General features: G+C 68.2%; 112 protein-coding genes, 2 tRNA genes and 1 pseudogene (1 of these 115 only partly in view). 58 read left to right on the top strand and 57 right to left on the bottom strand.

All coding sequences use genetic code 11. From position 1 onward, the window contains the following. Both AVR91_RS20715 and AVR91_RS20710 read right to left on the bottom strand, forming a co-directional pair. A protein-coding gene (locus tag AVR91_RS20715) for a class I SAM-dependent methyltransferase (RefSeq protein ID WP_063274425.1) crosses the window boundary here: on the bottom strand, positions 1–644 show its 5' portion. 229 nt of this gene lie to the left of the window's left edge; the window shows 644 of its 873 coding nt (coding positions 1–644); it begins with the start codon at positions 642–644; the stop codon falls past the left edge of the window. Between the two features lies 1 nt (position 645). Further along, entirely contained in the window at positions 646–3,525 is a 2,880-nt protein-coding gene (locus AVR91_RS20710) for an AfsR/SARP family transcriptional regulator (RefSeq protein WP_063823143.1), read from the bottom strand. A 353-nt stretch (positions 3,526–3,878) separates the two neighbouring features. On the opposite strand from AVR91_RS20710, the gene AVR91_RS20705 reads away from it, so the two are divergent. The 11 genes from AVR91_RS20705 to AVR91_RS20655 all read left to right on the top strand — a co-directional run bounded on the left by AVR91_RS20705 (position 3,879) and on the right by AVR91_RS20655 (position 15,706). Beyond that, positions 3,879–4,847, top strand: a complete 969-nt coding sequence (locus AVR91_RS20705) for a ParB/RepB/Spo0J family partition protein (RefSeq protein WP_063274427.1) — start codon at positions 3,879–3,881, stop codon at positions 4,845–4,847. 473 nt (positions 4,848–5,320) lie between these two features. Beyond that, positions 5,321–6,673: a hypothetical protein gene (locus AVR91_RS20700; protein WP_063274428.1), complete on the top strand. Its 1,353-nt coding sequence runs from the start codon at positions 5,321–5,323 to the stop codon at positions 6,671–6,673. Positions 6,674–6,688: 15 nt separating this feature from the next. Next, positions 6,689–7,486, top strand: coding sequence for a hypothetical protein (locus AVR91_RS20695; protein WP_143254042.1), 798 nt, complete (start codon positions 6,689–6,691; stop codon positions 7,484–7,486). Beyond that, positions 7,483–7,926 carry a hypothetical protein gene (locus AVR91_RS20690; RefSeq protein WP_063274430.1) on the top strand — a complete coding sequence of 148 codons (444 nt, stop codon included), beginning with the start codon at positions 7,483–7,485 and terminating at the stop codon, positions 7,924–7,926. Before AVR91_RS20695 ends, AVR91_RS20690 begins: the two co-directional genes overlap by 4 nt. Further along, positions 7,923–9,035, top strand: coding sequence for an acyl-CoA dehydrogenase family protein (locus AVR91_RS20685; RefSeq protein WP_063274431.1), 1,113 nt, complete (start codon positions 7,923–7,925; stop codon positions 9,033–9,035). The genes AVR91_RS20690 and AVR91_RS20685 overlap by 4 nt, the downstream gene beginning before the upstream one ends. A gap of 26 nt (positions 9,036–9,061) precedes the next feature. Further along, positions 9,062–9,277 (top strand): acyl carrier protein, encoded by a 216-nt coding sequence (locus tag AVR91_RS20680; protein ID WP_158077411.1) that lies wholly within the window; start codon positions 9,062–9,064, stop codon positions 9,275–9,277. Between the two features lie 26 nt (positions 9,278–9,303). Next, on the top strand, positions 9,304–10,866 hold the full coding sequence (locus tag AVR91_RS20675) for an amino acid adenylation domain-containing protein (RefSeq protein ID WP_063274433.1): 1,563 nt from the start codon (positions 9,304–9,306) through the stop codon (positions 10,864–10,866). Beyond that, positions 10,847–12,151, top strand: coding sequence for an MFS transporter (locus AVR91_RS20670; RefSeq protein ID WP_063274434.1), 1,305 nt, complete (start codon positions 10,847–10,849; stop codon positions 12,149–12,151). The genes AVR91_RS20675 and AVR91_RS20670 overlap by 20 nt, the downstream gene beginning before the upstream one ends. Before the next feature lie 35 nt (positions 12,152–12,186). After that, positions 12,187–13,098, top strand: a complete 912-nt coding sequence (locus AVR91_RS20665; RefSeq protein WP_063274435.1) for a phytanoyl-CoA dioxygenase family protein — start codon at positions 12,187–12,189, stop codon at positions 13,096–13,098. A gap of 39 nt (positions 13,099–13,137) precedes the next feature. After that, entirely contained in the window at positions 13,138–14,538 is a 1,401-nt protein-coding gene (locus AVR91_RS20660) for a TfuA-like protein (protein ID WP_063274436.1), read from the top strand. Then, positions 14,531–15,706: a YcaO-like family protein gene (locus AVR91_RS20655; protein WP_063274437.1), complete on the top strand. Its 1,176-nt coding sequence runs from the start codon at positions 14,531–14,533 to the stop codon at positions 15,704–15,706. Before AVR91_RS20660 ends, AVR91_RS20655 begins: the two co-directional genes overlap by 8 nt. A gap of 182 nt (positions 15,707–15,888) precedes the next feature. Here the strand turns inward: AVR91_RS20655 and AVR91_RS20650 are convergent, their stop codons facing one another. Both AVR91_RS20650 and AVR91_RS43180 read right to left on the bottom strand, forming a co-directional pair. Continuing rightward, positions 15,889–16,635, bottom strand: coding sequence for a class I SAM-dependent methyltransferase (locus tag AVR91_RS20650; RefSeq protein WP_228709269.1), 747 nt, complete (start codon positions 16,633–16,635; stop codon positions 15,889–15,891). 157 nt (positions 16,636–16,792) lie between these two features. Next, complete coding sequence (locus AVR91_RS43180) at positions 16,793–17,317, bottom strand: hypothetical protein (RefSeq protein ID WP_158077409.1); 525 nt, start codon at positions 17,315–17,317, stop codon at positions 16,793–16,795. Between AVR91_RS43180 and AVR91_RS44510 the strand changes: the two genes are divergently transcribed. Further along, positions 17,266–17,841, top strand: a complete 576-nt coding sequence (locus AVR91_RS44510; protein WP_394329959.1) for a tyrosine-type recombinase/integrase — start codon at positions 17,266–17,268, stop codon at positions 17,839–17,841. The genes AVR91_RS43180 and AVR91_RS44510 overlap by 52 nt on opposite strands. Positions 17,842–18,436: 595 nt before the next feature. On the opposite strand, the gene AVR91_RS20630 is transcribed toward AVR91_RS44510, so the two are convergent. Then, entirely contained in the window at positions 18,437–18,904 is a 468-nt protein-coding gene (locus AVR91_RS20630; RefSeq protein ID WP_063274440.1) for a MarR family winged helix-turn-helix transcriptional regulator, read from the bottom strand. Between the two features lie 212 nt (positions 18,905–19,116). Between AVR91_RS20630 and AVR91_RS43855 the strand changes: the two are divergent. Continuing rightward, positions 19,117–19,644: pseudogene (locus tag AVR91_RS43855) on the top strand (transposase); the annotation flags it as partial. Positions 19,645–19,709: 65 nt separating this feature from the next. Here the strand turns inward: AVR91_RS43855 and AVR91_RS20620 are convergent. Beyond that, positions 19,710–20,714 (bottom strand): NADP-dependent oxidoreductase, encoded by a 1,005-nt coding sequence (locus AVR91_RS20620; protein WP_063274462.1) that lies wholly within the window; start codon positions 20,712–20,714, stop codon positions 19,710–19,712. A gap of 129 nt (positions 20,715–20,843) precedes the next feature. Between AVR91_RS20620 and AVR91_RS20615 the strand changes: the two genes are divergently transcribed. Next, a complete protein-coding gene (locus AVR91_RS20615) occupies positions 20,844–21,734 on the top strand; it encodes a LysR family transcriptional regulator (RefSeq protein ID WP_063274441.1) in 891 nt (296 codons plus the stop codon). 437 nt (positions 21,735–22,171) lie between these two features. Here AVR91_RS20615 and AVR91_RS20610 read toward each other — a convergent pair. Further along, positions 22,172–22,244 (bottom strand) — tRNA-Lys (locus AVR91_RS20610). 195 nt (positions 22,245–22,439) lie between these two features. On the opposite strand from AVR91_RS20610, the gene AVR91_RS20605 reads away from it, so the two are divergent. Next, on the top strand, positions 22,440–23,660 hold the full coding sequence (locus AVR91_RS20605) for an Ig-like domain-containing protein (protein WP_211282745.1): 1,221 nt from the start codon (positions 22,440–22,442) through the stop codon (positions 23,658–23,660). Between the two features lie 51 nt (positions 23,661–23,711). Here the strand turns inward: AVR91_RS20605 and AVR91_RS42835 are convergent, their stop codons facing one another. The 3 genes from AVR91_RS42835 to orn form a co-directional block, all read right to left on the bottom strand. Next, positions 23,712–24,107, bottom strand: coding sequence for a hypothetical protein (locus tag AVR91_RS42835; protein WP_143254039.1), 396 nt, complete (start codon positions 24,105–24,107; stop codon positions 23,712–23,714). 114 nt (positions 24,108–24,221) lie between these two features. Further along, positions 24,222–24,297 (bottom strand) — tRNA-His (locus tag AVR91_RS20590). 77 nt (positions 24,298–24,374) lie between these two features. After that, positions 24,375–24,983 carry an oligoribonuclease gene (gene orn, locus AVR91_RS20585; protein ID WP_076153439.1) on the bottom strand — a complete coding sequence of 203 codons (609 nt, stop codon included), beginning with the start codon at positions 24,981–24,983 and terminating at the stop codon, positions 24,375–24,377. Positions 24,984–25,095: 112 nt separating this feature from the next. On the opposite strand from orn, the gene AVR91_RS20580 reads away from it, so the two are divergent. Both AVR91_RS20580 and AVR91_RS20575 read left to right on the top strand, forming a co-directional pair. Next, positions 25,096–26,622, top strand: a complete 1,527-nt coding sequence (locus AVR91_RS20580) for a helicase HerA-like domain-containing protein (RefSeq protein WP_063274445.1) — start codon at positions 25,096–25,098, stop codon at positions 26,620–26,622. Positions 26,623–26,669: 47 nt separating this feature from the next. Beyond that, positions 26,670–27,047: a DUF3224 domain-containing protein gene (locus tag AVR91_RS20575; RefSeq protein ID WP_063274463.1), complete on the top strand. Its 378-nt coding sequence runs from the start codon at positions 26,670–26,672 to the stop codon at positions 27,045–27,047. 87 nt (positions 27,048–27,134) lie between these two features. On the opposite strand, the gene AVR91_RS20570 is transcribed toward AVR91_RS20575, so the two are convergent. The 3 genes from AVR91_RS20570 to AVR91_RS20560 all read right to left on the bottom strand — a co-directional run bounded on the left by AVR91_RS20570 (position 27,135) and on the right by AVR91_RS20560 (position 30,251). Continuing rightward, complete coding sequence (locus AVR91_RS20570) at positions 27,135–28,076, bottom strand: S1C family serine protease (RefSeq protein WP_063274446.1); 942 nt, start codon at positions 28,074–28,076, stop codon at positions 27,135–27,137. A gap of 79 nt (positions 28,077–28,155) precedes the next feature. Beyond that, a complete protein-coding gene (locus AVR91_RS20565; RefSeq protein ID WP_063274447.1) occupies positions 28,156–29,484 on the bottom strand; it encodes a M20 family metallopeptidase in 1,329 nt (442 codons plus the stop codon). Next, a complete protein-coding gene (locus tag AVR91_RS20560; RefSeq protein WP_063274448.1) occupies positions 29,481–30,251 on the bottom strand; it encodes a class I SAM-dependent methyltransferase in 771 nt (256 codons plus the stop codon). The genes AVR91_RS20565 and AVR91_RS20560 overlap by 4 nt, the downstream gene beginning before the upstream one ends. A gap of 141 nt (positions 30,252–30,392) precedes the next feature. Between AVR91_RS20560 and AVR91_RS20555 the strand changes: the two genes are divergently transcribed. Genes AVR91_RS20555 through AVR91_RS20545 form a run of 3 tightly spaced genes read left to right on the top strand, consistent with a single transcriptional unit; the run spans position 30,393 to position 33,368 of the window. Beyond that, positions 30,393–31,334 carry a DNA-3-methyladenine glycosylase family protein gene (locus AVR91_RS20555; RefSeq protein WP_063274449.1) on the top strand — a complete coding sequence of 314 codons (942 nt, stop codon included), beginning with the start codon at positions 30,393–30,395 and terminating at the stop codon, positions 31,332–31,334. A gap of 35 nt (positions 31,335–31,369) precedes the next feature. Beyond that, positions 31,370–32,083, top strand: coding sequence for a M50 family metallopeptidase (locus AVR91_RS20550; RefSeq protein ID WP_063274450.1), 714 nt, complete (start codon positions 31,370–31,372; stop codon positions 32,081–32,083). A gap of 52 nt (positions 32,084–32,135) precedes the next feature. Then, positions 32,136–33,368 (top strand): aldehyde dehydrogenase family protein, encoded by a 1,233-nt coding sequence (locus tag AVR91_RS20545; RefSeq protein ID WP_063274451.1) that lies wholly within the window; start codon positions 32,136–32,138, stop codon positions 33,366–33,368. Positions 33,369–33,477: 109 nt separating this feature from the next. On the opposite strand, the gene AVR91_RS20540 is transcribed toward AVR91_RS20545, so the two are convergent. From AVR91_RS20540 to ccrA, 4 genes are all read right to left on the bottom strand, one after another. Beyond that, entirely contained in the window at positions 33,478–34,617 is a 1,140-nt protein-coding gene (locus AVR91_RS20540; RefSeq protein ID WP_063274452.1) for an adenylate/guanylate cyclase domain-containing protein, read from the bottom strand. Then, complete coding sequence (locus AVR91_RS20535; RefSeq protein WP_007031721.1) at positions 34,617–35,066, bottom strand: universal stress protein; 450 nt, start codon at positions 35,064–35,066, stop codon at positions 34,617–34,619. Before AVR91_RS20535 ends, AVR91_RS20540 begins: the two co-directional genes overlap by 1 nt. 106 nt (positions 35,067–35,172) lie before the next feature. Next, positions 35,173–36,309: a coiled-coil domain-containing protein gene (locus AVR91_RS20530; RefSeq protein WP_228709265.1), complete on the bottom strand. Its 1,137-nt coding sequence runs from the start codon at positions 36,307–36,309 to the stop codon at positions 35,173–35,175. A 77-nt stretch (positions 36,310–36,386) separates the two neighbouring features. After that, complete coding sequence (gene ccrA, locus AVR91_RS20525) at positions 36,387–37,727, bottom strand: crotonyl-CoA carboxylase/reductase (RefSeq protein WP_063274454.1); 1,341 nt, start codon at positions 37,725–37,727, stop codon at positions 36,387–36,389. A 203-nt stretch (positions 37,728–37,930) separates the two neighbouring features. On the opposite strand from ccrA, the gene AVR91_RS20520 reads away from it, so the two are divergent. Both AVR91_RS20520 and AVR91_RS20515 read left to right on the top strand, forming a co-directional pair. Continuing rightward, positions 37,931–38,299 carry an SPW repeat protein gene (locus AVR91_RS20520; protein ID WP_063274455.1) on the top strand — a complete coding sequence of 123 codons (369 nt, stop codon included), beginning with the start codon at positions 37,931–37,933 and terminating at the stop codon, positions 38,297–38,299. A 16-nt stretch (positions 38,300–38,315) separates the two neighbouring features. Then, positions 38,316–38,879 (top strand): TetR/AcrR family transcriptional regulator, encoded by a 564-nt coding sequence (locus AVR91_RS20515; RefSeq protein WP_037341723.1) that lies wholly within the window; start codon positions 38,316–38,318, stop codon positions 38,877–38,879. Here the strand turns inward: AVR91_RS20515 and mce are convergent. After that, positions 38,873–39,322: a methylmalonyl-CoA epimerase gene (gene mce, locus AVR91_RS20510; protein ID WP_016336653.1), complete on the bottom strand. Its 450-nt coding sequence runs from the start codon at positions 39,320–39,322 to the stop codon at positions 38,873–38,875. The genes AVR91_RS20515 and mce overlap by 7 nt on opposite strands. Before the next feature lie 131 nt (positions 39,323–39,453). Between mce and AVR91_RS20505 the strand changes: the two genes are divergently transcribed. Beyond that, complete coding sequence (locus AVR91_RS20505; RefSeq protein WP_063274464.1) at positions 39,454–40,635, top strand: acetyl-CoA C-acetyltransferase; 1,182 nt, start codon at positions 39,454–39,456, stop codon at positions 40,633–40,635. A 5-nt stretch (positions 40,636–40,640) separates the two neighbouring features. Continuing rightward, positions 40,641–41,609 (top strand): methylmalonyl Co-A mutase-associated GTPase MeaB, encoded by a 969-nt coding sequence (gene meaB, locus AVR91_RS20500; protein WP_063274456.1) that lies wholly within the window; start codon positions 40,641–40,643, stop codon positions 41,607–41,609. Between the two features lie 3 nt (positions 41,610–41,612). Here the strand turns inward: meaB and AVR91_RS20495 are convergent, their stop codons facing one another. Next, complete coding sequence (locus AVR91_RS20495; RefSeq protein WP_016336650.1) at positions 41,613–42,200, bottom strand: hypothetical protein; 588 nt, start codon at positions 42,198–42,200, stop codon at positions 41,613–41,615. 146 nt (positions 42,201–42,346) lie between these two features. On the opposite strand from AVR91_RS20495, the gene AVR91_RS20490 reads away from it, so the two are divergent. Then, positions 42,347–43,027: a peptidylprolyl isomerase gene (locus tag AVR91_RS20490; protein ID WP_063274465.1), complete on the top strand. Its 681-nt coding sequence runs from the start codon at positions 42,347–42,349 to the stop codon at positions 43,025–43,027. Here the strand turns inward: AVR91_RS20490 and pdxR are convergent. Continuing rightward, positions 43,024–44,403, bottom strand: a complete 1,380-nt coding sequence (gene pdxR, locus AVR91_RS20485) for a MocR-like pyridoxine biosynthesis transcription factor PdxR (RefSeq protein WP_063274457.1) — start codon at positions 44,401–44,403, stop codon at positions 43,024–43,026. The genes AVR91_RS20490 and pdxR overlap by 4 nt on opposite strands. A 46-nt stretch (positions 44,404–44,449) precedes the next feature. On the opposite strand from pdxR, the gene AVR91_RS20480 reads away from it, so the two are divergent. Then, positions 44,450–44,914 carry a carboxymuconolactone decarboxylase family protein gene (locus AVR91_RS20480; RefSeq protein ID WP_016336647.1) on the top strand — a complete coding sequence of 155 codons (465 nt, stop codon included), beginning with the start codon at positions 44,450–44,452 and terminating at the stop codon, positions 44,912–44,914. Beyond that, entirely contained in the window at positions 44,911–45,654 is a 744-nt protein-coding gene (locus AVR91_RS20475; protein WP_063274458.1) for an isocitrate lyase/PEP mutase family protein, read from the top strand. Before AVR91_RS20480 ends, AVR91_RS20475 begins: the two co-directional genes overlap by 4 nt. A 58-nt stretch (positions 45,655–45,712) precedes the next feature. Here AVR91_RS20475 and AVR91_RS20470 read toward each other — a convergent pair whose 3' ends face one another. From AVR91_RS20470 to AVR91_RS20445, 6 genes are all read right to left on the bottom strand, one after another. Continuing rightward, the gene (locus AVR91_RS20470; RefSeq protein ID WP_076857388.1) at positions 45,713–47,341 is read right to left on the bottom strand and encodes a solute symporter family protein; all 1,629 of its coding nucleotides are present in this window, start codon (positions 47,339–47,341) and stop codon (positions 45,713–45,715) included. Then, positions 47,338–47,679 carry a DUF485 domain-containing protein gene (locus tag AVR91_RS20465; protein WP_063272717.1) on the bottom strand — a complete coding sequence of 114 codons (342 nt, stop codon included), beginning with the start codon at positions 47,677–47,679 and terminating at the stop codon, positions 47,338–47,340. The genes AVR91_RS20470 and AVR91_RS20465 overlap by 4 nt, the downstream gene beginning before the upstream one ends. 67 nt (positions 47,680–47,746) lie before the next feature. Then, positions 47,747–49,480: a sodium/solute symporter gene (locus tag AVR91_RS20460; RefSeq protein ID WP_063272716.1), complete on the bottom strand. Its 1,734-nt coding sequence runs from the start codon at positions 49,478–49,480 to the stop codon at positions 47,747–47,749. Continuing rightward, positions 49,480–49,827 carry a hypothetical protein gene (locus AVR91_RS20455; protein ID WP_063272715.1) on the bottom strand — a complete coding sequence of 116 codons (348 nt, stop codon included), beginning with the start codon at positions 49,825–49,827 and terminating at the stop codon, positions 49,480–49,482. Before AVR91_RS20455 ends, AVR91_RS20460 begins: the two co-directional genes overlap by 1 nt. Beyond that, entirely contained in the window at positions 49,824–50,594 is a 771-nt protein-coding gene (locus AVR91_RS20450) for a LytR/AlgR family response regulator transcription factor (RefSeq protein ID WP_016336641.1), read from the bottom strand. Before AVR91_RS20450 ends, AVR91_RS20455 begins: the two co-directional genes overlap by 4 nt. Further along, on the bottom strand, positions 50,591–51,637 hold the full coding sequence (locus AVR91_RS20445; RefSeq protein ID WP_063272714.1) for a sensor histidine kinase: 1,047 nt from the start codon (positions 51,635–51,637) through the stop codon (positions 50,591–50,593). The genes AVR91_RS20450 and AVR91_RS20445 overlap by 4 nt, the downstream gene beginning before the upstream one ends. Positions 51,638–51,708: 71 nt before the next feature. Between AVR91_RS20445 and AVR91_RS20440 the strand changes: the two genes are divergently transcribed. After that, a complete protein-coding gene (locus AVR91_RS20440) occupies positions 51,709–52,188 on the top strand; it encodes a hypothetical protein (protein ID WP_228709263.1) in 480 nt (159 codons plus the stop codon). A gap of 188 nt (positions 52,189–52,376) precedes the next feature. Here AVR91_RS20440 and AVR91_RS20435 read toward each other — a convergent pair whose 3' ends face one another. Genes AVR91_RS20435 through AVR91_RS20415 form a run of 5 tightly spaced genes read right to left on the bottom strand, consistent with a single transcriptional unit; the run spans position 52,377 to position 57,253 of the window. Continuing rightward, positions 52,377–53,366 carry an ABC transporter substrate-binding protein gene (locus AVR91_RS20435; RefSeq protein WP_063272712.1) on the bottom strand — a complete coding sequence of 330 codons (990 nt, stop codon included), beginning with the start codon at positions 53,364–53,366 and terminating at the stop codon, positions 52,377–52,379. 29 nt (positions 53,367–53,395) lie between these two features. Further along, positions 53,396–54,457 (bottom strand): ABC transporter permease, encoded by a 1,062-nt coding sequence (locus tag AVR91_RS20430; protein WP_063272711.1) that lies wholly within the window; start codon positions 54,455–54,457, stop codon positions 53,396–53,398. Beyond that, positions 54,454–55,218 carry an ATP-binding cassette domain-containing protein gene (locus AVR91_RS20425; RefSeq protein ID WP_016336636.1) on the bottom strand — a complete coding sequence of 255 codons (765 nt, stop codon included), beginning with the start codon at positions 55,216–55,218 and terminating at the stop codon, positions 54,454–54,456. Before AVR91_RS20425 ends, AVR91_RS20430 begins: the two co-directional genes overlap by 4 nt. Further along, positions 55,215–56,270, bottom strand: coding sequence for a class I mannose-6-phosphate isomerase (locus AVR91_RS20420; protein WP_063272710.1), 1,056 nt, complete (start codon positions 56,268–56,270; stop codon positions 55,215–55,217). Before AVR91_RS20420 ends, AVR91_RS20425 begins: the two co-directional genes overlap by 4 nt. Further along, positions 56,267–57,253: a LacI family DNA-binding transcriptional regulator gene (locus AVR91_RS20415; RefSeq protein ID WP_063272709.1), complete on the bottom strand. Its 987-nt coding sequence runs from the start codon at positions 57,251–57,253 to the stop codon at positions 56,267–56,269. Before AVR91_RS20415 ends, AVR91_RS20420 begins: the two co-directional genes overlap by 4 nt. Before the next feature lie 263 nt (positions 57,254–57,516). On the opposite strand from AVR91_RS20415, the gene AVR91_RS20410 reads away from it, so the two are divergent. Together AVR91_RS20410 and AVR91_RS20405 are read left to right on the top strand one after the other, a co-directional pair. Beyond that, complete coding sequence (locus tag AVR91_RS20410; protein ID WP_063272708.1) at positions 57,517–59,904, top strand: GH92 family glycosyl hydrolase; 2,388 nt, start codon at positions 57,517–57,519, stop codon at positions 59,902–59,904. 203 nt (positions 59,905–60,107) lie between these two features. Further along, entirely contained in the window at positions 60,108–60,476 is a 369-nt protein-coding gene (locus tag AVR91_RS20405) for a DUF3817 domain-containing protein (RefSeq protein WP_063272707.1), read from the top strand. Positions 60,477–60,537: 61 nt separating this feature from the next. Here the strand turns inward: AVR91_RS20405 and AVR91_RS20400 are convergent, their stop codons facing one another. Further along, positions 60,538–61,038: a MarR family winged helix-turn-helix transcriptional regulator gene (locus tag AVR91_RS20400; RefSeq protein ID WP_037341773.1), complete on the bottom strand. Its 501-nt coding sequence runs from the start codon at positions 61,036–61,038 to the stop codon at positions 60,538–60,540. An 87-nt stretch (positions 61,039–61,125) separates the two neighbouring features. Between AVR91_RS20400 and AVR91_RS20395 the strand changes: the two genes are divergently transcribed. Further along, positions 61,126–61,425, top strand: a complete 300-nt coding sequence (locus tag AVR91_RS20395) for a thiamine-binding protein (RefSeq protein ID WP_063272706.1) — start codon at positions 61,126–61,128, stop codon at positions 61,423–61,425. A 1-nt stretch (position 61,426) separates the two neighbouring features. Here the strand turns inward: AVR91_RS20395 and AVR91_RS20390 are convergent, their stop codons facing one another. After that, positions 61,427–61,810 carry a hypothetical protein gene (locus AVR91_RS20390; protein ID WP_394329958.1) on the bottom strand — a complete coding sequence of 128 codons (384 nt, stop codon included), beginning with the start codon at positions 61,808–61,810 and terminating at the stop codon, positions 61,427–61,429. A 131-nt stretch (positions 61,811–61,941) separates the two neighbouring features. Here AVR91_RS20390 and AVR91_RS20385 point away from each other — a divergent pair, with 131 nt between their 5' ends. Beyond that, on the top strand, positions 61,942–62,904 hold the full coding sequence (locus AVR91_RS20385; RefSeq protein WP_063272722.1) for a co-chaperone YbbN: 963 nt from the start codon (positions 61,942–61,944) through the stop codon (positions 62,902–62,904). A gap of 97 nt (positions 62,905–63,001) precedes the next feature. On the opposite strand, the gene AVR91_RS20380 is transcribed toward AVR91_RS20385, so the two are convergent. Then, complete coding sequence (locus tag AVR91_RS20380) at positions 63,002–64,465, bottom strand: neutral zinc metallopeptidase (RefSeq protein WP_063272721.1); 1,464 nt, start codon at positions 64,463–64,465, stop codon at positions 63,002–63,004. A 144-nt stretch (positions 64,466–64,609) separates the two neighbouring features. Between AVR91_RS20380 and glgP the strand changes: the two genes are divergently transcribed. Together glgP and AVR91_RS20370 are read left to right on the top strand one after the other, a co-directional pair. Beyond that, a complete protein-coding gene (gene glgP / locus AVR91_RS20375; protein ID WP_063272704.1) occupies positions 64,610–67,150 on the top strand; it encodes an alpha-glucan family phosphorylase in 2,541 nt (846 codons plus the stop codon). A 104-nt stretch (positions 67,151–67,254) separates the two neighbouring features. Continuing rightward, on the top strand, positions 67,255–68,079 hold the full coding sequence (locus AVR91_RS20370; RefSeq protein WP_063272703.1) for a hypothetical protein: 825 nt from the start codon (positions 67,255–67,257) through the stop codon (positions 68,077–68,079). Here the strand turns inward: AVR91_RS20370 and AVR91_RS20365 are convergent. Continuing rightward, positions 68,076–68,471, bottom strand: a complete 396-nt coding sequence (locus AVR91_RS20365; RefSeq protein WP_063272702.1) for a rhodanese-like domain-containing protein — start codon at positions 68,469–68,471, stop codon at positions 68,076–68,078. The two genes, AVR91_RS20370 and AVR91_RS20365, sit on opposite strands and share 4 nt — an antisense overlap. After that, positions 68,468–69,016, bottom strand: coding sequence for a cysteine dioxygenase (locus AVR91_RS20360; protein WP_063272701.1), 549 nt, complete (start codon positions 69,014–69,016; stop codon positions 68,468–68,470). Before AVR91_RS20360 ends, AVR91_RS20365 begins: the two co-directional genes overlap by 4 nt. A gap of 315 nt (positions 69,017–69,331) precedes the next feature. Between AVR91_RS20360 and AVR91_RS20355 the strand changes: the two genes are divergently transcribed. The 6 genes from AVR91_RS20355 to AVR91_RS20330 are packed head-to-tail and all read left to right on the top strand — an operon-like array spanning position 69,332 to position 74,306. Further along, positions 69,332–70,144 carry an ABC transporter ATP-binding protein gene (locus AVR91_RS20355; RefSeq protein WP_063272700.1) on the top strand — a complete coding sequence of 271 codons (813 nt, stop codon included), beginning with the start codon at positions 69,332–69,334 and terminating at the stop codon, positions 70,142–70,144. Positions 70,145–70,199: 55 nt separating this feature from the next. Continuing rightward, on the top strand, positions 70,200–70,979 hold the full coding sequence (locus AVR91_RS20350) for an enoyl-CoA hydratase/isomerase family protein (protein WP_005167845.1): 780 nt from the start codon (positions 70,200–70,202) through the stop codon (positions 70,977–70,979). A 4-nt stretch (positions 70,980–70,983) separates the two neighbouring features. Beyond that, positions 70,984–71,946: a class I SAM-dependent methyltransferase gene (locus AVR91_RS20345; RefSeq protein WP_016336617.1), complete on the top strand. Its 963-nt coding sequence runs from the start codon at positions 70,984–70,986 to the stop codon at positions 71,944–71,946. Continuing rightward, positions 71,947–73,116 carry a class I SAM-dependent methyltransferase gene (locus tag AVR91_RS20340; protein ID WP_063272699.1) on the top strand — a complete coding sequence of 390 codons (1,170 nt, stop codon included), beginning with the start codon at positions 71,947–71,949 and terminating at the stop codon, positions 73,114–73,116. An 11-nt stretch (positions 73,117–73,127) separates the two neighbouring features. Continuing rightward, positions 73,128–73,892: an HAD family acid phosphatase gene (locus AVR91_RS20335; RefSeq protein ID WP_063272698.1), complete on the top strand. Its 765-nt coding sequence runs from the start codon at positions 73,128–73,130 to the stop codon at positions 73,890–73,892. Positions 73,893–73,931: 39 nt separating this feature from the next. Then, positions 73,932–74,306, top strand: a complete 375-nt coding sequence (locus AVR91_RS20330) for a DUF427 domain-containing protein (protein ID WP_043848334.1) — start codon at positions 73,932–73,934, stop codon at positions 74,304–74,306. A gap of 3 nt (positions 74,307–74,309) precedes the next feature. On the opposite strand, the gene AVR91_RS20325 is transcribed toward AVR91_RS20330, so the two are convergent. After that, positions 74,310–75,029, bottom strand: coding sequence for a hypothetical protein (locus tag AVR91_RS20325; RefSeq protein WP_063272697.1), 720 nt, complete (start codon positions 75,027–75,029; stop codon positions 74,310–74,312). A 103-nt stretch (positions 75,030–75,132) separates the two neighbouring features. Here AVR91_RS20325 and AVR91_RS20320 point away from each other — a divergent pair, with 103 nt between their 5' ends. From AVR91_RS20320 to AVR91_RS20305, 4 genes are all read left to right on the top strand, one after another. Then, positions 75,133–75,873 (top strand): helix-turn-helix domain-containing protein, encoded by a 741-nt coding sequence (locus AVR91_RS20320; RefSeq protein ID WP_228709261.1) that lies wholly within the window; start codon positions 75,133–75,135, stop codon positions 75,871–75,873. A gap of 28 nt (positions 75,874–75,901) precedes the next feature. After that, positions 75,902–76,327 (top strand): acyl-CoA thioesterase, encoded by a 426-nt coding sequence (locus tag AVR91_RS20315; protein ID WP_063272719.1) that lies wholly within the window; start codon positions 75,902–75,904, stop codon positions 76,325–76,327. A 355-nt stretch (positions 76,328–76,682) separates the two neighbouring features. Further along, positions 76,683–77,564: an aminoglycoside phosphotransferase family protein gene (locus AVR91_RS20310; RefSeq protein WP_063272696.1), complete on the top strand. Its 882-nt coding sequence runs from the start codon at positions 76,683–76,685 to the stop codon at positions 77,562–77,564. Between the two features lie 21 nt (positions 77,565–77,585). Continuing rightward, positions 77,586–78,056 (top strand): GNAT family N-acetyltransferase, encoded by a 471-nt coding sequence (locus AVR91_RS20305; protein ID WP_063272695.1) that lies wholly within the window; start codon positions 77,586–77,588, stop codon positions 78,054–78,056. A gap of 77 nt (positions 78,057–78,133) precedes the next feature. On the opposite strand, the gene AVR91_RS20300 is transcribed toward AVR91_RS20305, so the two are convergent. Further along, positions 78,134–79,390 (bottom strand): HNH endonuclease signature motif containing protein, encoded by a 1,257-nt coding sequence (locus AVR91_RS20300; RefSeq protein WP_076857386.1) that lies wholly within the window; start codon positions 79,388–79,390, stop codon positions 78,134–78,136. Positions 79,391–79,786: 396 nt separating this feature from the next. On the opposite strand from AVR91_RS20300, the gene AVR91_RS20295 reads away from it, so the two are divergent. Continuing rightward, positions 79,787–80,626, top strand: coding sequence for a nitroreductase/quinone reductase family protein (locus AVR91_RS20295; RefSeq protein ID WP_083737660.1), 840 nt, complete (start codon positions 79,787–79,789; stop codon positions 80,624–80,626). Positions 80,627–81,071: 445 nt separating this feature from the next. Next, positions 81,072–82,058, top strand: coding sequence for an acyl-CoA desaturase (locus tag AVR91_RS20285; protein ID WP_211282743.1), 987 nt, complete (start codon positions 81,072–81,074; stop codon positions 82,056–82,058). 4 nt (positions 82,059–82,062) lie between these two features. On the opposite strand, the gene AVR91_RS20280 is transcribed toward AVR91_RS20285, so the two are convergent. The 4 genes from AVR91_RS20280 to AVR91_RS20265 are packed head-to-tail and all read right to left on the bottom strand — an operon-like array spanning position 82,063 to position 85,079. Continuing rightward, the gene (locus tag AVR91_RS20280; protein ID WP_083737658.1) at positions 82,063–82,863 is read right to left on the bottom strand and encodes an alpha/beta hydrolase; all 801 of its coding nucleotides are present in this window, start codon (positions 82,861–82,863) and stop codon (positions 82,063–82,065) included. Then, the gene (locus AVR91_RS20275) at positions 82,860–83,807 is read right to left on the bottom strand and encodes a sigma-70 family RNA polymerase sigma factor (protein WP_063277491.1); all 948 of its coding nucleotides are present in this window, start codon (positions 83,805–83,807) and stop codon (positions 82,860–82,862) included. The genes AVR91_RS20280 and AVR91_RS20275 overlap by 4 nt, the downstream gene beginning before the upstream one ends. A 5-nt stretch (positions 83,808–83,812) precedes the next feature. Then, positions 83,813–84,469: an enoyl-CoA hydratase-related protein gene (locus AVR91_RS20270; protein WP_063277492.1), complete on the bottom strand. Its 657-nt coding sequence runs from the start codon at positions 84,467–84,469 to the stop codon at positions 83,813–83,815. 1 nt (position 84,470) lies between these two features. Next, positions 84,471–85,079: a TetR/AcrR family transcriptional regulator gene (locus AVR91_RS20265; RefSeq protein WP_063277493.1), complete on the bottom strand. Its 609-nt coding sequence runs from the start codon at positions 85,077–85,079 to the stop codon at positions 84,471–84,473. Positions 85,080–85,211: 132 nt separating this feature from the next. Here AVR91_RS20265 and AVR91_RS20260 point away from each other — a divergent pair, with 132 nt between their 5' ends. Next, positions 85,212–85,559, top strand: coding sequence for a DoxX family protein (locus AVR91_RS20260; RefSeq protein ID WP_063277494.1), 348 nt, complete (start codon positions 85,212–85,214; stop codon positions 85,557–85,559). A 2-nt stretch (positions 85,560–85,561) separates the two neighbouring features. Here AVR91_RS20260 and AVR91_RS20255 read toward each other — a convergent pair whose 3' ends face one another. The 3 genes from AVR91_RS20255 to AVR91_RS20245 are packed head-to-tail and all read right to left on the bottom strand — an operon-like array spanning position 85,562 to position 87,028. Further along, entirely contained in the window at positions 85,562–85,903 is a 342-nt protein-coding gene (locus tag AVR91_RS20255; RefSeq protein WP_063277495.1) for a VOC family protein, read from the bottom strand. Between the two features lie 38 nt (positions 85,904–85,941). Continuing rightward, positions 85,942–86,598, bottom strand: a complete 657-nt coding sequence (lexA, locus tag AVR91_RS20250; protein ID WP_063277561.1) for a transcriptional repressor LexA — start codon at positions 86,596–86,598, stop codon at positions 85,942–85,944. 10 nt (positions 86,599–86,608) lie between these two features. Further along, on the bottom strand, positions 86,609–87,028 hold the full coding sequence (locus tag AVR91_RS20245) for a nuclear transport factor 2 family protein (protein WP_063277562.1): 420 nt from the start codon (positions 87,026–87,028) through the stop codon (positions 86,609–86,611). Positions 87,029–87,156: 128 nt separating this feature from the next. Here AVR91_RS20245 and AVR91_RS20240 point away from each other — a divergent pair, with 128 nt between their 5' ends. Next, positions 87,157–87,591, top strand: a complete 435-nt coding sequence (locus tag AVR91_RS20240) for a hypothetical protein (protein ID WP_063277496.1) — start codon at positions 87,157–87,159, stop codon at positions 87,589–87,591. Position 87,592: 1 nt separating this feature from the next. Here the strand turns inward: AVR91_RS20240 and AVR91_RS20235 are convergent, their stop codons facing one another. After that, entirely contained in the window at positions 87,593–88,030 is a 438-nt protein-coding gene (locus AVR91_RS20235) for a MarR family winged helix-turn-helix transcriptional regulator (RefSeq protein ID WP_063277497.1), read from the bottom strand. Positions 88,031–88,037: 7 nt separating this feature from the next. Then, on the bottom strand, positions 88,038–88,892 hold the full coding sequence (locus AVR91_RS20230; RefSeq protein WP_063277498.1) for a helix-turn-helix domain-containing protein: 855 nt from the start codon (positions 88,890–88,892) through the stop codon (positions 88,038–88,040). A 102-nt stretch (positions 88,893–88,994) separates the two neighbouring features. Between AVR91_RS20230 and AVR91_RS20225 the strand changes: the two genes are divergently transcribed. Together AVR91_RS20225 and AVR91_RS20220 are read left to right on the top strand one after the other, a co-directional pair. Further along, positions 88,995–89,900, top strand: coding sequence for an MBL fold metallo-hydrolase (locus tag AVR91_RS20225; protein ID WP_063277499.1), 906 nt, complete (start codon positions 88,995–88,997; stop codon positions 89,898–89,900). A gap of 9 nt (positions 89,901–89,909) precedes the next feature. Then, positions 89,910–91,175, top strand: coding sequence for a carboxylesterase/lipase family protein (locus AVR91_RS20220; protein WP_063277500.1), 1,266 nt, complete (start codon positions 89,910–89,912; stop codon positions 91,173–91,175). Between the two features lie 56 nt (positions 91,176–91,231). On the opposite strand, the gene AVR91_RS20215 is transcribed toward AVR91_RS20220, so the two are convergent. Continuing rightward, positions 91,232–91,756, bottom strand: a complete 525-nt coding sequence (locus AVR91_RS20215; protein ID WP_063277501.1) for a TetR/AcrR family transcriptional regulator — start codon at positions 91,754–91,756, stop codon at positions 91,232–91,234. A gap of 88 nt (positions 91,757–91,844) precedes the next feature. Between AVR91_RS20215 and AVR91_RS20210 the strand changes: the two genes are divergently transcribed. Further along, complete coding sequence (locus AVR91_RS20210) at positions 91,845–93,194, top strand: carotenoid oxygenase family protein (RefSeq protein ID WP_063277502.1); 1,350 nt, start codon at positions 91,845–91,847, stop codon at positions 93,192–93,194. Between the two features lie 28 nt (positions 93,195–93,222). On the opposite strand, the gene AVR91_RS20205 is transcribed toward AVR91_RS20210, so the two are convergent. Both AVR91_RS20205 and AVR91_RS20200 read right to left on the bottom strand, forming a co-directional pair. Beyond that, on the bottom strand, positions 93,223–93,741 hold the full coding sequence (locus AVR91_RS20205) for an SMI1/KNR4 family protein (RefSeq protein WP_063277503.1): 519 nt from the start codon (positions 93,739–93,741) through the stop codon (positions 93,223–93,225). 4 nt (positions 93,742–93,745) lie between these two features. Next, a complete protein-coding gene (locus AVR91_RS20200) occupies positions 93,746–94,366 on the bottom strand; it encodes a TetR/AcrR family transcriptional regulator (RefSeq protein ID WP_083737656.1) in 621 nt (206 codons plus the stop codon). A 101-nt stretch (positions 94,367–94,467) separates the two neighbouring features. Between AVR91_RS20200 and AVR91_RS20195 the strand changes: the two genes are divergently transcribed. Beyond that, positions 94,468–95,487 (top strand): hypothetical protein, encoded by a 1,020-nt coding sequence (locus AVR91_RS20195; protein ID WP_063277505.1) that lies wholly within the window; start codon positions 94,468–94,470, stop codon positions 95,485–95,487. A 48-nt stretch (positions 95,488–95,535) separates the two neighbouring features. Here AVR91_RS20195 and AVR91_RS20190 read toward each other — a convergent pair whose 3' ends face one another. The 3 genes from AVR91_RS20190 to AVR91_RS20180 form a co-directional block, all read right to left on the bottom strand. Next, complete coding sequence (locus tag AVR91_RS20190) at positions 95,536–98,124, bottom strand: hypothetical protein (RefSeq protein WP_143254038.1); 2,589 nt, start codon at positions 98,122–98,124, stop codon at positions 95,536–95,538. Between the two features lie 64 nt (positions 98,125–98,188). Next, complete coding sequence (locus tag AVR91_RS20185; RefSeq protein WP_016336583.1) at positions 98,189–99,316, bottom strand: C40 family peptidase; 1,128 nt, start codon at positions 99,314–99,316, stop codon at positions 98,189–98,191. Next, the gene (locus AVR91_RS20180; RefSeq protein ID WP_016336582.1) at positions 99,316–100,275 is read right to left on the bottom strand and encodes a nucleoside hydrolase; all 960 of its coding nucleotides are present in this window, start codon (positions 100,273–100,275) and stop codon (positions 99,316–99,318) included. The genes AVR91_RS20185 and AVR91_RS20180 overlap by 1 nt, the downstream gene beginning before the upstream one ends. A gap of 53 nt (positions 100,276–100,328) precedes the next feature. On the opposite strand from AVR91_RS20180, the gene AVR91_RS20175 reads away from it, so the two are divergent. Next, the gene (locus tag AVR91_RS20175) at positions 100,329–101,087 is read left to right on the top strand and encodes an acyltransferase (protein WP_043848328.1); all 759 of its coding nucleotides are present in this window, start codon (positions 100,329–100,331) and stop codon (positions 101,085–101,087) included. Between the two features lie 94 nt (positions 101,088–101,181). Here AVR91_RS20175 and AVR91_RS20170 read toward each other — a convergent pair whose 3' ends face one another. Continuing rightward, positions 101,182–101,748 (bottom strand): NADAR family protein, encoded by a 567-nt coding sequence (locus AVR91_RS20170; RefSeq protein WP_016336580.1) that lies wholly within the window; start codon positions 101,746–101,748, stop codon positions 101,182–101,184. A gap of 95 nt (positions 101,749–101,843) precedes the next feature. Between AVR91_RS20170 and ilvA the strand changes: the two genes are divergently transcribed. Then, positions 101,844–103,100 (top strand): threonine ammonia-lyase IlvA, encoded by a 1,257-nt coding sequence (ilvA, locus tag AVR91_RS20165; protein ID WP_016336579.1) that lies wholly within the window; start codon positions 101,844–101,846, stop codon positions 103,098–103,100. A 70-nt stretch (positions 103,101–103,170) separates the two neighbouring features. Here ilvA and AVR91_RS20160 read toward each other — a convergent pair whose 3' ends face one another. Together AVR91_RS20160 and AVR91_RS20155 are read right to left on the bottom strand one after the other, a co-directional pair. Continuing rightward, positions 103,171–103,995, bottom strand: a complete 825-nt coding sequence (locus tag AVR91_RS20160) for an NAD(P)H-binding protein (protein WP_063277507.1) — start codon at positions 103,993–103,995, stop codon at positions 103,171–103,173. Between the two features lie 77 nt (positions 103,996–104,072). Continuing rightward, complete coding sequence (locus tag AVR91_RS20155) at positions 104,073–105,500, bottom strand: short-chain fatty acyl-CoA regulator family protein (protein ID WP_063277508.1); 1,428 nt, start codon at positions 105,498–105,500, stop codon at positions 104,073–104,075. A 228-nt stretch (positions 105,501–105,728) separates the two neighbouring features. Here AVR91_RS20155 and aceA point away from each other — a divergent pair, with 228 nt between their 5' ends. From aceA to AVR91_RS44325, 3 genes are all read left to right on the top strand, one after another. Then, positions 105,729–107,015 (top strand): isocitrate lyase, encoded by a 1,287-nt coding sequence (aceA, locus tag AVR91_RS20150; protein ID WP_063277509.1) that lies wholly within the window; start codon positions 105,729–105,731, stop codon positions 107,013–107,015. Positions 107,016–107,118: 103 nt separating this feature from the next. Continuing rightward, the gene (gene aceB, locus AVR91_RS20145) at positions 107,119–108,723 is read left to right on the top strand and encodes a malate synthase A (protein ID WP_063277510.1); all 1,605 of its coding nucleotides are present in this window, start codon (positions 107,119–107,121) and stop codon (positions 108,721–108,723) included. Positions 108,724–109,083: 360 nt separating this feature from the next. Further along, positions 109,084–109,215, top strand: a complete 132-nt coding sequence (locus AVR91_RS44325; protein ID WP_255431241.1) for a hypothetical protein — start codon at positions 109,084–109,086, stop codon at positions 109,213–109,215. A gap of 189 nt (positions 109,216–109,404) precedes the next feature. Here AVR91_RS44325 and AVR91_RS20140 read toward each other — a convergent pair whose 3' ends face one another. Then, on the bottom strand, positions 109,405–110,658 hold the full coding sequence (locus AVR91_RS20140; RefSeq protein WP_063277511.1) for a glycosyltransferase family 4 protein: 1,254 nt from the start codon (positions 110,656–110,658) through the stop codon (positions 109,405–109,407). A 108-nt stretch (positions 110,659–110,766) separates the two neighbouring features. On the opposite strand from AVR91_RS20140, the gene AVR91_RS20135 reads away from it, so the two are divergent. Further along, positions 110,767–111,894 (top strand): glycoside hydrolase family 2 protein (locus AVR91_RS20135; protein WP_394329957.1); only part of this gene is annotated, 1,128 nt, incomplete at its 3' end.

Genomic DNA, 111,894 nt, shown 5'->3' with positions numbered 1-111,894 from the left:
GGGAGCACAGTCGTGCCGTCGAGGACCTCCTGCCAGCAGTAGTCGAAGACAAGTGAGCTGCCGGGCACCTGTTGTGCGAACCAGCGCAATGTCGTATCGACGCCTTCCCGCCGCAAGTACGGCGTAACGCCCGACCACAGCACGACCGTCTTCGCTGAGGGATCGAAGCCACCTTTGCGCAGTACCTCTGCCAGATCGTCCTTTTCGAGGTCCGCGGCCAGATACCGAACACAGGACCTGGGCAGCGCACGGGCACGTTCCTGCTTGCGCGCGGACATGCGCGGCTGGTCCACTTCGAAGACCGACGTGGTACCGGTCTCCTGCTGCATGCGGTGGGCCCGGGTGTCGAAGCCGGCGCCGAGAAGGACGACCTGGGTAGCGCCGGCCGCTGTCGAGGCGGACAAAACCCCGTCCATGTACTTCGTCCGAATCACTTCGTACCACAGCCCGGCAGCCCACTTTCTCCGGATCGACCTGCTGACCACGTGACGCAGCCCAGGAATCTTGATCGACGCGAGGAGAGGTGGCCACCAAGGCAGGATTCGCGAGGCGTACAAGTCGGGGTTTCGCAACTCGCGCTCCGGCTGCAGGGCGCCCGCGGCCCGGAAGAGCGCGACCGACTCCGCGGTGGAAAACTTGGACATGTCAGCTCATCTCGCCTGATCGAGGGACAGCGTTCAGGCGAACCCGTACCCGATCGGCCTCCGGGACGCCCAGGCGGTCGTAGAGTTCCAACGCTTGTTGCCAGTGGACGACCGCCGTACGTATCTCACCGTACGCCGAGCAGGTATGCGCGGCCCCGTCGTGGGCGCGCGCCTCTTCATACCGGTTCCCGGTCTCCTTAGCGAGGTGAAGCGCTTCCTCGAATCTTCGCCTGGATTCTTCGAGTTCGCCGAGGTGTCGGTGGATCTCGCCGAGAGTTCGAAGGGTGCGGTTTTCGATGTTCCGGTTTCCGCTTCGCCGCGCCAGCTCCAGTGACCTCAGACATTGTGTCAAGGCTTTGCCGTGCTGGTTCATGCCGGAATGGATCTCGCCGAGAGCGCGGAGCGCGTAACCTTCGATCGTGCTGTTGCCGGCTCTGCGAGCAACGGACACGGCCTCTTCGTAGCTGGCCATTGCTTCCCGTTCCTTGCCCAGATTGTGGTAGATCTCGCCGAGACCTCGCAACGCATAGCCCGTGAGAACCTGGTCCTCGGTTTCGCGGCCGGCGGCGAGGGTGCGCCGTAGGGCTTCTTCGGCCTCCTCATCCGAGCCCAATCTCGTATGGATCAGGCCCAGCGCGTGCAGTGCGCGGCCTTCGAGACTGCGATCGCCGTTCTCCGCGGCGATGCGGGTGGCGGCCTGGCAGTCGGCGAGTGCCCGCGAGTAGTGACCGAGCCACCAGTTGATGTATCCGCGGCTGGCCAGCGCGTCCGCCTCAAGGAGGACGTCACCGATGGCCGATGCCGCGGTGAGGGCGTTCGTATGCACGACCAACGCGTCGTCGTGGTTACCGCAAATGTGGAAATACCGCCACAAAGTGGAGGAGAGCATCGAAGCATAGGCTGGCCAGCCGTATGAGACTGTGTGCCGCGACATCGCGACCAGGTTCGAACGCTCCGTGTCGAGCCAGCCGAGAGCCCGGTCATAGCTCGGCATGTCGATCGTCGCTGACCCTCGCCGGCTGATGTTCGGCCGGTGCGCCCGCTCGGTCGGCGCGACCAGGTCCATTGCCTCCGACGCCGTGGAAAGGTAGTGGTCGAACAACTGAGTGAGGGCGGCCCTGCGGCGCGGCTCTTCGTCGGAGGCTGTCACCAAACTCGCCGCGTGTGTCCGGATCAGGTCGTGAAAGCGGTACCGGCCGGGCATCGGCTGTTGCAGGAGGTGCGCGTCGACAAGGTTCTCGAGCTTCTTCTCCGCGTTCTTCGGGGCGTACCCGAGTAATGCGCCCACCGCATGCGGATCGAAGTCCGTGCCGGGAACCAATCCAAGGAAGCGAAATGCCCGCTTCTCGTCTTCGGCCAGTTGTTCGTAAGACAGGGAGAAGGCGGCGGCGACGCTGAGGTCGTCGGTCTCGAGCTCCTTGAGCCGCTGGTGATCGTCGCGTAGCCGCGATGCCAAATAAGACACCGTCCATGACGACCTGTGACGTAGCCGTGCCCCCGCGATCTGAATCGCCAAGGGTAGACGGTCACAAAGCCGCAGTACTTCTTCCGTGGCTTCGGGTTCACGGAAGGGGCGGTCGTCACCGACGACCTTCGCGAACAGGTCTTGTGCGTCGGCGAGGGGCATGAGGTCGAGCGAAATGAGGTTCGCGTCCAGCTGGGTGAGCCGTTGTCTGCTCGTGACCAGCGCGAGACTGCGGGGCGATCCGGGTAGCAACGGCCTGACCTGGGTGGTGTCGGCGGCATTGTCCAGTACCACCAGGACGCGCCGCCGAGCCAGCTCTGCACGCCAGAGCGCGGATCGGTCTTCGAGGTCGGGTGGGATCACGTCGGAACCGAGTCCGAGCGTCTGCAACAACTTTTCCAGCGCGGCGGACGGCGCCATCGGAGTGCGGCCGGGCGTGTGTGCATGTAGGTCGACGAACAGTTGAGCGTCCGGGAACCTGGTGGCCAGGCGGTGTGCCGCGTGCACGGCCAGGGTGGTCTTGCCGACGCCTGCCATGCCGTCGATCGCGGAGATCACCATGGTGTTGGAGCCGCTCGGGGCAGGCGATGCCGACAGAAGCCGGTCAAGTGCTCTCTGCCGGCCGGTGAAGTAGCTGATATCGCGCGGAAGGTCGTTGCGAGGTGTCCAGCGACCCGAGGTCGCCGGAGAAGAACCGCCGGTGACGTGCTTGAACAAACGTTGCAGCTCGGCCCCGGGCTCTAGGCTGAGTTCGTCGCGCAAGGCGCTTTCGATGCGGCGATAGGTGAGGACGGCTTGCGCGCGTGAACCGGACCGCTGCCATGCCAGCATCAGCTGTGCAGCGAGCTGCTCTCTGAGCGGATATTCCTCCGTCCACCTCGTCAGTTCATCCGTGAGCTGACGGTGCCGGTCGAGCCCTAACTCGAGTTCCACACACTCTTCGTAGGCGGTCAGCCTCTTCTCCTGCAAGCCGGTGATCTGCGGGACAAGGGCAGGGCAATCGAGCCCGGCCAACACAGTGCCTCGCCACAGGCTCAGCGCGGCACGAAATTCGTGGACCGCACTCTCCGTGCTCACGGTTTTTCGTAGCTTCCGAGCGTTTTCAACCAGATTTGTAAAGGTGGTCGCATCGAGTTGTATGCCGGCCGCCAACGCGTACCCGCCCGTGACGGATTCGATGACAGGATCGCGTCCGGCAAGCGAGTTCCGAAGGTGGGAAACCGCGTTACGGACCTGCTTCTCGGCGCTGGCAGGCGGGTTGGCCTCCCATACCGTGTCTATGAGGTCCGAGAGCGGAACGACGCGCCCCTCCGCCAAGAGGAGCGCGGCGAGAACCTTCTGCTGTTTAGGGCCGCCGAGCGTCAGCCGCCGATCGCCGTCGCTTACTTCCAGCGGTCCCAGCACGCCGAATCTCACTGTATCCCCTCGGGCGATGAACCTGATCATGACGACGATAGCAAGGTTCGGGAAGCTACGAGGATAAAACGAGGACGGCGTGGGGAAATATCCTCTATCTCGACGGACCTGTCGTTGAAAGTGCGACTCTGGCCGCATAGGGGAGGAAAAGGACTCATGCGTGTACTGAGTGAATTCCGTGTCTGCGTGAGGCGGAAGCAGGTGGACGAGGGTGCGCCGCCGGCTGAGTTATCCCGAGGTGCTGGTTAAAATTGAAGTAAGGAATCTCAGATGTTCTTTACGGGGATTTTAATCGACCGCATCGCTCAATTGGCACTGGGTGGTCACCTGGCTCCACAGGGGGGAAGAGAGGCATGATCAAGGTAGACGTAGGTTCGATACCCTTGCCCGAGTTACTGTCCGCCAAGCGAATGCTGCGGATCGGCGACTTGCGTCCCGCCGACTCGCCGCGAATGAACGGTGAGGATGTCGACCACGCCCGAACGCTCGCTGAGCTCGATGTCACGTTGCCCGCCATCATCGTGCATGAACCGACCATGCGGGTCATCGACGGCATGCATCGCTTGGCGGCGGCGCGAGCACGAGGTGAGGAGTTCATCGCCGCGCGTTTGTTCCATGGCAGCATCGAGGATGCCTTCGTGCTCGCCGTGCGCTGCAACGGTTCCCATGGCCTTCCGCTGAGTCTTTCCGACCGGGTGGCTGCGGCCGAGCGCATCATCGTGTCGTACCCGCAGTGGTCGGACCGCCGGATCGCCAGGACAGCTGGTCTCTCGCCCACCACTGTCGGTGCGCTCCGTCGGCGTTCAAACGTTCATTCCGGACAGTTGAACAGCCGGATCGGCGCGGACGGTAAGGCGAGACCTCCTGGAGTGGCGCTCGCGCGCCAGCGCGCATCGGAGCTGATCCTCCTGCGGCCGGACGCCTCATTGCGGGAGATCGCTCGCGAAGTGGGTATTGCGCCCAACACTGTGCGGGACGTCCGGAAAAGGATGGCGCACGGGGACTCGGTGCTGCCGTCCCGACGACAAGCCGTAGTGAAACCTGGCGATCGAGCGGCGCCTGGGATGGCAGGCGATCTTGATCGGGCAGGCGGCCTCGATCAGTTGATGAAGGACCCTGCACTGCGTTTCACCGAGAGTGGCCGGTTGCTGCTGCGAATTCTGCAGAGTTGTGCCATTGAGGCGGGTCGATGGGTGAAATTGGCCGAATGCGTGCCGTCGCACCAACGTCACAGAGTGGTGTTTCTCATCCGTGACTACGCCGATCGGCTGGCCGAATTGGCCGATGGGCTCGACCGAGAGGGTCCACGCGTGGCCCGGTAGATGCGAAAAAGCGGACAAAGTGCAGGTATCCCGATTGCGTTCGGGATACCTGTCTCTTGCTGCGTGGGAAGCGAAAGGCCGTCCATGTGTATGAATCGAGCTCAAGTGAGGTGTGCAACCTTGATCCGTTGACGCACCTTTGGATCGTCGCAAAAATGACTTCAGTCAATGCCGATCCGGCGCTGACTGTTCTGTCCAACAAAGTGAAGGTTGGTAGATCATGCAGGGAACGACGGTGACCGAAACGGTCAGCCTGGTCGAGGAAATCACAAAGGACGACTTCGAGAACCTCTTCGAGGGTTCCGTGGTTGCGATGAGTGCAAGCGAGCCGGACTGATCCCGGTTCACTCGTCTGCTACATCCATCAGGTGATCGGGCGATCGTGAACAACGCCGGATGCTGAGGGGTGTGAAACGGGGGTGGGGCTCGGTCCCCGGGCTCCACCCCCACATCTCCGCACTGGAGGGAAAGTCGTGGTCGGCGAGACGTCAACTCTGTTCCTGGGCGCGCCGGCGCTCATCGTTGTGGGGCTACTGACGCATTTGGCGGGCAGGCTTTGCGAACATGGACTGGCCGAACTATGCCGCAGCTACGCGCCGGTGTTCCCGCTCATGCTTCCGCGGTGGGCCAACTCGTTGTGCCAGACCATCATGCTTCCAGCCGCGCTGGTCGTCGAGGGAACGGTGCCGGGGCTCACCGGGCAGCTGATCGGGATCGGGTTGGTGGTGCTGTGGGTAGGTTCGATTCAGCGGCGGTTGGCCAATCATGTCTGGCTCGCGATGCTCGCGCTGGTCGGCTTCGCATGCACGCCGTCGGAGCTGGACTGGGTCGTGGCCCGTGACTTGCTCGCGGGTGTGTACTTGTCGGCGGCGTTTTTCAAGGTGAACAAGGACTACCTCACCGGTGAGCAGAGTCCGGGCCGTGTGATCGCCGAACACTACGCGCGAGGGCTCGGTCTACCGGTGCCCGGCGCGCTCCTTCGCTGGGTACCAGCCGCCGTCGTCGTGGTCGAGCTCGTGGTCGGAGTATTGCTTTTGGTGCCAGGCGGCGGCGAATGGGGGCTTCTGCTTGCCCTGCTGATGCACTGGGTCTTCGGTCTCACCGGCAACTTTCCGTTTTCGATCATAGCGATGACCTTGTGGGTGACCATGTTTTCAGCGCAAGCGGATCACGTGGTGCTTCCTGCTCAGACCGGTCTCCTCTGGCTCATGGGTGCTCTCTCATGCGGATTCGCCGTCTTGTTCCGCTGGAAGAGCGGGAAAATACGTAAGTCGCGCTTCTTTTTCAGGGATGTCGTGGAGAGTGCTCTTTTCGGAGTCCTGGCCGCAATCGTACTTTCCCTGTCCGCCGAGGAGCCGGCGGCGCTGGTGGCTGGAGCCGCGCCAGTGCACTGGGCGATCGCCGCTGTGTTCGTGATCAACGCACTTCTTCTCGTCGCAGGCGTGAAGCTGGAATGGAGTTTCGCCATGTTCACCGGCTTGCGCCCGTTCGGCCGTTCTTGGTTACAGCGTGGCGGGCTTCGTGATTGGCCGCGTTACTATTCACTGACTCTTCCTGCTCGGATCCCGGAGCCGCTGCTCAAGATGATCGGTCCTGAGTTTCTCTATCGGGCTACCCGCGCCGATGCTGTGGTGCACGAATCAGTCGTACGTCATCTGGAAACGGCCGCGGCACGGTGGAGGACGACGTTCGTCCCGCGAGCCGTGGTGAACAACCGGGATACCGGCGATATGGAGCCGATCGAGGACCGGTCACAGCCGCGGCGGATACCACTTTTCTTCCCGGCGGTCATTCCAAAGAACATCGACAAGCTCTATCTCGGCTAGCACATGGAGGTTGCGGTGAAAACAGGGCGATCAAGATTCGTCCACTCCGCAGGTTACGTACTCGAATACGATCTGGCGGTACCGGAGGAGCCGGTCAGCTCCTATCTGCACGTTCTGTTCCACGGCGCCAGCCGTATCGAGGCGCATACACCGCCGGTGTTCGCCCGCAGGCAGTGGACGCGGTCCGCACAGGAGGCGTGCCTGTTCGTCTGCGACCCCATCCACATGCACACTAAGGGATCCAACTGCGGCTGGTTCCTGCTGGGGGAGAACGAGTTCCTGCCGAAGCTGCTCGAGTTGCGCGAGTCCGTCATGGCTGAGTACGGCTTCACCGGTTGTGTCTGGCACGGGCTCTCGTCGGGCGGCTACGCGGCACTGAAGTACTGGATGCGTTCTGGTGCAGACGATCTCGCGTTCGTCATCGCTCCGCATGACGACCCGAAGCAGCTGTGGCAGTGGGAGCGCTACGCTGTGCCGTTCTTGGATCTGCCCGCATGGGGCGAGCCGGTTCCGACCACAAGGCAAATGGATGACTGGCTCACGCCGGGCGTCGCCCGCTATCTGCACGCGGTGGTCTCGGAGAAGGAAGCCTATTACGCGCTCGAGCACCTGCGCCCGATTCTGGAGCGGGCGGGGTACAGCGACGGAGTGCGGGCGGTCAAGCTGCGTAATGGCCGTGATCATGGGTTCATCGCGGACGCCGATTACGAGACGCAGCTGGCGTCGGCGATCCGTGACTGGGAGGCGTATCGCGCCAAGGCCGCGATCGCGCCCCGGCCGTCGCAACCCGATCGGACGGGTGGTCGCGCGTGACCGGCCAACGGGCGAGGTTCCGGCGGGCTGTCCCGGACGACGCCGACACGCTTTGGAGCCTCTACCTGTGCGGCGATCGTGACGAACTCGCGTGGCGGCTGGCGGGAGCGGACATGGAGCGCAGCACCGTCTACCACGTGGTCGAACTGGACAGGGAGGTCGCCGCTGTCTTCGCACTCACCGAGCTGGGAAGGCTCCGCCCCGGCAGCCCGCGACGGGTGTTGCTCCACGAGATCAAGCTGAAGCCGAGTTTCCGCGGAAGGAACGTGCCCGAGGACGTGTTCACCTGGTTGGCCCAGACCATCGGCGCGGGCGGCGAAACGGATCTGATTGTGCTAGCGCCTCCGGTGGAGAACCCGCCGCTGATGGCCGATCGAGGCATGGTCAAGGCCTACCACGCGTTCAAATGGCCCGCCTCCGCCGAAGGAGTCCCGTCATGAGTGAAACGGCCCCGCACGAGACCGACTTGGTGACCGGTGTTCGGCACTGGGCCAGGGAAAACAACCTCCTCGATACGGCCGCCTGGCGGTCGGGGGCCGAGTGTGGACTCCTGTCCTCACCTCTCCCGGTGACTTCGGGCGGGACCGGCGCGGGTTTCGAGATGACATGTCTGGCATTGGAAGCGATCGCCGACGAGAGTGGTGTCGGAGGCCTGCCGTTCGCCTTTTCCGCGCACCTGTGGGCTTTTCAGTCCCCTTTGGCAGAGTTCGGCACCGAGAGCCAGCACGCGACCTATCTGATGGGTTCCCTGCGGGGAGAGGTCGTCGGTGCGTTCGCCGCAACGGAACCTGATGCCGGTTCTGACCTGCTTTCACTGCGGACGAAAGCAGAGCCGGACGGCAGTGAGCACTGGCGGCTGACCGGGAGGAAGACCTTCGTGACGAACGGTCCGACCGCGGACGTCTTCCTCGTGCTCGCCCGCACCGGCGAAGGAAGCGCGCTCGGCGCGCTCACCGCCTTCCTGGTGCCGCGGGCGACCGCCGGGCTCGTGATCGGTGAGGAAATTCCCAAGGCCGCGCTGGCGGGCGCCCGGTTCAACGGCCTGCGCCTGGACGACTGCGTGGTCTCCGACCGCGCTCGGCTGGGCGAAGTAGGCAGCGGGTTCGCGGTGCTCATGCACGCCATGCGGTACGAACGGGCGTTCATTCTCGCACCGGTGCTGGGACTGATGGCCAGAGCTCAGCGTAGAGCGGTCGAGTACGTCAACTCTCGTGTCCAATTCGGACAGGCTATCGGCGCCTATGACGCTATCCGCGAACGGTTGGTACGAATGTATCTGAATCTGACCTGTGCCCGGGAAATCTTGCTCGGTTCTGCTCGGCTCGCCGATGAAGGCCGTCTTGACCACGGGCGGGCATCGTTGACGAAACTTTCGGTGAGCAACGAGTTCACCTCGTTCAGTCGCGAACTTCCCGATCTGTACGGCGGCTATGCCCTGTTACCGGAGACGGGCGCGATCCAGCTCATGGCCGACGCGCTGGCGAGCCGCTACTACTCGGGAACTTCCGAAATGCAGATCAAAGTCATCGCCGAAGGGTTGGGACTGTGATGTCCGGAGTTGTCTCACTCGCCACGGTGCGAGCTGTTATTCGCGACATTTCGCCCGGACAGGAGGTCGGTGACGACACGCCACTGATCGCGGAACGGATCATCGACTCGCTGACCCTGCTCAAAGTCGTCGCCCGGCTTGAGCGGGACTTCGGGATCCACGTCGGGGACCGAGACATCGACCCCCGGAATTTCGAGAGCGTTCGTGCGATCGCGGCGTTCATCGAGTCGAAGGATCGCTGAGGCCAGGAGCGCGGAGGACGTGGATAATGTCAGACAACAGAACTCTCGGTGACGAGCTTCGCGCGACGGCTGTCCAACTGCCGGGAGCGACTGCGATAACCGATGGAACGGTCGCCTGGACCTACGCGGAGCTGGACAGCGCCGCGGCTGGGATCGCCAAGGCACTGGCGGAGTGCGGGGTGCGCCCCGGCGACTGTGTCGTGTGGCACGGCAGGAAGACCATCTCGGCTGTGGCCGCCGTGCACGGAATCCTCCGCGCCGACGCCGCCTTCGTGCCCGTGGACCCGGAAGGGCCGATCTCCAGAGCGGCGCTGATCGTCGAGCAGACCCAGCCGCGGGCATTGGTGGCCGACAGCGTGACGCGGCGCAAATGGGAGTCCCTGCTGCCGGACTTGAGGTGGCGCATACTTACCGATGAGGCTGAGCCTGCCGGTGAGCTGTGGGTCGCCGAGCCAGGTGCCGGATCGCGGGAACCTGTTCCAGGACTGGCCTACGTGCTGCACACCTCCGGTAGCACCGGCCGTCCGAAAGGGGTGATGCACACGCAGGCGAGTGCCAGGGCATTCCTTGACTGGGCGGTAGCGGAACTGAAGCTCGGCCCCGAAGACGTGCTCCTCAGCTCCTCGCCGCTGCACTTCGACCCGTCGACGCTGCATCTGTTCGGCGCGGCACGAGTGGGCGCAGCTGTCGCACTGCCTCCCCCCGCCGCGGTGTCGTTCCCTCTGAAGTATCTGGAGTTCTGTCGGGACACTGGCACCACCATTATCTATGCCGTGACCTCGACCATGGCGTGGCTCGCCAGGCGAGGCCGGGATCTGCTTCCCGAGCTGCGCTCGGTACGGGCCGTGGTGTTCGGCGGCGAGGTCATGCGGCCGGTGGACATGAATGTTCTGCTCGCGGGAGTTCCGCGCGCTCGTTTTCTCAACGTGTACGGGCCCACCGAGAGCAATGTGTGCACGACCTATGAAATCCCTACCGCGCAGGTCGCGGCGGACGCCGTGATCCCGATCGGTCGCGCGTTGCCGGGCACGGAGATCGCCGTCGTGGACGAGGAACTGAAGCCTGTTCCCACCGGCGTGTCCGGCGAGCTCCTCGTCCGCGGTCCCACGCTGATGACGGGGTACTTGGACGGGACAGCCGAGGCCTTCGTGGTCACCGCCGACGGCCGGGACTGGTATCCCACCGGAGACCTCGTCCTCCGGAATGACTCGGGTGAGCTGGAATTCCTTGGCCGCCGCGACGGTCAGATCAAGGTGAGTGGTTACCGGGTCGAACTCGGTGAGGTTGAACGCCATCTGAGCGCCTTGTGCGGAGTGCGCGAATGCGCGGCCGTCGCGGTGTCCGGCGAGGATGCGGCAACCGTGATCGTCGCCTTCGTCAATACCGCGCGGCCGTCGGACGCGAAGCCGTTGCATGAGTTGCTTCGCGAGTATGTGCCCGCCTACATGGTTCCTGAGCGGATCGTCACGATGTCCACTGAACTGCCGAAACTGACCAACGGCAAGGTGGACCGCCAGTCCCTCGCCGATCTCGCGCGGCTGCCGGCTCGTGACAGGGAAAAGGACCTTGATGAGCGCGAAGGTGCGTAACGATTCGAACCGGGATACAGAGGTACTCCGGCAACCTGCATTCCGACGTCTGTGGGGTGCGAACGGGCTGCGGTACTCGGCCGGCGAGGTCGCGGGGTTCGCGCTGCCGATCACCGCGGTCCTGCTTCTGCACGCTGGTCCCCTCGAGGTCAGCCTGATTTTCGCGTTCACCCGCGTCGGCTACCTCTTGTTCGGCCTCCCCGCGGGCGTCTGGATCGACCGCTGGAACAAGAAGACAGTGCTGATTTGTGCAGACGTCTGTTACGCACTGGCGTTCGGCAGCGTGCCGTTGGCTTACGTTCTGGGCGTGCTCACCGTCGGGCAGCTGCTCGTCGTTGCGTTCTTGGAGAGCCTGGCGGGGGTGTTCTTCGACATCGCCCACACGAGTGTGCTCCCGGAGCTGATGCCGAAGCGGGACATCGCCGATGCGAACGCTCGCCTCCAGACCTCGGAGAACGCGATCCAAGCGGTCTCGCCCGGGATCGCCGGTTTCCTGACGCAGAGTGTGGCTGCGCCCTTGCTGTACCTCTTCGCCGCTGTGTGCCACGCCGCTTCGGCGCTGATGGTGCAGGGGATCCGCGTAGAGCGGAAGGTCCGTGAGGCGGTCCGGGAATCGAGGCAGAGCTTCCGCCGGGACATCACCGAGGGCCTGCGAATGTCGTGGCGGCAGCCCTTCTTGCGGTTGATGCTGGTCCAAACGTCCCTGTTCAATCTCGGTATCGGCATCCTGCTCGCGACGCTGCCGGTGTTCCTGCTGCGCGACGTCGGTATGTCGCCTTGGGTCTTCGGTCTGCAGGCCTCCTTGGGAGCGGTCTCCGGAGTGTTGTCGTCTTTGATGTGTCCCCACCTGCGGCGGCGCTACGGCGAGATCAGGATGACGCTGCTGTTCGCCGGGCTGGCCCCGTTCGTCTTGCTGGCGATGCCGTTCGCCGGTGTGTTCACGACTATCGCGGTGCCGCTCGCTTTCGCCGCGGCGATCGGGATCAACTTCGTAATCGTGGGTAGGTCGGTCGCCGGAGCCGGGTTGCGCGCGCGTGTGACGCCGTCGGCGTACCTCGGACGCGTGTCGGCGGCCTACATTGTCGTCACACGCGGGGCGACCACACTCGGTGGCCTTAGCGCAGGCCTGCTTGCCCATATGTGGTCCACCGGCACCGCACTGTGGATCGCGGTACTGGAGATGGCCCTTCCCACGGTGATCCTGTTGCGATCGCCGCTGCGCGACCAACGTGATCTTCCTGTGGAGTGGGAAGTACCGGACGAGGGAAAGAAGTCCGAGAGCTGAGGCGATCACTCGAGCCGAAGAAAGAGGAGCGAAGTATGAACAAACTGGAACAGGCTGCCGCCGACTACGAAGAGAACGGTTACGCCATCATCCGTGACGTGCTCCCAGTCGACCTCGTCGCCGAAGTCGACTCACACGTCAAATGGCTCATGGCAAAATACCCAGACCTTCGGCCCGAACATTTCCACCACCCGTTGATCCGGCACGACGCCTTTTGGGTGCGCCTGATTTCGGACCCCCGACTAGTGGATATCGCCGAGTACTTCCTCGGCTCGGATCTCGCTTCCTTCACCGCTCACTACATCTGCAAGCCACCGCTCGACGGTCAGCCGGTGTTGTGGCATCAGGACGGCGCGTACTGGAAGCTGGACCCGATGGAGGCGCTGACAGTCTGGGTCGCCATCGATCCGAGCACCACCGAGAACGGCTGCCTCCGGATGGTTCCTGGTAGCCATCGCCTGCCGCTCCACGAGCCCACGCTGCGGACGGACCAGCCCAACATGCTCTTCTCGATGGCCGATCAGGACATCGTCAACGAGTGGTCGGCCGAGCGGGGAATCGTCGATATCGAGCTGAGCCCTGGCGACGTCTCGATCCATCACCCCAATCTGCTGCACTGCTCTGGCCCCAACACGTCGAACGTCCGTCGTTGCGGCCTCGACCTCGGCTATATCTCCACCTCGACCCGGATCAGCAGCGACAACCTCTACCTCGATCCGATCCTGGTCCGCGGCCGTCCAGTCAAGGACGTGAACTTCTATCGTGCGTACCCCGAATACAACGAAGGCGAGACAATTCCCTTTAGCGGAAAGGAAACCTGGAACGAGCGCGTGGCTCTGTCCAATAAGGATGTCCCGCTGCGGCCGGTATCACTGGACGACGAGGCGCCGATCGACACCACGCTGAGAATGATTTCTCGGCTGAAGGAAGGCACGGTCCGGCGTTGACGCCTGCCCGGCAAGTAATTTTCGCTATGGAGGAGTGCTGTGACCGTCCATGTTTTCGCCGGCCCGACCCTCGGCCATGACGAAGTACACCGGCATCTCGACGGAGCCGTGGTGCACGGGCCGGTCAAGCTCGGCGACCTGCTCAGGCTCCGGGCCGGTGAAGGTGATGTGGTGCTGGTCATCGACGGGCTGTTCCACCAGGAACCGGCGGTGCGGCACAAGGAGATCCTCGACGTGATGGCCGCCGGCGCGACTGTGGCCGGCGCGTCGAGCATGGGCGCGCTGCGCGCCGCCGAGATGTATCGGTACGGCATGATCGGGATCGGCTCGGTCTTCGAAATGTACCGGGACGGCGTCATCGACGCGGACGACGAAGTGGCGGTGACCCACGCTCCGCCACCTGATTGGCGACTGCTCAGCGAGGCGTTGGTCAACGTCCGGCATGCCGTCGGACTTTGCGTGACCGACGGGACCATTCCCGCGGAACATGCCGAGCGGATCGTCGAACTCGCGAAGAGTCTGCCCTATCCCCTGCGGAAGTGGCCGGTGCTCGAAGCCGAGTCGGTGTCTCTTGGTGGCGGTCTGCACCGATCCGTCGCCGTCGTCCGGAGGTTCGTCGAGACATCGCCGAGCGCCGGCGACTTGAAACGGCAGGACGCTCTCCTGGCACTCGACGTGGTGGCTCAAGGACGGCTTGGTCTCGTTGAGAGCACGCCTGAGCTCGACTGGAAGAGCAAGGACGACTGGCGCACGATGCACCTGGCGCGATGGCTCGCGCAGTTCCGCGGCCCGAGTGTGTCCGCGTCGCCTGGCTCCGGGCTGGCCGTGTTCAACTACCAGCAGATCTACGACCTGGACTTTCCACTCCGATGGGAGCGGCACGTCCTGAGCCGTGTCGCGAGATCCGGGACCGCCCGAGCCGACCTGCCATTGCGAGAACGGGCCCTCGCGGCCGCCGCTCTGCCTGAACGGGGCCTCGAATTGCTCACCGCGGATCGGACGGCCGAATGGCTCACCCCGGAAGAGTTGGCGTCCCGTGACGAGGAGGAACTGGTCGTCCGTGTCCTGGTCCGGTCCTCCTCGAAGTCTCCTGACTTCCCCAGGACGCCGTTCGATGCCGAAGGGCTCCTCGTCGATTTGCCACGCACGGAACAGGCGGTCGCCGAGTCCTTCGTGATCAACCGCGAGGTGGCCGGAGTGAACCACACCAAACACATCGACAACTTGAAGACCACGAGGTTGAAAACCCATCTCGGTACGGTTTGGGGGGTGGAGGTCGACGATCGCCATCTCACAGCGGCCGCCCGCGATCGTGGGTTCATCTCTGTCGACGAGGCGGTCGCCGCCGTCCGCCCGTTCTACTTGCGGCACGCGGCGCACGCGGCGCGTCTGGTGGACAAAGTGCTGCTACGCGAAGACAGGAGCGCTGCCCATGGCTGAACAGATCGTGACCGCGGGCACTCGCAAGAGTTTTTTCACCGGCACGCACCGCACTCGGCTCCCCGAGCACACCTGGGAGGTCATGCGGCCGCATCTGAGCACCTACGGCGTGACGAGGGTCGCCGATGTGACCGGGCTAGACGTGATCGGGATCCCGGTCTGTATGGCGGTCCGGCCGTTGGCGAGAACCTTGAGCGTGTCACAGGGCAAAGGGCATTCTCTGCTGTTGGCAAAGATCTCAGCGGTGATGGAGTCCATCGAGCTGTGGCACGCCGAGTACGGTTGCCCGCCTCCCGACGTCCGCGACGTCCCGGCGGTGGACTTGGGCCTGCCGTACCGGCTGGAGCAGCTGGACAACTACCCGGGAGGTCTGGTCGGCGACCGGACGCCGCTGGATTGGCTGTCGGGTCGTGGCCTGGTCGGCGGGAGCTCCCTGCTGGTGCCGCACCACATGGTGCACATGGCCCGGAATCTGACCTCGGACTGGTCACCGCTCGGCATGCGCAACGGGAGTAACGGGCTGGCCTCGGGCAACAACGTGCCCGAGGCCACCCTGCACGCGGTCTACGAAGTGCTCGAACGCAACTCATTGCGACATCTGACCACTTCGCTCGACGGCCGGGTCAATATCGACCCGGCCAGTGTGGAAGATCCTGCCTGTGCCGAACTGATCGACAAGATCCTCGATGCGGACGCCGTGTTCGAGATCGCCATGGTGCCGAACAGATGGGGCATCGCATGCTTCGTCGCGTACGTGTGGAGTCACGACTTCCCGGTCTTTTCGGTCGGTTCGGGCGCACACGCCTCGGTCGGGGTTGCCCTGAGCCGGGCCATCACGGAATCCGTCCAAAGCAGGCTCACCGCGATCAGCGGCACCCGTGATGATCTCGCCCCGATGTACGCGCACGTCCAGCGTCGCTCCGGCGAGCTGCCGCCGGTTCCTCGAGACCTCGCCTCCTTCGCGGAGATCAGCTCGGAAGGCGGTGGTCCGGAGTTCGACGATGTCGAGGCGGAACTCGCGTGGATTAGCCGAAGGATCCAGGACTTCACAGGAGTGGAGCCGATCGCCGTGAACCTGAGCACCTCGGAGGACTTCGCGGTCGTCAAGGTCGTCGCGCCAGGGCTCAGGTTCGCCGACCGGCATGTGGTGCCGAGACCGAGGTACTGACTCCAGGTGGACGTTCGTTCCCAAGGATCTGCGGGACCTCATGATTCGGAAGGCACCCGCGCACAGACACCGGCAGCGGAACCGGTGAAATGGGTCTGTTTCCAGCACTCCGGAGTGCTGGAAACAGACCTTCCGGCAAGAGCAGGGCGAGAACGTCGTGTTCGTGCGGTCGGCGAGCCGGATCAGCCAAGTGTCGTGGTGACCACGTGGACGTTCATGGTGCAGGGGACCCGGCCACCGGCGTCGCGCAGCCCGGCTGCCTGGGACAGGAATTCGTCCTCGATCGACTTCACGATCGTGGGGTCCAGGGGCATCAGGTTGTAGGTCACCGAGACGGTCGACCACACCTGCTCGGCGCTGCCGCTGAGATCTATCTGCTCCGTAGCCCACTCGACAGGCGAAAATCCGGGCGGAGTGAGTATCTCGTCGATACCTTCGCGGTGCCGGGTGCGCCGGTCGCCCAGTCGCGGAGTCCGGTGTTCGGCGGGGGCGTCGGCCAGCACGGGCCGGAGCAGCCGCTGGAACAGTTCATAAGCGCCGTCCCCGCCGGCTCCGCCGCCGCCGAGCACCAAAGCCAGTCGTCCTCCGGGCATCAGGACACGGGCCAGTTCCGCGGCGACGCGTTCGACCTCCGGCATCAGCATGAACGCCATATGTGACACGCACGCATCAAAGGCGCCGTCAGTGAAGGGCAGCGCCTGGGCTCGTCCCTCGAGCAGCGTCGCAGCGGCGAGGGATGGGCGCTGCCGGGCGACCAGCAGTTCGGCGCCCGAGAGGTCCACTCCGGCGACGACATGCCCGGCCCCGGCGAGCAAGTCGAGCAGAAAGCCGTCACCGCAACCGAGGTCGAGCACTCGTGGATGGCCCTCGACCTGGTCTCGCAGTATCTCGTAGCTCGATCGGCCGTCCGACGCGCGGCCCTGGCTCATCGCGCCAGAGGTAACCGCGGGGCGATGTGCGTGGAACGCACGTAGGAAGGCTTCTTGAGCTGCCGTTGTCATGATCACTACATTAGGCTGGTTGGACGGGGCAGGCGGTTGATCCGCCGAGGCCCATGGGAGCTGGTCAATGCCGACAAAAGTGTCGTCACCGTGCCGGACATGTCCATGCGCTGTGTCGCAAAGCGAAGCGATGGTGCGATACGTGTGAGTTCGGTCTATCGATCAATGCCAAGGTGTGCATCGAGCTGGTGATGGTGCTCTCGTGTGCTCCGTCCGCAGGGTCCATGATCCACAGCTGATCGGTGGCGGGTTGGAATCCGAGTGCTGCCCAGGTGCGGCGTACTTTTTCGAGTGCCGGTTCGAAGATCGAGTCGTCTTTGAGCAGGCCGCGGTCGAGGTCGATGGGGAACGGCAGTACAGCGACGAGTCGTGGGTCAGTGCAGATCCAGCGGAGCAGCCGGGCGGTGAGTAGTCGTCCGACTCCACCGAGGCCGCGCCAGGCCGGTGCGAGCTGCACGCGGCGTTTCTCCAGTTCGCTGGGCATCATCCGCTGCATCCCTTGTTCCATGTCGCGGCCTTGACCGGGTTGCGGCGTGGCGAGGCCCTTGGCCTGCGCTGGTGCGACCTCGATCTCGACGAGGCGACCTTGGCGGTGACTCATCAGATTCAAGAGCGGGACTGCAAAGCGGTAGTGTGCCTGCCGAAGACCGCGGCCCAGGCGGAGGCGCTCCGGACGGTTGGGTCTTCGCGCACGGGAATGGGCAGTATTGGAGCCCAAGTTACGTATCGCATTCGTTCCGTCGGCTGATCATCAAGTCTGGGCTGCCGCCGGTACGTTTCCGCGACCTCCGTCATGGCGCGGCGACGCTGTCGCTGGCCGCGGGGAACGACCTCAAGACGGTGCAAGCGCTGCTGGGCCACGCAAGCATCGTCCTGACGGCCGACACCTACACCAGCGTGCTCCCGTCCCTCGCCCATGCCAGCGCCGAAGCGACCGCGAGCCTGGTTCGTCGAGCCGGCTACGAACGCGGTCAGAAGATCTGCAGGTCGCGCGCCACTCGTGGTCGACAACAACGAAGCCAGGGCCGCGGCCGAGGTCCCCGCCTCATTCATCATGGAGGGACATTTGACGGGGCTCACGATGGCCCCACCTCGGGCTCACACATCAACAAAGCCCACCGACGACACCCTTGAAATCAAGGGATAATCGTTGGTGGGCTTTGGTTTCTTACTGTGCGCCATCAGGGTCTCGAACCCCGAACCCGCTGGTTAAGAGTCGGTCCTCTAGGGCTCGCGGACGCCGGATTGCCGCTTGGCCCAGCCGCCTTGAAGGGTTGCGTTGCCGTGCGGTGCGACCACTGGCCTGCGCGGTGGTCGTGGGGGCGGTCATCACGTGCACGGTCGCCTCGGTCGTCGGCTTGCGCCCAGGGACGTCCGGGAGATCCACGACACGGCGCGACCGGTGGCGCGCAACCGGTCGAGAAGTTGCTGCCCGTTGCGGCGGGGCGTGTCGCGGATCTTCCCGTCGGACACGATGATCAGCAACCGCGCGGCACCGGGGGCTCGACAGTCCGAGCGCGCATCCGAAGGCGACCGGGCGGAATCGGCGAGGTCGTCTTCGTCGCCACCCGGTCACGCACCCCGGCGGTGGTCAACGCGCGCCCGAACACCCGCGCGGCGGTGCGATCGCCCGTGGTCGGCGGGCGCGTGCCGATCGTTTCGGTACGCCCGTCGCGGGGACCACCGACCGTGAACACGGTGCGGGCGGCGTCATCGACCCCTCGGTCTATCAGGCGACGATCCCGCCAGTGTTGCGGACCAGTTGCTGGAGCACCTTCAGTGTGGTGACGTAGTCCGCGTCGTCGATGCCCTCGTGGAGGGCGGCACGGATCGCGGGGGCGTTGCGTGCGAGGTCGACGCGGGCCTGTTCCCCCTCCTTGGTGAGCCACAGCCGGTCCTCGGCGTCCTGGGTCAGCCAGCCTCGATCCAGGAGCACCTCGGCCTCCGCCTTCAAATCGTCCTCGGGCCGGAGATAGGAGGTCATGACCTCTCGAAGTTCCGGCAGGGTCATCCCCTCGCCGTCAGGTGAGATGTCGTTCGCCGACAGGTTGCGCAGCAGCCAGAACTGCGGCTGGGTGTATCCCTTTTCGGCCTGCTGGGCCCGGGTGTATGCGATGAGCGCCTCGTAGGTGACACCGGTCCAGTACGCGGCGGGCTGTCCGGCGAGCTCAGCGTCGGAGATCTGCTGGGTCGTCATGGATGTCCTTTCCTGGTAGGCCTCCGTAAGACCTGCAGGCAGTGCAGATCATACGGAGACCGTAGAACCTCAAGTAAAGTTGAAGTCAAGCAAGTGATGTTCAGGACGATTCGCCGTCCGCGGTGAACGCCCAGCCGGGTTGCGTGCAGTTTAGGCACAAGACGTATTCGTTCCGCTACGACGGCTGACCGTCGTTAATCAGCTGGGCCGATGTCACGATGGAAGGTCGTCGGGATGTGCTCGGGCTGCGGGCCGGTCAGGGCGTCGAGGGTGCGAAGTTCTGGATGCAAGTGTTGATTGAAATGAAAAACCGTGACCTGGGCGAATGCGTGGCCTGCGACGATCGCGCAGACGTGCGTGGTTCCGGCTCGCGTCGAAGCGTGCGGCGGTCGCGTTGGATGAGCTGGAGGACTGGTGGGGCGTAAGTATGGCGCGATGATCCGTTTGTGGCGCAACACATGGGAGGAGTTCATCCCGTTTTTGGACTATGCTGCGGAGATTCGTCGCGTGATGTGTTCCAAGAGTGCGATTGAATCCTTGAATTCAAGGTATCGTCGCGCGGTGCGGGCACGTAGCCATTTCCCGACGGAACAAGCTGCGTTAAAGTGCTTGTATCTGGCCACCCGGAGTCTGGACTCGACCGCCACCGGGCAAGCCCGGTGGAAGATGCGATGGAACCCGCACTAAACGCTTTTTCGATCACCTTCAGTGACCGCTGGCCGGGCGCTGAGACCTACTGATAACCACGGCCGGAAACACCGTTCGCGTTACAGTCCCGACGGCTGGGCGGCGGATCCCTGGTGGGTCATTCCGGTGTGGCGCGGACAAGCGTCTTGCCGGTGTTTTCGCCGCGTAGCATACCGAGGAACGCGTCGACGATGGTGTCGAAGCCGTCGGTCACGGTCTCGTCGACCTTGATCCCGCCGCGCCGCACGTGCGGGATCAGGAACTGTTCGAACTCCTCACGCGCGTCCATGTGGTCGCGCACGAGGAAACCTTCCAACCGGATGCTTTTGCCGACGATGTCGAAGAGGTTGTACGGCGCGGCGGGCGGATTATCCAGGCTGTTGTACTGGGCGACCGCACCGCACCAGGCGATCCTCCCGTGATCGCGCAGCGCGTCGATAGCAGCCGCGAGGTGGTTGCCTCCGACGTTGTCGAAGTAGACGTCGATGCCTTCCGGCGCCGCTGTCGCGAGTGAGTCGGGGATCGGGCCAGCGTGGTAGTCGAACGCGGTGTCGAAGCCGAGCCGCGTGGTCAGGTGCTCGACCTTGGCCGCAGACCCCGCGCTACCGACGATCCGGCCCGCGTGCAGCAGTCGCGCGATTTGTCCTGTCGCGCTGCCGACGGCGCCGGCCGCGGCCGATATGAACAGGTCCTCGCCGGGCTGCAACCGGGCGATGCGGGTGAGGCCGACGTACGCGGTCAGCCCGGTTCCGCCGAGGATGCCGAGGAAAGCGCTGAGCGGAACGCCGTCCACTGGGGTGACCACCCGAACGTCGGCCTCGGCGAGCGCGGCGTGCGTGCACCAGCCGTGCCGGTGGAAGACGATGGTTCCCACCGGGAGAGCCGTCACCCTTGACTCGATCACCCGCCCCAGCGTGCGGCCTTCGAGCCCGGCTCCCTTTTCCCAGCCGCCAAAGTCCATCAGCTCCCGCATGTACGGGTCGACGGACAGATAGATGTTTTCGACGAGGACCTGTCCATCGCCGGGACCGGCCAACGGTTCGGTGATGAAGGCGAAGTCCTCCCTGCGCGGCTCGCCCTGCGGACGACGGACTTGGCGGACGGCGCTGACACTGCGGGTCACGGGGATCTCCTTCGCGGATACGGGCCTGACGAGCACCATAAGCGGGAGGCGGACGACCGGGCAGACCGTCGCGCTGGTGGACCGCTTGTTTCCATGAATTGAGTTCATGGAAACGGCTAGCCTGGTCCGGTGAGCACCAATGACCTGAGCCCTGGCGAGCTACGCCTCCTGCTCGCTGTCGCGCGCACCGGCAGTTTCACCGCCGCGGCCGAGGACCGGGGCCTGACCCAGTCCGCGGTGTCCCACGCGGTCCGGGTCTGCGAACGGAAGATCGGGGCCGTCTTGTTCGAACGCGGCAGGACCGGCGCGCGGGCGACCAAGGCCGGACACCGCGTCCTCGTGCACGCGCGTCAGATCCTGCGCCAGCTCGACCTGCTCGTCGCCGAGGCGCGCGGCGCGGCCACTGGAGCGTTGACCGGGCCACTGCGCATCGCGGCGTTCCGCAGCGCCGCGGCCCACCTGCTGCCCGCCGCGCTCGGTAGGCTGACGGCAGAGCATCCCGAGTTGAACCCCAGGGTGCTGATCGTGCCGGAACTCGGCAGGGGCACCGCGGGTGAGGTCGCCGACGGCCGCGCGGACGTCGCCATCGCCACGCTCGCCGAGGACTCGCGGCCACCGAACGGGCTCGTCGTGGGCGAACTGCTACGGGAGCCGTATCTGATGGTGCACCCGGCCAGGAACCGGGAGCCACAAGGCTTGCCGTTGATCGACTGGGCGGAAAACTGTTCCTCCTACACGCGAGCGTGGTGGGCCCGCCAGGACTGGCTGCCGAAGGCGACACTCGACGTCGCCGACGACGGCGTCGCCCTGTCGATGGTCGCGCAGGGTATCGGCATGACCATCTTGCCCAAGCTCAGCCTCATGACCACACCCCCACGCGTCACCATCACCCCTCTCGGCGACAACGCCCCAACCCGCCGAATCGTGTACGTGACCACCCACGCCACCGCCCAGTCCCTGGCGGTACGACAACTGGTCACCGAACTACGCGCAACGGCAAAACCCCACGTGATGGCTTGACCGCACAAACACCACGCGGCGAACGGCAGGTACGCACATACACCGCACACCCCAGATGTGAGCAAGTAGTACGGACACCAACCGCCTGGCGGGTGTTCATGCCACGCGGAAATACCAGGTCGCACGTTGGACGACCTGCGGCACGGCGCGGCCAGCCTGCCGCTGGCCGCAGGCGGCGACCTCAAAGCGCCGCGGAAGCAACGGCGGAGCTGGTACTGGAAGCGGCCCGTAAAGCTGCGACCTCACTGCGAGGCCAAGCAGGCAAGAAAGGCGCCCGGCGACGAAAAGGAGGCCGGAGCTGAGGCAAGAAGGCCAAGAAATAAAGGGTGGTCGGTGCGGCCTCATTCGGCCTCACGCCGGGCCCATCCAAGATGGAAGCCCACCGGCAAGATCCTCTTTGCGGAGAAATCCTGCAGGTGGGCTTCGATTCCGAACTGTGCGCCATCAGGGACTCGAACCCCGAACCCGCTGGTTAAGAGCCAGCTGCTCTGCCAATTGAGCTAATGGCGCCTGCTTGTTCCGCCGCTTCGGTGTTCCCCTCGGCGACGTGGAAAACATTAACACAGGGTTGCTGGGGCCCGTTTCAGGGGGGTCCCCTTACGTCGGGCCGGGACGTATTCGGCCATCCGGCCGCGAGCGTTGCGGCCGGTCAGGCAGACTATAGCCAGACGTAGGGGTTGGTACCACGCGAAACGGGCGGTGTGCATGAGGGTCTGGGGAGCGACGGGGCGGTCGCGGGTGGCTTTGGTGGCTTTGGTGGCCGGGTTCACTCTGGCCGGGTGCACCAGTACACCGTCGGGTGAACAGCCGTCGCCGGGTGGAGCCCCCGGGGGCTCGCAGCAGAGCGGAGCGCCCGCGCCGGAGCCGAAGCCCGCCGTGATGACGCTGACCCCGGCGCAGGGTGCGGCGAACGTGGCACCCGGCGAGCCGGTCACCGTGGCCGTCGCCGACGGCAAGGTGGGCGAGGTCAAACTGACCGGCGCCGACGGCAAGGTCGTCGCGGGCCAGCCGAAGGAGGACGGTTCGGGCTGGGAGTCGGCGGAGCCGCTCGGCTACGGCAAGAGCTACACCGTCACCGCGGCCGCGACCGGGACCGACGGCAAACCGGTCACCGCGACCTCGACGTTCACCACGGCCAAGCCCGGCCGCCAGATCGGTGTCTCGATCAACCTCGTCGAAGGCGAGACGGTCGGCGTCGGCCTGCCGTTGATCTTCACCTTCACCGGCAACGTGCCCGACAAGACCGCGACCGAGAAGGCGCTGAAGATCGTCACCGAGCCGCCGACCGAGGGCGCGTTCCACTGGTTCGGCGAGAAGACCGTGATGTGGCGGCCCAAGGAGTACTTCAAGGCGGGCACGAAGATCTCGGTCAACGCCGCGATCTACGGCAAGAACCTCGGCAACAACACCTTCGGCCGCGAGGACAAGCCGGCCAAGGTGGTCGTCGGCGACAAGCTGGTCGCCACCGCGGACGGCGGCACGCACCAGATGAAGGTCGTGGTGAACGACCAGGAGGTCAGGCAGATGCCGATCTCGATGGGCAAGCCGTCGAGCAGCACCCCGGCCGGGACCTACACGGTGATGAGCGAGCACAACGGGTACACGATGGACTCCAGCACGTACGGCGTCCCGACGGACAGCAAGGCCGGCTACCGGACGTTCGTGAAGTACGCGGTGCGCATGTCCAACAGCGGCATCTTCTACCACTCGGCGCCCTGGTCGGTCGGTTCGCAGGGCAAGCGGAACGTGAGCCACGGCTGCATCAACCTGTCGACCGAGAACGCGCAGTGGCTGATGGAGACTTCCAAGAAGGGTGACATCATCACGGTCACCAACTCGGGCCCGCAGGTGTTGGAGCCGACCGACGGCTGGTCGGTGTGGCAGATGTCGTGGGACGACTGGAAGACCGGCGGCGACCGGAACTGACCTGTTCTTCATGAGGGTCCTGTCAGGACGGTTTTCGTCCTGACAGGACCCTCATGGCGTTCCGGGCGGCAGGGGGCCGTAGAAGTGCTCCCACTGCACCTCGCCGCTGGTCTTGTAGCGGCACTTCTGGGTGCCGATGTCCCAGATCTTCTCCGGATCACGGAGACACTTCTGGTACTCGAGTTCGGCGAGGTACTTCTGGGACTGGGCCTTGGTGCAGTTCGGATAGCCGGGCTCGCAACGCCAAGGTGACTTTGTGACCGGAGAAGTAGTCGGCTTGGGCGGGGTCACCGTCACGGTCACCGGTGGCGGTACCGAAGTGGACGGCGCCACCGTCACGGTCGTGACCGGGGTCGACGTGATCGCCGGTACGGGCACCTGGCTCGGTGGAGACGCGGTGCAGGCGCCGGCCGCCACGAAGACTCCCAAGACCAGCCAGCGTCTCATGGCATCCTCCGCGCGAGTTCCTTCCTGAACTCGCGCGAGCGCCACGCCGCGTTACCGATACCCGGAAAAAGCGAAACCCCAGCCTGCCGGAAGTACCGGCCGAACTGGGGTCGATGGGGTGAGCGACGGGTTTCGAACCCGCGACCTCCTGGACCACAACCAGGTGCTCTACCAGCTGAGCTACGCCCACCATCGCCGGGCTCGGGGAACCCCCCATCACCTCGGCCGCACTATATTAGCGTGCCCGTTTCCGGGGCTCGCAACGGGTTACCGTTCGTGGCGTTCCTGCACTTCAGCGGCCGCGGCCTTGGCCTGTTCGGTGGTCGGGCCGGGCTGCGGCACGAAGGCGACGCGACGGTAGTAGTCGAGCTCGCCGATGGATTCCTTGATGTCGGCGAGGGCGCGGTGCGCGAGGCCCTTCTCGGGCTTGGCGTAGTAGATCCGCGGGTACCAGCGCCGGACGAGTTCCTTCACCGACGAGACGTCGACCATGCGGTAGTGCAGGTGCGCGTCGAGCAGGGGCATGTCGCGGGTGATGAAGCCGCGGTCGGTGGCGATGGAGTTGCCGGCGAGCGGTGCGACGTTGGCCTCGGGCACGTGCGCGCGGATGTACTCGAGCACGCGCTGCTCGGCTTCTTCCATGGTGACCGTGGAGCGCCGGACCTCTTCGGTGAGGCCCGAGCGGGCGTGCATTTCGCGGACGACCTCCGGCATGCCGTCGAGGGCTTCGTCGTCGGCGTGGATGACGATGTCGACACCTTCGCCGAGGACGTTGAGCTCGGCGTCGGTCACCAGCGCGGCTATTTCGATCAACGCGTCCTTGCCGAGGTCGAGCCCCGTCATCTCGCAGTCGATCCAGACTAGGCGGTCGTTCACCCCGAAACCCTAACCCGACCCGGGGATTCGTGGCGCGCGACGTGCGGGTTCGGCGCGTTGCTGGCACCGTGTGCATCCTCAGGTGAGTCATGTCACAGATCGGGGAGCGACAGTGGCCGAACAGGGTCCAGCCCAGGAGATCGCGCAGGGGTATGTGAGCGACGGGGCGGCGGTGGAGCTCGGCGCCGTCGTGATCGACGGCAAGGCCGACGCCGCCGCGGCGGTCCGCCTGCCGCTGGCGACGCTGAACCGGCACGGGCTGGTCGCGGGCGCGACCGGTACCGGCAAGACGAAGACCTTGCAGCTGATCGCCGAGCAGCTGTCGGCCGCCGGGGTTCCGGTGGTGCTGGCGGACGTGAAGGGCGACCTGTCGGGGCTCGCCGCGCAGGGTGAAAGCAACGACAAGATCGCCAAACGCGCGGAAGAGCTGGGTGACTCCTGGGAGCCCGCCGCCTTCCCCGTGCAGTTCCTGTCGCTGGGCACGGGCGGCAAGGGCTCGCCGATCCGGGCGACGATCACGAGTTTCGGCCCGATCCTGCTGTCGAAGGTGCTGGGGCTCAACGAAACCCAGGAGTCGACGCTCGGCCTGATCTTCCACTGGGCCGATCAGCGCGGTTTGGCGCTGCTGGACACGAAGGACCTTCGCTCGGTCATCACGCATCTGACGAGTGACGAGGGCAAGGAGGACCTCAAGGGCATCGGCGGTGTCTCTGCCGCGACGGCCGGAGTGATCCTCCGGTCGCTGTCCAATCTGGAGGCTCAGGGCGGCGAGGACTTCTTCGGCGAGCCCGAGCTGGACGTCCACGACCTGATGCGCGAGGCCGACGGCAAGGCGATGGTGACCTTGCTGGAGCTGGACAACCTCCAGTCGAAACCCGCGCTGTTCTCGACGTTCCTCATGTGGCTGCTGGCCGAGCTGTTCGAGGAGCTGCCCGAGGAGGGCGACCTCGACAAGCCGAAGCTGGTGTTCTTCTTCGACGAGGCACACCTGCTGTTCAACGACGCGTCGAAGGCGTTCCTCGAGCGCATCGAGCAGACCGTGAAGCTGATCCGGTCGAAGGGTGTCGGCGTGTTCTTCTGCACGCAGCTTCCGACGGACATCCCGAACAACGTCCTGTCCCAGCTGGGCGCGCGCGTGCAGCACGCGTTGCGCGCGTTCACGCCCGAAGACCAGGCGGCGCTGGCGAAGACGGTGAAGACGTACCCGAAGACGAAGCACTACGAGCTGGACTCAGCGCTGACGTCGCTCGGCATCGGCGAAGCGATCGTCACCGTCCTTTCCGAACGGGGCGCGCCGACGCCGGTCGCGTGGACCCGTCTGCGCGCGCCGCGTTCCAAGATGGGCTCGATCGGCGCCGAAGCCATCTCCGCGGCGACGACGTCTTCGGATCTGCACGCGAAGTACGCCGAGACGATCGATCGTGAGTCGGCCTATGAGAAGCTCGCCGCGAAGGTGGCCGCACCGCCTGCCGGTGAGGCGCCGCCGCCCGAAGCCCCCGCTCCGAAGCCGGAGAAGCAAGAGCCGGGCATGGTCGAGCAGGCGATGAAGAACCCGGCGGTGAAGTCGTTCCTCCGCTCCGCGGCGAGCGCGCTCGGCCGGGAGATCACCCGCGGCCTGTTCGGGAACCGGCGGCGGTGAGGAATACCTGACGCGATCTGTCAGGTATGCCCGGCAGACTCGGTGACATGACCAAGAGCGCGACAGCGTCGTTCACTGTGGACGGCTGGGATCCCCAAGCCACCGAGAAGGCCGAAGGCACCGAGTTCTCGCGGGTGCTGCTGACCAAGACGTTCACCGGTGACGTCGAAGGCACCAGCGCCGTCGAGATGCTCACGGCGGTGAACGAGACGTCGTCGGCGTACGTCGCCTTCGAGCGGCTGGCCGTCTCCGTCGGCGGGCGTAAGGGCGGCTTCGTCCTGCATCACTCGGCGGGGGAGAACGGGCATCACCTGATCGTCTTGCCGGGCTCGGGCCACGGTGAACTTGCGGGTATCACCGGAACGGCGGAGATCGTCCAGGACGACGAGGGCAACCACACCTTCACCCTCACGTACGAACTCTGAAAGCCCGTGAAGGCCTCCTTTGCACAAGGAGGCCTTCACGGGCTGTGCCTGCTGGGCCGCCCCCTGACAGCGGTCCAGACGGCGGGATCAGCCGACGATCTGCTCGACGATCTTCTTCGCGTCGTTGATGGGGATCGCGAAACCGATGCCGATGCTGCCGGTCGATGCCGGGTTGTACAGCGCCGAGTTGATGCCGATGACGTTCCCCTGCGCGTCGACCAGCGCGCCGCCCGAGTTGCCCTGGTTGATCGGGGCGTCGGTCTGGATCGCGGTGTAGCTCGGCCCGGCTTCGTTCGTGGTCCTGCTGTAGGGCGAACGCCGTTCCTGCCCGCTGCTCAACTCGTCGAGCTTGCGGTTCAGCGCGCTCACGATCCCGGTGGTCACGGTGTTCTGCAGCCCGCCGGGCGAGCCGATCGCGACGACCTGCTGGCCGACGGCGAGCTTGCTGGAATCGCCGAGCGAAGCCGGGGTCAGCCCGCTCGCGTTCTTCGCCTGGAGCACCGCGATGTCGGCCTTCGTGTCGGCGCCGACCACGCTCGCCTTGTACTGCTTGCCGTCGGACAATGTCACGGTCACATCGCCCTCGGCGTCCGCGACGACGTGGGCGTTGGTGAGGATGCGCCCGTCCGCCGTCAGGATGACGCCGGAGCCGACGGCCTCACCCTGGGCGGTGGTCACGTTCACCTGCACGACGCTCGGCGTCACCTTCGCGGCGACCCCGCTGACGTCACCCGAAGTGTTGTTCCCGACCAGTTGCCCGTTGGCGACCGCGGACGAACCCGTGCCCGACGCCGACGACGTGGAGCCGAGCCCCATGATCGCGGCTCCACCGACACCGCCGACGAGTGCGGCGGCGAGCGCCGTCGCACTCACGAGGACGGCGACCCGGCCGCCCTTCTTGCGTGGTGGCGGGGTGACGAGTGGATTCGGCGCGGCCTGCCAAGGGGTGTAACCGGGGTACTGCTGCTGGTGCGGCGGCTGGTGCCCACCGGTTGAGGCGGGGCCTGGCCGACTCTCGTTCTCGGTCATGGAACAAGATTCGCGCCCGTACTTGTGAACCGCCTGTGGAATACCCCTGCGCTTTCCTGAGAAGAATTACCTGAGAAACTCAGTCGAAGAAGGCAGGCACGTCCAGCGCTCCGCCCGACGCCTCGAACTCCTCGTGTACCGCTGCGCGGAGCTTCGCGTCGGCCAGGTAGTCGACGGCCGTCAGAGCCAGCCCCAGCGCGCCGTCGACGACCGCGCGATCGCCGTCGGGCGAACCGGCCGCGGCCGCGAACTCCTTGGTGTGCAAGGCGGTCGTCGGTCCGGCGATGGCGATCATCGGGTGGATCGCGGGCATCCGGTAGGAGAGGTTGCCGAGATCGGTCGAGCCGGTGAGGAATTCGGGCACGATCCCCGGTGGCAGCGGTTTGCGGCCGGCGTCGACCTGATGCACCGACCAGCGTCCGGCGAGGGTGGTGTTGAACCGGATCGGCAGATACGCGGGCTGGGCGTCCCAGCGGAGTTCGACTCCGCAGCCGGTCATCTCCGCCGCGCCGCGCGCGATCGCCGAAACCCGCTCGGCGAGGTCGCGCAGCGTGTCCGGCTGCGCGGACCGGAGATAGAACAGCAGCGCCGCGCGTTCGGGGACGACGTTCGGCCGCGCGCCGCCGTCGGTGAAGACGCCGTGGACGCGGTCACTGGAGGGCAGATGCTGCCGAAGCGCCGCGACACCCTGGTATGCCGCGACGGCGGCGTCGAGCGCGTTGCGCCCCATGAACGGCTGAGCCGACGCGTGCGCGCCGACGCCGTGGAACACCATCTCCAGCTGCCGCCTGCCGAGGAACGGGTGCATGGCGATGTCGTGACTGAACGGATGCAGCATGAGCACGGCGTCGACGTCGTCGAAAACACCGGCGCGGGCCATGGTCTCCTTGCCGCCACCGCCTTCCTCCGCCGGCGTGCCGATCAGCGAGACCCGGCCGCCCAGCCGTTGCGCGACCGCGGCCGCGCCGAGGAAGCCGCCCGCTCCGGCGGTGCAGATGACGTTGTGCCCGCAGCCGTGGCCGAGTCCGGGGAGCGCGTCGTACTCGGAGAGGACAGCGATATGCGGCCCGCTGCCGGGGGTGGTCGCGACCAGGGCGGTGTCGAGCCCGCCCGCGCCGATCGTCACCTCGTGGCCGTGCCGCTCGAGCAGGTCGCCGAGCGCGCGGACCGAGCGGTGCTCGGCGAAACCCTCTTCGGGGTGAGCGTGCAGGTCCTGGCTCAGCCCCACCAATTCCGCTTCCAGCGCGCGGATCTCGGTGCTGACGGCGTCCCGCGTGGCGGCGTCGGCACCGTCATGGGGCGAGCCGAGTGGTTCGGCCGCGGCGACGGCGTCCGCGGTCGCTTCGACCAGCGAGCGGAGGTAGCTGTCGTCGGGAGGAATCGGCGAAGCGTGCTCAGAGCGGATCATTTCCGGATGTTAACGCCTAGCTCGCCCGTGACGATCTGCGTGACACCGGAGTACCGCTCGCCGATGTGGTCGAAGCCGCGCCGGACCAGTTTCACCGCTATCTCGCCGCGATCGAACATCCGTTGCCCGCTCAGCCTCCCGAGGACGGTGTCCGCCAGCCGCATCGGCTGATCGCCGTGCCGGGCGCTGGTCAGCAGTACCAGCGAGCCACCGGGTTTCAGCACGCGAGCGAACGAATCCAGGGCCGCGTCCGGGTCGGCGAACATGTGCAGCGCGGCGAAACAGCAGACGCCGTCCACAGTGGAATCGTCGAGCGGCAGATCGACGGCGTCGGCGCGCAGATACGTCACCGAGGCGGGATTGGGCGCGGCGAGCGCCTTCTCCAGCATGGTGACCGAACCGTCGAGGCCGATGGAGAGCCCGTCCGGGCCGACGGCCTCGCCGAAAGCGCGGGTGAACCTGCCGGTGCCGCAGGCGACGTCCAGCGCGACCTGTCCGGGGCGCAGGGCGAGCGCTTCGATCGCGATGCGGACCTCGTCCGCCATGCTGGGGCCGGTCAGTCCTTTCGCGACCCTGCCCAGCGTCGGGCGCCAGTACCGCTCGTAGATCATCGGCACGGCGGAGGTGCGCATCAGCCGCTGCGCGAGCCCGGTCGGCGGCCCCGCCTGCGGGATTTCTCCCAGCAGATCAAGGAATCCCTTGCCCTCGCCGGTGGACGTGGTGCCCGGCCGCAGCAGGCTCCTCAGACGTTCGCGATGGTCCGGCATGGCTGCTCCCTTCACGATGTTCACCCGAGAATCTGCCATGACCGGCCCATTCGCGACATTCCCGCCGCCGCGACCCGAAACTGTCGGTGGCCGTCTCTAACGTCGGAGGGAGTCGCCGTTCCCCAGCCGAAGGAGCCCGAAATGACCGGCTCGATCCTGCAGCACACCGCCTCGACCACGCTTCGCATCCCGGTACGCGGTCCGTTCGATCTCGACAAGTCCATCCGCTTCCTGACCGATTTCCCGCCCGCGTGCCGCGCGGACGCCGCCGCCGAGCCCGGCACCCTGCGCTTCGCCTTCCCCGCCGAAGCGGGTTGGGAGCACGTCGGTGCGGCCGTCAGACAGAGATCGCCCGGCACGATCGAGGTGGAGGTCTTCGCCGAAGAAGGGCTCGCCGTCGAGGTCGGTGCCCAGGTCCGGCGGATCCTCTCGGTGGATGTCGACAGCGTCGGCTTCGCCAAGATCGGCACGGCGGATCCGGTGGTGCGCCGCCTGCAACAGGAGCATCCCGGGTTGCGTCCCGTGCTGTTCCATTCGCCCTATGAAGCGGCCTGCTGGGCGATCCTGAGCCATCGGACGCGGATGTCGCAGGCCGCCACGGTGAAAAGGCGGCTCGCCGAGGAGTTCGGCAGGCCGGTGGACGTCGGCGGGCACGTCCTCAGGTCGTTTCCCGGGCCGGACGTGCTGGCCGGGCCCGAAGCCGGACGCGGTCTGCCGGAGGTGAAGGCCGAGCGGTTGCGCGCGGTGGCCAACGCCGCCAAGGACGGTCTGCTCGACGCCGCGTACCTGCGCGCGATGCCGGTGCCGGAAGCGTTGCGCTGGTTGCAGCTTCTGCCGGGGATCGGCCCGTTCTCGGCACAGCTGATCCTGATCCGGGGCGCCGGGCATCCCGACGTCTTCCCCGCCGGCGAGCCGCGGCTGCAGGAGGCGATGCGCGCCGCGTACGACCTGCCGGAGGCACCGCCCGAGGAGCTGGAGGAGCTTTCCGCGGTCTGGCGGCCGTTCCGCAGCTGGGTGGCCTTCGCCTTGCGCAACGACCCGGAGTTTCGCACGCGGGGGATCGGGGGTTCCATGACCGCCTGACACAGGACATATCCGGCCTGTGGTGAGCTGGTGAGGTGAGCTCGTCTCCCGCCGAAACGGTTTCCGACATCGCCCAGTCCACTCCGCCCGGCACGATCACCCTGGTCACCGGTGGTCTCGCACTGCTCGTGGTGCTCTCGGGCAGGCCTTGGCGGATCGCCCGCAACCTGATCACGCTCGTCCACGAGGCAGGCCACGCGCTGGCGGCGGTGCTGGTCGGGCGACGGCTGCAGGGCATCAAACTGCACTCGGACACCTCCGGCGTCACCGTCTCCCGCGGCAAACCGGAGGGGCCGGGGATGGCGTTCACCGCGCTGGCCGGGTACCCGGCGGCCGCGGTGCTCGGGCTGGTGTTCGCGGGGCTGCTCTCGTCGGACCTGATCACCGTCGTGCTCGTCGTGATGGCCCTGATGCTGCTGGGTGTGCTGGTGATGGTGCGCAACACCTACGGGGTGTTCACCGTGATCGCCAGCTCGGTGGTGCTCGGGCTGGTCGCGCTGGTGGCGCCGTCGTGGTTCCAGGCGATCTTCGTCTACCTGCTGACCTGGTTCCTGCTGTTCGGTGGCGTCCGGCCGGTGGTCGAGCTGCAGATCAAGCGGCGCAGGGGAGCGGCGAGGGATTCCGACGCCGACCAGCTCGGCAGGCTCACCGGGATGCCCGCGGTGCTGTGGGTGCTGGTGATGGCCGTGCTGACGGTGAGCTGTCTCTTCGCGGGCGGGTTGTGGCTGCTGGAGCCGACCGTCGCCTGACCGGGGCGGTACGGCAGACTGATGGCTCGTTCCGCGCGGAAGGAGTCAGCAGATGGACGAGGTCGCCAAGGCCGTCGAGGAATGCGCTCGATCGGCGAAACGGGCCGCACCGTCGCTGGCAGCCGCCTCCCCGGAAGCGATCGACGCCGCGCTGAACGCCATGGCGGACAAGCTCGTCGAGCACGCCGACGTCGTGCTGGAGGCGAACCAGGCCGACATCGCCAAGGCACGCGAAGACGGGATGAGCGCGGGCCTGCTCGACCGGCTCACCATCACCCCCGAGCGGCTGACCGGCATGGCCGAACAGCTCCGTCTCCTGGCGGGAGCGCCGCATCAGGAGCGCTCCGTCGACGTGTCCACTTTGGACGGAGGGCTGCGGCTGGTGGAGCGCCGTCGCCCGGTCGGCGTGATCGGGGCGAACTACGAGGCGCGCCCGAACGTCACGGTCGACGTCGCGTCGCAGCTGGTGAAGTCGCGCAACGGCGGCGTGCTCCGCACGGGCTCCGCCGCGCTCGGCTCGGCCCACCGCCTGCGCGAGACCGTGATCGCGCCCGCGCTCTCCGAAGCGGGCATCGACCCGGACGTCATCCAGCTGGTGCCGCGCGCCGAACGGGAAGCGGCTTCCGCGCTGGTCCGGTTCCCCGCGCTCGTGCCGCTGGTCATCCTGCGCGGCAGCGGTGACAGCACCAGGGCGCTGGCCACCGAGGCCGCCGTCCACGGCGTCCGCACGCTGGCCCACGCCGACGGCGGCGGCGTGCTGTACGTCGACGAAGCGGCCGACACCGACAAGGTGCGCGACCTGGTCTTCAACAGCCTCGACCGGCTCGGCGTCTGCAACCGGCTGAACCTGCTGCTGATCCACGAAGACGCGCACGACCGTGTGTGGCCCGGCATCTCCGGCGCGCTGGCCGAGCGCGGTGTCACGCCGTCGCTCGCCCCGCACGAGCACGCCATCGGCTACGAATGGGCGCTCGACTCGGACCGCGAAGCGACCGTCACCGTCGCGAAGGTCTCCGGCCTGCCCGAGGCGGCGGAGATCGCCAACGAGCGGACCTCGGGCCTCGCCGCCGGCATCGCGACCGAAAGCAGCGAAGCCGCCGACGCGTTCTTCGACGCGTACACCGGCACCGGCGTCTTCTGGAACGCCCCGACCCGGCTGCTCGACGGCTTCAAGCTCCTCGCCGTCCCCGAGACCGGCATCAACCTGGACAAGGTCCCCGGCCCGCGCGGCCCGGTCACCTACACCGACCTCTACGTGCGGCAATACGCCGTGCTGCCCGCCTGACCTCGCGTTGGTCGTGAGTGGCGATTCGGGTTAGAACACGAAACGCCACTCACGACCGGCTCGCTCGCGGAAGTGGTAGCAAAGGTCCCTTGCTCTCCCCAGCGGGGGATCAGCGCCGCCGCCGCTTCGACCGAGGCCGTGGCGGCAAGGAGTCCGCGTCCTCGACCTCGTCCGGAGCGGGCGCCGGGTCCGGAGTGGCGTCGGTCAGTCCCAGCATCTCCGCCGCGAGCTGCTGAGAAGACGCGAACATGCCCGCTGGCCGGTCTCGCGCCCGGCGCAGGGACGAAGGGCGCAGCCGGTTGTAGCCCCGCACCGAAACCGGCCGCCGCGTGCGGACCTCGAACTGCGGGAATTCCGAGAGTTCGGTGGCGAGTTCCTTGTCCACCAGGATGGTGCCCGGCCGCGCGGTCGAGGTGAGGCGGGCGGCGAGGTTCACGACCGAGCCGTAGACGTCGCCGAACCGGCTGAGGATCCGGCCCGACGCCAGACCGGCGCGCACGGAGGGCAGGGCTTCGTCGGCGTCGGCGCGTTCGGACAGGGTGAGGGCGATCTCGGCGCCGTCGACGGCTGAATCGGCGACGAACAGGACCTCGTCGCCGATCATCTTCACGATCCGTCCGTGGTGGTCGGCGATCACCTCGGTGGCGACGGATTCGAACCGGTCGAGGATGTCGGTCAGCTCTTCTTCGTCGACCTGCCTGGTCAGCCGGGTGTAGCCGACCATGTCGACGAACCCGACCACCTCGGTCCTGGCCTCGAGGTCCTCGTCGGGCTGGGCCATCGCCCGGCCCGCGTAGGCGGCGAGGTGACGGCGCCAGACGAACTCCTGCACCTTCTCCAGCTCGGGGAGCAGCCGTTCGACGAGCCGCCCGATCTGGCGTTCGCTGCTGCCGATCTCCTTGTTCTCGGTGATCATCGTCCACAGCATGTGGACCTGCCATTCCGCGAGGCGCGAAAGGTGCTGACCCAGCGCGCGCGTCACGGCCAGTTCGATGCTCGGGTCGATCAGCCCCGAGTTCATCAGCTGATCGGCCGTGCGGATCGCTTCGATGTCGGCGTCGGTGAAGACGACCTCGTCGTCATCGACGGTCGCGAAGCCCAGCGCACGCCAAAGCCGCCGAGAGCGTTCCTCGGGAACGCCTGCCTTCTCGGCGACTTCGAGCCGGGTGTACTTGCGTTTTCCGCCGAGCAGGATCCGTTCGAGGCGCTGTTGCAGCGCGTCGGGCGAGATCTCGCCGGGCTCGGGCATCAGGTGGTGTGGACGATGAGCACGTCCACCCCGGACTTCCGCGCGACTTCGGACGGCACGGAGCCGAGGATGCGGCCCGCGAGCGTGTTCAGCCCGCGGTTGCCGACCACCAGCAGGTCCGCGGAGCGCTCGGCGACGACCTTGCGCAGCGAGTCGACCGGGTCACCGACGACCGCCGCGGTCTCGATGGTCTTCGCGCCGGCCTTCGCCGCCCGGTCCCGGGCGGACAGGAGGGTGTCCTCGGCCGGTGCCGAGCCCACCACCTGGTACGCCTCGTCACCGAGGACGTCCTGCGCCTTCTCCACGTCGCCCTTATTGGCGGGGTAGTAGGCGCACACGATGACCAGGGTCGCTCCGGAGTCCCCGGCGACGCCCGCCGCGCGGTCGACCGCGGCGAACGAGGAATCCGATCCGTCCGTGCCCACGACCACGGTCCGATATGCAGCCATCCGCAACCTCCACCGATCTGACAGCCCGCACCTGCGTGCGAGCAGCGACGATAACCGCTCGTCGGCGGCCCCGCAGGTCCGTCGTGAGCACGGTCGGGTGAAAAGGTTACTCGCCAGTCGGTTTCTGCGCTGCCGCAGGTCGCGGTGAAGGCTTCGCGCCGGATGTGGCCTTCGGCACATCGGCCGTCCGGAGCTGCACGGTGGCTTCCGCGTCGGGCGACGGCTTCGCCTTCAGGTCCGCCGGGATGTGCGGCTCGTCACCGAGCACGTGCGTCGCCTCGGCGAGCGCGGTCCGCGCGGTGCGGACCTGCTCGGCCAGGCTGGAGCGCACCTTGCGGAGCGCTTCGACCCGTTCGGTGGCCTGCGTGATCCGCCGGTTGGACTCTTCGGTGGCCTGCCGGACGCGGCGGCGTGCCTCGTCGGCCGCCTCGGCGAGCCTGGCGTTGGCCTCGGTGATCGAGTCCTGCTTGCGCTTGTTGGCGTCGGCGACGGACTCGCGCTGACGGCGTTCGATATCGGCCTTGGCCGCCGTCTCCTCTTCGAGCACCTTCGCGCGGATGGCGGCGGCGTCCTCGGTGGCCTCGCGGACGCGGCGCGCCGCCTCGGCCTTGCTCGCGGCCTCCTGCTCGGCCAGCGCGTGCATGGCCTCGGTGCGCCGCGACGCCATCGCGATCTCGAAGTCCTCTTCGACCTGCGTGCGGCGCTGCTGCGCCTCGGCGTCGAGCTTGTCGCGCTCGGCCTTCGCCTTGTCGGTGATGTCCTTCGCCTCGGCGCGTGCCTTCTCCAGCACGCCGCGGTGCTCGGCCTCCATCTCCTTGCGACGGAGGTCGAGCTCGTTGAGCAGCTGCTCGTAGCGGGCCCGCATCGCGCTCGCGTCGGTCTCCGCCTTGGCGCGGATGTGCCCGGCTTCGGCTTCCGCGCGCGCCTTGGTGTCGGCGGCCTCGTCCTGCGCGAGCCGCAACATGCGCTGCAGCCGCTCGGAAAGGCCTTCGACGCTCGTCGGCGGCTGGGCGAGCCTGTCGACCTGCCCGCGCAGGTCCGCGATCTCGCCGCGCGCGATCTCCAGCTGCCGTGCCAGGTCTCCCGCCTGTGCGATGGCGGCATCGCGATCGGCGGTGAGCATCTTCAGATCGGCGTCCAGCCGTTCGAGATGTTCGTCGACCTGCGCACGGCTGTAACCGCGCTTCGCCACGTCGAAGCCGGCTCCCAGCGGCACTAGCTCCCGTTCCTCGCCAAGGCTCATCCTTCTACCGTAGTCGAGCTGGAGTCACGGAAGGGTGAGCACCCACGCAACGCGCGGCGAAAGCGCGTTCTGGCGCGCTAAACGTTCCGGAAGGCGTTGATCCCGTCGATGTGCTTTTCGCGCAGCTCGTGGTTCCGGACGCCCAGACCTTCTTCCGGCGCAAGGGCGAGCACGCCGACCTTGCCCTGATGCGCGTTGCGGTGGACGTCCAGCGCGGCCTGTCCGGTGTCCTCGAGCGCGTAGGTCTTCGACAGCGTCGGGTGGATCAGACCTTTCGCGATCAGCCGGTTCGCCTCCCACGACTCGCGGTAGTTGGCGAAGTGGCTGCCGATGATCCGCTTCAGGTTCATCCACAGGTAGCGGTTGTCGTATTGGTGCATGTAGCCCGAAGTCGACGCGCACGTGACGATCGTGCCGCCCTTGCGAGCGGCGTAGACGGAAGCGCCGAAGGTTTCGCGGCCCGGGTGCTCGAAGACGATGTCCGGGTCCTCGCCGCCGGTCAGCTCGCGGATCTTCTTGCCGAACCGCTGCCACTCCTTCGGGTCCTGGTTGTTTTCGTCCTTCCAGAACTTGTAGCCCTCGGCGTTGCGGTCGATGATCAGCTCCGCGCCCAGCTTCCGGCAGATCTCCGCCTTTTCGGGGCTGGAGACCACACACACCGGGATGGCGCCGCCGTTGAGCGCGTACTGCGTCGCGTAGGAGCCGAGGCCACCCGAAGCGCCCCAGATCAGCACGATGTCGCCCTGCTTCATGTCGGCACCGTTGCGCGAGACGAGCTGGCGGTAGGCCGTGGAGTTCACCAGACCGGGGGAGGCGGCCTCTTCCCAGGTGAGGTGGTCCGGCTTCGGCATCAGCTGGTTCGACTTCACGAGCGCGATCTCGGCGAGCCCGCCGAAGTTCGTCTCGAAACCCCAGATCCGCTGCTCGGAGTCGAGCATCGTGTCGTTGTGCCCGTCCGGGCCTTCGAGTTCCACGTTGAGGCAGTGGGCGACGACCTCGTCGCCCGGCTTCCAGTTGTGCACGCCGGGCCCGGTGCGCAGCACGACGCCGGACAGATCCGAGCCGACGACGTGATAGGGCAGGTCGTGGCGCTTCGACAGCGGCGAGAGCCGCCCGTAGCGCTCCAGGAACTTGAACGTCGACACCGGTTCGAAGATCGAGGTCCAGACGGTGTTGTAGTTGATCGCGCTCGCCATGACCGCGACCAGCGCCTCGCCCGGGCCGAGCTCCGGCACCGGGACCTCGTCCACGTGCAGCGACTTGCGCGGGTCCTTGTCCCGGCTTTCGAGGCCTTCGAACATGTCGGCCTCGTCCTTGTGCACGGTCACCCCGCGATAGGTCTCCGGCACGTCGAGCGACGCCACGGCGCCGAGGTCATCGTTCAGAATGGCCTGCTGGATCTCGCCGAGCTGCGACATCGGAACCTCCGCGATTGGGGTCATGGCGTTGGGGCCACAAATTACTCACGGGTAACCAAGTCCACAACTGTACGAGACGTGGAGCACGTCCACATGCCGAAGTGTTATCGACGGGTCTTGACCGGCCGGCCAACCAAGCGGACCATCGGATGTGGAGATCTCTCCGACCTGCAGGTTCAGCCGATATTCGGAGGTGAGCACGCATGAATGAACCCACGACGCGCCCTTGGACCCGTCCCCATGACTGGGCGGAGGTGGTCATCGGTGTCGTCGTCGCGCTTTCACCCCTCTGGATGACCACGGACAACACCGCCATGTGGACGCTCGTCGTCCTCGGCGCACTGATCGCCCTCGACGGTCTCGCGTCGCTTGCGATGCCTGGCATGGTCTACGGCGAAGGCATCCAGATCGTTCTGGGCGCGCTGCTGTTCATTTCGCCCTGGGTGATGGGATACGCCGACTTCATGGGCGCGTCCTGGACCGCTTGGATCGGTGGCGTCCTGACCGTGGTGGCCGGGGCGGCGGCGATGCCGATCGCCCAGGCGACGCACAAGATGGCGGGACAGCACTGACCCGGGAGGAAACGGCGTGAAAGAGGATTCGGCGAAACAGCGCATCCTGCGAGCCGCGGAGGCGCTCTTCGCCGAATCCGGTTTCGACGCCACGCCCACTTCGCGGATCGCGGAGCGGGCGGGCGTGCCGAAAGGCCTCGTGCACTACTACTTCCGGCGCAAATCGGATCTGCTGGCCGCGCTGGTCGCCGAGCTGCCCGACGCCCGGATCGAACCGGCCGTCGTGGTGGTCCCCGGCGACCTCGCGGGCAGCCTGCGCGGCCTCGTCGTGGAACTCGACAGGCGGTTCAACCGGTCGCTGGCGCTCTCGCACCTGCTGTGGCGGGAGGCCGATACGCACCGCGCGGTCCGCGACGCGCTGGCCGAACGGTTCCAGCAGCTCGTCCGGCAGGTGAAGGCGGTGATCGTCGCCGCGACCGGCGGCAAACTCGCCATCGCCGACGTCGATTCGGCCTCGGGGCTGCTCGCGCGGGCGGTGAGCCACCGCCACGCGACGGCACGGCACACCGAGGACGGGGACCCCGCCGAAATCGACCGCGAGGTCCTCTTCATCGCCTCAGCGCTGACGCGTGGTCAGTGACCGTCCTTCGCGGGCTCGACCAGTTCCACCAGCACACCGCCGGCGTCCTTGGGGTGGACGAAGTTCACCCGGCTGTTGGACGTGCCGCGTTTCGCCTCGGCATACAGCAGCCGAAGTCCCTGCGCGCGCAGAGCCTCGGCCGCGGCGTCCACATCGGACACCCGATAAGCCAGCTGCTGCAGCCCGGGCCCGCTCTTCGCGAGGAACTTGCCGATCGCGGAATCCTCGCGCAGCGGCGCGAGGAGCTGGATCGCGGTCTCGGTCCCGGCGGTGCCCGGCGCGCGCAGCATCGCCTCGCGGACACCCTGCTCCTCGTTGATCTCCTCGTGCGCGACCTCCAGGCCGAAATGCTCGGCGTGGAAGGCGATCGCGGCGTCGAGATCGGGTACCGCGATGCCGACGTGGTCGATGGCCGTCACGAACGGTTTCAGCGCCTGGTTCATGCAGAGCAGGATAGGTGTGCGGGCGGGCGGACCGGCGTGCGCCGCCTCACACTGGCTCCATCAAGACGCCCGCGACCCGGGTATGGTCGCGAAGACCCATTTTGCCCTCGCGTCGATGCTTGGAGGACGCCGTGTCCGGTTCCGTGATCCTGGGTGCCGCCCGTACACCGATCGGGCGTTTGCTCGGTTCCCTGAAGGATTTCTCGGGCGCACAACTCGGCGGCTTCGCCATCAAGGCGGCGCTGGAGCAGGCCGGTGTCTCGCCGGAAGCGGTCCAGTACACGATCATGGGCCAGGTGCTCACCGCGGGCGCGGGCCAGATCCCCGCCCGGCAGGCCGCGGTCGCCGCAGGCATCCCGATGAGCGTCCCGGCGCTGACCGTCAACAAGGTCTGCCTCTCCGGCCTCGACGCCATCGCGCTGGCCGACCAGCTCATCCGCGCGGGTGAGTTCGACCTGATCGTGGCCGGTGGCCAGGAGTCGATGACCCAGTCGCCGCATCTGCTGCCGAAGTCCCGCGCCGGGTTCAAGTACGGCGACACCACGCTCGTCGACCACATGGCCTACGACGGCCTGTTCTGTGCCTTCGACCAGGTCGCGATGGGCGCCTCGACCGAGAAGTACAACGGCCGCTACGGGATCACCCGCGAGCAGCAGGACGAGTTCTCCGCGCGTTCGCACCAGCGTGCCGCCGCCGCCATCGCCGAGGGCCGCTTCGACGCCGAGATCGCGCCGGTGTCGATCCCGCAGCGCAAGGGCGACCCGGTCGTCTTCTCCCAGGACGAGGGTGTCCGCGCCGACACCACCGCCGAAAGCCTCTCGAAGCTGCGTCCCGCCTTCGCTTCGGACGGCACCATCACCGCCGGTTCGGCGTCGCAGATCTCCGACGGCGCGGCCGCGGTCATCGTCGCGAGCAAGGCCAAGGCCGAGGAGCTGGGCCTGACCCCGCTCGCCGAAATCGGCGCGCACGGTGTGGTCGCCGGTCCGGACGCCAGCCTGCACGAGCAGCCGTCGAACGCGATCCTGGCCGCGCTGGCCAAGGAGAAGCTGACCGCGGACGCGCTCGACCTGATCGAGATCAACGAGGCCTTCGCCGCCGTCGGCGTGGTCTCGGCCGACAAGCTCGGCGTGAGCGCGGACAAGGTGAACGTCGACGGCGGTGCCATCGCGCTCGGTCACCCGATCGGCGCGTCCGGCGCGCGGCTCGCCGTGCACCTGATCCACGAACTCCGCCGTCGCGGTGGCGGCCTCGGCGCGGCCGCCCTCTGCGGTGGTGGCGGCCAGGGCGACGCGCTGCTCCTGCGCGTTCCGTAAAGCCCTTGCCGGTACAGCTGGACATCGACGAACTGGTCGGTCGCGCGCGGGACGGCGTCCCCCGCGCGATCGCCCGGTTGCTGTCGCTGGTCGAGGACGCCCATCCGCGGTTGCCCGAAGTCGCGGCGAAGCTGACGCCGCACACCGGCAACGCGCGGGTCGTCGGACTGACCGGACCGCCCGGTGTCGGCAAGTCGACATCGACTTCGGCGCTGCTCACGGCACTGCGGGCGAAAGGCCTGCGCGTCGGCGTGCTGGCGATCGACCCGTCGTCGCCGTTCTCCGGCGGCGCATTGCTCGGCGACCGGATCCGGATGACCGAACACGCCACCGATCCCGGCGTGTTCATCCGGTCGATGGCCACGCGCGGCCACCTCGGCGGGTTGTCGTGGGCGACGCCGCAGGCTGTCCGGGTACTCGACGCGGCCGGGTTCGACGTCGTGCTGATCGAGACCGTCGGCGTCGGTCAGTCCGAAGTGGACGTCGTGAAACTGGCCGACACCACGGTGGTCCTGCTCGCGCCCGGGATGGGCGACGGGATCCAGGCGGCCAAGGCCGGCGTGCTGGAGATCGCGGACGTGTTCGTGGTCAACAAGGCAGACCGCGAAGGCGCGGACGCGACCGTGCACGACCTCAAGCAGATGATCTCCTTGGTGCGCCGGGAGATCCGCGGTCCGAGCTGGCGTCAGCCGATCGTGCGAACGGTGGCCTCGCGCGGCGAAGGCGTCGAGGACGTCGTCCGCGCGCTCGACGAACACCACGATTGGCTGGTCCGGCGCGAAGAACTGCCCAGCCGTCGTGCGGCGCGGGCCCGGGACGAGGTCGAGGCGATCGCCGTGCAGCGGTTGCGCGCGGAACTCGTCGACCTGCGTTCCGGGGACCGGCTCGCCGAACTGGCCGAACGCGTGGTCGCGCGGGAACTCGACCCGTTCGCGGCGGCCGAAGAACTCATCGCGGACCTTCGCGGCTCGTGAGGATCAGAATTCGACGTACATCTTGATGTCGCCGAAGTCGCTGTCGAGATTGTCCAGATGGGCGATCGCGTCCTCTTTCCAGACTTCGAGCTGGTTGGTCTCGCCGTAGGTGAGCTCTTCGCCGTCGGCCACCTTGTGGGCGTACTTCGTGATCGTGACGGTCTGCCCCCGGCAGAACTCGACCCGCTCCAGGAACCTGTCCGCCATGTCGGGATCGAAGACGCGGCCCATCCGGACGTAGCCGTTGTTGATGTGCTCCTCGCAGTAGAAATGCGCCGCGGCCGAGGCGATCCACTCGGTCAGCGTCGGTTCGCGGGGCGGCCACTTCTCCCGTACGTGCGACTTGATCTCCCTGGCGAGGCGGATGACGCGGCGCCGTTCGAGGTCGCTCAGCCCGTCCTCCTTGCGGAAGTCCAGGATCATGTCGTCGACGACCTTGGCGAGCCTGAGCATGCGCGGTTTGTCGAGTTCGGCCGGCTTCTCCGGCGGCAGCCCCGCCATGACCCGCTCGTGCACGAGGACGTATTGCGTGTACGCGTACAGGAAGGTCAGGGCGTTCAGCTGCCATTGGTGTCGTTCGGCGATCTCCACGGCTCCGACCCTAACCGCGGACCTACTTCCGGACCTGTGTGAGCGCCGGGGATTCACCCTATGCTCTCTTCTTCGTCCACGGCTGGGAGGCAGGAACCGTGCAGAGGATCGCGAAGGTCTTTGTGGCAGTGCTGGGAGCCGGGCTGATGCTCGCGGCCGGCACCGGAACGGCGTCGGCGGAAGGCGCGCCGCCGAAGGTCACGAAGGGGCCGTGCCAGTACACGCAGACGCCGGACGAGCCGGCCGCGCGTCCGGTGCCGCTGCCGCCGGACCCCCGTCGTACGCCGGATCGGGGCAAGGTCCCCGTGCAGCTGAAGACCAACCAGGGCAAGATCGACCTGACCCTCGATCGGGCGAAGGCGCCCTGCACCGTGCAGAGCTTCCTGCACCTGGCGAAGCACCGCTTCTACGACCGCACGACGTGTCACCGGCTGACCGCGTACCCGACGTTGAAGGTGCTGCAGTGCGGTGACCCGAGCGGCACCGGCGAGGGCGGCCCCGGCTACAAGTACAAGGACGAACTGCCCGTCGGCCTGCCTCCCGCACCGACCGACCCGACCGGCGAGCGCAAGGTGTATTCGCGCGGCGTCCTCGCGATGGCCAACGCGGGCCCGGCGACGAACGGGAGTCAGTTCTTCGTGGTGTACGGCGACTCCGCGCTGCGGCCGAACTACACGATCTTCGGCACCGTCGGTCACGAAGGTCTCGAAACCCTCGACGACGTCGCCGCCGGCGGCATCGAGCCGACTCCGGAGAACCCCGCCCCGGTCGACGGCGCCCCGGTGCTGAAGACCGACATCCTCCGCGCCCGCGCCTGGTTCTGCTAGGTGACCTCGAAGATGGCCTCGCGCAAGGCCTGGGTGGCGCCGCCGAAAGCGTGTTTCGCGGCGGCGCCGTACCCGATGATGAGCCCTTCGCGCTGTGGCTCGCCGATCCAGTAGCCGCTGAGCCCTTCGAGCCCGATCGCGCGACGGCGGCAGGCGGCCAGCACCTCCATCTCCTTCGGGACTTCGCCGGGGAACTGGAGCACCAGATGCAGACCGGCGGAGATCCCTTGCGGCAGCACGGAATCCGGTAAGGCCGCGAGCAGTTCGTCCCGCCGGGAGCGGTATTCGATCCGGCAGCGGCGGATGTGCTGGTCGTACGCGCCGGATTCGATCAGTTCGGCCATCGCCAGCTGGTCCAAGAGCGCGGGACGGGCCCCGCTCGCGGCCATCTCCGCGCGCACCGGTTCGACCAGGAACCGCGGCAGCACCATCCATCCCAGGCGTAGCGACGGCGCGAGTGTCTTGCTCGTCGTGCCCACGTACACGACCCGTTCCGGTGCCAGCGCCTGCAACGCGCCGACCTGCTGGTGGTCGAAGCGGAACTCGCCGTCGTAGTCGTCCTCGATGACGACAGCACCGGTCTCCTCCGCCCAACGGGTGAGTTCCGCCCGGCGCCCCGGAGCGAGCGTGACACCCAGCGGATACTGGTGCGCCGGGGTGACCACCACCGCCGGACTGTCCAAAGAGGACACCGTGATCCCGTGATCGTCGACGGGGACGCCGGCCACGCGGGGACCGTTGGCGGCGGCGATGTTCCGGTAGATGTGCAGCGACGGGTTCTCGAACGCGATCTCGTCCGCGCCGCGCGCGTGCAGGACCCGCGCCAGGATCGCGATCGCGTGCGAGAACCCGGAGCACACCAGGATCCTCGCGGGGTCGGCGATCACGCCGCGGCTGCGTGCGAGATACGCGGAGAGCGTCTCCCGCAGTTCCGCCGCACCCGACTCGGCCGTGTAGTCGAACGCCGTCATCGGCGCCCGGTGCAGTGCCCGGCGGGTCGCCGCGAGCCAGGCCGACCGGGGGAACGCCGACAGGTTCGGCCTGCCGGGGCGCAGGTCCCAGCGCGGTGCCGGGTCGCGGGGGACGGGCCTCGGCGCCGACGCGGGCAGCGCGCCCGCCGTCGCGACGCGGGTCGGCGCGCCCTGCGCCGTCCGCAGGTAACCCTCGGCGGCGAGATCGGCGTAGACGCGGGTGACCGTTCCCCTGGCGACGCCGAGGTCCTGCGCCAAGGCCCTGGTCGAGGGCACCGTGGCACCCGCTTGCCACCGCCCTTCCCGGATGGCCGCGCGGATCGCCGTCGCGAGCCCGGTCCGGCCGCTTTCGGGACGCCAGTCCAGGTGGACGTCTATTCCCGAACTGGACCACGAATCTGCCATGACACTGGACCATACTCGTGGGCCAGTCGCCGCTAGATTCGCAGTCATGACCGAGCGAATCCACGTGGGCAAACGAGTGCCCGAGATCTACCAGGCCATGGCGAAGCTCCAGGCCGAAGTCGAGAAGGCCGCCGCCAACGCCGGGGTCGACCAGAAGATCCTCGAACTGGTGAAGATGCGCTCGTCGCAGATCAACCACTGCGCGTTCTGCCTCGACATGCACTCCCACGACGCGTTGCAGATGGGCGAGTCGCCGCGGCGGCTGTTCGTGCTGCAGGGCTGGCGGGAGACCGAACTGTTCACCGAGCAGGAGCGCGCCGCGCTCGCGCTCACCGAGGCGATCACGAACGTCGCGACCCTGCACGACGTCCCGGACGACGTCTACGAAGAGGCCACCCGCGTCTTCACCGAGGAGCAGTACCGCGCGATCGTCTGGGAGGCCATCGCGATCAACAGCTGGAACCGGATGTGCGTGACCAGCCACGCCCCGCTGCCCGAGCGCGCCGAATGACCGCGGCGCGGCTGCGGGAGCTGCACGTCGCGGGCCGGCCGCTCCTCCTGCCGAACGCGTGGGACGCCGACAGCGCGCGTCTCGTGGAGGCCGCCGGGTTCCCGGTCGTGGCGACGAGTTCGTTCGCCGTGGCCAAGGTCCTCGGGTACGAGGACGGGGAGGACGCGCCCGCCGAGGAGATGTTCGCGGCGGCCGCGAGGATCGCGCGGGCGGTCTCGGTGCCGGTGACCGTCGACGCGGAAGGCGGATACGGGCTCGAAGCGGGAGAACTCGCGGCGAGGCTGGCCGAGGTGGGCGCCGTCGGCTGCAACTACGAGGACACCGACCACGTCTCGGGCGGGGTACGCCCGCTCGAAGCACAGGCGGGACGGGTCGCGGAGTTGCGCGAGGCCGCCGGGGACGCGCTGGTGATCAACGCCCGCGTCGACGTCTTCCTCGGCGCGTCCGACGAGCGGGCCGTGCTGGACGACGCGATCCTGCGGGCCAAGGCGTATCTGGAGGCCGGTGCGGACTGCGTCTACCCGATCATGGTGAAGTCGCCGGAAGTGCTGGGCGAGTTCGTGAAGGCGGTGGCACCGGGGGCGGTCAACGCCGCTCCGATGCCTTCGGGCCCCGATCTCTCCGCGCTCGCCGCACTGGGGGTGGCGCGGATCTCGCTGGGCACCGGGCTGTGGAAGTCGGCAAGGGCCGATCTCCGCGCGAAGCTGGCCGAACTGACGGCGGGGAAGCTGCCTTACTGAATGGGAACCGGGACGGTGCGGCCGGGGGCGTTGGATGCCGGCCGCACCGTCCCGGCGATCAGTGGGCGACCGCCTTCTCGGCGCCCGCTCCGGTGAGCGACCGGACCTCCATCTCGGCGTACTTCTTCTGGTTGTGGTCCTTGGACAGCACGGTGCCGAGCCAGCCGAGGAAGAACGCGACCGGGATCGAGACGATGCCCGGGTTGTCCAGCGGGAACCAGTGGAAGTCGACACCCTGGATCATCGACGCGCTCTTGCCGGTCTTCGGGTCGACAGGCTTCCCCGAGACCGCGGGCGAGAACACGATCAGCACGATGCAGACCGCGAGACCGCCGTAAATGCTCCACAGCGCGCCTTGGGTGTTGAACCGCTTCCAGAACAGCGAGTACAGGATGGTCGGCAGGTTCGCCGACGCCGCGACCGCGAAGGCCAGCGCCACCAGGAACGCGATGTTCTGCCCGTTGGCGAGGATGCCGCCGAGGATCGCGACCGCGCCGATCACCAGCGCGGTGATCCGGGCGACCTTCACCTCCGAGGCCGGGCTCGCCTTGCCCTTCTTGATCACGTTGGCGTAGACGTCGTGCGCGAACGACGCCGACGCGGTGATCGTCAGTCCCGCGACCACGGCGAGGATCGTCGCGAAGGCGATCGCCGCGATCAGGCCGAGCAGGATCGGGCCGCCGAGTTCCAGCGCCAGCAGCGGGGCCGCCGAGTTCACGCCACCGGGCGCGGCCTTGATCTTGTCTGCGCCGACCAGCGCACCGGCGCCGTAGCCGAGCACCAGGGTGAAGAGGTAGAAGACGCCGATCAAGGCGATCGCCCACACCACGGAACGACGGGCTTCCTTCGCGGTCGGCACGGTGTAGAAGCGCATCAGGACGTGGGGCAGGCCCGCGGTACCGAGCACCAGCGCGATGCCCAGCGACAGGAAGTCGAGCTTCGTCGTGCCGGTCTTGCCGTACTGGTTGCCCGGCCCGAGCAGCGCCTCACCGGCCTTGCCCGCCTTGTCCACGGCGCCCTGCAGCAGCGCGGAAAGGTTGAAGCCGTACATGCCCAGCACCCACAGCGTCATCGCCAGCGCGCCGACGATGAGCAGCGCCGCCTTGATGATCTGGACCCAGGTGGTGCCCTTCATCCCGCCGATGAGCACGTAGGCGATCATGATGATGCCGACGATCACGATGATCGCGGCCTGCCCGGCCTTGCTCTCGATCCCGAGCAGCAACGCGACGAGGCCACCGGCACCCGCCATCTGCGCGAGCAGGTAGAAGAACGAGACGGCCAGGGTGGACGTCGCCGCCGCGGCCCGCACCGGGCGCTGCTTCATGCGGAACGCCAGCACGTCGCCCATGGTGAACTTGCCGGTGTTGCGCAGCAGTTCCGCGACCAGCAGCAGGGCGACCAGCCACGCGACCAGGAAGCCGATGGAGTAAAGGAAACCGTCGTAGCCGTAGACGGCGATCGCGCCCGCGATCCCGAGGAAGGACGCGGCGGACAGGTAGTCGCCCGCGATGGCGACGCCGTTCTGCGGACCGGTGAACGCGCGGCCGGCGGCGTAGTAGTCCGAAGCGGTCTTCGTGTTGCGGCTCGCCCGGAACACGACGAACAGGGTGACCACCACGAACAGGCCGAAGATGGTGATGTTGAGTACGGGGCTGCTGCCCTCGACTCCGGCGGCGAGGGTCATTTGGCCTCACTCTCGATGTCCGTGCGGATCTTCTCCGCGATGGGGTCGAGTTTCTTGTTCGCGTAGCGGACGTAGAGCCCCGTGATCACGAACGTCGAAACGAACTGCAGCAGCCCGAAGACGAGGCCGACGTTGATGTTGCCGACCAGCTTCGTGCTCATGAACCCGTGCGCGTAGTCGGCGAGCAGCACGTAGAGCAGGTACCAGAGAAGGAACAACGCCGAGACGGGGAAGACGAACCGGCGCAACCGAGCCCGAAGTTCCTTGAACTCCGCGCTGTCATGGGCTTTGTCCCAGTCCGTTTCCGGCGGACTGGGAGCGTTCGTTTCGGTACTCATCGTGCTCTCCTCGCACCGCGAATGTGTTCCGCGACACGTTAAGGAGAGGTCAAGGAGACCGGAACCTTCAGCGGTTCAAACGCCTGCCGAGACGACGAACGGTCGACGAACGGTGGTCCGACCACGACGAGGGGGTTTCGGCTGTGCGATCGTCCAAATGCAGCCGCAGCATGGCGGCCGTGGACCAGGCGGGAGGCCTGCCCCGCCAGGAAACCACGATCATTACTCCGAATGCCAGCGGAACCGACCAGGGAGCGGGCTGCGACACCAGGATCGCGGGCAGACCGCTCAGGCTGGGTACGAAAAGAGCAACCAGGATCGAGCCCGAAGACGCGACGAGCCCGGCGAGGACACCGCTGATCGCGCCCGCGGCGGTGAGCCGGTTCCACCAGATGCCGAGCACCAGCAACGGGCAGAAAGTGGATGCGGCCACGGTGAAACCCCAGGTGACGAGGACGCCCGCGTCCAATCTGGCCGACGGCAGCGCGAGCAGGACCATCACCGCCGCCGCCCCGAGCACCGACCACCGCAGCCTCCGCAGGCCGCCGGGCGCGAGGTCGTGCGCGACCGCGCCGGAGATCACCAGCAGCAGCCCGAGCGACGTCGCCAGGAACGCGGCGAACGCGCCCGCCGTCAGCAGCCCGGTGAACAGCGACCCCGCCCAGCCGTCGTCGATCTGCGCCGGCAACGCGACGACGACCGTGTCCGTCGCTCCGGAGACGTACAGTTCGGGCACCAGCACGCGACCGAAGACGCCGTAAACCCCTGGGAACAGGTAGAAGACGCCGAGCAGGGCGACGGTGATCGCCGCGGTCCGGCGGGCGGCGCGGCCGTCCGGGCTGGTGTGGAAGCGCATCAGGACATGCGGCAGGCCCATGGTGCCGAGCATGGTGGCGATCAGGATCGCCCACGTGCCGAGCAGCGGATAGCCCTGGTCGCCGAGGTCGAGCAGCGGCCGTTGCCAGTCCGGCCCGCCCAGCGGGGCTCCGCCCCGGACGGCGGGGACCGGGGTCCCCTCGGCGAATTCCAGGGTCTCGCCGCTCCTGGCCACCAGCTCACCCGGTGGTACGACGTGCTTTTCCGGAGTGAGCAGGGTGGTCGGCTCGCGCAGAGTGAGCGTCACGTCGATCTCGAAGGAAAGCTGCGTGTCCCGGGCGAAGTGGGTGAATTCCACCGGATGCACCGAAGCCGACCGCTGCTCCGGGGACACCTGGGAGACCAGCCAGATCGCGGGGACGATGAACAACAGCAGTTTCAGCACGAACTGGAAGGCCTGGACGTAGGTCGCCGCGCGCATCCCGCCGAGCGCCAACGTCGCGCTGACGGCGGTGCCCGCGATGACGACGCCGACCCAGTACGGCGTCCCGCCGACGGCGGTCAGCACGAGCCCCGCGGTGCGGAACTGCGGTACCAGGTAAAGGGTTCCGATCACGAGTACGACGACGGCGGCGATGCGGCGCAGGGCGGGGGAGGCGAGCCGCGCTTCGGCGAAGTCCGGGACGGTGAGCGCGCCGGAACGCCGCATCGGCGCGGCGACGAGCACCAGCATCGCGATGTACCCGGCGGTGAAGCCGACCGGATACCAGAGCGCGCCGATTCCGTCCTTCACCACCAGCCCGGCCACACCGAGGAACGACGCCGCGGACAGGTACTCGCCGGAGACCGCGGCGGAGTTGACCAGAGGCGAGATCCGGCGCGAGGCGACGAGGAAATCCGACGTCGTGCGCATGGCCGCGACCCCGCGCAACCCGATCAGCAGGGTGACCAGCACGACCGGGGCCACCGAGAGCGCCGTGACCACTAGTCGTCCTCGATCTTTTCCGCCCGGCGCAGTTGCCACCACGACAGCAAGGCCATGGCCGGATACGGGAGGATCGCGATCATCAGCCAGGACAGCGGGATACCCAGCAGCCGCACCGAATCCAGCCCGGGGAACAGCCCGAACACCAGCGGGAGCCCGAAGACCAGCCCGAACATCCCGGCCAACGCGGGGAGCCCGCGACGGCGCTGGGCGCGGTACAGCGCGTCCGCGCGTTCGGCGTCGCCCGCGGCAAGCCGGGGGACGCGCCAGCGGCCGCGTTCCCGTGGCCTCGACCGTGCGAGCCGGGTCTGCGGGCTGGTGACGGCGACCCGTTTGACGCGGCTCACGGGCGGCCGCCCCGGCCGAGTTCGCCGCGTTGCGCGGCGGCGAGCAGCCGGTCCCGAAGGTCGCGCGCGTGGCGGCGGCTCACCGGCACGTCACCTGCCTCCGTATGCGCCAGCAGCCCGCCGGTGGTGTCGCTGCGCAGTTCGAGCACCGCGTCCACGGCGAGCAGGAACCCCCGGTGGACACGCGTGAATCCCGTTCCCTCCCAATACTCTTCGAGCCGGGAGATCGGCATCCGCGTGACGTGGACGCCGGACTTCGTGTGCAGCCGGACGTAGTCGCCGTGTGCCTCGACGAACTGGACGTCGTCGCGCCGGACGTACCGGGTGCGCCCGCCGGATTCCACCGGCAGCGCGGACATCGCGTCCGGCGCGGGTTTCGGCTCGTCGGGCTGGTTGCCCGCCATCCGGACCACTTTGGACAGTGCGGCGGACAGCCGTTCCGCGCGGACCGGTTTGAGCAGGTAGTCGACCGCGCCGATACCGTACGCGGCAACGGCGTGCCCGTCGTGCGCGGTGACGAACACGATCACCGGCGGTTCGTTGAGCCGCGCCAGCAGGGACGCGAGCTCGAGCCCGTCAAGACCGGGCATGGAGATGTCGAGGAAAACGGCGTCGAAATGACTGCCCTGCAACAGCTTGAGCGCGTTGACCGCGTCACCGGCGGCGACCACCTCGGCGACTTCCGGAGCCTCGCGCAGCAGGCTGCACAGCTCGTCGAGGGCGGGCGGGACGTCGTCGACCGCCAGCACCCGCAGCCCGTTCGTCACGGCAGCACCCCCGGCTGGAAACGGGGCACCCGCACCACGACCCTGGTGCCCGCGCCGGTCTCGGTCTCCACCGTCAGCCCGTACCAGGGCCCGTAGACGCTGCGCAGCCGCCTGTCCACATTGGCCAGTCCGACGCCGCCGTCGTCGCCACGCCCGGCAAGGATCGCCGCCGCGCGGGCGGGGTCCATGCCGACACCGTCGTCTTCGACGCTGATCACGCAGTCGTTCCCTTCCGCCATTCCCTGAACCTGGATGAACCCCGCCTCGGCGCGTGGCTCGATCCCGTGCCGGATCGCGTTCTCCACCAACGGTTCCAGCACGAGGTACGGCACCGCGACGGCCAGCACCTCCGGCGCGACGCGCACCTGCACCCGCAGCCTTTCGCCGAGAACGGCACGCTGCAACGCCAAATACGTCTCGATGGCGCGGAACTCCTCGGCGACCATCGTGTACTCGCCGTGCCTGGCGAGGCTGTAGCGCGTGTACTCGGCGAAATCGAGCATCAAGTCGCGGGCGCGGTCCGGGTCGGAGCGGACCAGCGAGGAAATCACGGTGAGCGCGTTGTAGACGAAATGCGGCGAGATCTCGGCCCGCAGTGCCCGCAGCTCCGCCTCCGCGGCCTGTTCGGCGGAGGCCTCCAGCCTGCCGCGTTCGAGCGCGTGGACGACCAGCTCGGCGGCCTGGCGGGCGACGGCGTTCGTGGTTTCGGTGACCAGGAGGACGCCGGCCAGTTCGTCGTGGACGTGCAGGGGCAGCGCCAGCAGTCCGGGCTCGGACACCGGTGTCTCGGAGTGGAGGACTTCGTCGAGCGCTGCGATCACAACGTCGTCGGCTGCCGGTCTCCCCGACCAAAGCAGCGAGCCGGAGAGGTCGGTCAGCCCGAGGCCGGGAACGCCGAACAGCCGCCGGAGTCCGTGTGCCGCGTGGCGGGCGCGGGGCCCGGCGAGGCCGTCCATGAGATCGTCGGAGACGCGCTGGGCGGCGGCGAGCACCGGCACCGGATCCGCGCTCGCGGCGGGACGCCAGGGCAGACGGGTGGTCATCCGGCCTCCTCCGCGACGTCGGGGCCTAGATCCTAACGTCGCTGAGTGGTTTCGCCGGTTACGCTCCGGGCATGGTCCCCGGTGATGCCGTGATGATGCGCTTGGACGTCGTGATGCGGCGGTTCGCGATGGTCGGTTTCGTGGTCTTCGGCGCCGGGGGCTTGGTGGCCGTCGTACTGGCGTTGTTCTCCGGCTCGGTTTCCGGAGTGGTGTTCAGCCTGCTCAGCGTGGCGTTCGCGGGGTTGATCCTGATCGCACTGCGGCGCTCGGCGAGTTCGCTGGTGATTTCCCCCGTGGGGTTCTCGGTGCCGGGGGTGTTCGAGGTCCGGTGGACCGAGGTGACGCGGGTGCGGGTGTACCAGGAGAAGCGGCGGGTGGGGCGGTGGATGCATTGGTGGCACTACCGGCTCGACTGGACCGGGTCGGGGCCCGAAGTGCTGCTTGAGGACGGTGAGTACGTGTACGCGCTGGGGCACCTTGGTGGGGGCGCTCGGCTGTACGCGGCTCTTACGCGCTTCGCGCCCGCTGGGGTGGTCGAGTTCGCCGAGTGAGCGCGCTCCGGATGTCATGAAAGGGTCGTTCAGGACGTTTTTCGTCCTGAACGACCCTTTCATGACATCCGGCCTCACTCGGGGGAGCTGGTCGAGCCGCGGGAGTGAGCCGGTCCCGAACGCCATGAACGGTCCGTTCCTTGCAAAATTTGCAAGGAACGGACCGTTCATAGCAGCACCAAAGCGCGTCAGCAGCTCTGCTTGTAGAAGTACTGCGCGTTCGCGTCCATGTTCGCCTTGGTGATCGAGTGCAGCGAAGCGGTCAGGTTCCGCGTCACCGGCTTGCCCTCCAGCGCCGCGATGGCCTGCTGCACACCCTGCTGCCCGATGGCGGCCGGGTCCTGCGCGATGAGGCCCTGGTACTCGCCCTTCTTCAGGCCCTCGATCTCCGACGGCGAGGCGTCGAAGCCGATCAGGTTGACCGCGCCGATCTTGCCCGCGTTCCGCAGGCCGGTCGCGGCGCCCTCACCGGTGTTGAGGTTGGTCGCGAAGATGCCGATCAGGTCCGGGGTGGACGCCAGCGCGGCGGTCACCTTGGACGCGGCCTGGTCGGGCTCGTTCTGGGTGAACTGCACCCCCGCCGACTTCAGGTTCGGGTAGTTCTTCAGCTCGTCCTCGAAACCCTTCGCGCGGGTGTTCGTGGTCGAGGTGCCGGCGATGGTGTCGAGCACCAGCACCGAGCCGGCCTTGCCCGCGGCCAGTTCCGCCATGGTCTTCGCGGCGAGCTTGCCGCCCTCGGCGTTGTCCGACGAAATGGACGACTCCGCGACGCTGGTGTCCTTCAGCGCGGTGTCGACCTCGATGATCTTCGAGCCGCGGTTCTTGACCTGCTGGATCGGCGCGAGCATCGCCTGGGCGTCGGTCGGCGCGATGAGCAGCGCGGCGGGCGGGTTGGAGCCCAGCGCGTTGACGAGCTGGGTCTGCATGGCCGCGTCGAACTTCTGCGGCGCCTGCGTGGTGAGCTCGTAGCCCGCCTTCTTGGCCTCGGCCTCGGCGCCGCACTGCATCGAGATGTAGAACGGCTCGGCCTGCACGCCCGGGATGAGCGACAGCTTCTTGTTGTTCGTCTTGGCACCGGAGTCGCCCGACGGCGCTTCGCCGACGGTCCCGCCGCCGCAGGCGGTCAGCAGGAGAGCCGCGGACAGGGCGGCACCGGTCAAGAGCAGGGTCTTCTTCATGGGGGATAGCACCTCTTTGTGCGTAGGGATCAGCGAGAATTGCGGCGACGGCGGCGCCGCTGGTCGAACCAGACCGCGGCGATCAGCACCGCGCCGACCGCGATCATCTGCCAGAAGTCCTGGACCTGCGTGATGTTGAAGCCCTTCTTCAGCACGGCCGGGATGAACACGCCGATCACCGTGCCCAGCACCGAACCGACACCGCCGAAGAGACTCGTCCCGCCCATCACCGTGGCGGCGATGGCGTTGAGGTTGTCGGTGGTGTGCGCCGAAATCGTCGTCGACGCGTAGTACGCCAGCGAGAGGAAACCGGCGACACCGGCGAGGAAACCGGTGAGCGTGTACACCTTCAGCAGATGCGCGGTCACCCCGATGCCCGCCCGGCGCGCGCCCTCGGCGTTGGAGCCGACGGCGTAGGTGTAGCGGCCGAATTTGGTGGTGTGCAACAGCCAGGCGCCGATCAGCGTGATGACCACGGCCACCAGCACCAGGTTCGGCACGCCGCCGAACGACGTCCCGTAGCCGAGCGTCTTGTTGAGCTCGGTCGGCACGCTGCGCACGTCGGACCCGTTGTTCAGCAGGTACGCGGCGCCGAGCGCGGCACCCATCGTGCCGAGCGTGACGATCAGCGGCGGGATGTTCGCCACCGCGATCAGGAAACCGTTGATCAGCCCCCAGATCGTGCCCGCGACGACGGCCGCCACGAGCCCGGCGGTGATGACTCCCCACCCGGCCTTGGTCGCGTCGCCGTCCGGGCTCAGCGCCTCCATCGTCTTGCCCGCCACCATGCCCGCGAAGATCAGCACCGAACCGACCGAGAGGTCGATCCCGGACGTGATGATCACGAACGTCATGCCGACCGAGAGCACCAGCAGCACCGACGTCTCGATGAGCAGCGTCTGGAAGGTGAACAGCGTCGCGAACTCGGCGGGCGCGATCGCGGTGAACACGATGATCAGCGCCAGCAGCACCAGCGCGATCCAGAACGTGTTGGCCCCGATCAGCCGCTGCCCGATCGAGCGCTTGCCGAAGCCACCGTCCACTGTGGTCTGGATCTCGGGGCCGTTCTTCGTCGGAGTGGACACGGTCACGCCGCCTCCTCTTGTACGAGGGCGCCCGTCATCGCGGCGACCAGGTCTTCCAGTTTCGTGTCCGCGCCGGTGAACCGGGCGACGCGTTTGCCGAGCCGCAGCACCTCGATGCGGTCGGACACCGACAGCACCTCGGGCATGTTGTGGCTGATCAGCACGACGGCGATGCCCTTGTCGCGCACCTTCTTGATCACGTCGAGCACGCGTTCGCGCTGCACGACACCGAGCGCGGCCGTCGGCTCGTCCATGAACACGACCTTCGACGCCCAGACGACCGACCGTGCGACGGCGACACTTTGCCGCTGCCCGCCCGAAAGCGAGCCGATGGGGACGTCGGTGCTCTGCAGGGTCACGCCGAGCCGCTGGAACTCCTCCACGGCCTGGCGTTTCATCTCCTTCTTGTCCAGCATCCCGAGCTTGCCGAGGATCCCCTTGCGGTGGATCTCCCTGCCGAGGAACAGGTTCGCGGCCGGGTCGAGTTCCGGGGCGACCGCGAGGTCCTGGTACACCGTCTCGATCCCCATCCGCCGTGCCGTGGTGGGGGAGTCGAGCACCACCTCGGAGCCGTCGAGCAGGATCTTTCCCGACGTCGGCTGCTCGGCACCGGACAGGCATTTGACCAAAGTGGACTTCCCGGCGCCGTTGTCGCCGATCAGCGCGGTGACCTCACCGGCGCGCGCCTGGAAGGAAGCGCCGCGCAGCGCCTCCACCGAGCCGTAGCGCTTGACCAGGTTCTGTGCGTCGAGCAGGAGTTCGCTCACGATCGCTCCCTCTTCTCGGGTGCGGGCGGCCGGCAGCGGATGACGGTGACGTCGCCATCCAAAGTGGACTGACCGGCGTCGTGCGGGACCACGTACGTCTCGCCCTTGCGCAGCGCGTACTCGCCGCCGTGTTCGGTGCGGAGTGTCCCCGAACCGTCCATGACGACCAGCACCGCGAACGACGGATCGAGTGACAACGTTGTCGACCTACCGGAAAGGCCGGGGCGCAGCTGATCGGCACGGAAGAACGCGTCACTGCCGTCGGCGAGAAGGTCCACAGTGGACGCTTCGTCGCCGGCGGTGCGCTTGACGATCGAGCCGAGCCGTTCTTCGTCCCAGCCCGACGTGTCCAGCGTTTCGATGGCGGTCTCGAAGCCGATCCCGAGGTGCGCCTTCTCCGGGTTCGCCAGGAAGTCCCGCCATTCCAAGGTAAGCGAGAAGTCGGTCGGCTGCTGGAGTTCGACGACGAAGACGCCTTCGCCGATCGCGTGCGGCAGGCCCGCCGGGATGTAGACCGTGTCGCCGGGGGTGACCGCGACACTGTTCAGCGCCCCGAGCATGGCGGGCGCGTCCTGGGTGCGGGCCCATTCGTTCACCGTCGCTTTGTCGACGGTCTCCTTGAAGCCGGGGTAGACGCGCGGGTCGTCGCCGTAGGTGCCGACCACGATCCACGCCTCGGTCTTGCCGAAGTGCGAGTCGAAGTGCCGCTTCGCGAACGAGTCCGACGGGTGGAAGTGCACGGGCAGGCGCTGGCCCGCGTCGAGCAGCTTCACCAGCAGGCCGGTCGAATCGCCGAGCGCTTCGACGTGCTTGGCGCCGAGCCAGGCGGCCGGGTTCTCGCGGACGGCGTCGCGCAGCCAGACCCCGTCGGGCAGCTTGCTCAGGCCGTTGGTCTCCTGGCCGAACATCGTGGTGGCCGAGCCGACCCAGTCCTCCGGGCCGTACTTGGATTCCGAGGACGCGCCCCGCAACGCGGCGATGGCGTCACCACCGCGGTAGAACTGCGGCGGCTGGTTCGCCGGCAGGCGGATCGGTTCGAGGTGGCCGCTCATGAAGGGGCGACCTCCCCGGAACCGCGGGCTACGAGATGCACGGGCAGAACTACCTTTCTCGGTGCGGATTGATCTCCCTGGACCCGGGCGAACAGCAGTTCCGCGGCCGCCCGGCCCAGCGCGCTCACGTCGTGCGCGATCACGGAGACCGGCGGATCCAGCAGATCCGCCAGTTCGAAGTCGTCGAAGCTGATCATCGCGGGTCGCCGCTCGGCGTGGGCCAGCGCGCGCAGCAGGTGCACGGCGACCCGGTTGTTGCCCGCGACCACGGCGGTGGCCGGGTTCGCCCCGGTGAGCAGCCGTTTCACGGCGTCGCCGACGCTCTCGGCGGTCGGCGTCCGCATCACGATGAGGCCGTCGTCGAAGGGGATCCCGTTGCGCAGACAGCCTTCCCGGAACCCGCGCAGGCGTTCGCCCGCGGTGAAGATGTCCGGGCTGTCGGCGAGGAACGCGATCCTGCGGTGGCCGTGTTTCGCCAGGTGGGCGACCGCTTCGACGGTGCCGCCGATGTTGTCGACCAGCACCGTGTCGGCCAGGATGTCGCCGGCCGGCCGGTCGAGGAACACCACGGGCGTGCCCGCGCGCATCTCGGGGACCAGGTAGCCGTGCTGCATCCCGGCGGGGACGACGAGGATGCCGTCCACCCGGCGGGAGCAGAACTCCAGGACGAGTTCGCGCTCGCGGTCGGAGTTCTCCTCCGACGAACCGGTCAGCACCTGGCGGCCGAACGAGGTCGCGATGCGCTCCACGGCCCGGTTCAGCTCGGAGTAGAAGGGGTTTCCGACGTCCTCGACGATCAGGCCGATCGTCCCGGTGGTCGAGCCGCGCCGCAGGTTCCGCGCGCCGAGGTTGCGCCGGAACCCGAGCTGCTCGATCGCCGCCATGACGCGCTCCGCCGTGTCCGGATGGACGGCGGGCTCGTCGTTCACCACTCGCGAGACGGTTTTGATGCTCACGCCCGCGAGCCGGGCCACGTCACTCATCGTGGCCCGTCGGCCGGTGGTGCGGTGGCCGTTGTCCGGTCCGCTGGAAGACAACGTTGTCATAGTGGCGGGAATTGAACGCCAGCGAGGCCGCCGTGTCAATGCCCGGTTCGTCCTGGGTCCGCTTTCCGAGTTCGAACCGTTACGGCTCTCCGGGTCGCTGTCCTGAATCGGACAGGGTTTGACGGACCTCTTGACCAGGTGGTCTGTTCTTGTCGAAGGTGAGCAGGCAGCGACAACGTTGTCAGGAGGCGGCCTTTCCCATGCCTGCACGTACCTCGACCCGCGTCGCCGGGTTGCTCACCGCGCTGATCGTTCCCGCCGGGCTGCTCACGCCCGTCGCGGCGGCGGCGCCCGGTGGCGACCCCGTGGACGCGGTCAACACCTTCATCGGAACCAAGGACGACGGCAACACCTTCCCCGGCGCGTCGGCCCCGTTCGGGATGACGCAGGTCAGCCCGATTTCCTCGCATTACGCCGGCTATCGCTACGACGACACCGCGATCCGCGGCTTCGGGCACTTCTTCCTGTCCGGGGCGGGCTGCTGGGAGCAGGGTGGTCTCGTGTCGACCCTGCCCACCACCGGCGCGGTCGGGCCCGGCGCGGCGTTCGACACGACGAAACCCGGGACGTTCGACCACAAGACGTACGCCTCGCCGTACACGCACGAGGGCGAGGTCGGGAAGCCCGGCTACTACAAGGTGCGGCTCACCGGTTACGGCGGCGTCGACGCGGAGACCACCGCGACCACGCGCACCGGTGTCGAGCGGTACACCTTCGCGAAATCGGGCGACGCGAACGTTTTCGTCAACGTCGGACAGGCCAACGACAAGGAACCCGTGACGGCGAGCCAGATCCGCGTCGTCGGCGACCGGACGGTCGAAGGAATGGTGGAGTCGCAGGCCTTCTGCGGCGGGAAGCCGTACAAGACCTGGTTCACCACGACGTTCGACAAGCCGTTCAAGTCCTTCGGCACCTGGTCGCCGACGGGTGGCACCCCGGGCTCGAAGGAATCCGCCGGTGGCGAGGGGCTGCGCGGCGCGTGGCTGGCCTTCGGCGGCGGGCAGGTCACCGCGACGACGGCGATCTCCCATGTGGACGCTTTCGGCGCCAAGCTCAACCTCGCCTCGGAGAAGGGGCGTTCGTTCGACGCCGTCCGCGACGGTGCCCAGCGCGCCTGGCGCAAGGAACTGTCCTCAGTGGACATCAAGGGCGGGACGAAGGACGACCGCACGGTGTTCTACACCTCGCTCTATCACGCACTCCTGCAACCGTTGACCGGCAACGACGCCGACGGCCGCTACCGCGGGTTCGACGACAGGATCCACCGCGCGCTGGGCTGGACGTACTACGAGTTCTTCTCGTTGTGGGACACCTATCGCACGCAGAACCAGCTGCTCGCCCTCCTGCGGCCGTCGCGGGCGAAGGACGTCGCGAAGTCCGTGCTCGCCATCCACGACCAGGGCGGCTGGCTGCCGCGTTGGGCGTACGCGAACCAGGAGACGAACACCATGACCGGCGATCCGGTCACCCCGTTCTTGGTCGACCTGTGGCGTTTCGGTGCGTTGTCCGGGCAGGAGCTCAAGGCCTACCAGGCACTTCTGCAGAACTCGCGGGAGATCCCGCCCGCGTCCTCGCCGTTCCAGGGCCGCTCGGGGAACGCGAGCTACCAGAAGGACGGCTTCGTCCAGTACGACAAGGACTTCCCGAAAAAGGGGCAGGACACCGACCCGAACCACGGCGCTTCGGCCACGTTGGAGTACGCGCTCGCGGACTGCTCACTGTCCATCATGGCCGCCGGTCTCGGCAAGAAGGACGACGCGAAAGCGCTGTCCGACAAGGGACGCAGCTATCGCACGCTGTGGGATCCTTCGGTGACCGACCGCGGCTTCACCGGGTTCTACCGGCCCAAGGTCGAAGACGGCGCATGGTTCAGCCCGGCGGACAAGCCGTACACCCCGCAGAGCCCGGACGGGTTCCACGAGGGCACGTCGTGGCAGTACCAGTGGCTGACCCAGCAGGACGTGCCCGGCCTCGTCGAGCGGATGGGCGGCAAGGAGAACGTCGGCAAGCGGCTCGACGACTTCTTCGCCTACGGGGATCTGCTCAAGGATCCGGCGAAGACCGTGCGCGAGGAATGGGTCGTCGGCCCGTACAACTACTACAACCAGTTCCGCTACAACCCGAACAACGAGCCGGATCTGCACTCGCCCTGGATGTACACGCTGACCGGGCAGCCGTGGAAGACCTCGGCCGTCGTCCGCGCGGCGCACACGTTGTTCACCAACGCGCCCAACGGTGTCACCGGCAACGACGACCTCGGGACCATGTCCGCGTGGTACGTCTTCAGCGCGCTGGGGCTCTATCCGGCGGTGCCGGGCACCGGGCAGTTCCTGCTGAACGCGCCGCGGTTCGAGAAGTCGGTGGTGCACTTGGAGAACGGCCGTGACATCACGATCAAGGCCGACGGCGCCGACGGGTCGAAGCTCCAGTACGTCCAAGGGCTGGGATCCGGCTCGCAGCGGGCGTATGTCGGCTTGGAACAGTTGACCCGAGGGACCACTTTGGACTTCAAGCTGACCGGGGATGTGGCCAAGGCCACCTGGGCGACCGGCCCGGAAGGCGCGCCGAAATCGCCCTGCGCCGGGTGATCCGAGTGGTTTAGACCGGTTCGTGCCGGGGGTCGTGAGGAGCATCACGACCCCCGGTGTTCCGGTGAGGGCCGTCACGCCTCACACTGGTATTACCACGTCCGACAGCGCTGTTGACGTTCTTGGCGAGTCCGCCTTGGACAGTGCTCGTCGGACGTAGTCATGTGTGCACGCATAGTGGTGAGACCCCACAGGAGGAGAAAGTGTCCAGCAAGGCCGCTCTAGTATTCCGCGTGGCCGCGGTAGCCGAAGCCCTCTCGTGGGCCGGGCTGCTGGTCGGGATGTTCCTCAAGTACGCCGTCAAGCTCGGCGAGGGCGGCGTTCCCGTCCTCGGCATGGTGCACGGCGTCGTGTTCGTCCTCTACGTGCTGGTCTCCCTGTCCGTGGCGAAGCCGCTCGGCTGGCGCCCGAAGACCCTGATCCTCGCGCTGCTCTCCAGCATCCCGCCGCTGTTCACCTGGCTGTTCGAGGCCTGGGCGCTGCGCAACGGCAAGCTCGACGGCCCGCAGCGGCTGTCGCACGGCGGTGTCGGCCTCTTCGCCACCAAGTCCGCGGAGCCCGCCGCCGTCTGATTCTTTAGCGCGTGAAGGCCCCCTTCCCTCGGCTCAGTCGAGGGAAGGGGGCCTTCACGCGCTATTCGGTGAAGTCGCCGGTGGCCTTGCGGACCTTCGTGAGCAGGTCGGTCAGCTGCTCGGTCTGCTTGCCGGTGAGCCCGGTCAGCCCGAAGTCGATTTCGGTGACCGCCTTCGTGGCCTCTTCGCGGCGTGCGCGGCCTTCGTCGGTGATCTCGACCAGCGTGGTCCGGCGGTCGGTCGGATGCGGCACGCGTTTGACCAAGCCGTCCTTCTCCAGCCGGTCGACGATGTTGGTGACGCTCGTCGGATGCAGTTGCAGCCGCTCGCCCATCACGCGCATCGGCAGATGGGACGCGCGGGCGAAGGTCAGCAGGACCAGTGCCTCGTACCGGGCGAAGGTCAGCCCGTGCGGTTTGAGCGCGCCGTCCACCGCGGACTGGATGATCTGTTGCACGCGCATGATCCCGGTCACCGCGGCCATGGTTTCGGACGGCCCGATCCGGGCCTCCCACAGCTGCGCCGCGCGGGCGATCGGGTCGAACGGCAACGGACGGCTCATGGCGCTCGAAGTTACCAGCGGGTACCCGTGCCATGCCGCACCACCGGGTGTTATGCGTGGGAAAAGCGTCTGAACGAGGAGCAGAAGATGATCGTGGCCTTCAGTGTCAGCCCGTCCGCGGCCGAGGAGGACGGCGGGGTCAGCGAGGCGGTCGCCCGCGCGGTGAAAGTGGTCCGCGAGTCCGGCTTGCCCAACTCCACCAACGCGATGTTCACGAACATCGAGGGCTCGTGGGATGAGGTCATGGATGTCGTGAAGCGGGCCGTCGAGGCCGCGGGCGAGGGCTCGTCACGGGTCGGGCTGGTGCTCAAGGCCGACATCCGGCCGGGGTACGAAGGTCAGCTGACCGCGAAGGTGGAGCGCGTCGAAAAGCACCTGCGCGACTGAGTCAGGGGAGCGGCGGGGTGAACGAGACCAGCCACAGCTTGTCCTTGACCGCGATGGCGAGCGGATAGCCGAAGGGGCGGCCGTCGGCGAGCTTCCCGCTGACGGTGGCCGAGGTCGGCGCGAGATCGTCCGGCGCGAACTTCACCGTGACGTCGTGGGCGCCGCGGCCCGCCAGCGTGTCGATATAGGACTTCGCGAAGTCGCCCGCCGACGCCGGCGGATAGTCGATGAGTTCGGAGAGTGCCTCGACGTCGTGCTCGTTGAGTGCGGCGGTGAGGCCTTCCCGGAGCTGCCCGGGACTGGCGACACCGGGGTCGGGCTGGTGGGCGATGAGGACCGTGATGACGCTCACCCAGACGATGGCGATGCTGATCGCGAGGGCCACGGTGGCCGTCCTGCGGGTCGGAATGTCGATCACCCCCTCGTGGCGAGCCTGCCGGAACACCGACGTCCTGCCAAGCGGGCAGCCGGGGGCATGCGGTGAAACGCTCGGGGATGCGTGCCAGGATGGAACCCGTGACACACCCACGCGGATCAGCATCGAAGACGGCGGCCCTCTCCGCCGCGCTTTCCGGCGCGGTCGACCTTTCCGCGCTCAAGGCGCGTGCCGAGGCGCCCCAGAAACAGCCTCCTGCTCCACCTCGTCCGGCGGACGGTGCCGCCCCCGCCGCGGGTGGGGCCGTGATCGACGTCACCGAGGCTACCTTCCAGACGGAGGTCGTCGAACGCTCCTTGCAGCAGCTGGTGGTCGTCGACCTGTGGGCCGAATGGTGCGGCCCGTGCAAACAGCTCAGCCCGGTGCTGGAACGCCTCGCCGCCGAGTCCGGTGGCGCCTGGGTGCTCGCGAAGGTGGACGTCGACGCCAACCCGCGCATCGCGCAGCTCTTCGGCGCGCAGTCGATCCCGACGGTCATCGCCATCGGCGGCGGCCAGCCGGTCGACGCGTTCTCGGGCGCCCTGCCCGAACCCGAGATCCGCAAATGGCTCGGTTCGCTGCTCGACGCGCTGCGTGACCGGCTTCCCGGCATCAAGGCGGCCGAGCAGAACGGCGGCGGTGTCGAGGTGCCTGAGGACCCGCGGTTCACCGAGGCCGAGGAGGCCTTCGAACGCGGTGACTTCGCCGCGGCGCAGGCGGCCTACGAGCGCATCCTCGACGTCGAGCCGGCGAACGAGGAGGCCAAGACCGCGCTCGCGCAGGTCAAGTTCACCGCGCGCGCCGAGGCCGCAGGCCCGGACGCGATCGCGAAGGCCGACGCCGACCCGGCCGACCTCGACGCGCAGCTCGCCGCCGCCGACCTCGAAGTCGCGGGGCAGCAGCCCGAGGCGGGCTTCGCGCGGCTGATCGCCGTCGTGCGGCGGACGGCGGGCGACGAGCGCAACAAGGTGCGGGAGCACCTGGTGGCGCTGTTCGACCTGTTCGACTCGGCGGACGAGCGCGTCATGAAGGCGCGGCGGGATCTGGCGAGCGCTCTTTACTGAGCGTCCACAAGCCCCCGAATGCCATGAACGGTCCGNNTTGCAAGGAACGGACCGTTCATGGCACTTCAGGGAGCGATGACCGGACCGATCAGCCCGATCAGCCGTACTGGGTCGAGCACACCGACGAGCTCTCCAGGTAGCCCTTCCGCAGCGCCTCGAGCCGCTCGAAACCGTTGTCCACGCGCTTGCCGTTGACATCGGCCGAGACCAGGCTGTCCGGGCTCAGCAGGTCCGAGATGGCCTCGTCGAGGTCACCGGAAGAGAGCCGCAGCGTCGCGCCGGGCACGGTGCTGGCCTTCGCCCAGGCGCCCACCAGGCAGGCGGTGCGCAGTCCCGCGTTCGCGTTGTCGATCGACGCGCCGACACCCTTCTGGATGCCCATCGCGTACCGGGACGCGATTTCCGAGAACGCGGCGAAGTCGCCCTTGCCCTCGCTGTGCCCGCTTTCCCATTCCGCCTGCTGATCGACCGGCTGGGCCAGCTCGCGCAGCTTGGCCAGGTCGATGCTGACGGTGTTGTTCGACGGGCAGTACGACGCGGGCGGGGTGCTGGGGCCGCCGGGGCAGCTGCCGTTGCCGTCCTCGGTGATCTCCGGGCCGGGGACACCGGCGCCCTGGAAGGCCTTGTCCAGGCTCTCCTTCAGGATCCCGATGATCTTCATGTCGAGCTTCTCGTCGCCCTTGCCCTTGTCACCCTTGTCGAACGGGCGCTCGGTGATCCGCGCCTTGATGTTCTCCTCGTTCATCGCGGCGCATTCCTTCGGGCCCTTCTCGAACCCGACCTGGAACGCGTAGGTGCGGTCGAACGCCGTGCCGTGCGCGCCCTGCTTGGTCGCGCTGGTGCCCGCCTGGTCGCGGATCAGGAACAGCGACGCCATGACCTGGTTGAGGCCTTCGGACGTCGAGACCCGGTAGTACTTGCTCTTGTCCTCGGCGACCCAGCGGAAGTAGCCGCCGGCGAAGCAGTCGGCCTGCTGTTCCTTGACGATCGACGGGGTGTTCTTCTTGATGCTGGCCTTCTCGCCGAGCCGGTACTGCACGGCGTGCCCGAGTTCGTGCGCGAGCACGACGGCGCCCGCCATCTTCCCGAACCGCTCGCGCAGCATCGGCAGCAGCACGCCGCGGTCCCACGCCACCAGGTCACCCGGCGGGCAGTAGAACGCGTTGACGAGCTTCTTGACGCTGCCGCATTCGGTCTCTTCGTCGTCGGTCTTCGCGCTGTAGGACAGCAGCGCCTTCAGCGGCTCGTACGGCTGCCCGAAGTCGCGCGGCATGACCTCGGTCCAGTAGGCCTGCGCGTCGGCGATCGCGGCGATGGCGAGCTGGTCGTCTTCGGAGCCGTCCTCGTTGCGGACCTGCAGATCCGGCTTCGGCGCGTTCGGCTTGAGCCCGCTCTCGAAATGCGTGACCGGCAGGCCCGCGATGTCACCGGCGCCCGGCTGGCTGCCCTGCTGGCCGGTCGAGCTTCCCTTGTCGCTGCAGGCGCTCAGCCCGAGGGCCAGCACCGTCGCGACCGCGATCAGAGCCGGGCGTTTGAAGCCCCGCGCTCCCCCTTGGATCATGTTCACTCGCTTGTCGTCAGGGCCCCGACCGGGCCGCGTACTCCGGCAAGCAGGGACCCTACCCAGCGCTTATGGCCCGCGTGCAGGTAATCCCCGAAGTGGGTCTTGAGCGGGGCGGGGGCGCTGCCGATATGGTCGCTCCTCATGAGAGCAGTCCGCCGGTTCACCGTCCGCGCGAGCCTGCCGGAGTCGCTCTCCGGCCTCGGTGACCTCGCCACGAATCTGCGCTGGACCTGGCATCCGCCCACCCGCGACCTGTTCGCGTCGATGGACGCGGAGCTGTTCAACCGCGTCCGCGACCCGCTGCGGATGCTCACCGCCCTGCCTCCGGCCCGCCTCGACGAGCTCGCCGTCGACGACGCGTTCCTCGCCCACGCGCGCGAGGCGGTCGCCGATCTGGACCGCTATCTCGCCGAGCCGCGCTGGTACCAGAAGCAGGACGACCCCGACCTCCCGCCCGCCGTCGCGTACTTCTCGATGGAGTTCGGCGTCACCGAGGCACTGCCGAACTACTCCGGCGGCCTCGGCGTGCTCGCCGGTGACCACCTCAAGGCGGCGTCGGACCTCGGCGTGCCGATGGTCGGCGTCGGGCTGCTCTACCGCGCCGGCTACTTCCGGCAGGCGTTGTCGCTCGACGGCTGGCAGGTCGAGCACTACCCGGTGATCGACCCGAACGCCTTCCCGCTGGAGCTGCTGACCGACGGCGGCGAACCGGTGCTGGTCGACGTCGCGATGCCCGCCGGGCGCACGCTGCACGCGCAGATCTGGAAGGCCCGCGTCGGCCGAATCCCGCTGCTGCTGCTGGACACCGACACCGACGCCAACGACGAGGATCTGCGCGCGGTCACCGACCGGCTGTACGGCGGCGACGCCGACCACCGCATCCGGCAGGAGATCCTGTCCGGGATCGGCGGTTTCCGCGCGGTGCGGCGCTACTGCGAGCTGACCGGGCATCCGCAGCCAAAGGTGTTCCACACCAACGAAGGCCACGCCGGTTTCCTCGGGCTGGAGCGGGCCCGCGAGATCATCCAGGCCGACGGGCTGGCGTTCGACGAGGCGCTGCCCGCCGTCCGCGCCGGCACCGTGTTCACCACGCATACGCCGGTCAGCGCCGGGATCGACCGGTTCCCCGTCGATCTCGTCCAGCGGTACTTCACCGACGGCAGGCTGGTCCCGGACGTCGATCCGCGCCGCGTGCTCGCCCTCGGCGCGGAGGACAACCCCGGCCTGTTCAACATGGCGCATATGGGCTTGCGGCTGGCCCAGCGCGCGAACGGCGTCTCGGCCCTGCACGGCCGCGTCTCGCGGCGGATGTTCTCCCGGCTGTGGCCCGGATTCGACTTCGACGAGGTGCCCGTCTCCTCGGTCACCAACGGTGTCCACGGGCCGACTTGGGTGGCACGTGAACTGAGCGCGCTGCTCGGGCGCAACCACGAGGAGCTGGGCCTCGACGGTGCTCAGGGCAAGCCGTTGCGGGACGGCGTCACCGACGAACAGCTGTGGGCGCTGCGGAGGGAGCTGCGCGAGAAGCTGGTCGCCGAGGTGCGGCGCCGGGTGCGGGCCGCGTGGATGCAGCGTGGCGCGTCGGCGCTCGAACTCGGGTGGACCGACACGGTCTTCGACCCGGATGTGCTGACCGTCGGCTTCGCGCGCCGCGTGCCGACGTACAAACGGCTCACGCTGATGCTGCGCGACCCGGATCGCCTGCGCGCGCTGCTGCTGGACGAGCGGCGGCCGATCCAGCTCGTCGTCGCGGGCAAATCGCATCCGGCCGACGAGGGCGGCAAGCAGCTGATCCAGCAGATCGTCCGGTTCGTCGACGATCCCGAAGTCCGTCGCCGGATCGTGTTCCTGCCGGACTACGACATGTCCATGGCGCGCTACCTCTACCGCGGTTGCGACGTCTGGCTGAACACGCCGGTGCGGCAGCTGGAGGCGTGCGGCACCTCGGGGATGAAGTCCGCTCTCAACGGCGGCCTCAACCTGTCCATCCGCGACGGCTGGTGGGACGAGTGCTACGACGGCAGCAACGGCTGGGCGATCCCGACCGCGGACGGCGTCACCGACCCGCTGCGCCGCGACGAACTGGAGGCCGCGGCGCTCTACGACCTGCTGGGCCACCAGATCGCGCCGCTGTTCTACGACCGCGGCGCCGACGGCGTGCCCGGTGGCTGGCTGTCGATGGTGTGGCACACGCTGGAGACCCTCGGGCCGCGAGTGCAGGCTTCGCGCATGGTGCGGGAATACGTCGAATCGGGGTACCTGCCCGCCTCGCGCATGGTCGCGGAGGCCACCGGCGACGGCTATCGCGGCGCGTTGTCGCTGGCCGACTACCGGACCAAACTGGACGTTTCCTGGCCGCGCGTGCGGATCTTCGACACCGAACTGCTCGTCGAGGACTCCGCCCCGATGGTCACCGGTACCGAGGTGACCATCCGGGCGCGGATCGACCTCGCCGGTCTCGAACCGTCCGAAGTGGACGTCCAGGCCGTCGTCGGGAAGGTGGGGGACGGGGACGAATTGAGCGACCCGGTCACCGTCGGCATGTCGGGCGACGGGATCGGCGCGTTCGCGGCACGGCTGAAACTGCCGCATCCGGGCTCGATCGGCTATACCGTCCGCGTGCTGCCGAAGCACCGCCTGCTGGCCACACCGGCGGAGCTGGCCCGAGTCGTCCACGCTTAGGCCGGTACCGAACAAAACAAGCCGCCGATTCTCGATTTCCGCCGAACAATGCGGAAAGGCCCGGTGAAATAGACTTTGCCGGGCCGATCGCGAATCGCGGAGGAATGGTGGCTTCGGCGAAAGAGACGAAAACATCGCGCAGGGCCAAGGACCGGCTGCACCATGTCCACGCCCGCGCCGGAATCCGGCAGGACGGCCTGCGCCATGCGCTGGGGCCGGAATTGCGAGACATCTGGGGGATCGCCGAGGACGCCGAGCCGGGCCGGGTGCGCGAGATCGTCCTTCTGCGCCTGAACCGCGTTCTCGAGCGGTTCGCCGACCCGCTCATGCCCGAGATCGTCTGGACCGCGTACAACCTCGGCGTCGATCCGGTGCACGGCGGGGCGGGCATGGTCGGCCGGATCAGGACGATGGTCGGCCGCGGCCGGGTCGCCGTCTCCGAGCGCACCTGCACCAGGCGGTTCTACGACTTCCTGGGAAGTGTCAAGAACAGCCTGGACGGTTTCCAGGAGGACCTCACCGGCGAGGACTTCAAGCTCGCCGCGCGGTGGATCGCCGAGAACGTCCGTCCCGAACGGGAGCAGAATCCGCGCGACCCCGTGCCCGCGGTCATGCGCATGTTCCTCGACGGCACGGTATGCGGTCCCGCGGACGAGGCGGGTGCGCCGATCCCCGCCCGCCTCGGCGCGCACGGCGACTGGCTCTGCGTCTTCACCGACGAGCGGCTCCTGGCCGAGTACCGCGCGGTCACCGGCGCGGGCTGGGCCCGGATCCGGCACCGGACCGGCCGCGAGGTCGTGCTCGCCGCCGCCCGGCGCGACGCGGCGACCGGGGTGCTGGTCAACCCCAGGCCCACGCGCGGCGCCGGGATCCACGCCGCGCTCCCGCTCTCCCCGGATTCGATCGCCCGGCTCGCGGTCCGCCGCTAGGGGACGGCGGGGGTGCCGCCTTCCCGGATCGGGAGGCCGGCCGAACGCCACGCGCGGAACCCGCCTTCGAGGTCGGTGGCGCCCGGCAGGCCGAGCCGCTGCAGATCCGCGGCGGCGAGACTCGACGAATACCCCTCGTTGCAGACGACGATCACCGTCGAGTCCGGTTCGACCTGCGGCAGCCGCCAGTCGCTGTCCGGCGCGAGCCGCCATTCGAGATGGATCCGCTCGACGACCACCGAGTCCGGGATCTCGCCCTCTTCGAGCCGGTTGACGTGCGGGCGGATGTCCACGATCAGGGCACCGTCGCGCTGCAGCCGCAGCGCCTGCTCCGGCCCCGCCCGGTCCAGTCCGGCCCGGGCGGCGGCCAGCAGGTCGTCGATCGCGCTCATGGGCCCAGTATCGGGGCCAGCGAGGGGATCTCGGCGGGAACGTCGGCGAGCGTCGAGTATTCGCGGGTCGCGACGAGCGGCGGCGAGTAGGCGTGGACGCTCGCGGCGGGCTCGGTGCCGATGCCGGTCACCTGGTGCGCGCGGCCCGCGCCGAACCCGATGCCCTCGCCCGCGACGTGCGTGCGGCGCCGGACCGGGCCGCCGGGGTAGCGGTACTCCTCACCGAGTTCGCCCTGCAGCACGGTGAACGAGCCGGACGCGCCGCCGTGGTCGTGCGGTTTGGTCTGCTGGCCGGGCAGCCACGACAGCAGCCACAGTTCGACGCCGTCGGTCAGCGCGAGCCGCGCCCACCAGCGCTGGTCGGCGTCGAAGCGCAGCAGGCCGCGCAGGCCCGAGGTGAGTTCGGTGGCGACGGTGGCGGTCAGGTCGGCCAGTTCCCGGGGCGTCCAGAGCAGACGGTCGGGGTGCAGCAGTTCCGGCAGCAGCGGGTCGGCCAGCCGCGGATGGATCTCGAAGTCCTGGCGGGGCGTGATGGACGTGGTCACGGAGAGGCTCCTCGTGGGTTCGCGGGCGCGGAAGGCAAGGCGCGGCGCGACACGGGAGTGCCGTCGGAAAGAGGAACTCAGCCGTGTCGCGCGGTGGTACACCCGCACGACGCGACGAGGAGCAGGTCGATGGCCCGGCGGCGCCAGAAAGAGCCCCCGATGACGGGGAAGGCGGCGGACACGGACCTGATCACGCGCTCGATGCTGCCACAGCGGCCGCGTCCGGGTCGTCTCGTCCCACTCCCTGGACCAGCCGCTTTCCGCCGACCGGCGGCCCGGTGCACACACGCGCGCGAGTGCGGACACAATGGGCGCGTGAGCGAGCCGATCCAGCCCAGCGAACTTGACGACCTCGTGGTGAGGATGACCGGTGTCGGGGTCCGCCGAACAGGCAACGACCTCCTCGCCGACCTCGATTGGACCGTGGAACTGGACGAGCGCTGGGTGGTGCTCGGCCCGAACGGTGCGGGCAAGACCACCCTGCTCCGGCTGGCCGCGGCCGAACTCCACCCGACCACCGGAACGGTCGACCTGCTCGGCGACCGGATCGGCAAGGTCAACATCTTCGAGCTGCGCCCGCGGATCGGGTTCACCTCGGCCGCGATCGCCCAGCGTGTGCCGGGTGAAGAGCGCGTCGTCGACGTCGTGGTGAGCGCCGGATACGCCGTCGTCGGCCGCTGGCGTGAGGAATACGACAGTCTCGACACCGACCGCGCCATGGAGCTCCTGGGCGCGCTCGGCATCGCGCACCTGGCCGAGCGCACCTTCGGCACACTGTCGGAGGGTGAACGCAAGCGGACCCTGATCGCGCGTTCGCTGATGACCGACCCGGAGATGCTGCTGCTCGACGAGCCCGCCGCCGGGCTCGACCTCGGCGGCCGCGAGGACCTCGTCGCCCGCCTTTCGGAGCTGGCCCTCGATCCGGAGGCGCCCGCCATGGTGCTCGTCACCCATCACGTGGAAGAAATCCCGCCGGGGTTCACCCACGCGCTGCTCCTGCGCGACGGCCGCACGGTCGCGTCCGGGCTCGTGGACGACGTCGTGACCAGCGACAACCTTTCCAAGACGTTCGATCAGGACCTGCTGCTCGAACGGTCCGGTGATCGCTTCTTCGCCCGTCGCCGCTGACGGGTCGTACTGACCGGTAGCCTGCAATCTGTCTTGGACGGTTAAGGAGGACGGCGTGGGAGAGTTCGTAAGTCTCGAGGTCGAAGGCGGGGTCGGCACGATCCGGCTGGACCGCCCGCCGGTCAACGCGCTGAACAATCAGGTGCAGGCCGAGCTGGCCGAGGCGGCCCGTGAGGCCTCCGAGCGCGACGACGTGCGCGCCGTGATCCTCTACGGCGGTGAGAAGACCTTCGCGGGTGGCGCGGACATCAAGGAGATGGCCGAGCGAACGTACCCCGAAATCGCGAAGTTCGGCGCCGCGCTGACGGCGTCGCTGGCCACCATCGCGAACATCCCGAAGCCGGTCGTCGCGGCCATCACCGGCTACGCGCTGGGCGGCGGCCTCGAACTCGCGCTGACCGCCGACCGCCGCATCGCCGGCGACAACGTCAAGGTCGGGCAGCCCGAGATCCAGCTCGGCGTCATCCCGGGCGCCGGCGGCACGCAGCGCCTCGCGCGGCTCATCGGCCCGAGCAAGACCAAGGACCTCGTGTTCACCGGCCGGTTCGTGAAGGCCGAAGAGGCCCTCGCGCTGGGCATCCTCGACGAGGTCGTGGCACCGGACGACGTCTACGCCGCCGCGCACAAGTGGGCCTCGCAGTTCGCCAACGGTCCGGCTGTCGCGCTTCGCGCCGCGAAGGCGGCCATCGACGGCGGTCTCGACACCGACCTCGCGAGCGGCCTCAAGCTCGAATCCCACCTCTTCGCCGCGCTCTGGGCGACCGAGGACCAGCGCAACGGCATGAAGTCGTTCATCGAAAACGGCCCCGGCAAGGCCACCTTCGAGGGGAAGTAGCCCGATGACCCAGGTGAACGACCCGGCGCCGAATCCGCACGCCACCGCCGAAGAGGTCAAGGCCGCCTTCGACGACCCCAAGCTCGCCAACGTGCTCTACCACGACTGGGAAGCCGGGACCTACGACGAGAAGTGGTCCATCTCCTACGACGAGCGCTGCATCTCCTACGCGACGGACGTGTTCAACGCCGTCGCCGGTGAAGACGGCCAGCCGTACCCGACCGCGATGGAACTGGGCAGCGGCACCGGTTTCTTCCTGCTGAACCTGATGCAGGGCGGGGTGATCAAGAAGGGTTCCGTCACCGACCTCTCGCCGGGCATGGTGCAGGTCGCGCTGCGCAACGCCGAGAACCTCGGGCTCGACGTCGACGGCCGGGTCGCCGACGCGGAGCGGATCCCGTACGAGGACAACAGTTTCGACCTCGTCGTCGGGCACGCTGTGCTGCACCACATCCCGGACGTCCGCGCGGCGTTCGCCGAGGTGCTGCGGGTGCTGAAGCCGGGCGGCCGGTTCGTGTTCGCGGGCGAGCCGACGAAGGTCGGTGACTTCTACGCGCGCAAGCTCGGCCAGATCACGTGGTACCTCACCACCAACCTGACGAAGATCCCGGTGCTGAACGGCTGGCGCCGTCCGCAGGAGGAACTCGACGAGTCCTCCCGCGCGGCCGCGCTGGAGGCCGTGGTCGACATCCACACCTTCGACCCGTCCGAACTCGAGTCGATGGCCCGCGGCGCGGGGGCGCAGGACGTCCGCGCGGTCACCGAGGAGTTCGCCGCGGCGCTGGCGGGCTGGCCGATCCGCACCTTCGAGGCCGCCGTGCCGCAGGAGAAGCTGACCCTGCGCTGGCGTCTGTTCGCGTACCGGCTGTGGCTGCGGCTGTCCGCATTGGACAAGAAGCTGCTTGCCAAGGTGCTGCCACGCGAGCTGTTCTACAACGTGATGATCACCGGTACCAAGCGTCCGTAGGTGTCGTACCGGTTCACGCTCGACGACGTCGCCTTCCTGCGCTCCGGCGCGGGAAGCGCGGCGCTCGCCGAATGCTCGTCCCTGCCGCTGACCGACAAGACCCGTATCGCCGCCGTCGCCGCCGTCCGCCGGATCGCCCCGGACCACGCGGCCGCGGTGCTGGAAACGGTGGTGCTGCGGCGGAAGTCTTCGTACAAACTGGACTCCGCGGACTCATGGCTGTTCACCGGCGACGCCCTCCAGCAGGCCAGCGCCACATTGGTCGCCCGGCACCGGGCTTCGCGGCTCGCCGGCCGCGACGTCCACGACGTGACGTGTTCCGTCGGCGCGGACCTGGTCGAGATCGCCCGCGTCGCCTCGAAGGCACTGGGTTCGGATCTGGACGAGGTCCGGCTCGCGATGGCGCGGCACAACGCTTCCGAGGCCGGGGTTTCGCCCTCGCTGCTCAGAGCCGACGCGCTGCGGCCGGTCAGCCGGTCTTCGGTCGTCGTCGCCGACCCGGCTCGTCGTGACTCCGCCGGGCGCCGGGCGTGGAAGCCCGCCGATTTCCTGCCGCCGCTGGACGGCCTGGTCGAGGCGTATCCCGGCCGCGAACTCTCGGTGAAATGCGCGCCGGGTCTCGATTTCTCCATCGCGCCCTGGGCGGACGAGGTCGAACTGGTCTCTTTGGACGGTCAGGTCCGCGAGGCGTGCCTGTGGCGTGGCGTGGGCTCGACGGTGTCGCGCCGGGCGACGGTGTTGCGTTCGGACGGTGCACAGTGGACGGTCACCGATGCCGATCCCGACGAGATCCCCGTGCGTGAGCCGGGTGAATGGATCGTCGACCCCGACGGTGCCGTGGTTCGTGCGGGACTCGTACGGCATTACGCGGCACGGCACGGTTTGTGGCAGCTCGACGAACGTATCGCATACCTGACCGGGGACACCCCGCCGCCGGGAATCCGGGCGTTCCGGGTGTTCGAGCACGGACCGTACAGTGAGAAGAATCTTCGTGTATTGCTGAAAAAACACGATATCGGTCGATTGGAAATCCTCGTCCGCGGTCTCGATGTCGATCCGGATGCCTTGCGGCGCAAGCTGAAACCTCGCGGAGGTGAAGAAGCTACTTTGGTTCTGACCAGAATCGGTCGTTCTGGAGTAGCGTTCCTTTGCCGCGCACAGCTGACGTGAGGAGCATTTCCATGAGCCGGTTCACCGGTCTGTTGAAACTGGCCGCCGCCGCGGCCGCCGGAGCCGTCCTCGCGGGCGGCGCCACCGCCGTCGCGAACACCGACGACGCCGCCTGGCGGCGCGGTCACGAGCCTGCGAACATCGGCCAGGTCAAGCTCGACGTGAAGGCCTACTACGGCGATGTCGTCGGCAGCGACGGCAAGCACGGGTACTCCGAGGGCAGCCGGTTCGTCTCCGACACCAAGCGCCAGGTCGAAGACGCCAAGCGCTATCTCTCGCGGCGGCTGGACCGCGGTGTGAAGAATCCCGCCGTCGTGTTCGACGTCGACGACACCGCCGAGGTCACCTACGGCTGGGAAGCGGACAACGACTTCGGCTTCGACCCGAAGAAGCAGCAAGAAGCCATCGACAAGGGCACGTTCGTCGCGAACAAGCCGGTGCTGGAACTGGCGAACTGGGCCGCGCAGCGCGGTGTGAAGATCTACTTCCTGACCGGGCGCAACGAGTTCCAGGGGCCGCAGTCGCTCAAGAACCTCGCGAACGAGGGCTACCCGGCGCCGGCGGGGGCGTTCTTCAAACCGAAGACCACCGCGCCGGACTACCTGCCGTGCGGGCTGACCTGCACCACCGTCCAGTACAAGGCGGGCACGCGGAAGCACATCGCCTCGACCGGCGCGACCATCCTGGCGAACTTCGGCGACCAGTTCAGCGACCTCGAAGGCGGCTACGCCGAGTTCCCGGTCAAGCTGCCGAACCCGATGTACTACCTGCCCTGAGGAGGGAATATCCGCGCGTTCGGCGTCGCTGTGCCCGGTATGGCTGACAAAAAGGTGTTGAAGCCCAGCGCGGACCACCCGATCACGGTGGCGCCGAACGAGTCGCGAGTGGTCGTCACGGTCGGCGGCAAGGTCGTGGCGGACAGCGCGAACGCGCTCACCCTCCGGGAGGCGAACTACCCGCCCGCGCAGTACATCCCGCGTGCCGACGTCGACTTCGACCTGCTGGAGCGGACGGACCACTCGACGTACTGCCCGTTCAAGGGCGACGCGTCGTACTACAGCATCCGCACCGGCGACGGCCTCGCCGAGAACGCGGTTTGGACCTACGAGGCACCGCACGACGCGGTCGCCGAGATCAAGGACCACGTGGCGTTCTACCCGACGAAGGTCGACTCGATCGAAGAGCGCTGACCTTCACGGGAGCTGGTTGATCCGGTCCCCGTCGGCCGCGAGCGAGGTGTCGGACTCGATACGCCAGGACTCCAGGCCCGGCGCTTCCAGTAGCGCGTCGATCAGGGCCTCGTCACCCGCGACGAGAGTCGAATCGAAGTCGACCTCGGTGGCGACGCACCACGCGCGGTCGTCCGGCCAGAACAGGTTGGGCGACTGCGCCTCGAACCAGTTCGGCCGGGGCCGCCAGCCGAGTTCGGTCGCGGCCGTCAGCGGCCCGTGGAACAGCAGGTAGTCCCGGCCGGGATGGCGCAGGCGCGGCGCGGCGAGGTGTTCGCGGGACAGCGTCGCCTCGTCGGCCCAGCCGTAGCCCTCCCAAAGGCAGAACCAGGCGTTCGGCGTGCTCGTGTGCCGGCCGAGCACGGCGAGCAGCGCGGTGAGGCTGTGCGACGGCAGACTGCCCCGGTCCGGCGGCGAACCCCGCCAGAGCGAACCGGTGAGATTCACCGGATCCGGGGAGCCGACGAGCGCGTGCCACTGCATGGCCGCATGGGCCCGGCGTCCCGTCTCGGCCGCCGCTTCGCGCCAGCTCGCCCATCCGCCGCGATCGCGCTCGGCGGGATGGCAGAGCCGCGCGTACGCGGCGTAGCCACGCGGAACCGTGCGACCGGCCGCGCCGAACGCGCCACCGAGCCTGGAGGAGATCCACTCGGCGGGCGAAGGGTCGAGCACCGGCTGCAGCACGACGGCAAGTCTTCAGCAAGATCAAGTGAAGCGCATCTTGTCGGTGGGCGGGGGCATACTGCCGGGCGTGGGTGTTCCGCTGCGTCGACGGTCAGGTCGTTCGGTGTACCGCGAAAGCAGTCCGGTCGCGGCGGTGGCCGGCGTCGTCGAGAGCGTCTGGACGGGTTTGGTGGGCTGCCGTCATCAGCTGAGGGTGTTCCCGGACGGCTGTGTCGATCTCGTCTGGGACGGGACCGCGCTGGCCGCGGTCACCACGGTGCGCGGGGTGCTGCGGCACGAGCTGCCGTCGGCGGTGTGGACCGCCGGGCTCCGCCTGCGGTGCGGCGTCGGCGGTGCGGTGCTGGGCCTGCCGATGACGGAGTTGCCCGCGGGCGCCACCCCGTTGCGAGACCTGTGGGCCGCTGAGGCCCGCCGCGCGGAATCCGAGCTGGCCGCGTGCGAGACGCCGGGCGAGGCGCGGCCGGTGCTGGAAGCGCTGGTCGCCGAGCGGCTCCGCGACGTCGAGGTGGACGGGCTGTCGGTCGCGGCCGCTCGGGCCTTGAGCGCGCCCGGCGCCCGTACCGACCGAGTGGCGGCGGAGCTGGGCGTGAGCGAGCGCGGCCTTCGTCGGCATGTCCGGCACGACGTCGGTGTCGGCCCCAAGGAGCTGCAGCGGGTGCTGCGCTTCCACGGGTTCCTGAAGCGGGTCGAAGCGGTGGCGCGCGACCACGCGTCGCTCGCTGACGTCGCCGCCGATGTGGGTTATGCGGATCAGTCCCATCTCGGACGGGAATGTCGCCGGCTTTCGGGCGCGTCGCCCTGCGCGCTCGTGCGGTCCTGGACTGGCCGAAACGTTCCAGACTGAGGAGGCCCGCCGAGGCGAAGATCGGGTGGTGCTCGAACCTTTCCGCGTCACCATCGACATCCGTACCGACGATCTCGACCTCAACGGTCACGTCCGCGGCCCTGCCTACCTCGCGTACGCCGATCACGCGCGTTGGGAATGCGTGTGGGCGGCCGGGGTGGACCCGTTGGCTTTGAAGGCCGGGAACCTCGGCCCGGTCAACCTCGAGACGACGATCCGGTTCCGCCGCGAACTTCGCGCCCGTGCGCGGATCGACGTTCTGACCCGGTTCGCCTGGGAACCGGGCAAGGTGTCCCGCGTCGTCCAGGAGTTCGTGGCGCCGGACGGCGCCGTCGTGGCCGAGGTGGAGAGCCTCTCCGGGCTGATGGATCTCGAATCGCGGCGCCTGGTCCCGGATCCGGGACGGCATTGGCGGGAATACGCTTCACGGCCGGAGGTCCTCGGCTTGGGGTGATCAGGTTTTTGGAGGTTGGTGGGCCATTTCGCTTGAGGTGGCTCGAATCCCGCGCGCTCGTAGTACTCGCGCAAGGCAGGGTTGTCCGTCGTGGTCGCCACCCGGACGGTTTCACCCCAGAGCCCGGGATCCGCCTCGGACACCGCACAGGTCGCGATCGGCCCGCCGGCCCCGACGATCAGCAGTGCCTCGCCCGCCTGGATCTGTTGCCGTACTGAATCCACGGGAAAGCGTTGCGGCCATTGGTGAATCCCACGCGCGGCCAGCCAGCCACGGTTGCGGCTTGATGTCCGGGGTGAGCGGCTCGGAGCCGGTGAGGATCGGCATGTCCCGATGATGCCCCGGCGGTGGTTGGATGTCCGTCGTGGTCGACGAGAACCTCGTACGGAAGCTGATCGCGGAACAGTTCCCTCGGTGGGCCGGGCAGGCGATCGCACGATGGCCCTCCGGTGGCACGGTCAACGCCATGTTCCGGCTGGGCGACGACATGGTCGTGCGGTTGCCGCTGACCAAGAGCGGCGCGAAGGACGTCGCGCTGGAACAGAAGTGGCTGCCCCGAATCGCGCCGCGGCTGCCCACGCCGATCCCCGAGGTGCTCGGAGCGGGAGCGCCCGCCGGCGAATACCCGTGGCCGTGGTCGGTGTACCGCTGGCTGCCGGGTGAGAACCCGCTGCCGGAAACGCTCGGCTCGCCGGTGCCACTGGCCGAAGACCTCGCCGAGTTCGTGCTGGCGATGCGCCGTGTCCCGCCGGTACCCGCGCCTGCCCTCGCGCATCGTGGTGGACCGCTCGCGACATTGGACGTGGAAACACGATCGGCGATCGAAAGCCTGCGCGTGATTCCGGAAGAGAACGTCGACTGCGACGCCGTCCTCGCTCTCTGGGAGGAGGCTTTGCGGATCCCGGCTTGGGACGAGGCGCCGGTGTGGCTGCATGCCGATCTGATGCCGGGCAACCTGCTGGTGGACGGGGACCGGCTGTCCGCGGTGATCGACTTCGGCTGCATGGGCGTGGGCGATCCGGCCTGCGACCTGTTCCCGGCGTGGAACCTGTTGCCCGCCGACGCGAGGGGCGCCTTCCGGGAAGCGCTGGACGTGGACGACGCCACCTGGCGCCGTGGCCGCGGCCGGACGCTTTCGCAGGCGCTGATCGCGTTGCCGTACTACCGCACGACCAACGAGGCCATGGCGAGTAACGCCCGGCACGTGATCCGGGCGGTGCTGGACGAAATCACTTGATGACGGGTTTACGGTTCGAACATGACGAGCACGCTCCGGTTGGCCGAGGTCACCGCCGCCAACTTCGACGCCGCGATCGAGCTGAGGGTCCACCCGGCGCAAGCCCATTTGGTCGTGCCGGTCGTGAAGTCCCTCGCCGAGGCCTACGTGCACCCCGGCGTCGCTTGGCCCCGCCTCATCTTCGACGGTGACCGGCTGGTCGGTTTCCTCATGGCCTTCCTGGACATCGATTTCGCCGGCGACGGCACGGGTACGGACATCCGCTCGGGCCTGTGGCGGCTCAACATCGCGGCAGGCGAGCAGGGCCGAGGCTACGGCCGGTTCGCGGTCGAGGCCGTGGCCGCCGAGATCCGCCGCCGGGGCGGCGACCGCCTCACCGCCACCTGGCACGCCGGGGGAGGAAGGTCCGAACGCTTCTACTTCAAGCTCGGCTTCCGGTTGACGGGAGAGATGAGCGGAGACCAGGTCGTCGGAGAGTTGGCGTTGGATTAGGAGTGCCGGAATCCGTCGGCGGGCAGGGGCGATCGCGGCCGGGTGTGAGTTCGGTTTCCGGTGACCGGTGGGTCGGCTTATGTCCGTAGGTGCATGGTGTTGCGCCTCGGGGTCCCGGTGGAGTCGAGGTAGGCGGGCGGCGTGAATTCCGGCAGGCCGTCTTGGGCGATCTGGACTTTCCATTCGCTGCGGTGGATCAGCCGGTGATGTTTGGTGCAGAGCAGAACAAGGTTGTCGATTTTCGTTTCGCCGTGATGCCGCCAGAAAACAATGTGGTGAGCCGTGCAACGAGGTACGGGCATGTCGCAGCCGGGAAACGCGCAGCCACCATCTCGGAGGGTGAGCGCGTACTTCTGTGCCAAGGACACGGTGCGTTTGGACCGGCCGATGTCCAACGGTTCGCCTGCGGTGCCGAGAACACCGGGGCGGACGCGGGCGTCGCAGGCGAGGATGCGGGCGTCGGTCGCGCTGATCGGGCCGACTAGGTCGAGGTGGGCTTCGCCGATGTCGCGGATCAAGTCTTCGTAGGACATCGTGACCAGGATGTGCGTGGCTTCCCCGGCCTGGCCGGGAAGGTTGCGGCTGGTGGTCTTCAACCGGACGTAGTCGGTGAAAGCGTCCCCGTAGCGTTCGTCCTGAGTCCGGGAATCACGGACTCCGTCGATGGCTTTGTGGGGTTTGGCCATCGGATCCAGATCGGACTTCAACCGGGCGTAGGTTTCCAGATCCAGGCGAGCCTTGAGACCCAAGGTGCCGTCGCGGTGCTTGACGAACCGCAGCTCCGGCCGAGTCTCCTTCGGATCCTCGTCACGGGGTTCCTTACCGTCCGGGTCGAGCTCGTCGAGCAGGCGACGTCCGGCCCGGGCGATCTGGCGTGGCCCCGCATGTCTGGCCAAGTCGACCAGGATCTTCTCCCCGGCCCGCACGTCCGCTTCGGGAACGCTCGACGGGATCCGGGCGAGTGTCTTGATGATCGCGTCGATCTGACCCCCACCGATCGCACCCTCCGCAGCAGCCTCTGCCGTCAATGGAGCCAACGGTGGCTCGGGATCCCCGCCGATCGATGGGCCGGGATGCAGGGCGAGGACGCGGTCGGCGCGGGCGGCGGCTTCTTTGTCCGACACCAGGAAATCCTCGAGAATCAACCCGGCCAACGTCGAATGACCACTGCAGCCGCGGATCCCGCGAGAATTGATTTCGGCGAGGATCGCGTTCTGCTCGGCATCCAGTTGGCGCTTCAGGACTTCGAGTTCCTGTTTGCGGGCGTGCAGCGTCGCCGTATCGACGCGCCACCACTCGGTGGACGTCTTCGGAGGTGCATCGTCGCTGGACACAAGATCAACGCTACGCCGGATCGAACACCTGTGCTATAGCATATTCAGGCTATATCGAACGATGTAGGACGCTAAAGGCAATGCAGAGAGCGAGGGTGGCTGCAATTAGCCGACTAACTGCAGCCATCCCCGTTCAGCCCGCAGAGAAGGCGGCGAGGCGGGTGCGCACCGCCCCGGCCCCGTGCTAACGTCGTTCCTGAGCCCCGTATGGGCCTACGCATGGAGGTAGCGGCTACTCGGCCACTGGAGATCGGCACATGCCGTCTCGCATAATCACTCATCCCCGCGTCGTGGGATGACGCCTCCATGCGTTGCGCCCGAAAAACCGGGCGTATGTGTGCTCCTCCGGTGACGGTTCCACGCCTCCTGTCGACGCATCGATGGGAAAGGAACGCATTGACCTTCAACGACCAGGTGATCGAAGAATTCAGGCAAGGTAAAGGAGGTGCGTCCGAGGGCTGGAAGCTGATCCTGCTGACCACCACAGGTGCCAAGACCGGCAAGCGGCGGACGAATCCGTTGGGGTACCTCGAAATCGACGGCAAGACCGTCGTCGTCGCTTCGAATATGGGAGCGCCGGCGCATCCGGGCTGGTACCACAACATCCGGCGTGACCATCGGGTCACGGTCGAGACGAGGAGTGAGACCTACGAGGCGGTCGCGGCCGTTCCGCCCGCGGTGGAGCGTGACGCGCTGTTCGCGAAGATCGTCGCCGAGGAGCCGGGATTCGCCGAGTACCAGGCGAAAACGACGCGCGAGCTGCCGGTCGTGATCCTGCACCGGATCGACGAGCGGGTGCGAGGGTTGGGCGACTTCCTGGTGGAGGTCCACGAGTGGCTGCGGGAGGAGCTCAAGTCCCTTCGCGCCGGGGTGGAAGACATCGTGGCCGGTCGCGCGGACGCGCTCATCATGGAGAAATCCTTGAAGGCACACTGTGTTTCGTTCTGCGAGGCGCTGACCAAACACCACACCGGCGAGGACATGGGCGCGTTTCCCATGTTGACGCAACGGTTTCCCGCGCTGGCGTCGGTGTTGACGAAGCTCGGCGAGGACCATGTCGTCGTCGCGGCGACGCAGAAGCGGATCCGTGACCTCGTGGAGGGGTATGTGCACGGCGAGAGCGATCCTGTGCGCTTGCGCGACGAGTTCGACGCCCTCGCGGGGACGCTCGAAGCGCACTTCGCTTATGAAGAGCGGACCATCGTGACGGCGCTCAATGTGACGACGCCCGGCTGATCGGGTGGACGCCCTGGGGTTTCGGCCCCGGGGCGTGTACCGTGGGTGGTGGCGGCGCCCTCGGCGTGACGCCGCGAGGCGGGCGGAAATCGTCCCCGGCCTCGCCGAAGACCGCGAAACAGCGGTCCCCCTCGAAAGGTTTCACCGTCAAAAATCACAGCACCGACAGTGCGCTGTTCAGCCACCCGCTCGACACCCAGGTCGAGCGGCACGACCCGGCGACCCCCCAGGGGGAGCGATACATGGATCTTTTTCGCGAACCTTCTTACCCCACACCGGAACTTTCGGCCGACGCCGTTCGTTGACGGAGAAGACCAACGTTTTGGGTGTCGTGTTCCAGCACGCTCGCGCAGAATTCGTCGCGGGCGTCGCCTTCCGTGCGTCGCGCCGCGACATCGGCTGAAACAGCCGATAAAAGTCCTGGCCACCGACAAGAAGCGACGATATGACTTCAGTTCTAAACAACCCGGACAGCGCAGAGCGGCAGGCGCCACAGCCCCTGCTGTCCGGGGAGCAGACCAACACCGAAAACTTTCTCGTCAAGCTGTTCGCGGTGGTGCCCCTGGTGGCACTGGCCGCCTCCGTCCCCTTCGCGTGGGGCTGGGGTCTCGGCTGGGTGGACCTCGGCCTCGCCGCCGGGTTCTATTTCCTCACCGGCCTCGGCGTGACCATCGGATTCCACCGCTACTTCACCCATGGCGCCTTCAAGGCCAATCGCGGCCTGCGGATCGCCCTCGCGGTCGCGGGCAGCATGGCCATGCAGGGCCCGGTCATCGGCTGGGTGGCCGACCACCGGCGGCATCACGCCTTCGCCGACCGCGAGGGTGACCCGCATTCCCCATGGCGGTTCGGCACCACGCCGGCCGCGCTGGCCCGCGGCTTCTGGCACGCCCATATGGGCTGGCTGTTCGAACGTGAGAAGACCAACGCGCGGCGGTTCGCCCCGGATCTGCTCACCGACCGCGACATCGCTCGCATCGACCGGCTGTTCCCGCTGCTCACCGTGGTGACGTTGCTCGCGCCCGCCGTCCTCGGCGGCGTGATCACCTTGTCGTGGTGGGGCGCGGTCACGGCGTTCTTCTGGGCGAGCCTCGTCCGGGTGGCGCTGCTGCACCACGTCACCTGGTCGGTGAATTCGCTGTGCCATCTGATCGGCGATCGCCCGTTCGCCGCCCGCGACAAGTCCGCGAACTTCTGGCCGCTCGCCATCGCCTCGATGGGTGAGTCCTGGCACAACTCCCACCACGCCGACCCCACCGGCGCGCGGCACGGCGTCCGCCGCGGTCAGCTCGACATCTCCGCACGGCTGATCTGGCTGTTCGAGAAGGCGGGCTGGGCGACGGACGTCCGGTGGCCGAAGGCCGACCGGCTCGGTCGCAAACTCAATCCCGGCCACTCGTTGTCGCTGCGCCGTCGTGCGCAGCGGGTCTGAGCCGTCAGCGGATCGCGCCCGTGATGGCGTCGATCAGCTCCGGACCATCGGCGAACACCGGGTCGTTGTGATCCGCCCCGGGAACTTCGATCATCCTGGCGCCGACGGTCCGGGCCACCTCGCGGCTTTGGTCGGCGGGGACGATCGAGTCCCCGGCGCCGAACACGACGGTCACGGGCACCTTCACCTGGGCGACGGTGTCCTTCGTCGGGAACTCGTCCCGCAGTAGCCAGTGGACCGGCAGGAACGGGTAGTGCCGTTGCCCGACCGACGCGAGGTCGACGAACGGTGAGCGCAACACGAGCGCGGACGGCGGACGTTCGACGGCCAATTCGGTGACGACCGCCGAGCCGAGGCTTTCGCCGAAGTAGATCAGCGGCGCTCCGGCCTCGCGTACCAGGAAGTCCTGTGCGGCGCGGACATCCAGCGCGAGCCCGTCCTCGGACGGCTCGCCGGGATTGCCCCCGTAGCCGCGATAGTCCAGGAGCAGCACCGAGAGCCCGCGCGAGGTCAGCGCGCGGGCCAGTGGTGCGCGGTACATCCGGTTTCCGGCGTTGCCCGGCGCGACCAGCACGGCCGCCTTCGCGTCGGCGACCGGGAAGTACCAGCTCGCCAGGCGCAGCCCGTCCGAGGTGGTGAGCGTGACGTCCCTCCCGCCGGGCAGGATCGCCGCCGCACCGGGCGGCGGGCCTGCCTCGGGGAGGTAGATCAGCTTGCGCTGGAAGGCGAACGCGCCACCGAAGACCACACCGACGAGGGTGACGGCCACCACCAGCGCGATCAAGACCTTCTTCCGCATGTTCATGGCTTCGCCGTCGGAAGGCCGAACCTCGCGAACAGGTCCGCGTCGAGGAACGAGGTGATGTCGCGGATCCGATCGTCGCGAAGGGACAGCACGGAGATCGACCAGGGATGGTGGACGGCGTCCGCCGCTTCGCCGAGGTAGCAGGCGACGGCGGGCTGCCCGTTGGCGGTGACGACCTCGGTGCGCCAGCTCGGGCATCGGCCGAGCGGGACCTCGACGGCGAAACCGGTGACCGCCTCGATGCCGCTGTACCAGTGCGCGAGCGGCGGCATGGACCAGGTGACGTCCTCGGTCAGCAACGCCACGAGCGCGTCGGCGTCACCGCGCTCCAGCGCGGAGGCGAAGCCCGCGGCGATCTCACGCGTGCGGGTGTCGTCGAGTTTCGGCTGCTCGCCGGGCGGCGCGACCTTTTCCGCCACGATCGCCCGCGCGCGTTGCAGCGCGCTGTTCACCGCCGCGACCGAAGTGTCCATTGTGGACGCGATTTCGGCGGCGGAGAAACCGAGGACGTCGAAGAGCACGAGCGCGGCCCGCTGGTTGCCCGGCAGGTGCTGCAGTGCGGCGACGAACGCCAGCTCGATGGCCTCGCGCCGCTCGTACCGGGTTTCCGGGCCGTCGGGGTACGGGCCGAGCCACGCCACTTCGGTCAGCGGGACGTGTTCGAGCACGACCCGCTCGCTCGACGGGCCGAGGTCCATCGGCAGCGCCCGTTTCCCGCGTGCCTCCGCGAGGTCGAGGCAGGTGCGGGTGGCGATGGTGTAGAGCCAGGTGCGCATCGAGCTCCGGCCCTCGAACCGGTCCATCCCACGCCAGGCCCGCAGAAGCGCGTCCTGCAGGGCGTCGTCGGCGTCGTGGGCCGAGCCGAGCAGGCGATAGCAGTGGGCGTGCAGCTCGCGGCGCAGCGGCTCGACCAGGCGATCGAACTCCGCGTCGTCGGTGCGCACGACGGCTACTTGGCGCGAAGCGCGGTGACGGCGGGGGTGAACATCGTGGTCTTGATCGCGGACAGCGTGCCGCGGTCCTTCCCGGCCAGCGGGCGGACGAGATCGGCCGCGTACTCCAGCAGCGCGGGCTTCTCGGCGACGGCGTCCACCAGCCCGAGATCGCGCGCGTCGGTGCCGCCGAACCGTCGTCCGGTGGTCATCGACGCGATCGCGGCGGCGGGGGTGAGCTTGCCCTGGATCAGCGCCGCCATCCCTGGCGTGAACGGGATGTTGATATCCGCCTCGGGGAAGCAGAAGAACCCGCGGTCGGCACGCATCACCCGGAAGTCGTGCGCCATCGCCAGCATCGCCCCGGCGCCGAAGGCGTGCCCGTTGATCGCGGCGACCGTGTGCACGCCGAGGGTGAGCACGCGGGCCAGCAGTTCGTGGACGTCGGCGACGTACTGCGCGGCCTTGGCGGGGTTGCTGGTGAGCCAGTCGAGGTCGAGGCCGTTGGAGTAGAACTTCCCGGAGCCGACGGTGACCAGCACCGCCGGATCCGGATAGGCGACGACGGTGTCCAGCTGGGCGTGGACGGTTTCCAGCCAGGACGGCGAGAAACGGTTCTCGTCGTCCCCGAGGTCCAGCAGGAACACCGGGGCGTCGTGGCGCAGAGTGGGCATGTCAGTCCTTCCGTGGGGGTGGGAGCAGGAGTATGGCGTGGACCGCGGCGGACAGCCGGGCCCGGGAGTCTTCGGAGATCGGCTCGCCCGCGGTGAACGCGCGGCGGAACAGGGCCGTCGGCAGGTCGACGACGCAGGTCGTCAGCACTTCGACGGCCTGGGCGTCCCGCCTGCCCCAGAGCCGTTCGGCGAGCGTGACGAGGAGCTGGACCAGGCGTTTGTCGAGCGCGAGGAGATCACCGGCGAGATCTTCGGGGACCTGCGGGCCGAGCAGATGCTCCTTCTTGACGGTGATGAGCAGGCGCGCCGCTTCCGGACGCCGGTCGGCGAATTCCGCCGGTGCGTCCGCCGCGCCGGCGACCGCCGCGGCCGGGTCTTCCGCCTGATCGGCCAGCTCGGTCTGAAGGTCGAGAAAGGCGCTCGCGGCGCGGAGCCAGACGCGGGCCAGCAGCGCGCCGAGCGAGCCGAAAGCGTGGTAGATCGTCCCGTTGGACACTCCCGCGGCGGCCGCGAGGGACCGCACGGTGACGCCGCGGGCGCCGACTTCCACGACAAGGCGCTCGGCCGCGTCGAGCAGCCTGTCCAAGTCGTGCACGCGGGGCCGGGGCATACGGCGAGGATAACAGAGCGCTTGCTCTAAAACGACGGAACCCTGTGACGTGCTTCACCCGTCGGGCTGTCACATCGGGCCGGTGGCCGGGGTCAACCCCGCGAACCACCGAGAAGCCAAGGAGAAACCGAAATGACCACCGCTCATGTCATCTTCACCGTCGTCGGAGCGTTCATGGCCGCGTTCTCGGCCGCCTCGATCTTCTTTCGCGCCAAGTGGGTCGTGCAGCCGCTGGCGGACTACGGCGTTCCGCGCAGCTGGTGGACGCCGCTCGGGGTCGCCAAGGCGGCGGGCGCGCTCGGCCTGATCGCCGGCCTGTGGGTGCCCGCCCTCGGCGTCGCGGCCGGGATCGGCCTGGTGCTCTACTTCACCGGTGCCGTGATCACCGTGCTTCGCGCGCACTGGCCGTCGCACGTCGCGTTCCCGCTGATGTACATGGCGCCTGTCGTCGCTTCGCTCGTGCTGGGCTTCGCGGCCTGATGTCAGGAGTCCGGGGACCACACCGCGAGCTCGGCGCCGCCGGGCTCGCGGAAGTGGAACCGGCGCCCGCCGGGGAACGAGAACGGCTCGACCGTGACGATTGCACCCGCGGCCTCGACGGAAGCCCTCGCCCGGGCGAGGTCGTCGGTGCGGATCGTCACCAGCGGCGCGGCCGTCTGCTGCGCGGCGTCCTGCTGGAAGCCGAACGAGACCGTGCCGCCGCTCTGGACGTCGGTGTACGCCGGGCCGTACGCCGTCGCCGCCCACCCGAAGGCCTTTTCGAAGAACGCGCCCGAGCTCGCCGCCGAACTCGACGGGAACTCGACGAAGTCGATTTCGTACATGGGCGTCGAAGCTACTCCGGCCCACCGACAAAACCGGGTCAGACGCTGCGCAGCACCGAGACCACGACGCCGAGCACGCTCGCGCGGTCCCCGTCGATGACCTCGTAGGCGGGGTTGCGCGGTTCGAGGTACACATGGCCGTCGCGGCGGCGGTACACCTTGACCGTGGCCTCCTCGTCGATCATCGCGGCGACGATCTGGCCGGAGTGCGCCTCCTGCTGCTGCTTCACCACGACGATGTCGCCGTCGCAGATCGCCGCGTCGATCATCGAGTCACCGCGCACCCGCAGGCCGAAGACGTTGCCGCGCCCGGTGAGTTCACGCGGAAGGGTCATCACGTCGTCGACGTGCTCGACGGCCGAGATGGGCGTTCCCGCGGCGATGTCACCGACGACCGGGACCGGCACGGAGTCCTCTGTGGACGCCTTCGACGAGGTGCCGTGCAGGAAGGCACGGACGTCGATGGGGCGGGAGATCGAGCTGCTGCGGCGGAGGAAGCCCTTCTCCTCCAAGGCCGCGAGGTGCTTCGACACCGAGGACGTCGAGCGCAGCCCGACCGCTTCACCGATCTCGCGCGTGCTCGGCGAGTATCCGTACTCCATCACCCATTCGCGGATGGTCAGCAGGATCTTCTGTTGCCGCTCCGGCAGGGAAGCGGCTTCCTCGAACAGCTCGAGATCTTGGTAGGCGGTCATCATCGGGATGTTAGTTCGTACAGGCCGCCGCGATCGCCGCGGTGTCCCAGTAGAACGGCCGCACCTCGGTGATGCGCCCGTCCTCGACGGTGATCGTCTGCAGGATCGGGAAATCCAGCTCGCGGCCGGTGGCCCTGGCGCGGGCGTGCACGTGGGTCAGCACGACCAGTGGGCTGCTCTCGCTCAGGAAGCTCTGCTCCGCCAGGTCGAAGACGTCCCAGGTGTCGCTCATCGCGGCGAAGAACCGCTCCATGCCCTCGTGGCCGCGCCAGATTCCGCCGTAGGGCAAGGAATCTGCCTGGTGCAGTACCACGGCGGGGGAGAAGAACGGGGCGAGCGGCGCGAAGGTGGCGCCGCCCGCCGCGAGGTACTCGGCTTCCGCCGCGTACATGCCCTGGAGCACGGACAGTGCGTCTGATGTCGTCGTCATGACGACCACTGTGATGCCCGGCGTGGCGGATCGCTGGCGGTCATCCGTCGTCGAGATCGGCCGGATGGCGGCGCGGCCGGGCCGAAAGTCCGATCCCGCGAGCGTTTCCGCGAGGTTGACTCGATCGTATGAACACGAAGATCACCGCGGCGGTACTCGTCGCCGCGACGGCCATGGTCGCCCTGTCGGGTTGCGGGCTCAGGGAAGGGCTCACCGAAAAGGCGAACGGACACGTCAAGACGGTCGGCTACGCGACCGGTGCCGAGGGCAAGCGGGACAAGGACGCCCGGTTACCGGAATGGGTGCCGGACGCGGCGTCGTCGGTCACGGAGGTCATCCGGACGACGGGTTCGGAGCGGATCCTGAAATTCACCGGCGGGACCCTGCCCGCACTCTGCGTGCCGGGGGCGGCCGCGACGCAGGCGGCCACCCTCGCCGCCCAGTGGTGGCCGCAGGGTCAGGAGAGCCGGACCGACAAGGTCTGCGGCGAATGGCACGTGCTGGTCCAGGGCGTCGACGTGTACGCGTTCAAACCGGAGACGCTGGTGAGCACGAGGTCCTGAGTCACTCTTCGGGGGTGAGCGCGTCGGCGCAGGCGGCGAGGTCGTGCAGCAGCCGGTCCCGGCCGGCTTCCGAAAACGGTGCGAGCATGCGGTCCTGGACCGCGCGCACGGCGCCGCTGGCGGCACGGAGCCGTTCGCGTCCCTCGGGGGTGAGCGTGCTGGGCAGGGCGCGGCCCTGCGGCGCCGTCGCCGGGCGGGTGATGAGCCCTCGGTCCTGCAAGCCGCGCAGGACCAGGTTCATCGACTGGCGGGTGACGAACACGGCCCTGGCCAGTTCCGCGTTCGACAGGCCCGGTCGCTGTGAGAGCACTTCGAGGCAGGAGTACTGCGGCACGGTCAGGTCGAGGGGGCGCAACGCGGTCTCCATCGCCGTCCGGAGCGCCGTCGCCGCTCGTTTCAGGAGGTATCCCGCCGATTGGTCCAGTGGTCCGACCGTCATGTCAGCATCATGACATACGCGCGGCCTGGCGGAGCAGCGCGAGGGCCTGCTCGTCCGACGAGCCCGCCGGGGTCGTGCACACGATCAGCAGCTGGTCCGGTGAACGGGCGATCGACAGGGTCTGCTGGGTCACCGTGACCGAACCGACGACCGGATGACGCAGCTCGTAGCTTTCGGCGTCACAGGGCCGCACGCGATGGTCGCCCCAGAGCGCGACGAACTCGGGGCTCTTCATCGTCAGCTCGCCGATCAGTTCCGCGAGCAGCGGGTCTTCGGGATACTTGCCGACGGCGATCCGCAGGTTGCCGACCACCGCGCGGATCTTCCGCTTCCAGTCGACGTACAGGTCCCGGCAGTGCGGGTCCAGGAACAGCATCCGGCTCATGTTCGGCCGTAGCGCCGGGTCGCCCGGCGCGTGGAAGTCCAGATGCCCGCCCAGCAGGGCGTGGCCGAGCGCGTTCCACGCCAGGACGTCGGAGCGGCGGCCGAGCACGAGCGCCGGAGCGTCGACGGTGCTCAGGAGATCCCGGGTCTCGTCGTGGAGCTTCTCGGGCCGCGGACGGCGCGCCCGTGGGGTGCGGCGGGCGGCGCCGGCCAGCCGGTCGAGGTGACCGCGTTCGTGGTCGTCGAGCCGGAGGGCGCGGGCGATGGCGTCCAGCACTTCGGCCGAGGCGCCGCGGGACATGCCCTGTTCCAGCCGCGCGTAGTAGGAGACGCTGACTCCCGCGAGCTGGGCTAGCTCCTCACGCCGCAGACCGGCCACCCGGCGGCGCGACCCGAAATCGCGCAGGCCGACGTCTTCCGGTCGTAGCCGCGCCCGTCGTGCCTGCAGGAAGTCGCCGAGCGGGCCAGGTCCGTCCATGAACCCGAGTATCCGTGGCGCGGCCACTGTCAGCCACACCCTCCCAGTGGGAGGACAAACGGGGCGTGGTCCGCGTCCGGCCGGGGCCGCAGGCTCGGGGACATGGACGAGATCACCATCGGAGACGTCACCGTCACCCGGGTCAAGGAGTTCTACGGTTCGCTCGGCATGACGCCGGCCGAGTTCATGCCGGACAGCCCCGGTGGCGCGTGGGACGAACACCGCGACTGGCTGGCGCCCGACTTCTGGAACCCCGAGACGAACGAATGCCACACGGCGCTGCAGTCCTGGCTGATCCGCAGCGAAGGACGCACCATCCTCGTCGACACCGGGGTCGGCAACCACAAGGACCGGCCCTACGCGGCGGTGTGGAACCGCCTCGACACCGCCTACCTCGACAACCTCGCGGCCGCCGGCGTGCGGCCCGAGGACGTCGACGTCGTGGTCAACACCCATCTGCACATCGACCACGTCGGCTGGAACACGCGGCTCGACGGCCGCACCTGGGTGCCGACCTTCCCGAACGCCGAGTATCTGATGCCGCGGCCCGACTTCGACTTCTGGAACCCGGCCGAAGCCCACGATTCCGTGCTGGGGCGGGGAAATCAGAATGTCTTCGAGGACAGTGTCGCGCCGGTGCACGAGGCGGGGCTGACCCGTCTGTGGGACGGCACGCACCGCATCGACCGGAATCTGCGGCTGGATCTCGCGCCCGGCCACACCCCCGGCTCGTCCGTGCTCACCCTGGAATCGGGTGGGGAGAGGGCGTTGTTCGTGGGCGACCTCGTGCACACCGCGGTGCAGATCGTGGAGCCGGACACCAATTCGCCCTATTGCGAAGACCCGGCGGGATCCCGCGCCACCCGGCACAAAGTGCTCGGCGAGGCCGCCGACGACAACGCTCTCGTCTTCCCCGCGCATTTCGGTGCTCAGGGCGCTCTGCGGGTCGAGCGCCGGGGATCGAAGTTCGCGATCGCGCGGTGGGCCGGGTTCTCCGCCCTCTCCTGAGGAGTTTTCGTGTACGTACAGGCAGAAACCCCGTCCGGTGTCGTGCGCGGCCGACGCGACTCCTTCGGCGAGCTCTACCAGGCCGTCCCGTACGCGGCGGCACCGATCGGACCTGGCCGCTTCCTCCCGCCGTCGCCGCATCCGGGCTGGCCCGGCGTCCGCGACGGCACACGGCCCGGGCCGACGGCTCCCCAACCGGTGCGCGACTTCGGCGGGCTCGACATGACCCCGTATTTCGGACCCGGCTGGGTGCGCGGCGACGAGTACCTCACCGTCGACGTCCGGACGCCCGCGGCGGACGGCGGCCGCCGCCCGGTCATGGTGTTCGTGCACGGCGGCGGCTTCGTCACCGGTTCGGCCCGCGCCGCGCTGTACGACGGAAGAGCGTTCTCGCGCGATGGCGTCGTTCTGGTGAAGGTGAACTATCGCCTCGGCGTCCCCGGTTTCCTCGACCTGGAAGGCGCTCCGCCCAACCGGGGGCTGCTCGACGTGCTCGCCGCGCTCGGCTGGGTGCGGGACACCGTCGCGGTGTTCGGGGGCGATCCGGGCAACGTCACCGTCTTCGGGCAATCCGCGGGGGCCACGCTCACCGGCGCACTGCTCGCGACGCCGGAGGCCAAGGGCTTGTTCCGCCGGGCGATCGTCCAGAGTGGCAGCGGAACCGGCGCCTTCACACCGGAGCAGGCCGCCCGGGTCACCGCGGCGGCCGCTTCGGCGCTGGGAGCGGAGCCCACCGCGCGAGCGTTCGGAAAGATCCCGGACGAGCGGTTCGTGGAGATCCTGCCCGCGCTGGCCGGTCTCGACCTGCGAACCGAAACGGCCGAGGATCCGCTGGCCGGGTTGAGCCCGTTCAGCCTCGTGTCGCCGGTCCAGCCCGCCGACGGTCCGCTCGACGGTGGCGTCTCGCTGCTCATCGGCACCAACACCGAGGAAGGAAACCTTTACGGTCGAACAGATCTCGGGCACATACTGTTCGGCGCCGGTACCGAGCGCCTGGCGCGGGCGCACGCGCGGATCTCGGGCGGCCACACCCACCGGTACTCGTTCGGCCATCGCTCGACGGCGTCGAACGGACGGCTCGGCGCCGCGCACACCGTCGAGTTGCCGTTCGTCTTCGACGTCGCGGGCGAGCCATGGCTGCACGGGGAGGCCGGCCTGCTCGGGCCCGATCCCGCCCCGGAAGGTCTCGCGGCCAGGATGCACGGCGCGTGGGTCGCGTTCGCCAGGACCGGCGATCCCGGCTGGCCGGCGGACACCGTCGAATTCTTCGGCTGACAGCGCCTGCCGGACCGGTGCCAGTGTCGCGTGCGGGGTCTGACGGGGCGCCTGAGTCAGGCGGTGCCGCCGGCGAGGGCCTTCAGGCCGCGGACGATCGTTTCCGCGCTGGGGGCCCGGTCCGGGGCGACGAGGTGCTGCATCATCACGCCCGCGATGAGGGCGAACTGGACGGCGCCCGCCGCGTCGGCGTCGGTGGCGGACAGGCGTTCGCCGAGGACCTTCCTGCCTTCGTCCTGGGCGTCGGCGAGCCGTTCGCGCAGTTCCGGGAAGCGGATGGCCTGGGTCGCGGTCTCCAGGACGGCGGTCCACAGGTCGCGCTGCTCGGTGAAGGAGTCGACGAGGCCCTGCCAGGTAGAGGTGAGCGAAGTGTCCTCCGCCTCGCGCAGGCGCTCGACCACTTCGGTGGACAGCTCGATCATGGCCTCGTTCATGAGGGCCTCTTTGGAACCGAAGTGGTAACCGATGGAGCCGAGATTCGCTCCCGAGGCAGCGGTGATGTCCCGCGCGGTGGTGTGCGCGTAGCCGCGTTCGATCAGGCAGCGCTTGGCCCCGTCGAGGAGGTCCTCTCGTTGTCCCATGCGGTGATCCTAGCGGCAGGCTGTGACAAGCGTCTTATACAAATGTATTATACAAATGTTCAAGACGTCTCGTAGCAAGGGAACGACGATGAATCGCTATGTCCTCGGCAACTTCGCCCCGGTCACCGAAGAGATCACCGCCTTCGATCTGCCCGTCACCGGGAAGATCCCGGACGATCTCGACGGCCGCTACCTGCGGATCGGCCCGAACCCGCTCGGTCTCGAAGACGCGTCGGCGCATATCTGGACCCTCGGGGAGGGCATGGTCCACGGCGTGCGCCTGCGCGACGGCCGCGCCGAGTGGTACCGCAACCGCTGGGTCAGGTCGGCCTCCGTCGCCGACCGGCTCGGGGAACCGCGGCGCGGGCAGGTGGCCGACGAGCGCCTGGACTTCGCGCCGAACGTCCAGATCGCCGGCCACGGAGGCCGCCTCTACGCACTCATCGAAGGAGGCCTGGCCCCGTATGAGCTGACCGATGAACTCGACACCGTCGGGCCCGCCGGCCTCGGTGCGACGGAACAGGGTTTTTCCGCCAACGCGCACAGCAAGTACGACCACGCGACCGGTGAGCTGCACTCGCTGGCCTTCCGGTACGGCGCGGACTTCGTGCAGCACATCGTGATCGGTCCCGACGGGCGCAACCGGAGCGTCACCGACATCAAGGCGCCGACCTTGCCGTATATGCACGACTTCGCGCTCACCGAGCATTACGTGGTGTTCTACGAGTCCCCGATGGTCTTCGAGCCCGGACGCCTGGTGACGGGCGTGCCGTTCCACTGGAACCGGGAACTGCCGTCACGGCTGGGACTGTTGCCGAGAGCGGGCGGGACGGTGCGGTGGTTCGAGACCGCGCCCGTCATGGTCGGTCACACCCTGAACGCCTTCGAGGACGACGGAACCGTGGTGGTGGACGTGGTCGTGCATCCCCGGCCGATCGACTTCGCCGACGTCGGCGCTTCGAAACCCGTGCTCGAACGCTGGACGGCGGATCTCGCGGCAGACCGGGCCACGCGCACGCTGCTGCACGACCGCCCGCAGGATTTCCCGCGCCTCAACGGCCGGTTCGGCGGAAAGCCTTACCGCTACGGCTATTCGGCGGCGGCCGAGCTGTACGCCACCCCGAGCGCCACCGAACCGGACCGCCCCGACGAGGGTTTCAGCAGTGCTCTCCTCAAACACGATCTCCTGACCGGCGTCACCGAGGCCCACGAGTTCGGCCGCGACGCGAGCGCGGGGGAGACCGTGTTCGTCCCGTCCGCCCGCGCGGCCGCGGAGGACGACGGCTACAACCTGGTCTATGTCCACGACCGCGACCGGGGTGCGGCGGATCTGGTGATCCTGGCGTCGCAGGACTTCACCGGAGAGCCGCTGGCGAGGGTCCACCTGCCAGCCCGTGTCCCGCTGGGACTGCACGGCAGCTGGATTCCCGCCGCCTGATGGCTGGACCTGACGACGCTGCTTCCTTTCAGGCCCAGCCGATCTGCTCGTAGAACGGCGTGATCCACGCCCGGAACCGGTCCCCGTGGGCTTCCTGGGCGGCGGCCACGACGGCGTCCGGATCCTCGGACGGCGTCAGGCCCCGCCCTCGGAGCCACTCGACGAACAGCTCGTGCGAGCCGCTGTGGTCGTCGTCTTCCGCGCGGTAGTAATAGGCCGAATCGTGGTCGACCATGATCTCGGCGTCGAAACCCAGCAGCCGCAGGAAATCCGTGAAGTCGCGGGCGATGACGTGCTCGCCGCCCTCGTCGCCGAAGACCACGATCGGCTCCGTCGCGTCGTCGGCTCGCCAGATCGCGTAGGTCGAGCCGCTCCCGTTCGCCTGGGCGAAGGGGATCAGGCGCGAGAGGAACTCGGGGTCGTCCAGCTCCTGGGGGAAGCGGCTTTTGTCGTCGTAGCCGGACAGTTCGAAACCGTCGGCGAGGTAGTCGCCGGTCGAGTCGTAGAGGTCCTTCAGCTCGTTCAGGACCGGAATCGGGGAGTACACGCGATCACCTTATGTCGCCACGGGCTTCGGCGGCGTCGAGTGCGGGAACGAGGGGGGCGAGCGCGGTGCGGAGCAGGTCGGGCAGCGAGCCGGAGGGTACGACGAGCCCGCCGGTCGTGAGCGGCTGCAGCCATCGCTCGAGTGCGATGCGCACCGCCGCGGTCACGCTCGCCGCGAGCACGTGGGCGACGTGTGGCGGGATGTCGCCGAGGCGTTCGGTGAGCGCGTCGGCGAGGGGGAGTTCCATCGCGCTGGTGGTGTCGGTGAAGGCGGCGCGCAACGCCGGACGGGTGGTGATCAGCAGCAGCGCGTCGCGATGGTGCTCGCCCGGGTCGGTGTAGAGCTCGACGATCGCTTCGATCACGGTGTCGGCGAGGCTGGCTTCAGCGGGCCGGGCCGCCACCGCCGTCGCGATGCGTGCTTCCCGTTCGGCGGTGACGGCGGCGACGATGGCCTGCTCGCGGCTGGAGAAGTAGTTGTTGTAGGTCCGGGGCGAGACTCCGGCGGCCTCGGCGATGTCGTCGACGCGCACGTTTTCGGGGCCACGCTCCAGGGCCAGCCGCAGTGCCGCCTCGCGCAAGGTCTTTCTGGTGGCCTGCTTCTTCTGATCGCGCAATCCGGTCACGGGTCGAGTGTCCCAGGCAACTTGCGCGAACGCAAACTTGCGTGCACGCAAGTTTCTGCTTAACCTCGGGCACCACCTTCCGACACGAGAGGACCGAACCCATGCGTGCCAAAGGCATCGCCTACGACACCGGCTTCGTCAGGGGCGGCGAGAACTCCCGCGAAAACTTCGATCTCGACCTGGTGAAACGGGAGCTGGCCATCATCCGTGACGATCTGCACTGCAACGCCGTACATCTCGTCGGCGGCGACCCGGAACGGCTGGAACAGGCCGCCCACCTCGCGGCCGAACTCGGGCTGGAGGTCTGGTTCTCGCCCTACCCGTTGGAGCTGACGCCCGAGGAGATGCTGGCGTTGTTCGCCGACTGCGCGCGGCGGGCGGAGCGGGTCCGGCGGACGGGAGTCGAAGTCGTGTTCGTCACCGGCGTCGAGCTGAGCCTCATGGACCACGGATTCCTGCCCGGTGACGACATCGCCGAGCGGCTCGAACGACTCTTCGGCAGGCCGGAGAGCCTGGGTGAGCGCGTCGCCGAGGCGAGCGCGCGGCTCAACGATTTCCTCGACGAGGCCGTGGCAACGGTCCGTGAGCGCTTTCTCGGGAAGGTCACCTACGCCTGCATCCCGTTCGAGCGGGTCGACTGGACCCTCTTCGACATCATGTCGGTCGAACTCATCCGGTCCGCGGAGGTGGCCGACCGGTTCCAGGAAGGAGTGCGCGCCCTTGTGGCGCAAGGAAAGCCGCTCGCGATCACCGGCTTCGGCACGGCCACCTGGCGCGGCGCTGGCGAGCTGGCCCCGCGCAGTATGGAGATCGTCGAGCACGACGAGACCGGCCGCCCGGTCCGGCTGAACGGCGAGTACGACCGCGACGAGGCCGGGCAGGCCGAATACCTGCGCGAGCTGCTGGAGATCTTCGACGCCGAAGGTGTCGACGCCGCTTTCGTCTACCTTTTCGCGCTCTCCAACTACCCGCACCGTCCCGACGACCCTCGCCGTGACCTGGACCTGGCCAGTCTCGGCATCGTCAAGGTCCTCGAAAACCGCGACGGCGAAACCTATCCGGGCATGCCGTGGGAACCCAAGGCCGCGTTCGCGGCGCTCGCCGACTACTACCGCGGCTGAACACGGCGGCCCCGCTCCCGGCCGGGAACGGGGCCGCCGGTCACGCGGTCAGTTGACGTACACCGAGTAGCCGATGCCACCCGACTTGCCGCCGTCGGCCGTGTTGCCCCGCACGTGGACCGAGTAGATGCCCCGGTCCGGTGGGGTCCACGTCATCGTCCCCGTCCCCGAACCGTCCGCCGGTACGGTGATCTCCTCCGTCACGGCACCCCAGTCGTTCCGGACGTAGTAGGTGTACGAGACCATGCCCGGCATACCCGGCGTGAAGGTGAACTTCCCCGGCACACCGGCGCCGCCCGACCACTCGCTTTCCGGGTATTCCTTGGACGACACGTACGGCGCGCTCAAAATGTTGAAGTAATACGCCTTCTCCTGCGAGGAGACGTTGTCGGCGGTCACCGTGCGCACCCGCAGGTTGTGGTAGGCCGAGCCTTCCGGTGGCAGCGGGGGAGTCCACGCCAGCACGGCGCGCCCGTTCTCGGCGGCCGTCCGCTGGAACGGACCCCAGTCGAACGAGTACTCGAACGCCACCGCGCCCGGCTGGCGGGCGTCGAACGTGAAGGTGCCGGGGAACACCCGCCCGTTCATCTGGAATTCCTTCGAGGTCACCGCCGGATCGTTCGTCGCCGTCCAGGTGATGTTGCCCGTCGACGACCACACGTTCGCAGTGTTCTTCGCGCGCACCAGCATCTCGTAGTCGCCGATCCTCGGCAGGGTGTAGTTCACCGTCGCGGTGTTCCCGCTGACGGGCACGGTCCACCTGGTCGCCGGGTCCGCCGCCAGCCAGTACTCGAACTCCACGGCGTTCGGCATCGGGGTGGTGAACGTGAACGCGACGGCAGCACCCTCCGTCGCGATGTCGCCCGTGTAGTCGACCGTGGGCCGCCAAGTGTTGAGCCACAACCGTTTCTCCGTCACCGGGGACAGTCCGCCGGACGCGTCGCGGGCCTGGACCCGCAGCAGGGTCTGCTCGGTCGAGGTGACTTCGACCGGCAGCGCGGCGGTTCCGTCGGCGTTCGCCTTGACCGTCCACTTCGTACTCTCGGCACTCGCGAACCAGTAGTCGTACTCGACGATGTGCGGCATTCTCGGTTTCGCCGTGTACGTGACCGAGGCGCCGAGGTCGACGTTTTCGGGCCCGCTCACCACCGGTGACGCGTCGACGAGGAACCGGTACTCCCGTTCCGGCGACTTCACGCCCGAGGCGTCGGTGCTGCGCACGAACAACACGTGCTCACCGCCGGCGGCCGGCGTGATCGTCACCTCGGCGACGCCGTCCTGGCCCGCCGTGACCGTGGCGGACGCGCCGTCGTTCAGCCGGTAGTCGTACGCCACGACGTTCGGTGCCGCCGGCGCGAACCTGAACACGCCAGGCACGCCGATGCCGCCGTCCGGGCCGCCCTGCGGCGGATAGCGGTCGGACGTGACCGTCGGCCGCGTCTCCTTGACGATGAACGAGTGGTAGGTACTGAGCGAGAGGTTGCCCGCCCGGTCCCACGCTCGTACGACCACCGAGTGCCGGCCGTTGGCCGTGGGGGTGAAGCTGATGGTGGCCGTGCCGTCGGGGCCCGCGGCGATCTCCCGCATATCCCCGCCGAAGTCGTAGTCGTAGCGCACGACGTCGGTGGAACCGTTGGGGGAGAAGGTGAACTCGCCCGCCACACCGACCCCGCCGCCCTCGGTGTCCGCCGGGTACGTCGCGGAGGCGACGGCGGGCGCGTTCGGATTCGTGCGGTCGACGGTGAACCGGCACGGGCCGGTCGTGGACGACTTCGCCCCCCAGCTGTCCTGTGCGTACACCTCCCACGCGTAGGTACCGTCGGCGAGGCCCCAGGTGTCCACGTACGCCTCGGAGCCGGCGGCCGTACGCCGTTGTGACGGGTCCGCCACCGGCCACCACGTGAACTGCCCGAACGTGGTGTCGCCGTTCGGGTCGGACAGCCGTGCGCTCAGCTTCGCCTGGTGATTGACCAGCGGTCCGGTGCCGTCCTTGGCGCAGGGCTCGTCGTTGGTGCGGAGGTCGGCCGGTGTCGCGGGCGGAGCGTTGTTCACCACCCGCAGCGTCGCCGGGGACTCGATCCTCCGATAGAACGCAGGGTCCGCCTCGTGGGCTTCGGCGACGCGGATGCCCAGCGTGAGGTGACGGGCCTTCTGTGCGATCGCGTCCCGCACCGCGGCGGTGACGTCGAACGTGGCGTGGTTGTCGATGCAGGTGTTGTCGGCGCCCCTGGACGCCACCCGTGTGTGCTCCGCCGGGCGGCTCTGCCAGGTCGACTGCTTGGTGTAGGCGGAGGTCCGCCACACCTCGGTGGCTCGGCGGTCGCAGTCGACGTAGTGCGTCTCGCCCGCCGACAGCAGCACCGTCGTGAACGGCACACCTCGCAAGGAGCCGAGGTCGAAATTCACGTAGGAGCGTTGAAGGTGCGGTGTGGTGTCCCAGGTGCCGACCGGCAGGCTGCCGGACGGCTTGAAGTAGGCGGTGGCCGGTGTCGCCGAGTCGACGTAACCCCAGGACGTCGCGGACAGCGTCACTTCCGAACGCTGTTGATCGGTGGCAGCCGCCATCCCGCCACCGGAGACGGTGAGCGCGATGGCGAGCGCGACGGCGGGCAACGTCAGTGATCTTCGTAAGGTCATGCTGGCCCTCCCTTGTGGCATGCACGACGTACACGCCTTAAGGGGAGGGTTGGTTGCCTTCGTCCTAAGCCGTCGGGCGGCCAGCTCCGGCGTAGTCGTCGCCCTGCTTCCGGTAGGTGTGCACCTGCACCGCCTGCCCGGTCTGCGGGGCGTCGATCATCTGCTGGTTCCCGATGTACAGCCCGACGTGGTGGATCTTCGTGTTCGGCTCGCCGTAGAAGATCAGGTCGCCCAGCTGGGGATCGGTCACCTTGTCCACGCTGTGGTACTGCGTGTGGGCGGTGCGCATGAGCTTGACGCCGGCACTGGCGTACGCGGCCGTCGTCAGGCCGGAGCAGTCGAAGCCGGGATCGCTGCCGCCGGTGCCGTTGCCGCCCCAGACGTACGGCAGCCCGATCTTGTCGATGGCGAAGTTGACCGCGCTCAAGGCCGCCGCGTTCGGCGGCTGCGGGCTCTGGCCGACCGTGCCGTAGACGTTCACCGTCGCGAGCGTGCGGTGCATCAGCAGCGGCGCGGGCTGCAGCGTGCTCACCGCGTTCCACCACGTCTGGCCCTGGCCGAGGTCGCGGCCGCCCGCGCACAGGGCGCGCCCGGCGGTGAGCGTGGCGTCGTCGATGTTCTGCGGATCCGGTTTCCCGCCGCTCGCCGAGGCCTTGAAGCGGTCCCACACCGACGACGTCAGCTGCAGCGGGCCGCTCGCGTTCGCGGACGAGACGACCTTGTTGTAGAAGTCGCGGACCTCGACCGCGCCGAGCGGCTTGGTCAGCACGCCGTCGGCGTTCAGCCCCGATCCGGCGGCGCGGCCGTGATCGGAGGCGATCTTCCCGAGCGCGGCCAGCGTCACCCAGGACAGGCGGCAGCCCGGCGTCTCCTTGCTCAGCGCCACGGTGGTCTTCGCGTACCCGGTCATCGCGCGCAGCGGGATGTCGAGCCAGCCGCTGGTCTTCGACACCCAGGCGTCGAACTCCTGCCCCATCTGCTGCGGGACCTTCGGCTGTTCCTTCGGCATCTCAGCCGGGGCGGACGAGGACGGCGGCGGTGTGGGCGGGGCCGAGGACTCGACGGCCGCGGCCTCCGTCTTCGGCTCGTCCTTCGGCGCGAAGGTGATGGCGGCGACCAGCGCGGCGCCCGCGACGACGACCGCGGCGGCGATCACCGGGAGCCTGCGGCGGCGCGAGGTTTCCTGTTCCATCACCGGCCTCCGGTGATGGAGCCGAGGACGAACTCGCGGAAGGCGTCCACGTCGGTGGTCAGCGCGACGTCGATGGTGCGGCCGGGCACGGCCTGCGGATCGGTGCTTCGCAGCCTTCGCCGGTCCACCAGCGTCGCGCCGCGGGCGGGGCCGAAGCCGCACTCGACGTCCACGGGGTACGACTCGACGTCGAGGATGCCCGGCCGGATCGCCTCGGCCACCGCGACCGCGTCGTGCATGACCATCCCGGGGAGACCGAGGATCGGGGTGTAGTGCTCGACGTAGGTGGGCGTCAGCGCTTCGAGCGCCGCGCCGAGCGGCCCGGACGCGGCGAGTTTGCCGAGCCAGTCCGTGTCGACCGAGCACTGGTGCGTGATGTCGAGCGGGACCAGCACCGTGGGGATGTCCTCGTCGACCAGCACCCGGCGCGCGGCCTCGGGGTCGCTCCAGATGTTGAACTCGGCCGCGGTGGTGGAGTTCCCCTTGGTCACCCCGCCGCCCATGATGACGATCCTGCCGATCTTCTCGCGGATGTCCGGATGGGCCGCGAGCAGCAGCGCGATATTCGTCAGCGGGCCGATCGGGGCGATGGTCACCGGCTCGTCGGCGGCTTCCAGCAGATCCACCAGCAGGCGGACGGCGCCGCGTTCGTCGAGCGGGCGTTTCGCCTCCGGCAAGGTCCCGGCGTGCCCGGACAGGCCGTCCTCGCCGTGGACGAATCCGGCGGGTTTGGCGTTGTCGTAGACCATCGGCCGCGCGGCACCGGCGGCGACAGGGACGTCGTCGCGGCCGAAGAGCTGCAGCAGACGGCGGGCGTTGGCGGTGGTGTGGCTCAGCGGAACGTTGCCGAACACCGTGGTCACGCCGAGCAGGTCGACGTCCTCTGCTTGCGAGGCCAGCGCCAGCGCGAAGGCGTCGTCGACCCCCGGGTCGGTGTCGATGATCAGCTTGGTCCCCATGCGCGTGCTCCCCTTTGCGGTCGACGGCCTGTTCACAGGTTACGGTCACCGGTATGACGTCCATGTGGGGTGCGCCCGCGTTGTCGCGGCTCCGCGCCTGGGGCCAGGCCCGTCGTGATCCGCGTCAGGCGAAGTTCCTGACCAAGGACTCGCTGCGCTGGGTGCTGCGAAACCGCGCGTACACGCCCTGGTACCTGGTGCGGTACTGGCGGCTGCTGAAGTTCCGGATCGCGAACCCGCACATCATCCTGCGGGGGATGGTGTTCCTCGGCAAGGACGTCGAGATCCACTGCCGTCCCGGCTACGGGCGGCTGGAGATCGGCCGCTGGGTGCACATCGGCGACGGCAACGCGATCCGCTGCCACGAGGGTTCGCTGCGCATCGGCGACAAGGCCGTCTTCGGGCGGCAGAACGTCCTCAACGGCTACCTCGACATCGAACTCGGCGCGGCCACGCTCGTCGCGGACTGGGTGTACATCTGCGACTTCGACCACGTCACCAGCGACATCACCGTCCCGATCAAGGACCAGGGCATCGTGAAGTCGCCGGTGCGGATCGGGCCGGACACCTGGATCGGCACCAAGGTCTCCGTGCTCAAGGGCACCCGCGTCGGCCGCGGCTGCGTCCTCGGCGCGCACGCCGTGGTGCGGGGCGAGATCCCGGACTACTCGATCGCCGTCGGCTCGCCGGCGCGCGTCGTCCGGAACCGCCAGGACGACTACGCCGCCGACGCCGCCCGCCGCGAGGCCGTCGCGGACATGGCGCGCAAGGCGAACAAGGCACTCCAGAAGACCCTGGGCGTGGACTCGTAACTCGCGTGATCAGAGACGTAACTCGCGTGATCGGAAGCCGCACACACGAGTTCCGCCTTCAATCACGCGAGTTCGGTCTCTGATCACGCGAGAACTAGCCGCGCAGCTGCTCGCGGACCTCCATGAGCGCGAAGCCCAGGAGGTTCTGCCCGCGCCAGTAGTCGGGGCGGGTGGCGTTCTTGTCCTCGCGGGCGAGGCCGCTGCCCCAGACCAGGTCCATCCTCGACGCCTCGACGATCACCTTGTCGCCCGTGCTCAGCAGGAACTCGCGCTCTTCGGCGTGCTGGCGGAACTTCTCGAGGTTGCCGTCGATGACGATGTCGAAACGGTGCCGCTCCCAGACCTCGGCGTCGAACCCGGCGACCTCGCGCCCGAGGATCTTGGCGGTCTTGGGGTCCGGCGCCTGACGGATGTTCGCCGCCGCGGCGTGATCGCCGAACAGCTCGGCCTTGCTCGCCATCATGAAATGCTCGGCCGTCGGGTACCGCTCACCGTCCACCACGAACGGCGCCAGCCACCACTGGCTCAGGCAGGCCGCGTTGACCCGGCCGCTCTTGAGCGGGGTGTGGCCGTAGAAGAGCTGGTACTCGGGCTCCGCGCCACTGTGGACCAGCTCGCGCAACGCATCGAGACTCCGGACTCCGTCGACCTTGCTCACCATGGCGACCAGTGGACCACAGGCCACCGACAACCCGGTGAAGCACCCACTGGACCACTCTCCGTCGTGGCCGGGGCCGGTCAGTACATTCAGCATTCGTGCAAGGGATCGAAACGGTGAGCGCCCGAACGGTCGAAGAGGCCGCCAAGCGATTGGCCGGGGTGGTGACCCGCACGCCGCTCGAACCGAACGAGCGGCTTTCGGCGCGGGTGGACGCCCGGGTCTGGCTCAAACGCGAAGACCTGCAGACCGTGCGCTCGTACAAGATCCGCGGCGCCTATAACTTCATCGTCCAGCTCGACGCGGAGCACCGGGAGCGCGGCGTCGTCTGCGCGAGCGCGGGCAACCACGCGCAGGGCGTCGCGTACGCGTGCCGCCGCCTCGGCGCGAACGGCCGCGTCTACGTCCCCGGCACGACGCCCCGGCAGAAGCGCGAGCGCATCGCGACGCTGGGCGGTTCGCATATCGAGGTCATCGTCGTCGGCGAGACCTACGAAGACGCCTTCAGCGCGGCGAAGCAGGACGCGGAGAACACCGGCGCGACGCTGGTCCCCGCGTTCGACGCGCCGGAGACGGTCGCCGGTCAGGGCACGGTCGCGATGGAGGTCGTCGCGCAGCTCGGGTTCGTCCCGGACGTGATGGTGGTGCCGGTCGGCGGTGGCGGCCTGCTCGCGGGGATCGCCGCGTGGGCCGCGGAACGCGCGCCGGAGATGCGGATCGTCGGGGTGGAGCCGGCCGGCGCGACCTGTATGGCGGCCGCGCTGGCGGCGGGGGAGCCGGTGCGGCTCGAAAGCGTCGACACCTTCGTGGACGGTGCGGCGGTCGCGCAGGCCGGATCGGTGACGTATCCGCTGGTCCGCGACGGCGGCGTCGAGCTCACCGACGTCGCCGAGGGCGCGATCTGCACCGAGATGCTCGCGATGTACCAGTCCGACGGCGTGATCGCCGAACCCGCGGGCGCGCTCGCGACCGCCGCGCTCGGCACGACGGTGAAGATCGACCCCGGGCAGATCGTGGTGTGCGTCGTCTCCGGCGGCAACAACGACGTCAGCCGCTACGGCGAGGTGCTCGAACGGTCGCTGATCCACGAAGGACTGAAGCACTACTTCCTGGTGGGGTTCCCGCAGGAGCCCGGTGCGCTGCGGCGGTTCCTCGACGAGGTCCTCGGGCCGGACGACGACATCACGCGGTTCGAGTACGTGAAGCGCAACAGCCGCGAGACCGGCCCGGCGCTGATCGGCGTCGAACTCGCGCGGCCCGGTGACCTGGAAGGTCTTCTGCACCGGCTGGAGGTCAGCCCGCTGCAGGTGGAACGGGTGGAACCGGGCAGCCCGCTCTTCCACTTCCTGGTGTGACCCGGATGTCATGAAAGGGTCGTTCAGGACGAAAAACGTCCTGAACGACCCTTTCATGACACACGCGGGCCTAGCGGAAGGCGGCCAGATGCGTCCGTGCCCAGGTCGCGAACGGCCGTGGCTCCCGTCCGGTCAGATCCTGGACGGCACCCGTGACCTCGGAGTCGTCGAACTCGCCCTCGGCGAAGAAGCGGAAGAAGGCGTCGACGTACTTCGCCGGCATCTCCGCACTCATCGTCACGCGGGCCTCGGCGTCCGAAAGCGGTTCCAGGTGCAGCTCCCGCCCCAGCAGTTCACTCAGGACGCGCAGCCGGTCGGCCGGCCGGAGCGAACCCGGGCCTGTGATGGCGTACGCCCGGCCTTCGTGTCCCGGCGTGGTCAGCGATTCCGCGGCGACGGCGGCGATGTCGTACGGGTCGATCGTCGCCACCGGCACGTTCGCGAACGGCTCGCGCACGACGTCCCCCGCGCGAAGCTGTGCGACCCATTGCAGCGAATTCGACATGAACCCGCTCGGCCGCAAGAAGGTCCACGCCAGCTTCGAAGCGCGCACCGCGGCCTCGGCCGCCATGTGCGTCCCGGCGACGGCGTTGTCCGCGTGCCCGCCGACGACCGAACGGGACGACAGCAGCGTCACCTGCTCGACACCCGCGTCCCGCATCACCGCGAGCGCGCCGGGCATGTCCTCGTAGCCGCCGAGCAGGAAGACCGCACGGACACCGTCCAACGCGGGTTTCAGGCTCGTCGCCTCGTTGAGATCTCCCACCACCGCGTCGACGCCGTCCGGTAACGGTCGCGGTGTGCGGACCAGCGCGCGGACGGGATGCCCGCCGCGCGCCAGGATTCCGGTCAGTTCCGAGCCGACGTTGCCGCCTGCCCCGGTCACCAAGATCATCCAGTTCTCCCCAGTGCGGTGGCCGCCGTCACACCGGCGGCCGTCGACGGCAACCCTGCCAGGGAGATCGGGGCGGCTCAAGGCGACTTGGGCACCGCCGGATACGGGACGAAGGTGCTCGTGTTCTCGTCGACGGTGAGCTGCTTGCCGATCGTCGGGAACGCGCGCTGTGAGCAGGCGGGGCGTTCGCAGACTTTGCAACCCATGCCGATCGGCGTGGCGGCGGCGCGGTCGTCGAGGTCGAGCCCGGTCGAATAGATCAGCCGTTTCGCGTGCCGCAGTTCGCAGCCGAGGCCGACGGTGAACGTCTTGCCGGGGCTGCCGTAGCCGCCGATGTTGCGCGAAACCGTCCGCGCGACCCAGAAGTAGCTCTTGCCGTCGGGCAGGGTCGCGATCTGGGTGAGGATCTTGCCGGGCTGGGTGAACGCCTCGTAGATGTTCCACAGTGGACACGCGCCACCGACGCGGGAGAAGTGGAAACCGGCCGCGGACTGGCGTTTCGACATGTTCCCCGCCCGGTCGACCCGCACGAACGAGAACGGCACGCCGCGGTTCTTCGGCCGCTGCAACGTCGAGAGCCGGTGGCAGACCGTCTCGAAGCCGACGCCGAAGTGGTCGCACAGCCGCTCGATGTCGTAACGGAAGCGCTCCGCGGTGGACAGGAACGGTCCATAGGGGAGGATCAGCGCGCCCGCGAAGTAGTTCGCGAGCCCGACGCGGGCCAGCGAACGCGCGGCGGGCCCGGAGAACGCCCACGAGTCGGCGAGTTCGGTGATCAGGTCGTCGTATTCGAGCAGCGCGATCTGTGAGGCCATCCGGAACGCCTGCTGCCCGACCCGCAGGCTCGGCGCCAGCCGCAGCACTCGCGGTCCCGGTTCGTAGCGGTGCTGTTCGCCGTTGGCCTCGTCGATGCCTTCGCTCGTGACGTCGACGCCGTAGCGCTGGATCAGCGACTCCTTCAGCGCCGCGAGCACCTGGCCGCGTTGCAGCGGGATGTCGTGCGCCATGCGTTCGGCGCGTTCGTCCAGCTCGGCGACGTAGTTCTCCCGCTCGTAGAAGAAGTCGCGGACCTCTTCGTGCGGCAGGGCGGTGGCGGCGCTCCCGTGCAGGCCGAGGCCGTTTTCCGTGGTCAGCGCGGCGGTGTTTTCGACGGCGTTGCGGTAGCTGCGGTGCAGTTTGACCAGTGCCTGGGCGATCGTCGGCAGGTTCGTGGCCAGGTCGTTGAGCTCGCTGTTCGTGACGTCGACGCCGAGCACCTCGTCGAGCAGCGCTTCCTTCACGTCCGCGACCAGCCGCGCGGTGTCGTTGTTCGCGAAGAACTCGGTGTCCACTCCGAACGCTTGGGTGATGCGAAGGAGCACCGGGACGGTCAGCGGACGCGAGTTGTGCTCGATCTGATTGAGGTAACTCGGTGAGATCTCCAGCACACGAGCCAGATCCGCCTGGCTCATCGACCGGCTTTCGCGCAGATGCCGCAGCTTCGCTCCGGCGAAGGTTTTGTCCACTGAGGCCTCTCTGTCCGCAAGGTTTCCGGGCCTGAACGATTCAGTGAACGGTCAAGCACGTGAATTTTCGCTCCGCTTGCGAACCTGCGATTCGCAACCTTTGCAAGATGCTACGGAAGCTTCGCAGAAATTGGCAAATTGGAGGCCTGGATCGGATTTCCCCAGTCATGTCAGGGTCGAGTCAGGAAAGGCGATCACTCGCAAACTTCGCAACACCGGGAGAATCCGATGACTCAGCACGCGCAGCAGCTGGAGCAGGCGGCCGCCGAACTGGCCAAGCAGTGGGAGACCGACCCCCGCTGGGCGGGCGTGAAGCGGTCGTACTCCGCGGCTGACGTGGTCAAGCTGCGCGGCAGCGTGGTCGAGGAGCACACGCTCGCTCGCCGCGGCGCCGAGAAGCTGTGGGACCTCCTGCACAACGAGGACTACGTCCACTCGCTGGGCGCCCTGACCGGTAACCAGGCCGTGCAGCAGGTGCGCGCCGGCCTCAAGGCCATCTACCTGTCGGGCTGGCAGGTCGCCGCCGACGCCAACCTCTCCGGCCAGACCTACCCGGACCAGAGCCTCTACCCGGCCAACTCGGTGCCCGCCGTCGTCCGCCGCATCAACAACGCGCTGGGCCGCGCCGACCAGATCAACTGGGCCGAGGGCAACACCGACATCGACTGGTACGCCCCGATCGTCGCCGACGCCGAGGCCGGCTTCGGTGGCCCGCTCAACGCCTTCGAGCTGATGAAGGGCATGATCGCCGCCGGTGCCGCGGGTGTGCACTGGGAGGACCAGCTCGCTTCCGAGAAGAAGTGTGGTCACCTCGGCGGCAAGGTGCTGATCCCGACCAAGCAGCACGAGCGCACGCTGAACGCCGCCCGCCTCGCCGCGGACGTGCTGAACGTGCCGTCGCTGATCGTCGCCCGCACCGACGCGCAGGCCGCCACGCTGATCACCAGCGACGTCGACGAGCGCGACCGCAAGTACGTCACCGGCGAGCGCACCGCCGAGGGCTTCTACAACGTCACCAACGGCATCGACCCCTGCATCGACCGCGGTCTCGCCTACGCCGAGTACGCCGACCTGCTGTGGATGGAGACCTCCAAGCCGGACCTCGAGGTCGCCCGCCAGTTCGCCGAGGCGATCAAGGCCAAGTACCCGGACCAGATGCTGGCCTACAACTGCTCGCCGTCGTTCAACTGGAAGAAGCACCTGGACGACGCGACGATCGCGAAGTTCCAGCGCGAACTCGGCCACATGGGCTACAAGTTCCAGTTCATCACCCTGGCCGGCTTCCACGCCCTGAACTACTCGATGTTCGACCTGGCGCACGGTTACGCCCGCGAGGGCATGACCGCCTACGTCGACCTGCAGGAGCGCGAGTTCGCTTCGGAGGAGCGCGGTTACACCGCCACGAAGCACCAGCGCGAGGTCGGCACCGGCTGGTTCGACAACGTCGCGACCGCGCTGAACCCGGAGAGCTCGACCACCGCGCTCGCCGGTTCCACCGAGGCCGAGCAGTTCTGATCCCTCGCAAGTAGATGCCGGGTGGCGGTCTCCCGACTCCCAGGGGAGACCGCCACCCCCCATCCCCTTCCCTCTCTCTCGCGAAGCCCAGCGGAGGCACACCATGGTTGAGAAGCTGAACTACCGGATCGACGTCTGCGGACCCGCCGGTGACCGGTTCGCCGAGATCCTCACCCCGGCCGCGCTGGACTTCGTGGCCAAACTGGACAACGCGTTCGCCGGCCGCCGCCGCGAACTGCTCGACGCGCGCCGTCTGCGCCGCGAGAAGCTCCAGTCCGGTGAGGAGCCGCTGGGCTTCCTGCCCGAGACGCACGAGATCCGCGACGACAGCAGCTGGTCGGTCGCCCCGTCCGCGCCCGGTCTCGAAGACCGCCGCGTCGAGATCACCGGCCCGACCGACCGCAAGATGACGGTCAACGCGCTCAACTCCGGCGCGAAGGTCTGGCTCGCCGACTTCGAGGACGCGACGTCGCCGACCTGGCACAACGTGATCGACGGACAGCTCAACCTGTTCGACGCGATCCGCCGCAACATCGACTTCACCACCGAGGCGGGCAAGCGCTACACGATCGGCGACGAGCCCGCGACGATCGTCGCCCGCCCCCGCGGCTGGCACCTGGTGGAGAAGCACATCCGCATCGACGGCCGCCCGGTTTCGGCTAGCCTGGTCGACTTCGGTCTCTACTTCTTCCACAACGCGCGCCAGCTGCTGGCCCGCGGCAGCGGCCCGTACTTCTACCTGCCGAAGCTCGAGAACCACCTCGAAGCGCGGCTGTGGAACGACGTCTTCCTGCTGGCGCAACGGGAACTCGGCATCCCGCGCGGCACGATCCGGGCCACCGTGCTGATCGAGACGATCACCGCCGCGTTCGAGATGGAGGAGATCCTCTACGAACTGCGCGAGCACGTCGCCGGGCTGAACGCCGGCCGCTGGGACTACATCTTCAGCGTCATCAAGAACTTCTCCTCACACGGTGCGGACTTCGTGCTCCCGGACCGCGCACAGGTGACGATGACCGTCCCGTTCATGCGGGCCTACACCGAACTGCTGGTGCGCACCTGTCACAAGCGCGGGGCGCACGCCATCGGCGGGATGGCCGCGTTCATCCCGAGCAAGGACCCGGAGATCAACGCGACCGCGCTGGAGAAGGTCCGCCAGGACAAGGAACGCGAGGCGAACGACGGTTTCGACGGCTCGTGGGTCGCGCACCCCGGCCTCGTCCCGGTCTGCCGCGAGGTGTTCGACGACGTCCTCGGCGGCTGGCCGAACCAGCTCGGCAAGCTCCGTGAAGACGTCGTCGTGACGGCCGAGGATCTGCTCGACGTCGCCAGCGCGGGCGGCGAGGTCACCGAAGCCGGTGTCCGCGCCAACATCAACGTCGCGCTGCGCTACATCGACGCTTGGCTGCGCGGCACCGGCGCGGCGGCGATCCACAACCTGATGGAGGACGCCGCCACCGCCGAGATCGCGCGCTGCCAGGTGTGGCAGTGGATCCGCAACGGCACGAAGCTCGAAGACGGTACCGCGCTCACCCGCGAACTCGCCGTGTCCTATTTGGACGAAGAGCTGGCGTCGGTGCGTTCCGAACTGGGCGAGGGCACCCGTCTCGGCGATGCCTACGAGATCTTCACCGAGACCGCGCTGGGCGAGAAGCTGCCGAGCTTCCTCACCACCGGTGCGTACGCGCGATACCTGACCACGCACTGATCAAGGCTCCGGCCGCCTCTACCTGACGCGGGGCGGCCGGGTTCCACACCGGTTTGGGACGGTGTGGCCCAACGGGTCCGGTGGCGGAGGCTCCCCGCCACCGGACCCGCTTCACGCGCGCGCTCTTCCGGTAGCGCTGTCGGGCGTGCGCCTCGCCGCGGAGACCCCGCTCACCCCCACACCGCAGTGGGCGGGGTCTCCGCGGCTTTCCGGCTCCGGGCACACTCACGGGACCGGACGAATCGGTCACGGACCGCGATTAGGTAGGGGTACCTAGTGATACCCCCGTTGTTTCGGCGGCGGGTCGCGCGGATGCTCGGCGCCGGGCGGGAAATCCGCCCGTTTCCCCGAGGAGCCACCATGAAGAAGCAGTTGAGAACGCTCTTGGCCGCGACCTTCGCCGTCCTCGCCGTCGCCCTCGCCGCCCCCGCGGTGTCCGCCTCGGCCGGGGTCTCGGTGCAGCCGGACTGTGTCCGGCCGTGCCACTTCTGATCTTCGCCACCTAGAGCAGCCCCGGGGGTCGTGCCCCTCGCGACCCGCGTCGCTCGTGAAGGGGGATCCGGGTTCCCCGACGTCCCGGATTCCCCTTCGCCCCGTATTCAGCCCGGCGCTCGTGTTGCGAAAGCCACTTGCGCAACCTTCAACGTTGCGAANNGCATTCAGAGGACTGAATGCGAGCGATCAGGGCTCGAAGGCGTTACCGGTCGCGATCTTCGGCCGCCCCAGCTCCACCGGCTCGCCGATGCGAGCACGCCGGTAGACGGCCACGGTCGCCTCAGCGATCCTGCCCCAGTCGAAGTCCGCGGCCAGCCGCGACTGCGCGGTCAGCGCCCGCCGGGCGGCGGCGACCTCGTCGTCCAGCACCGCCTCGACGGCGTCCCCGAGCGCCTCGACGTCGCCGGGGCTGAACGCCAGGCCGGTCTCGCCGTCGACGACGACCTCGCCGAGCCCGCCCGCGGTCGAAGCCACCAGCGGCGCCTTCGCGGCGGCGGCCTCCAGAGCGACGATGCCGAAAGGCTCGTACCGGCTGGGCAGCACGACGGCGTCGGCCGCGGCCAGCACGGCGCGCAATTCACGGTCGGACAGATGCCCGACGAAGTCCACCGCGCGCCGGACGCGCAGCTTGCGGGCCTGGTCGACCAGTTCCTCCAGATGCCGCCCCTTGCCGGCGACGACCAGCCGCGTCCCCGGTTTGGCCCGGCGGATCCGGGGGAGCGCGGCGAGCAGGTCCTGCACGCCCTTCTCCCATTCCAGCCGCCCGAAGTAGAGCAGCAGCGGCGCGCCGGAGGGGCTGTAGACCTCGCGCGCGTGCGCGACCTCCTCCGCGGGCACCTGCCAGGTGCGCTCCTCGATGCCGTTGTGGATCACGGTGACCGCGTCGGCGTCGACCTCGAACAGATGCGCCACCTCGCGGCGCATGGCCTGCGAACAGGTGATCAGCGCGTCCGAGCGGTTCGCGAGCCACCACTCGACGGAGTGCACCTGCTGGTTCAGCGGATGCGACAGCCAACCGGAGTGCCGTCCGGCCTCGGTGGCGTGGATCGTGCCGACCAGCGGCACCCGCGCGGCCTCCGCGATCGCGATCGCGGGGTGGGTGACCAGCCAGTCGTGGGCGTGCACGACGTCCGGCTGCCACGTGCGCAGCAGATCGGTGGCGGCGCGGACCATCGCGTGTCCCATGGCCAGTGTCCACGCGACGAGGTCCCGTTCGAAGGTCACGTGCATCGGGTCTTCGGCGACCCGGATGATCCGGACGCCCTCGACCACGCGATCGGTCCTCGGATGGGTCTCGGCGTCGGTGCCCGCCGTGTGACGGCACAGGACGACCACGTCGTGCCCCTGCCTGGCGAGATGCCGGGCCAGGGCGTGGACGTGCCGTGCGAGTCCGCCGACGACCACGGGTGGGTACTCCCACGACAACATCAGCACGCGCATGGGTGGAGGTTACTCGTGAGTCGGTCGGCACCGGGACCGGGCGATCACCCCTGCCGGTGAACCCGATCGAGGGCGACAGGAGTGGCGATCTTTGCCACCATCGGATCGATGACCTCCTCGGTGAACGCGGCCGGACCGGCCTTCAAGACCGTCGAACCGGTGCTCTCGACGCCGTGGTCCGCGCAGGTCGGACCGGGCGACGCGCTGCCGGAGTACCCGCGTCCCCGGCTGGTCCGCGAACGCTGGCTGAACCTCAACGGCGTCTGGGAGTACGCGGGCAGCGGCGCGCCCCGCCGCGACGGGTACGGCGAGCGGATCCTGGTGCCGTTCCCGCCGGAGTCGGCGCTTTCCGGCATCGGACGGCGGGACGAAACCCTCTGGTACCGCAAGGTTTTCCACGTCCCGTCCGAATGGGACGGCCAGCGGGTACTGCTCCACTTCGGCGCCGTCGACCAGTCCGCGACGGTCTGGGTGAACAACCAAAAGGTGGCCGTCCACGAAGGTGGGTACACGGCCTTCAGCGCGGACATCACCGACGTCCTGCGCCCGTCCGGATCGCAGGAACTCACCGTCCGCGCGACGGACCGGACCGACGCCTCGACGCACCCCGTGGGCAAGCAGCGAAACGACCCGAAAGGGATCTTCTACACCGCCGCGTCGGGGATCTGGCAGACCGTCTGGCTGGAGCCCGTGCCGTTCGCGCACATCCGGGAACTGCCGCTGACGCCGGATCTCGAAGGGGTGACCGTTGTGCCCAAGGTCACAGGCGGCGCCCGGGTGGAAATGATCGTCAGCGAACCCGACGGCGCGGAAGTGGCACGCGTCGAAGGAGAGACAGGGCGGCGGTTGCGCGCAAACCTTCCGAGGCCTCGCCTGTGGACACCGGGCGACCCTTATCTCTACGACCTCCAGGTCCGTTTGCTCGACGAAAGCGGCAACGTGCTCGACGTCGTCGAGTCCTACACCGGGCTCCGCACGATCGGGACGGTCGCCGACGCCCAGGGCAGGCCGCGGATCGCGCTCAACGGCCGGATCACCTTCCTCCACGGCCCGCTCGACCAGGGTTATTGGCCCGACGGGATCCACACCGCGCCCACCGACGAGGCACTGCGGTTCGATCTGGAGAAGACCAAGGAGCTCGGCTTCAACTTCGTCCGCAAACACGTCAAGGTCGAGCCGGAACGCTGGTACCACTGGGCGGACAGGCTGGGCCTCCTCGTCTGGCAGGACATGCCG

This window comes from Amycolatopsis keratiniphila subsp. keratiniphila (genome assembly GCF_001620365.2).
In the GTDB taxonomy this organism is placed as follows: domain Bacteria; phylum Actinomycetota; class Actinomycetes; order Mycobacteriales; family Pseudonocardiaceae; genus Amycolatopsis; species Amycolatopsis keratiniphila.
This window is presented reverse-complemented; position numbering and strand designations above follow the sequence as displayed.

What these genes read in the sequence shown, in the direction of transcription:
- AVR91_RS20215 (WP_063277501.1), bottom strand. Translation starts at nt 91,756, where the DNA reads ATGGGACAACGAGAGGACCTCCTCGACGGGGCCAAGCGCTGCCTGATC.
- AVR91_RS20175 (WP_043848328.1), top strand. Translation starts at nt 100,329, where the DNA reads ATGACGTCCATGTGGGGTGCGCCCGCGTTGTCGCGGCTCCGCGCCTGG.
- AVR91_RS20420 (WP_063272710.1), bottom strand. Translation starts at nt 56,270, where the DNA reads ATGAGCGGCCACCTCGAACCGATCCGCCTGCCGGCGAACCAGCCGCCG.
- AVR91_RS20685 (WP_063274431.1), top strand. Translation starts at nt 7,923, where the DNA reads ATGAGTGAAACGGCCCCGCACGAGACCGACTTGGTGACCGGTGTTCGG.
- AVR91_RS20630 (WP_063274440.1), bottom strand. Translation starts at nt 18,904, where the DNA reads ATGACGACCCAGCAGATCTCCGACGCTGAGCTCGCCGGACAGCCCGCC.
- AVR91_RS20180 (WP_016336582.1), bottom strand. Translation starts at nt 100,275, where the DNA reads ATGGGGACCAAGCTGATCATCGACACCGACCCGGGGGTCGACGACGCC.
- AVR91_RS20440 (WP_228709263.1), top strand. Translation starts at nt 51,709, where the DNA reads ATGGTCCCCGGTGATGCCGTGATGATGCGCTTGGACGTCGTGATGCGG.
- AVR91_RS20435 (WP_063272712.1), bottom strand. Translation starts at nt 53,366, where the DNA reads ATGAAGAAGACCCTGCTCTTGACCGGTGCCGCCCTGTCCGCGGCTCTC.
- AVR91_RS20380 (WP_063272721.1), bottom strand. Translation starts at nt 64,465, where the DNA reads ATGATCCAAGGGGGAGCGCGGGGCTTCAAACGCCCGGCTCTGATCGCG.
- AVR91_RS20650 (WP_228709269.1), bottom strand. Translation starts at nt 16,635, where the DNA reads ATGAGCCAGGGCCGCGCGTCGGACGGCCGATCGAGCTACGAGATACTG.
- AVR91_RS20655 (WP_063274437.1), top strand. Translation starts at nt 14,531, where the DNA reads ATGGCTGAACAGATCGTGACCGCGGGCACTCGCAAGAGTTTTTTCACC.
- AVR91_RS20545 (WP_063274451.1), top strand. Translation starts at nt 32,136, where the DNA reads ATGGACGAGGTCGCCAAGGCCGTCGAGGAATGCGCTCGATCGGCGAAA.
- AVR91_RS20210 (WP_063277502.1), top strand. Translation starts at nt 91,845, where the DNA reads ATGAATCGCTATGTCCTCGGCAACTTCGCCCCGGTCACCGAAGAGATC.
- pdxR (WP_063274457.1), bottom strand. Translation starts at nt 44,403, where the DNA reads ATGGCAGATTCGTGGTCCAGTTCGGGAATAGACGTCCACCTGGACTGG.
- AVR91_RS20330 (WP_043848334.1), top strand. Translation starts at nt 73,932, where the DNA reads ATGGCTGACAAAAAGGTGTTGAAGCCCAGCGCGGACCACCCGATCACG.
- AVR91_RS20255 (WP_063277495.1), bottom strand. Translation starts at nt 85,903, where the DNA reads ATGTACGAAATCGACTTCGTCGAGTTCCCGTCGAGTTCGGCGGCGAGC.
- AVR91_RS20170 (WP_016336580.1), bottom strand. Translation starts at nt 101,748, where the DNA reads ATGGTGAGCAAGGTCGACGGAGTCCGGAGTCTCGATGCGTTGCGCGAG.
- AVR91_RS20140 (WP_063277511.1), bottom strand. Translation starts at nt 110,658, where the DNA reads ATGCGCGTGCTGATGTTGTCGTGGGAGTACCCACCCGTGGTCGTCGGC.
- AVR91_RS44325 (WP_255431241.1), top strand. Translation starts at nt 109,084, where the DNA reads ATGAAGAAGCAGTTGAGAACGCTCTTGGCCGCGACCTTCGCCGTCCTC.
- AVR91_RS20570 (WP_063274446.1), bottom strand. Translation starts at nt 28,076, where the DNA reads ATGACCGAGAACGAGAGTCGGCCAGGCCCCGCCTCAACCGGTGGGCAC.
- AVR91_RS20230 (WP_063277498.1), bottom strand. Translation starts at nt 88,892, where the DNA reads ATGGACGGACCTGGCCCGCTCGGCGACTTCCTGCAGGCACGACGGGCG.
- AVR91_RS20225 (WP_063277499.1), top strand. Translation starts at nt 88,995, where the DNA reads ATGGACGAGATCACCATCGGAGACGTCACCGTCACCCGGGTCAAGGAG.
- AVR91_RS20675 (WP_063274433.1), top strand. Translation starts at nt 9,304, where the DNA reads ATGTCAGACAACAGAACTCTCGGTGACGAGCTTCGCGCGACGGCTGTC.
- mce (WP_016336653.1), bottom strand. Translation starts at nt 39,322, where the DNA reads ATGAACCAGGCGCTGAAACCGTTCGTGACGGCCATCGACCACGTCGGC.
- AVR91_RS20395 (WP_063272706.1), top strand. Translation starts at nt 61,126, where the DNA reads ATGATCGTGGCCTTCAGTGTCAGCCCGTCCGCGGCCGAGGAGGACGGC.
- AVR91_RS20560 (WP_063274448.1), bottom strand. Translation starts at nt 30,251, where the DNA reads ATGCCGGACCATCGCGAACGTCTGAGGAGCCTGCTGCGGCCGGGCACC.
- AVR91_RS20665 (WP_063274435.1), top strand. Translation starts at nt 12,187, where the DNA reads ATGAACAAACTGGAACAGGCTGCCGCCGACTACGAAGAGAACGGTTAC.
- AVR91_RS20490 (WP_063274465.1), top strand. Translation starts at nt 42,347, where the DNA reads ATGCTCGCGGCCGGCACCGGAACGGCGTCGGCGGAAGGCGCGCCGCCG.
- AVR91_RS20185 (WP_016336583.1), bottom strand. Translation starts at nt 99,316, where the DNA reads ATGGAACAGGAAACCTCGCGCCGCCGCAGGCTCCCGGTGATCGCCGCC.
- AVR91_RS20445 (WP_063272714.1), bottom strand. Translation starts at nt 51,637, where the DNA reads ATGACCACCCGTCTGCCCTGGCGTCCCGCCGCGAGCGCGGATCCGGTG.
- AVR91_RS20410 (WP_063272708.1), top strand. Translation starts at nt 57,517, where the DNA reads ATGCCTGCACGTACCTCGACCCGCGTCGCCGGGTTGCTCACCGCGCTG.
- AVR91_RS20565 (WP_063274447.1), bottom strand. Translation starts at nt 29,484, where the DNA reads ATGATCCGCTCTGAGCACGCTTCGCCGATTCCTCCCGACGACAGCTAC.
- AVR91_RS20305 (WP_063272695.1), top strand. Translation starts at nt 77,586, where the DNA reads ATGACGAGCACGCTCCGGTTGGCCGAGGTCACCGCCGCCAACTTCGAC.
- AVR91_RS20280 (WP_083737658.1), bottom strand. Translation starts at nt 82,863, where the DNA reads ATGAACATGCGGAAGAAGGTCTTGATCGCGCTGGTGGTGGCCGTCACC.
- aceA (WP_063277509.1), top strand. Translation starts at nt 105,729, where the DNA reads ATGACTCAGCACGCGCAGCAGCTGGAGCAGGCGGCCGCCGAACTGGCC.
- ccrA (WP_063274454.1), bottom strand. Translation starts at nt 37,727, where the DNA reads ATGTCGCAGCTCGGCGAGATCCAGCAGGCCATTCTGAACGATGACCTC.
- AVR91_RS20195 (WP_063277505.1), top strand. Translation starts at nt 94,468, where the DNA reads ATGCGTGCCAAAGGCATCGCCTACGACACCGGCTTCGTCAGGGGCGGC.
- AVR91_RS20285 (WP_211282743.1), top strand. Translation starts at nt 81,072, where the DNA reads ATGACTTCAGTTCTAAACAACCCGGACAGCGCAGAGCGGCAGGCGCCA.
- AVR91_RS20160 (WP_063277507.1), bottom strand. Translation starts at nt 103,995, where the DNA reads ATGATCTTGGTGACCGGGGCAGGCGGCAACGTCGGCTCGGAACTGACC.
- glgP (WP_063272704.1), top strand. Translation starts at nt 64,610, where the DNA reads ATGAGAGCAGTCCGCCGGTTCACCGTCCGCGCGAGCCTGCCGGAGTCG.
- lexA (WP_063277561.1), bottom strand. Translation starts at nt 86,598, where the DNA reads ATGACCGCCTACCAAGATCTCGAGCTGTTCGAGGAAGCCGCTTCCCTG.
- AVR91_RS20535 (WP_007031721.1), bottom strand. Translation starts at nt 35,066, where the DNA reads ATGGCTGCATATCGGACCGTGGTCGTGGGCACGGACGGATCGGATTCC.
- AVR91_RS20470 (WP_076857388.1), bottom strand. Translation starts at nt 47,341, where the DNA reads ATGACCCTCGCCGCCGGAGTCGAGGGCAGCAGCCCCGTACTCAACATC.
- AVR91_RS20705 (WP_063274427.1), top strand. Translation starts at nt 3,879, where the DNA reads ATGATCAAGGTAGACGTAGGTTCGATACCCTTGCCCGAGTTACTGTCC.
- AVR91_RS20240 (WP_063277496.1), top strand. Translation starts at nt 87,157, where the DNA reads ATGAACACGAAGATCACCGCGGCGGTACTCGTCGCCGCGACGGCCATG.
- AVR91_RS20400 (WP_037341773.1), bottom strand. Translation starts at nt 61,038, where the DNA reads ATGAGCCGTCCGTTGCCGTTCGACCCGATCGCCCGCGCGGCGCAGCTG.
- AVR91_RS20480 (WP_016336647.1), top strand. Translation starts at nt 44,450, where the DNA reads ATGACCGAGCGAATCCACGTGGGCAAACGAGTGCCCGAGATCTACCAG.
- AVR91_RS42835 (WP_143254039.1), bottom strand. Translation starts at nt 24,107, where the DNA reads ATGAGACGCTGGCTGGTCTTGGGAGTCTTCGTGGCGGCCGGCGCCTGC.
- AVR91_RS20415 (WP_063272709.1), bottom strand. Translation starts at nt 57,253, where the DNA reads ATGAGTGACGTGGCCCGGCTCGCGGGCGTGAGCATCAAAACCGTCTCG.
- AVR91_RS20475 (WP_063274458.1), top strand. Translation starts at nt 44,911, where the DNA reads ATGACCGCGGCGCGGCTGCGGGAGCTGCACGTCGCGGGCCGGCCGCTC.
- AVR91_RS20235 (WP_063277497.1), bottom strand. Translation starts at nt 88,030, where the DNA reads ATGACGGTCGGACCACTGGACCAATCGGCGGGATACCTCCTGAAACGA.
- AVR91_RS20345 (WP_016336617.1), top strand. Translation starts at nt 70,984, where the DNA reads ATGACCCAGGTGAACGACCCGGCGCCGAATCCGCACGCCACCGCCGAA.
- AVR91_RS20265 (WP_063277493.1), bottom strand. Translation starts at nt 85,079, where the DNA reads ATGCCCCGGCCCCGCGTGCACGACTTGGACAGGCTGCTCGACGCGGCC.
- AVR91_RS20540 (WP_063274452.1), bottom strand. Translation starts at nt 34,617, where the DNA reads ATGCCCGAGCCCGGCGAGATCTCGCCCGACGCGCTGCAACAGCGCCTC.
- aceB (WP_063277510.1), top strand. Translation starts at nt 107,119, where the DNA reads ATGGTTGAGAAGCTGAACTACCGGATCGACGTCTGCGGACCCGCCGGT.
- AVR91_RS20370 (WP_063272703.1), top strand. Translation starts at nt 67,255, where the DNA reads ATGGTGGCTTCGGCGAAAGAGACGAAAACATCGCGCAGGGCCAAGGAC.
- AVR91_RS20555 (WP_063274449.1), top strand. Translation starts at nt 30,393, where the DNA reads ATGACCGGCTCGATCCTGCAGCACACCGCCTCGACCACGCTTCGCATC.
- AVR91_RS20190 (WP_143254038.1), bottom strand. Translation starts at nt 98,124, where the DNA reads ATGACCTTACGAAGATCACTGACGTTGCCCGCCGTCGCGCTCGCCATC.
- AVR91_RS20530 (WP_228709265.1), bottom strand. Translation starts at nt 36,309, where the DNA reads ATGAGCCTTGGCGAGGAACGGGAGCTAGTGCCGCTGGGAGCCGGCTTC.
- AVR91_RS20575 (WP_063274463.1), top strand. Translation starts at nt 26,670, where the DNA reads ATGACCAAGAGCGCGACAGCGTCGTTCACTGTGGACGGCTGGGATCCC.
- AVR91_RS20270 (WP_063277492.1), bottom strand. Translation starts at nt 84,469, where the DNA reads ATGCCCACTCTGCGCCACGACGCCCCGGTGTTCCTGCTGGACCTCGGG.
- AVR91_RS20335 (WP_063272698.1), top strand. Translation starts at nt 73,128, where the DNA reads ATGAGCCGGTTCACCGGTCTGTTGAAACTGGCCGCCGCCGCGGCCGCC.
- AVR91_RS20670 (WP_063274434.1), top strand. Translation starts at nt 10,847, where the DNA reads ATGAGCGCGAAGGTGCGTAACGATTCGAACCGGGATACAGAGGTACTC.
- AVR91_RS20365 (WP_063272702.1), bottom strand. Translation starts at nt 68,471, where the DNA reads ATGAGCGCGATCGACGACCTGCTGGCCGCCGCCCGGGCCGGACTGGAC.
- AVR91_RS20520 (WP_063274455.1), top strand. Translation starts at nt 37,931, where the DNA reads ATGAATGAACCCACGACGCGCCCTTGGACCCGTCCCCATGACTGGGCG.
- AVR91_RS20260 (WP_063277494.1), top strand. Translation starts at nt 85,212, where the DNA reads ATGACCACCGCTCATGTCATCTTCACCGTCGTCGGAGCGTTCATGGCC.
- AVR91_RS20605 (WP_211282745.1), top strand. Translation starts at nt 22,440, where the DNA reads ATGAGGGTCTGGGGAGCGACGGGGCGGTCGCGGGTGGCTTTGGTGGCT.
- AVR91_RS20310 (WP_063272696.1), top strand. Translation starts at nt 76,683, where the DNA reads ATGTCCGTCGTGGTCGACGAGAACCTCGTACGGAAGCTGATCGCGGAA.
- AVR91_RS20465 (WP_063272717.1), bottom strand. Translation starts at nt 47,679, where the DNA reads ATGAGTACCGAAACGAACGCTCCCAGTCCGCCGGAAACGGACTGGGAC.
- AVR91_RS20245 (WP_063277562.1), bottom strand. Translation starts at nt 87,028, where the DNA reads ATGACGACGACATCAGACGCACTGTCCGTGCTCCAGGGCATGTACGCG.